Below are 115,343 nucleotides of genomic sequence, written 5' to 3'. Positions count from 1 at the left end.
TAGTTGGTCGGTGGAGTATGATCTTAATGTTAAATAGTGAACGTAAATTAGGATGTGTACTTATGTCATTGATAGCCACTCAACTAGCCCCAAAAAAAGGTTCTTAGCTCTGCTATTGTCGGCTGAGATCTGAAGATCAAACTGCCGTTAATTAGAATATTTGGCGAATGCCGTATATGATTTGATTCAACTAGCTCAATATTTTCTTCAACATATTCAACACTATAATTTATACCCACATCTTCTAGCTTGCGCTTAAGGCCGGGTAAGCAAGAATCAGTATGTGTTACTAGAAGTTGTACATCCATCGTTAGCTCCAATTTAGCAATTTATGAACTTCATCTCTCAGTATAGCTATATATTTTACTTTATGAATTTTAGCTACCCCCTAGCCGTTAAGGTTTAATGGTGACCTTTTATTAGTGTGACACTATTAACTGATCGGAAAAATATCAATAATCCCCAATAAAACCTCCGTTGCCAAACGTATTTCCTATATTAAAGGTTTGTCCATTCTATTAGATAAAGTGAGCAATGCGCGGCCTTTTCAGTATTAACGATGTGCTTAAATGCTTTATTCACAACAATGGTTATTTATTCGCTGCTGTAATTAGTCATCATCGGATGGTTTGTGCTCTTAGCTAATATTTCAGCTGAGCTGAAAAGGTATTAACTGGAACTATTTTAACAGTAGCCTATACTACCCCGCTGAAAGCCTGTGTTAGTAGTAAATTGAACGGAAGCCGAAGCCAATGACTAATCCTTTGATGATTTCAATACTGGAATATTTAAGAAAGCAGAACAGTTCATGCTCGCTAATTGATTTGGTGAATCTTTGTGAACACGACTTTCTTTCACTTATTCTAAAGGATGTCGATCCCCAGATAGTCATTTTTCAAAAGAACTTTTTTGTAATGAATGCACTTTATCAAATTCAACGTGATATTCAAAAAGAGGGATTTTCACTAACCATTTTTCCATTAGAAATCGGTATGATTCCGAATCATATCGGCGCTGAAAATACACTGACCACGCGCGATACTGACTTGGCTAGCTACTATTTGGACTGGTCTAATTTGAATAACATCACTATTGAAGAGGTTGAGACACTCTTTTCTAGTTTTTGGCAAAGATATAGTGCTGTAGATAAGGTCAATGCTGCTCTGACTACCCTAGGAATTGACCAAGAAGTAGATTGGTTTGAAATACGTCAGGCTTATCAAAAGAAAATTATTACTAACCATCCTGATAAAGGCGGCTGTGCAGATGACTTTATCGAAACCCGAAAAGCCTATGAAATTTTAAGGTTTAGTTATCGTGGAACGTAACGCTAACTTTGTATTTATTTATCTGTACGTTAGCGTTAGCTAATGTGATCCCCCTCCCAATGACGACCGTCTATTTTATCGAACTCGCTAATTTCTTTAGGTACTTACGTTAATAGTCCGCTGTATAGATGCCTGACTAACACCAACCTCTTTTCCAATCTCTCGCGATGTTAAACCCTCACCATGTAACTTCATTATCCGTAAATGAATAACCTCAGTAATTGCATTAGGAAGGCCAAAAGCAACAGCATAACCATTCTTAGGTTCCTTCTTTTTAGCGATGAAAGGTCTACTTATTGGTAGTGCTTTTTTTCGTTTTTTCTGCTCTATTGGAGCCGTTGGTGTGATTTTATCGGGTATTGGTGCTGTTTTCTTATGCTCAATCAATAGCGGTATAGCTTTATTTAGTGCTTTTTCTACCGCGCGGGTAATGATATTTTCAAGTTCATCATGCGTTAAATTAATAGTATTATTTTTTTTAGAAAATTTCACTGCGACATTCTGCGACTTTTTAGCTAATCTATTCTGAGACACCTTAGATAACGCACCGAAAACACGTATTAATTCCGTAATCTCAATTTGTGGATTACCTAACGAGTCATTTGCCATGGTTAACTTTCCATTAGCTATGTATCGCTGAATTGTTCTTCGTGACTTCTTTACTAGCAATGCGCTATCAGTGATGTTGTGAGTAGCCATACAAAACCTTTTTTATTGTTATTTTACTGCGACATATTAGATGCTTTGATGAGAGGATAGTCAATACTAGATAAAATAAATTCACACTGATTTTTGGATTCGGTACTACGAATCTATCACACAGCTTTGAGTTTAAAAGCCTATTTATACTTCTAGATAGACCATGCGAACACACCCATTGAAGAAACAAGGACTGAAGCGTCCGCATACGCATCGAAATAATGCTTTGAGGGATAATTTTTAACGTTCATATAACAGTCAATAACAACGTTAACTAACCTGTTTATTAGGCCAATTTATTTGGGTTGTTTTTCTATATATAAAATATATCGTTGCGCTAAATTAGCACCCAAGCGATAGCCTATATAGGTTGCAATGAACCAAATGGTAATGCTCTTCATCTCAAACACATTAGGCCAATAACTAAACCATAATAATGATTTGATCATATTAATAAACGATTCAATGATCATACTGAGAATGGCATCAAAGGTGAGTAAATTAATAAATGATTGCAAACCCGTTGCATGAATTAAAAACTGTACTGTTTGCTCTAATTCTATATAAATAAAGGTTAATAGTGAAAGTAGTCCATAAAAACCACCACCAAAAGTTACCCATTTAGAATGCAAAAACAATAAGTTTTTCTTGTTGATTTTTGATAGCTTTTTATCGGGATTTTTTTTATCTTTGAAGGCATCTTGAATTTTAACATCAGAAGTCAGATAGCCTTTATGATAGGCATAATACACCATTAGAAACGTAAATATTTGTACTGGCAAACCAGCATAAAAAATGGCCTTGATTAAATCCATATTCATTTGTAATTATCCTAATTCAATTAGCGTTTAATCATTCCGTATTAGCATGCTACTTTATGACAAAGTATTTAGTCTCGCAGGTTTACCATTTCACTCTTCTTGTTTTATTTATTTTTCTTTATCTTAGAAGGCTTTACCGTTCATAAACCAGACAGCCAATTCTATGTTATATTACGTTAAGATAACAAGGTTGCTTCGCATAGAGTTTCGTTAATTTCATAGAATTAAAGACGCCCTGACGATGTCTGCCGCTAGGTTTGAGTAAAAATGAAGAGTTAGCTTATTTAGTGAGAATAACCCGAGCAGAAAGTCAGTGGTGATCGGCATTAATAATTAAGGTAGTTCAACAAGGAAAACTGAAGTCTATTCCAAAGAAGGAGTTGTATTCACTAGTCATTGGTTTAGACATTATAGTCTTAAGCTATTAGTGATGAAGGGAACCACCACCTTCATTGAAAAGCGGTGGTTATTTTAGCTTTAGTTCACTTCAGTTAGCTAGGTTATTAGTGGACAGTAATCAGCCACTGCTGATTACTGCCGCCATGGGTATTGTACAAATGAACTTCTTTATTGCCATACAAGTCGAATGCTAAACCAGTAAAATTAACGCTCGTAACAGCCTTACTGTCATTGTTATAAGCCCAAGCTTGATTATTAATGTCAGCACAGCTCGCTAATATCAATTGTGCGCCATTACCAAGGCTATCAACAGCAATACACATTGAAGCATCTGCCGCCGTGTGTAATTGACCATCATCTCCCCAGTTCCACAGCGTGTTGTTATCATTGCTACATACCGCACTGACAATTTTTTGCCCTGCTAAGCTAGCGCCAGCATCAATACTTAAACATTCAGTGTTACTCTTTGACTGAAGTTCAATGTTTTGATAGGTAAGTTTAGTTGGATCTAGGTCATAACTCAGATCTTGGTTATCGCCAATACCATCACCGTCGGCATCATTACTTTCATTAGGATCATCAGGGAAAATATCGTCCGCGTCGATAATGCCATCACCATCTCGATCATTAATCGCTATTGGCGCTTTATCTAAGCCCAAACAGTAATCATTACCTGAGGTATTATAAAAAGTAGGTGTTATAGGAGCATAGGCAAAACTAGCGACCTGCGATGACGCCGCACTGCTAAAACTTAGGCCCCACATGGTTAAAAGCTCACGATAATCACGTACTGTCACTGTAGAGATAGCAATGACTAACCAGTCATTGTTGTTGAGCGCTTGCGCCTCTGCACGAGTGAAACTGCCAAAACCTAAACTATCACGTTTCGCTAACCAGTCATTATCGTTATTATCTGCACGTTCAAATTCACGTAATAGAATGTGCAAACGGGCTAATAAATGCCAGCCATCAAGCAAGTCACCTTGCTCTTGTGCTGCCATCATCATCTGCACATATATCGCCATGCCTTGACTCCAACTAGTTAGACTAGCCGCTTGCATATGAGCAAAAGCATCAGCCTCGAGAAGGCTTGCTTTTAAAGTATTAAACATATCCTGCGAGGGTAAGCTCTGGCATGACGAAGCGGTGTTAGTAAGTTTATGAAATTGTGTTTTCGCGTAATACGAATACGGATTTGTTGAAGCGTGTCCATCCCAGCCTGAAAATCTAAACTTGCTCTTTTCTAAACCATGGCCAAATTCATGTATATCACCATGTCCTATAGGGCTGAAATTCCAACCGGCATCATAAGGATTTCCTGAACAACCTGAGCCACAAGTAGGTTGGTCGGCATTCATATGTTTAACATAATCTATGCTATCAATACTCCAACCTTTATCGTTCGCAAAATCATGAATTTCGGCCACTACATCAATACCAGGACCTTGAAAACCCGCTAATACATGAGCGAAGTTATGAATATATTGCTCTGTACCCGCTGCAATTTCGGCGGCGCTTGGAAAATAAACATTACTTAGTGATGCATTCATTTTTGGTAACTGAGAATGAATTTCAAAATTGGGCGTAACAATCTCTGCCCAATCAAAATCTGCAGCCGTCATTTTTTCAGCAAAACTTTCATTATCGGAAGCGCTTGCCCAATGAGGGTGTTGACCGATATTACTAAAGTTAATTGCCACCGCTTTATCATTCACACTAAATTTAAGTTGCACTGGTCCGCCATAAGGTGAATTTAACGTGATAGTTTCACCTGATTCAATACTAACCGCCACGGACTGTAAATATTTCGGTCTGTTATAACCATTGCCATCAAACTCATGGGTTGATGCTGAGCGTTGAGTATTAATAAAGACAGAAACGTCTACTTCACTATTATCAGTACGACTAATCGTCATTGTTTGACCTGGTAACGCATAGACTCCCGTTGAACGAAAACTGACTTTACTCGTAATGTTTAACGTTTTGCTTGAAGGCGTGACATGACTAAAATCAGTGCGACTAAAATTTCCTAAATCTTTTTGCAGCATATTAAAGTCGCGCGTGTTGTAAACCAGATGATCAGCAAAATATGCTTGTAAAAACTCATTCGCGGGTGTTGTGCCAACATTCATTGGGTAGCTAATAGATTGGCGATAAAAATCGGCTAGTAAAACCAATAATTTCTCAATTTGGTATAACTCACTGGCAAAGATATCAACCTTGTCTCGGTCAAAGCCATTCATTGAAATGCGAAGGCTTTGTACTATGGCTTTAAAATCAGAGTTAAAAGCATCATCACAAGTTGTTGCACAGCTACTGATATCAAAAGAAAAAACCTTTGCTTTTAAGTCAGTAACTAGCTGGTAAATATCATTGAGTTCCCAACCTGCCGCTAACATTTGTTGGTAGTTATCCCACGTCGCTGTGTCTTGGCTGAAATAGTTACCCGGTCCGCCAGAGCCTTGCATAATCAGGTTCATTTGCGACAATATTGATACCGTTAACGCGTTTGAATTCCAACTATGTAAATGTACATATAATAAGGCGGCATCATTTGCTTGTGCACTTTGGAGTGCAGCAAGGGCTATCTCACTACTAGCATCGTTATTTGAACCCGTAATCACTAAATCAGCATCACTAAGACAGTTGTTGAGCTCACTTTCAATAGTACAGTGAGTAACTGTCCAATTGGTATACTTAGCTGTTAACCATTCGCTGGTTCTCCATGCCGTAGTGCCATCCATCAAAGCTAATTTGACTGTTGTTTTATCCGCTAACGTTGCACTGTCACGTTTAAGTAACCAAGCCAACAAATTAGCAAAGTGAGGTTCATATTCTAAATACGCCCCATCATAAAAGCTTCTGATGATGTTGGTACCAAAAGCTGCGTTATGTTGACCATTGATATTCACTGCCGCCGCTAAATTAAGGCCTTTGTTGCCACGAATAAGCGGGTAAACACCTTCACGCTGTTTAAAACTAACAAACTGAGAATGTTGACTAGGCAAATAACTGATACTGCTATCACCATAAATAGCTTGTAAAGCTTGTTCATTCTCGATTTTTTCTGCTTCAATTACCGACAATATGCGATTTAGAATCGACTCAGGAGTATCTGGTAATAAAGAAGGATCGCCAGAGATCATAGCTGCGCTGACTTTATCTTGCACAATAACGGTAATGCTATCTGCTTCACTGTTTCCCTTAGAATCAGACACCGTTAGCTTAAAGACTAACTTACTATCGTGAGCGATATTACTCAACGCCACCGTTGCACTAGCACTATCATGTGAAGTAATTATGACTGTATCACCGCTTACTTGGCTCCATAAATAGCTTAAGCCGGCTAGATTAGTTGAGCCTGTTAACGTTAATACTTCATTATTATAAAGGGTGATATCTGTCCCCGCATCGACGGTTATAGCTTCACTAACAGGATCCGTATCTGGCACTATCTCCTCTGGCGGGTTACTTACTGCTGTTTCTTCACTTCCACTACCACAACCGAATAATATCGTTGTACACAACAATACTCTTAGATATTTACTACTATTAATTTTGATCAAAACTCACGATGCCCTATAAATGTTATGACTACTCAATTAACAACCATTCAGCTAACTATGTTTATGCTTTATTATAAATAATGATATTTATCGACAAAAATTACTTTATTAATAAAAACAGATAAACTTAATATGATTATCTTAATAGCGCAAACCATTTCGCACCTTCGTTATTAAAACTGAATAATAATCACTCAATAAATATGAGAGGCACGGGTTACTGGTTTGACTTTACCTGAAAACCTATTAAATCTTCATTCATCAAAACGGTTAATTTCAGTACTATTCAGACTGTCACCCTTCAAAATCAAGACGAATTATTATTTTCTAATTAAACCGTTTCATAGATTAAATACCATGCTTAAACAGCATTAAAGAATTATTGTTTCCAAAAAAAGGGTAATTTAGAAATTAAAAACTCCCTCACCGCGATTTACATAGCTAATACGCAAAACAAAACCGACAACATCATGAAATAATTAACTTATGTACAGCATTGTTAATTACTGGCATTTCTCAGTAAGCATTAACAACATAACTTGAGAGAATTTCATGACCCTATTAACTAAAAATACAGCACAGCCACTTAGTTTAATTTACCTAGATGCTAATGCCACCACTCAAGTTTTACCGCAAGCGGCCGCTGCAGCTTTAGCGACCATGGAAACACTTTTTGGTAACCCGAGCAGTAGTCATATTACCGGCCTTCAAGCCAAACAGATAATGGATAAAACCAGACAACAAGCTAAAAAAATTGTCGGTGCTGGAGCAGGTAAAATTATATTTACCAGTGGCGCAACTGAAGGCATTCAAACGGCTATTTTGTCGGCATTACTGCATGCAAAAAAAACACTAGATGCCACTAAAACCTATTGTCTTTTATATGGTGCAACTGAGCATAAAGCGGTACCTGAATCACTTAAGCACTGGAATGAAATTCTTGAGATAAACGCCGAAGTAAAAGCGATCCCCGTAGATAGTATGGGTCAACTTGATATGGACTTCATCGCTAAAGAAGTACCAAATGCCTTGATGATTTGTACCATGGCCGTTAACAATGAAACCGGCGTTTACCAAGACATAAGTTTATTAGACGAAACCATACGGTCCAATAACCCAAGTACAGCGTGGATGGTAGATTGCGTGCAAGCGTTAGGTAAAACAAACGTAGACTTAGCACAAACCAGTATTGACTATGCCCCTTTTAGTGGACATAAGCTTTATGCTCCTAAGGGTATTGGTTTTATGTACGTTAAAGAAAACGCACCGTTTACCGCTATTATTGCCGGTGGCGGTCAAGAAAGCGGTCTACGTTCTGGCACCGAAAACTTACCGGGTTTAGCTGCGTTAAGCGTAATATTTAGTATGTTGTTAGGTGAAAGTGAATCTAGCTTTGCTCCAGTAGAAACCTTACATTTATTTCGCCATCAAATAGTCTCAGCATTAACACAAGCTTTCCCTGACATTGTTTTTAATCATAGTTTTGAAAACTCAGTAGCAACCACCATTAATTTTGCGATTCCTGGCTTTAGCTCTAAAGAGATTATGGATTTATTCGACGCGGCAAATGTTCGTGTTAGCTCAGGCTCAGCTTGTAGCTCTAAAGTAACACGTAGTTTCGTCTTAGATGCCATGGGGCTGCCTGCATGGCAAAGTGAATCCGCTATAAGAATGTCATTTGGTCCCGCAATGACCCAAGGGGAAATTGACATAGCTTGTAGCCGAATAATTTCAGCTGCCCAAGCATTGGTACAAAGCTGTCTCACTCTTGACACAAATAGTATTGATACGCATACCATGGACGCAAATAGCATCACCGATAAAACTGAGTTAGATGGTCTGGTGCAATTTAAAGTGGGTGGCAGTTGTAGTTGGTTATATGTCGATAAAAAAACGCAATCAGCTCTGTTTATTGACCCATTAGCTGAAGTTACTGCACGTCTGCAAACATTACTGACTTGTCGAGGACTTGATTTAGTCGCAGTTATTGATACCCACGGCCATGCAGATCATGAGTCTTGCCGTACAAGTATTGCAAAGGAGTGTTTAGCTAAGCAAAAATCTGACGCTCTTGGCTGGCCAGCTGATGCGAACAAAACAAACATTAATGGTCAAGAATACCAATACATCACCCTAGGTGATAAGTGGTTGGTTAAAGTCGAAACACCTGGACATACTGATGACAGCATTAGCTTATTATTATGTGAACCAGTCACTGATCCAACAGAAAAATTACAAGTACATTATGCCTTTTGTGGTGACCTAATTTTAATGGACAGCCTTGGTAGAACAAATTTCTCAACCAGCAGCGCACCAGCAATGTACTCAAGTTTACAATTAGTAAATGCATTGATTGGCAAGGATAGTCTTATTTGTCCTAGTCATGATTATCACAACGAATTTACTACCAGTATTGCCACGGAAATAGCACGTAACTCGCTACTCAGCCAAGTAATGAAATGTGAAATAAATACTGAAGAGTTCTCTATTGAAAAAGTAAAAATGGATAAAAAAATTATTGATGAGTCAGGCAGTGAAATTATGTGTGGCGCGCTCAATAGTACTTTAGGCGGTGCTTGCCAGAAAGTTGTAGTACGCGAATATAATAGTGCTAGCTTAATTGAAGCAGTAAAAAAATCGAATAAAATGAAGTTGATTGATATCCGTGAACCACATGAATATGCTCTACAACACGATGAAAAATTCACAAATAATGTGCCTTTGACTCGATTAGTGCAATTTGTACAAGAGCATCAACAGGATAAAAAACAAGAGTTAGTCTTAGTCTGCCGCAGTGGTAGTCGCTCTCAATTAGCGGCTCAAGCACTAGGTCGGTTAGGTTTTGAAAATGTAGGACACTTGAAAGGTGGTTATGCTTTACACCAGTACTAATCATTCATTCAACTATAAATGGTTAAGGTGACAGTTCAAGTTATCTAAGACTTGGCGCAAAGTGTGACGTACTAAACTGGCTAAGATTGGGATATATCAGGTGTCTAAATATATGCCAAGCGATAGAAAAGGTAGTTTTCTATCGCTATCAGCCATTCTAGTTATTCATCCTCCGCCAGCCATATTCTGTAATAGTCGCAATCTTTGTTGCTCCTGTTCAGAAGGTTGATAGGGCGTATGACTTAAACTAGACACCTCAAAATCTTTTATTACATATTTCTTAATGTCGCTATTTCCGTATTTTTTTGGTTTTCCTGGTGCTGGCGACATTAATTCGATTGAGAAGGTCGATAAATAAAATGGTCCTTGTTTCCCTTGTAATACAGATTGATGCGCTTTTAAATTTATATGAGCATTGCCTATATTGAGTTTTTCTTTACTTACTAAGTGTGCAATGGGTTGGTTGTTCGCATCAAATAAGTTTGCCCGTACTCGATATAGGCCTTTCTGTCTTGTCGTTAGGTTCGCTTGCAGCACCATATCTGCATCTTGATTAATTGCTGAATTGAACCCTTCTAGGGTGGCGACTGAATCAACATATTTCAGCGATAACGCAATGGTAATATTTTTACCATTAACAGTTGCTTTTATTGTCGCTTGCAGTTGCGCTGGGAAATCTTGTTTGCCGTCCAATTGTGCATACCAACCCTTTTCATCTTGTTCAAACTTGCTGGTTAATAATAATTTTCCGTTAGTCAGGTCAACGAGTTGCAGTTCAGCATTGTCAATTTTTTCTCCTGTAAGTGTCGCTAACACCTGCTCTGGATAGGTATAACGATACTTTGATAATGACGCTGTGACTTGAGTCCCTTCATCGTCCACAGGAATTGATTGTGGATTGAAATGATTTGGCTGCAAACGATCAAAATCTTTATCGGTTAGTGGTTGAGAGTATGAGGGAAAAGTTAATTCTGCGGCATACGCTTTGGCGACTAGGGTCGCTGAATCATTTGACGTTATTTTTTCTGACGTAAGTGCAAGTACAGCATTAGTTTTAACCGCTTCAACTGGCTGATGTGTAACTTCTAGGCGTGGCATTTTTGTTATTGGTTTATTAACCATTATGTGTTGCTGTGGTATTGATGGCCAAAAAATCCAAACAGTGACAACAACAATACTCATTGTCACCATGCGTTTTAAAAATTTGCTGTTTTTCATAATTCATTCACTTTCCTGTTTAATAGGCTGTTGAAATTTCGTGATTTACTTAGAAATAACAACAGCCCTACCTATATTGCTTAGTTAGGAATCGCGTCATAAATTAGCGTTGACATACTGTCATTATTTGAATTTTCTACGTATAGATAATTGCTTTTCCACAGCCACCAACCAGAAGTTTGGGTGTAGGTATCAAAATGAATACTCTCGCCAGATAACAAGTTTTTCTGATCACTTGCTGCGGTAACTTTACCTGCTTGCTGTGTTTCAAGTAATGAGCCATGGCTATAGTCTTCACCCATAAGCATTGGATAATGGTATGGCATAAAACCTGAAACAGCATTGTCTTGATTAGTAATTTTACCGTTAAAGGCTACTTGCGAACTACAACTGCCAAAATGTCCTTGGCGATTTCCGCCACACGAGGAATGGCTGCCAACAACACCGTCATCATGACCTTGAATAAATGGGCTAGTAACCCCTAAGTATTCACTTGAATCACCAACAAAGCGTAAACGAGGAATTCTAGCATCAGGAAATGGTGCAAGCTGCCTCGCATTATTGACTTTTAAATCATGCAGTACGCCCATTTCATCACTAAGGTCGCCACCTAACCAGGCTTCTAAAGCCGCCTCGATAAGAAAAGTCCAACTTTCAGTGTTTTGAGCAACACTTACCGCTAAATCTGCGAGTTCACTGCCACCACCAGCACCAGCAATATCAAAAGTAGCAACGATATTAAGTGGTGCTAAGCCAGCATTTTCTAACCATGTTTCTTGGTTCTCAATTATATAACGCGCCACTAAATCACCGGTAGAGTGAGTGACAAATATACAGCCAGGATCACAGAAGTTACTTTCTGAAAAAGATTTTAACTTTGGCCAAAGATAATCTGTTGCAATTTTACCTTCGATTCGTTCATATGAGGGCCAATCAATGCGGGCATCACTTAGATCATTCCAATAACCTTTCCAATAATTTTGGCCACTTTCGGTGACATTACCGTCGGATATTAATTGTTGTGGCTGTAAGCCATGGATAAGCACTATTTTATATTCTTTGCTGTACGCGTCAGTTGAACAAAGTGCTAAACCAACGGCTACAATAGCAGCTGAAATTTTGATTATATTCATATTTTCCCCAATCTTTTTTATAATTATTTTTATTATTGTAATTTAAACTGGTATGACGTTAGACCAGTCGAAATCACAATAGATTAGTGGTCTTTTTTTATCCAGCCAGTGATTATTTATAACGTGAATATTCAAAATAACCAAAAACCATAATGGTAGGTACTATATATAAAATGAAGATTACTAATGATTGGTTAGACGAGGGGGAAATGGAGGTGAATTTATACTATTTGTAGCAAACACATGAAAATATAGGAAAATAAAAAACCAGCACAATTGCTGGTTTTGTCTTTAACCTACTCGCATCGAGCATAGTTAGTTAGTTAGTTAGTTAGTTAGTTAGTTAGTTAATTAACTTCTCTTGGGTTTTATTTACTTGGTTAGCAATACTTAATAACGCTATGCCATCAAAAATAAAGGTAACGCCAATAATAAGACCAATAATCCAAGCACTGGAAAATGGCCAGTTTGTCAGCACAACAACACCTAGCACAAGCGTGATAAAACCATTTAATAAACTAAAAATTTTAGCTGATGATTGCAGCTCAAAAGAAAGTACCATAGAACTAAAACCACTAATTAAAAAATAAATAGCAATTAATAAGCCTAATACCCCAAGAATGATGGCTGGATGCATAAAAATAATAAGCGCTAATGCTGCCAAAACAAAAGGCTTAAACCATAAAGACATGTGCTGTTTTTTATTATGCCAAGCATTTAGAGCGAGCGCTAAAGAGGCTAATAAAAAAATTCCGCCCACAAACGTATTAAAGGCCATACCTATAAAGTTGGGGAGCAAAATACTTAAAACACCTATGATAATCATCGTCATACCAATCACTTTTGTATTTTTTATAAAAGCTAATTTTAGATGTTGTGCTGGTGTTTCTCGCGTTACTTCAGTTACAGATTCAAATGTTTCTTCAGTTGTTTTTTCTGAGCTAGTTGCGCTATCTGTCATGGGAGGCTTATCCTTAAATTGACACATTATTTTTTGTTAAAACTAAAGTAACAGAAGCAACTAATAAACTGTATTTATTATTCAAATGATACTAGTTGTCATATTACTGCTATTCCCGCCACTCTTTAGACGATCGGTTTCAACGTTAAGCATAATGGGAGCATCGTCTGAGTTAGTAGTCGATAGGTGTGCAGTTTCTAGAAGGCCTGTCTTGGCGCTGAAAAACTACCCGTTATGAGTTATTGGCACGCTATTTATTAGCAAATTGCGCTAAGGCAAAGTCGATAAATCAATGCTCTTTTTTAGCTACCTAGTGCCTTTATTATCTTGTTATTACTTACATTATAGCTTCACTCATTGGTTCATAAAATTGGCTGAAATTTATATGAAAGCGCTGCTGGTCGCGGTACTTTTCGGTAGTCTTTTATTAGTAATCAATCAATTTGATACTTTATTTTCTCAATCAAATATACCTTGATACCGGAATATTAACCTATAGCGCTCCTTTTATAGTATTTGCACTTGGGAATAATAAGTAGAACTGGTAATAGGAAAAGGCCCTTTCTACCATCCATATACTTAATAACTCTTTGTGACCTTCAATACCCCCTTTATTTTATATTGCTTTCAACGCTAGATTTACTAAACAGTTTTTAGTCATTGCTAAATAAAATGCTGCACGCTTCTTTTGTACGAAAATCACACAAAAATTATCTATACGTAATATACATGACCTTAATTGGTTAGAAAAAGTCGTCACTGGTTAATGTTAACACTACAGAAAAGTCTATGATTAAGGGAGAAATTGGAAGCCCTACCGCAGTTATTAGTTTATCGAATACTAATTGTGAATTATATGAGATAAACCTACATTGGAAGTCTATGGAACCGGCTAAGAATCTAAGTTCAGAAATCACTCATAGTGAAAAATATGGTTATGCGACTAAATATCGCGTAGATGGCAGTTGGATTCGACTTATTTATATTGCTTTAAAACAACAAAATTTACCCGCAGATGATCTATTAGAGTCGGTAGGTATTGATGTCGCTACTTTACATGAATTAAATTTTATTCATAAGGACGTGGTGATAAAGCTTTACGATAGCATTGAAATATATAACGGCTTAGATGCGTTACCTATTTCAATTTTTCAGGTTTTTCAACTTCACTTTTTACGTTATACCGGCGTGATAATAGCTGATGCAAAATCTGTTAGTGATTTACTAGAAAAAATTATCTTTGCTAGTGAACAAATGCACGAATTGATTAAAGTTGTGACCACAGTTAAAGCAGAGCACACCTCATTAGTCATTTCATCGAGGGTTGAGTTATTTAGTTTGCATAGAACGACATTGGAAATTGGTCTATGTTTAGTGCATAAAATGATAAATCAAATGTTTCCTTTTAATTCAGATATTATTTCAAATGTCATTATAGATTTGAAAAGTAAAAGACAGTGTTTAGAAAATATATTTGATTGTCCTGTGATTTATAATGACAGAGCTGAATATATTATTGTATTTAACAACAAGGCATTAGCTACAACAAATATATTCTCGACTCATGATCTTGGTTTAGAGCCCTTCATAGATAATAAGTTCTCAAAGTCAGAGTTCAAAATATTTTCTGATATTGAGCGTTTGATTGTGGAAAACATTGCTTCGAATAATTTAAATATCGTCTTTGTAGCTGACAAGATGTACGTGAGCGTAAAAACGTTACAACGACAATTAAAGCGATTTAATACCGACTTCAGTACCTTGTTAAAAACAAAAAAGATTAAACATGCACAAATGCTGTTAAGAGAAAACACACTGACCTTAACCCAAATTACTTATAAATTAGGTTTTAACTCGCCATCGAGTTTTTCAAGAGCGTTTAAGAAGTGGACCGGAGTTTCTCCTTCCAATTACCAATAAATAATCCAAAGGACTATCTCTAAGATAATACCTTCATAATAATAGGGTAAAAGGATCATGATTATAACTTTTTTAACAATGTTGGTACTCCTTTGTTTAAGTTAAGTCATCGCGTTAATAAACCAATATCTTTGTCTAGAAGTATTCTAGATGTCATGCCTATCCCCGTGGCAATATTTGATGTTGACTGTAAATTGCTTCACGCCAATATGACGTTTTCTCAATGGTTTATTCTTAATTCATTTGGGCTTGAAAGCCTCGAACATACATTAAATATAATTAATGAGTTAATGTCTGATGAGCTGGAAATGATATTGTCAGAGGTGATGACGAATGAAGAAAGTAATTACATCAAAGAAATAGTCATTAGAACTAAAATTAGCCCGCACAAAACCTGTAAAACGTCTTTCGCCAATATTTATTGCAATAATAAAAGTCATGGCGTGATTATGTTTTTTGAAGACAAAGATCATGAAATTGAAAATATAGCGCTTTATAAGGAACAGGCTCAATTAGATCAACTCACCAATACACTTAATCGTTTTGGCTTTTACGAAGCATTCAACCGAGTTACCCATCAAAGTATCAATCACAAGTTTATTTACGCTGTGATGATTGTCGATATAGATAAATTAAAATTACTCAACGATCTTAAAGGTCATCAATATGGTGATCTTGTGATACAAAATACCGCGCAAGGGCTTTTAAAAGAATTGAGAACAGAAGATATTTTGGCGCGATGGGGAGGAGATGAATTTATCATAGTACTTACTAATATATTCTCTTTAAATCATGTAAAAAAGTTGTCGCAACGACTGGCAATGAGTGTTGCTGAATATAACGTAGACCAAAAAACATCTAGTTCAATCTCTTATGGCCTCGCGGTTTGGAAAACACACGGTGAAACATTAGATGATTTAATTGGGTTCGCAGATAAAATGATGTATGAGCAAAAAAACAATAAATAACAAACATCTAATCAATATTAAAAATCAGTAACTCAGTAACTATTACTCACTGAGTTACTAACCGCTCATTTCCTATCTAACGAATTCTTTATCGACTTAATTACGACCCGCCATCACACCACCATCTATATCCCAAATAGCGCCGGTTACCCATGACGTATCTGCCGATAATAAAAATCCGATGGTACGCGCAATATCTTCAACCGTGCCGATTCTTCCAACAGGATGAAAGGCATTAAAACCAGCCAGTGCTTCATCTAATTCTGTTGGTTCAATAAAAGAATGATAAATGGTCGTTTTCACTACCGCTGGTGATACGGCATTAACACGAATATTGTACTCAGCTAGTTCCATTGCCATATGTTGAGTTAAGGCATGTAAGCCAGCCTTTGCCATAGAATAGGCTGAAGACGGTGTCGCTTTAATGGCTTGTTGAGCCCACATTGAACCAATATTAACAATGCTACCGCCGCCCTGCTTCTTCATCTTTTAAGCGACGGCTTGCGCAATAAAGAATGTTGCTCTGTTCAGTTCCATATAGGTATTATAGTCATCAACGTCATGTGCTAAAAAGGCCTTAGGGCTAAAATAGCCAGCGGCATTGACCAAGTAACTTAAACGTACATCCTCTTGAGTAATATAGGTGAGTAATTTCTGTAAATCGGTTGTTTGATATAGGTCAGCCTGAATTGCCGAGGCGGTTCCTATTTCATTAAGCGGCGTTAATGCTTGTTCTAGTTTTTCGGCATTGCGCCCGACAATCACAACTTCGATATTATTCTGAGCTAATAATTTTGCCGTTGCGAAGCCCATACCACTTGAGCCACCAATAATTAGTGCTTTTCCTTGATGAGTAAAATTCATCGTTTGTCTCCCGTTCATCGTTTATAAAGTAAAATAAATACGATTAAATGATAAGGAGATAAACCGGATTAAAAAAGTAGGTACAATGGAGTAAGCTAGGTACTTATTAGTATATTTTGTTGAATAATAACGAATTTTATTTTTATAAATTACTGTCATCTATTTCTGATTGCAGTTTCTCTAATTCAGTGAGTATGTTGATAAATTTATCGCCAAACGCTGTTACCTTATACTCAACACGAGGCGGAACCTCATTAAAGCTTTCCCGCTCAAGAATACCAAACTCAATATTTCGCTTTAAACAGGTATTTAATACTTTGGTGGTTAAGCCTTCAACACTTCTCACCATTTCGCCGGGTCGATTAATATCATTATTCAGTAAGTTATAAACGGTGAGTGACCATTTGCAGCCGATAATAGTTTCAACCATGCGAGCTGATTTTTCAGGCGCTGATTTTCTTGAAAATTTAATACCCTTACTATTCATAAAGATGTACCTTAAAGTGCTTACCAAACCAATATGTGCGTACTTGGTGTAGTATTTGATAAACGATATTATAACGCCAAAGTTAGCTACAGTTATGAAGTCTTCTTATGAAAATTTCAAGCGTTAAAGGAAAATCAATGCTCAATATGAACTTCAATGAACAAGTAGTTATTAATACCCATGAACAACCTTGGCTAGCAAGTCCCAAGTTGGGTGTATGGCGCAAACCTTTAGCCAGAGAAGATGCAGAGAGAGGTCATGCAACGAGCTTAGTAAAATTTGAAGCCGGTGCTAGTTTTAGTGAACATGACCACCCACTAGGCGAAGAAATCCTGGTAATATCCGGCACCTTTTCTGATCACACTGGCGATTATCATGCAGGTAGCTACTTTCGAAACCCTGAAGGGTTTCGTCATGCCCCTTTTAGTAAAGAAGGCTGTGTATTATTCGTAAAACTTCACCAATTTCAATCTGGCGATAATGAACACGTTGTTATCGACACCAAAAATACAAGCTGGTCACCGGGCATGGGAAATTTAATGGTTATGCCATTGCACAGCTATCAAGGTCAATCAACAGCACTGGTTAAATGGCCTAAAGGCGAGCGATTTCAGCCCCACAAACACTTTGGCGGAGAAGAGATCTTTGTAATTAGTGGTGAGTTCATTGATGAGCATGGCCGCTACCCAGAAGGCTCTTGGCTTCGTAGTCCACACTTGAGTGAACACTTTCCTTATGTCGAGCAGGAAACAATTATATTGGTTAAGGTGGGTCACTTATAAATATAGCAGTTACGAATCATGTTTGAGGTTAGCCCTAGGTGAAATTGACTGCTGATATTTCACTAATCAGTTTTCCTGAGTCGTCTGAGCACAATACAGGAAGTGATCGATAACTCAGTTTAACCTTATTAGTAGCAACCATTGAATTAACAAGTTAATAGTACGAAGGAAGCCATCACATAAACAATTTTTTAGTAAAACGACTTTTGATAACTTAAATAAGTAAATGTGCATTTAATATCCCTGCTTTATATCTACAGATTTTGGGATAACGTTATTTTCACGATACATTTTTATATTATTACCCACAACTTCAGATGCCGTATGCATATTAGTTGGCGCTGATATATGTGGTAGTACGGTGATCTTAGGGTTAGACCAAACGGGATCTGACGATGCTAAAGGCTCTTGTTCAAATACATCTAGTACGGCATGAGATAAATGGCCAATTTCTAATAATTCTAACAAGGCATGTGTATCAATTACAGCACCACGTGAGAAATTAATTAACTTTGACCCCTTTGGCAGTTCACTTAATAATTCTTTATCAAGAAGGTGATGAGTCTGTTGTGTCAGAGGCAATAAATTTATCAAAATATCTGTTTTTCCTAGCATTATTTTTAAGCCATTAAAGTCGGAGTAACTCTTAATGTCATGGTATTGTTTTGGCGTTCTGCTCCAGCAACTCAGTTGATATTCTAATTTATTCAGAGCATTTAAAGCCGCCGAACCTAGTGTCCCTGCCCCTAACACACTCACTCGAAGTTCATTTGACGATATGCAAGGCAATTGATTCCACCGTTTACTGGCTTGTTGTTGGGCATACTCCGCCATGTTCCGTTGTAAGTATAAGGTCCAAGCAAGTACCGACTCAGCCATAGTTTGTGCCAGTTGAGGGTCAATTAACCTAACCAGTTTTACTGATTTGTTAAGTATGCCACTGGTAAGTTTTTCTACTCCAGCCCACAGGCTTTGGATCCAAATTAAATCCGTATATCTGGCTAAATCGTTGGGATTTGGGTTTGCAACAATAGCAATGTCGATACTCTTAGCTTGGGTATCACTAATTTGATGAGGCAGCAGTATCGTTTCATTGATTAATTGCTGCTTAATCAGAGCTAACCATTGCTGCTGTATATCAGATTCAAGTTCACTTATGAATACGATAATTTTCATTTATTCAAAACCTCATTAATACCGAAAATAATTAAAATCGACCTAAGCATCGGTGCTTCGTTTTTGTTTCGCGCCCAATATTTTACCGTAAAAGTCACATGCTTTATTCAAATCAGTGACATCTAATGCAAAATGAAAGATAGTGTTTTCCATGAGTAACCCCAATTAATTTAAGTATTATTGGCATAAAATAGCAATCTATAGATGAACTTTATATAGAACTATCACCCAGTCAATTTTGTATGGACTCTCGTTATCCAGTGATCGAATTGTGGCTGTCAAATCAACCACATTCAGAATCAGACTCTACGGAAAATAACAGACGGCAATACCTTAACAAACAATATATTAATACCGCTGTAGAAAAGTTAGTACAAAGTGATTTTTCACGGGAAGTACTGATATATCGACCTCATTTTAACGCTGAAATACGCGAATTATCGGTAAGTGAATATCATTGGTTAACACTGATAAACCAGGGGATAAGCTTAGGTAAGGCGTTAGACATAATGAGCAAAACTAACAAGCTTGCGCAAGAATTTACGTAGCTTGGGTATTTTTTGCTGCCGGACTCACAATACTAAGAGACTGAATTCCACCTTATCTTTATTTTAGGAAGAATACAGCGTGCCGTTTATCCCCTTTGAACTAGCTAGCTATTTAGGCACTGCTGGAGAGTTAATATTACCTGTGCTATTTGGCGCAGGGAAATTATCAGTAGAGAACGTATTAAAAAGGCTTTTTATTACAAAATAGTCTAATAAATTAATGGATATAAACAATAACTCAATAGTTAATAGCGTTCAGTCAGCGCTTGAATAATCAAGCGCTGACTGAAGGTGTGATATAGCTAATTCCTCTTACTGACTAAAATTAATTTTCCGGCTTAGCTGACCAGTCTAAGCGAAGGTCCCAACCTTCTACTCGGTGCTCAGGTTTTAGTGGTGCAACTGATTCATCTATTTTTTTATGGACATTCTTTGCTGGGGTAATATTGACATCACGTCCGTGAATAAAGCTCTGCGTCCTAACAATTTGGGTATACGCTTTATTCATGGCATAAGCACGCTGCTTTGACGGTGTGATTAGTTCAAAAACATCGGCCTTTTTTACTTTTTCTTTATCCACAGAGCCATCAGCTTTATACCATTTGTTGAACATTTCCATATTTTCACGAAACTCATTACCGCCACCATTTACCTGCAGATATTGTAAAATCTCACCTTCTTGCTGGCCTTTCGATGGTGCATCTTTCATGCCTTTCAAATTAATATAACCCCAACCTGCCCTGCCCGTTATTTTTCGTGGGAAGGCAAATGTTTGATCAATCGTTGTCCCTATTGCAGAATGACATCCCATACAAAAAAATGTTTCTTCGTAAGATTGAGGTCTTAATTCACCATTGTAGTCCTCAATATAACCTTGAATAAGCCAACCAAATTTATTATTAAAACCACGGTCTTTCACCCGTATATAACTAGGCAACTGTTCATCAAGTTTCTCTTTACGTTCTCGTCGATAGGCACTATCAATTGCTGAATCATTGAGTAATTGAGTTTTGGTCATATAACGCAATTCTTTCATGCGCTTAGGAATGTAAGTATTTCCTTCGCCGTTAACGCCAACGTAGCGAACAGAATGCATGATTTCTGTTTGCACTGGGTACTGCTGACGAGGGATTTCTATTTGATGAGCATCACCAACAAAATATTCCTGTGTGGATAATAAGTCGACATTCGCGGTAAATTTCCCATCACCATTTAAATCGCGTTTTATTATATTTTCATCCGCAGAGAAGATATCTATTTCCGTCAATTCCTTAATACTCATTTCAATCAACGACAGATTAATTAAATATATATTTTCATTATACTGACCATTTAATTGTCTGAACTCTGGCGATAATCTAATCAATACGTCATCTGTTGCGCCATTTGTGGGCCAAAATGTACCTGGGAATGGTTTGTAATTAAAAGCGACCCACGCAGAGCCATCTTTTGCTATGCCTTTATCATTAAACGCTTCACTTGCTAGGTGGTAATCTTTCAAATCAGGAATAAACCCCTGCCAATCAGTCGCAGTCAGTTTTTTAGCTAACTCACTGTAATTATCTTGATCGACATACTGTGCTATTTGCTTATCCGATATTTTTTTTATCCATGGTTGGCGGTTAACAAATAAGTTTTTCCAACTATTAGTTTCACCTTCATCTGAAAAATTATAAAGCCCTTGATTAACGCCGTCATTGCGTAAGTTCGTGCGGTATTTGTCATTTTTAGAGGAATTATACGTTTGATGACAGGTATAACAGGGATTATTAGTGCCTTCTGTTTTGGTATAACACTGCGAAGGAATAGGTGCCTCTTCATTAAAACTACCATTAGCTGTGGGTATAATAATTTGGCTTGTCGCCACACTAGGTAATAACTCGCTATTTATTTTTTCACTATTAGATGCTCCTGCAAAGCCAATAAAGATAACGAACACTAGTGCACTAAAAATTAACAGGTAATTTTTCATGAGATTTTCTAACCGCTTCATTAATATATATGCGACATGTTATACGCGACATTTATTACAGTTATTTGAAGATCTGTCGATCTTCTAAAATTTCGAGCATGGATTATCTAGCTTGATAAATTATGTAGGCGGACATGTGAAATAATTTATTATTGTTGGGGAAAATCGAATAATAACAGCAGTAATAAAAGCAGTAATAACGTCACAAATAATCAGAACATTTTAGACCTAACTACAATCAAGGTTACAAAAAGATCTATTTTCTCTTGCCTTATCTACAAATGTAGAGCTACTATATCTACAAACGTAGAGATTGGTCATTAAAGGAAGATAAATGTCATTATCAAATTTCGAGCTTGAAGTTATGCAGTTATTTTGGGAATTGAATGAGGCAACCGCCCCTCAAATTCATAAGATAATAGAGCAAAGGCGAGAAGCTAAATATTCAACGGTTAAAACGATAATAGATCGGTTAGAAAAAAAACAATCTATTAAACGATGCCGAACTCAAGGAAGAACAATTTATTACTCTCCTATTCATGAGAAAAAAAGTGTTAGAACGCCATTAATTAAAGATTTCATAGATAGAGTCTTTTTGGGTAAAAGTCGTCCTTTAGCTGCACATATTTTAGAACAAGAAGAACTCAATCTAGAAGATATTGAATACTTAGAATCAGTTCTGAAAGAAAGAAAAAAGGATTTTAAGTAAATGGAAAACTACTTATACATAAGTACCGCTATTTCTCTTATAGTGCTGATTCTTGTCAAATATGGTAAAGGCACCAGCAATGCCAACTACTATTTATCGTCACTGGCTATAATATCGTGGTTTATCCCATATCCTTATATAGCTGAACTGATACCAAAAGAAATTTTAATAGAGCCAGTTGTAATAGCCTTTTCACAAATAAGTTCTGCAAGCATAGTAAGTATTGAGAAAAATCTTTATTTTGATATTGAATTATGGCTCAAGAGGGGCTTATGGGCATTGATGAGTATTGGAATATTTCTTTTAATCAATAGAATAATAAGGTTTGTTAAGTGGAACAATCAAGTTAAAAATGATTCGTCTTTAACACTTATAAGTGAGCTTAGCTCAAAGTATCAATTACCTATTTATTCAGTAAATAAAGTATCAAGTGGCCTGTTATTAGGCATATTTAATCCTGTAATAATCATTTCAAAATTAATCACTGACCCTAAACATTTAGAGCTAATTATTGCTCATGAAAAGCAACATTTAGTTAATAAAGATAATTTAAGGTTAGTGTTACTCGAAATGGCCGAATGCCTATTTTGGTGGAATCCTCTTGTTCGAAAATTAATTAATACTAATCGGTTTTTTATTGAAGCAAGATGTGACGAAAGTACTAGTAAGGGATATGGACATAGTGATTACATCGAGGGCTTAGCATCTTTAATGCTCTTAAAACATCATGATAAATCAAGTAGCCTTGTATGCACCGCGACTTCAAATAACAAAAACAATATCGCAAGGATCAAACTACTCAAGGAGAAAAGAAAAATGACGTTCAGAAAAAAACTAACATACACATTGATTGCATTTACTACAGTAACAACAATGTCATGGAATACACTTGCTACTGCAACAAACAGTGAAATATCTCAACAGACTAAAATTGGCCAAAAACAACTTGGGGCTTTAGTCGATTTTGATGTAATCATAACCAGTAAGAGAAAAAGCGATAAGCAAGATACTTATCATTCTCAAATGACTCTTTGGGTCAACTTTGATGAAAAGGCCATGATCAAAATTGGAGAACAAGATTTCCCAGAAGGTTTCATTATCAATTTTACAGCAAAAGATTTAGGTGAGTCTGCCTTTCTAGAATATGAATTAATTGAATCAATGCATTCAGATGAAAAAATAGTCTCTAAGCCAAGGTTAACTGTAGATTATGGTAAAGAAGCAACCATTGAGATTGATAATCCACAGGTTAGTAAATATGCTTACCTGATTAAAGCTACACCATTAAAAGCAAAAAACCCAAGCTCAAGAAATTAAATACGCAATAGCAATAATTGTATTTCTCTGTTAATTAATAGCAAAGCCGTTCTTTTGAGACGGCTTTCTTGTCTCTGTAAATGGGTTGCTTTGTCGGAATAATTTAAAATCGCGATGACCGCTGTGGTGGCTCAGGAGTCAGTCATGGTGATGTTCAATCGGGTTGGGTGATGCTATGACACCTATGACTCCTGCAATGTAAAAGGCGAATTAATAAATTCCAACATCAAGTCCGGCAGCCATTGTCATACCGAGTTCTTCACATTGGTCAAGAAACGTTGATTGCCAGCCACCACGGCACACTAATGGTGGTCGAATCCAATTCCAACGCAAACCTGTACAGATCGATTCGACTGCCCGACAAGTACCAGTTCCATCATTCCCAGCACGAACATATAACGCACAAGGCAATCCCTGCTTTACTTCCAGACAAGGGTAATAGCAGCGATCAAAAAAATCTTTCAAAGCTCCACTCATATAACCGAGATTTTCAGTCGTCCCCAAAATTATCGCATCACATGCTAATACATCCTCAGGTGTAGTTTCTAAAGGCGGTATCCAGCTTGTTTTAACCTGTTCAATATCAGGATGCTGCGCACCTTTCAAGATCGCTTCAACCATTAATTGCGTATTTTCTGAAGGAGCATGCGCTACAATTAAAAGTGTTTTCATTGTTCAACTCACTTTGACTTAAAAAGCCCCTTTGGAAATAAAGGTTCATCGAAGCTTAGTCCGTTTATAGTGACATAGTCAATTTAGCCACAAAGTTAGCATTAACAGTTTGATGACGAATGACCGCTGTGGTGGCTTTTTTCTCGTTCAGACTTAACGGTATATTGGTAAAAAATTATCATCAAGAAACATATTTTTTATCTATGGTGAACGTCCGCTATCAGGAAACCTCTAGCGTAATGTGGTTGTTCAGTCAGTCCGCTGTAGAACAAAAATTACAACAAATGTTACAGAAAATTATCAAGTGCTAATGTCTTCAGTGTGGCAGGAAACGTCCATAATTCCTGAGTTGTTTGTGATTTATATTTTCCGATAGTTCAAGTGCGTCATCTACTTCTATAGCAAGATAACGAACGGTACTCTCTATTTTTGTATGACCAAGCAAAATCTGAACTGCTCTCAGGTTTTTGGTTTTTTTATAGATCAAGGTAACTTTAGTGCGTCTCATAGCATGAGTGCCGTATGATGTTACATCCAAGCCAATACTAGCGATCCACTATTTGACTATTCTTGCGTATTGCCGAGTCGTTAAATGGAAATCATCTTTTACTCTACTTCCGAATAAATAATCACTGGAACGAAGTCATTGAATTTTTTTTCCATGCGCGATATCCGACACTTTAAGTTTAATAAAGTCACATGCTCTAAATTTACTGTCTAGGGCTAAATTAAACATTGTTAATTCACGAAGGTTATCTGCTAAATCAAGTCTGGTTCTAATAGACCAAACTTCCTCAAGTTTAAGGGGAAGTTTTTGACCCACAAGCTGTCCTTTATTCCAGCTAGGTTTTGGTTGATAAAGTACAATGTCATGCATAATTTCACTGCTTTTTTAAGTGAACTATAATTATGAAACTATCTTGATAAAATTAAATGTTGGAGATCCCATGACCGATGAACCTGACTGGATGAACCCTGCTAATGACCGTAAGACACCATATACTGATAAAGAGCTTGAGTTGTTTGTTGATGGCTTTATTGAAGGGTTTGCAGACGAGTGGGAAGATTTAAAATCCAAATTGGGCGAAACAATAGCAAGACAAAAAATTAAGGACGGGTTCATAGCCAAGGACGAAAGAAATTTACTTAATATCGAGCCTGATGGTGAAATTCATTAGTGGTTCTTTGTGCGTATTGTTTACGTTAACGTAACGCTAACAAAGTGGCATTTGGCGACGTTTTAATGATATTATTTAAAACAATCAATGTGCAATTCAACTTGCTACACATGTGCTGCAAATAATAACAAGCACCAAGTGGGCCACCACTTAAGAAACTGAATTGCTTGCGATAATTATATTTATAAGCCCTTGTTTGGGCGTTAGCTTTTTTGGAGAACTACCTTGGCAACTAAGAAAGAGATTGAAGAGTTCATGAGGGCTGACTTTCCTCAGGCTAAGTGCATTGTTGAAGCCGTTGGAGAGCAGTCAGCAACAGTGAGACATACAATAGGGTTTGATGAATTAAGACCAGGAGGTACAGTATCTGGACCAGTTTTAATGACTGTTGCTGATTGTGCTTTATATGTGGCTATTTTAGGTGAAATAGGAATAGTTTCACTTGCAGTAACAACGAGTCTGACGATTAATTTTATGAGGAAGCCCTCATCAACAAAAGATATTATTGGTAAATGTACTTTACTAAAAATAGGGAAATCACTGGTTGTTGGTGAGGTTTCTTTATATTCCGAAGGTGATGAAAAAGCTGTAGCGCATGTCGTTGGAACATATTCAATACCTAAATCAAACTAAAGCTAACAAGGCCTTAAAGTCGGATTCTGATACAAAATCTAATCCGAAGCATTGTTTGTCTCTAGTTACCTAAGGTCTGTTCTGTGGCCAGCCTGTGTAAAAACTATTTCGAACTTGCGTAATTGGATAATATCAACGGAAAAAGCCTCCTTAGATTAAATTCTGTCGTACGTTTAAGGTAAAATCAGCGATTAATTCAGGTAACGTCGCATCAAAATTTTATTCTGAGCGTTTTCACACAACCTGTGGCAAAAGTAACGGTTAGCTCTAACTCACAATGGGGGCGATTACGCTATAGAGTTTAGAGCCTAAAAAACTTTTACCCATAAGTTTCTATGCCCGAAAAGGGCACATTGCTCCTTACGATCTTTAACCCCATTTTATTCCGCTCCGTGGCATAAGTGATCATTAGAAGCCAATCTCATTCAGTGATTGGTAGTATCAAACATTATGCGTAGTTACCGTTGATGATCATTGTTCTGACATAGTGACGCAATTCTCATTTTTTAGTACACCTGCACAGACCCGCTTCATATTTCCTTAACAATTACGTCAAAAAGCATTCATGTAATTGTCACATATTCACTTTAACTTAGTAGCGTTTTTACAAATAACCCTAGGAAAGACAATGCTGAATATAAAAAAAAGAAAAATTGCCGCTGTTATAGCGATGATACTCGGCTCTTCAATGCTAACGGCATGTGGTGGAGATGACGGTGTAAATGGTACAAACGGCGCTAGTGGCGTAGATGGTACCAATGGTACTAACGGAGAAAACCTAAAGCCCGCAGCGAAATTAACACGCGTAGCTACCGTGCCTGTAGGTGCCGAAATTACCGGTATGTTTTTAACCGACAATGATGAACTTTTCTTTAATGTTCAACATCCTTCTGACTTGTCAGGTAACGAAACGCCAGCGCAAGTAGGCGTAGTAACAGGTTTTGACTGGAGTACACTTGATCCTAAGACTGAAGACTTACCAGCTCCGTCAACAGATGCAGAAAAACTTGCTGTGCGCGTAGTGGCAGGAAACTATCAAGTACTGGGGCAAGCTGGAGATACACTCAACAATCAATTACCACATGGTTTAGGCTCGATCAGTACTGCTGATCAAACAACTAAAATTAAGCAATCTCAAGATCCTGATTTTAATGCTTTTGTACCGACCTCTGCCAATGGAGATACCGGGTTTTTATTCACTGCTTGGGAAGATCGCCCTGGTGCGATGAGCCGTATAGAATTAACGAAAGAAGACAGTGGCAGTTGGACTATAGGTGATGCCATTAATGTTGATTTCTCAGCGGTATTAGGCACGATAATTAATTGTTTTGGCACCTTATCACCTTGGAACACTCCCTTAACGTCAGAAGAAAATTACGAAGCTGAAAATACCGCACAATGGAATAATACTGCATATCTTGACGGTTACCCTAGCTATCCTGATGTTAAGAATTTACAAACCTACTTAGCAAGTTCTACCTTACCTAACCCTTATGATTATGGTTATATTGTTGAAGTAACAAACCCAACATCAACCAGCCCAACACCAGTGAAACATTTCACTTTAGGCCGCGTTGCTCATGAAAATTCGGTAGTAATGCCTGATTGGAAAACGGTTTACACTACCGACGATGGGTCAAACAAAGCGTTTTATAAATTTGTAGCAACCAACGCAGGTGATTTAAGTGCAGGCACTTTATATGCGGCTAAATTAACTCAAGATGCTACCAGTGACCCAGCTAAAGCGGGTTTCAACATCCAATGGATTGAATTAGGCAGCAGTAACAATACCCAGATCAAAACATGGATAAATTCATATAATGGCATTACCGAAACAGATTATATTGAAGGTGAAACTAGCTATATAACTCAAACAGAAATAGATGATTGGGCAACTAATGGCACTGGTGATGATCGTTACGCTTTTTTAGAAACACTACGTGCAGCTAAAGCAAAAGGCGCTACCACTGAGTTTCGTAAAATGGAAGGTGTGGTAATTAATTACGATGGCGTCGCAAGTGGTGCAGTACCCTTTATGTATGTTGCTATGTCTTCTGTAGGTAAAGGCATGGTTGATAGCGAGGGTGATATTCAGCTTGATTCATCGGCATATTGTGGCGCAGTTTATCGTTTTGGTGTGCAAACAGACTTCAACGTTAACCGTATGGAGCCAGTCGTTGTCGGTGGTGCTTATAATGCAGACGGCGACGAAAATGGCAACAAATGTGATGTAAATGCTATATCTAACCCTGATAACTTAGCGGTTATGGATGATGGTCGTGTTTTAATTGGTGAAGATACCAGTAAACATATTAATAATACAATGTGGATTTATAACCCTAAAGGTGAATAATTCTTAGTATTAGAATACAAGATTAAGCGTTGAATAAAATAAAGCCCAGAATCTCTGGGCTTTATTTTAAGTTCGAGCAAGTGACTAATAGCTCAGTGCGATATAAATAACACTAACTAGCCAATATTTTAAGTGGCAGTGACAAAGCACCATTGCCCGTTTGGCCAACAAACCAGATTATGGCACTTAAACCACCTACCGTCAGCACGTACCACAAGACCGAGACGATTTGCGCATAGCGGTTGAGCGGTAATAAATCACTTAAATGTCGGCGTTTATATTCAAAGAATATTTCAATGCTACCAATAGCTAGTAAAAATCCTAATAACGCTAAACCAAAGTGATAACTAATATAAACACCTAACGCAGCACCCAATACACAAGCGACTAAGCCTACTTTAGAGTTGATTGAAAAAGCGATGCTTTTAAGTACGTGACCACCATCTAAAGGTAATACCGGTAACATATTAAATAAGTTGAGCAGCGCATTAAATACTGCAAGTCCGGCCAGTATTTCTATATCAGTCAGCCAATAGCCCACTAAACAGGCGAGAGATAGTATCAAGCCGAAAAATGGTCCCATGATAGAAATAACAATATCTTGCCAGCGAGTATTAATTTTGTCATCGCTAAGGGCTAAACCACCAACAAAAGGAATGAGATATATACCTTTAGTTTTTAAACCAAAGTATTTCATCGCCTTAATATGACCATACTCATGAAAAACCAAACAAAGGATCAATGCGATGGCAAATTCAATAGAAAATAACCAGCTATAAGCCGCCAAACTACCCGCAGCAAATAATACTTTAATGACCTTGGCACTTTTTAATAACTTTAAGCCTAAACCAGCCATACCGATGAAGCTAAACTTCATCGGTTGTTTTTCGTGCTCGCCTATTTGACGTTGCTCTATGTCTTTTTCATTGAGGCTATTTTCATGCAACAGCTCATTATTAACTAAAAGTTTGAATTGCAGCTCAAAAGGCTGCCATTGCAATGAACCATTCAGTTCTACATGCAACTCGCCCTGCTCATTTTGCAGAGAGAATTGATGTAAAAATGATTCACTGTCGGCATTAGCACTAATTTGCGAGACACATTGATCATCCCAAAAGAGTTGCTGCCATCCTGCCATTGAACCTTCTAACCGTAGCGTTTTGCCTAAACATTCTATTTCTAATAATTGCACTTAATTAACTTAACCTAATTCAACAAAAATAAACCTTGCCCGATTATCACTATATTTACTGGTGCGGCAAGGTTTATCGTATTTTTAGTTTGGGTTTATCACTGATTTATATTGCTGTAAGTAAGTTTTCAGCTGTGCCGTTTTGATCAAACCAATCATCAGTCCGGCAATAACCAATAAACAAGCTATCGCTTTCACCAGTCCTATCTGCTCTTGGTAAAAAATGGCACTACCTAATAAACCAAAAATAGGCACCAATAATGATAAGGGTGCAACAGTACTTAAGGGGTATTTTACTAATAGGCGATTCCAGACCCAATAACCAAACAGGGTAACCGGATAGGCTTGAAATAATACAGAGAAAATAACTGAACTATTCATCAGTAAATTTAATGACAGTAATTGCTGATGATCACTTTGTAAATAAGCGAGGCTAAATAAAGGTATCGGTGCAAACAACATACCCCAAATGCTAAACGCAAAAACCTCTTTTGTACCTGCTTTTTTGACAATCAGACTGGTAATGCTCCAAGACAAAGAAGCGAGTATAATTAGCAGTAACCCTAACATTGTCACTGAGCCATCGGTTACCGATACACTTAAAAGCAAACCAGAAATGGCAATAATACTGCCAACCACTCTCATAGAAGTAACCGTTTCTTTAAGTAAAAAATAACCCACTAATAAACTGATAACAACATTCATCTGCATTAATACCGAGGCCATTCCGGCAGAAAGCCCTGCTTGAATTGACCAACTCCCCATGCCCCAAACACCAATAGCAAACGTTAATCCATAAGCCACTAAATACCGCCATTTTACCTGCGGTCGTTTAACAAAAAATATCGTGGGAATGACAGCAAAAGTGAAACGTAATGCTGTGAGTAACAGAGGATCAATTTCGCTGACGCCAAGTTTGATCACTGAAAAATTCAGTCCCCAAACTATCATCACAAAAATAGCCAGTAGTAGATCCTTATTGTTCATTATCCATCCTTATAATTCGTTTTTTTAAACGTTGGTTCAATAACAACTATTATTGATGAAAGTCAGAAAGAGAACAGATACAATTAAAGAAATAAAAAAGAGTACAATTTCATTTTGTTTATTGTCAAAACTTAAGAAAGTGACAGACTGAAGTAACCATTATCGCTTTCGTCTGCATTGAGAAGGTGAAAGAAAACGATGAGATATATTGACCTCGCCCAAAGGTGTATCGCAGATATCAGCAGTGGAAAACTGGTGCAAAATAGCCGTATGCCCTCATTAAGAAAATTTCGGCAACAGCACTTAATCAGTATGACCACGGCACTTAACTGTTACCAACATCTTGAATCCTTAGGTTGGATCCTTGCTAAGCCACAATCAGGCTATTTCGTTTGCGGGCAACGAATGGTTAATGAAAAACCCGAACTCATTGCTTTTCAAAGCATCATGACAGCGCCAAAATTACCTGCTGTCGATAATTACGCGCAACATAATAATTCGGTTAATAAGGCAATAGTAGGTCCTTTGGGAGTTGCTCGTATCTCTGCAGACTTTATCCCACTAGATAAATTACAGCACAGTTTTCGTCGTGCTCTTAAACGACAAGGTAACAATATTAGTTTTTATCCGGATGTGCAGGGAGAAAAAATACTGAGAGAGTCACTCAGCACTCACTTTAAAAGTTATGACTTTCATATACCCAGCGATGAACTGTTGATCACTAATGGTTGTATGGATGCCATTCGAACCGCGATAGAAATATGCACTGACATTGGCGATGCTATCGCCATAAGCTCGCCTTGTTTTAATGGTCTATTAGACATGTTGGCGGCACTGGGCCGTAAAGTTGTCGAAATTCCGTCAACAGAGCAAGGTATTGATCTTGTTCAGCTTGAACAACATATGAAAAGTAAACAGATTAAAGCCGGCTTGTTTTGCACTTCTCATATGAATCCCCAAGGTATTTCTATGACCGCATTGCAAAAGCAGCACTTAGTTAAACTAGCGGAGACTTACAAAATTCCGATCATAGAAGATGATGTTTATATTGAATTAGCGCACAGTAAAGTTATGCCATTACCGGCAAAACATTGGGATAAACACGGCTACATTTTATGGTGTGGCTCTGTTTCAAAAACAATCGCCGCGGGTTATCGATTAGGTTGGTGCTGGCCAGGTCGCTTTGCTGCGCAATATTTACAAAAGCGTCAGTACTGTAATCAAGGTGTTTCTTCGCCGGTGCAACTCGCCCTCGCTGATTTTATTAGTAATGGTGATTATGCTAAACATCTCAAAAAATTGCGTATCGCAATACAGCAACATACTTTAAGTTATCAGAATTACTTAACAAAAAACTTACCCGTTGCCAGTAAAATTAGCTCACCTTCTGGCGGTTTTGTTTTATGGATTCAAGTACCAAATTTAAATGGCCGTAAACTACTTGAGCTAGCTAATAAAGTGAATATTGATATACGTATTGGCGAGCAATTTAGTACCCGTAATTTGTATCAAGACTATTTTAGGCTAAATACCGGTTTTACCATAACTGAGGCTAATGATAAGGATAAAGGCAATCAAGAAGAAGTAGATAAGCAACTTAACAAGTTGATGGAATTGATAAAGCTGGCCAGCTAAAAATAGTGTTTAGGCTTGGATTGAAGCTCGACTATTAACACAAGCACAAAAACTAAGAACAATCATCAAGTTGACGGCTGCTCTTAGTATTTGAAAGCACTTTACGCGATGTTATCTGGCCCAACACGCACAACTAACTTACCGAAGTTTTCACCTTTTAATAAGCCGATAAAAGCACTTACCGTATTTTCGAGCCCTTCCACTCTATGTTCTTTGTACTTTATCTCGCCAGCCATTAACCATTTCACCATTTGCTCGCTAAATTCGTTATAACGATGGCCATAATCGTCAAAAACAATGAAGCCCTGCATTTTGATGCGCATAACTAATAAGGTGCCCATGAGTAAAGACAATCTATCAGGACCGCTTGGTAATTCGGTGGCATTGTACTGAGAAATAAGTCCACATAACGGTACACGAGCACAGCTATTTAATAATGGCATCACAGCGTCAAACACTTTACCGCCAACGTTTTCAAAATAAACATCTATGCCTGATGGACAAACCGCCGCTAATTGCTCTGCTAAATTTTCACTTTTATGATCAAGGCAATAATCAAAACCTAAGGTTTCAACCGCATAGTTACATTTGGTATCGCCACCGGCAATGCCTATCACTTTACAGCCTTTTAGTTTGGCTATTTGACCAACTAAGCTACCAACAGCGCCAGTTGCCGCAGCAACCACTACCGTTTCGCCCGCTTTTGGCTGACCAATATCAAGTAATCCCATATATGCAGTTAGCCCTGGCATACCTAATACGCCTAACGCATGCGATGGGTTAGCCATGTTGTTATCAAGTTTGAGTAATTCACTGCCATTGATAACGCTGTAATCTTGCCAGCCACCAAAAGCAACAACCCAATCGCCTTTACTATAATCGCTATGGTTTGACTCTTCTACTCGACAAACACTACCACCAACCATGACTTCGTTTAATCCAACAGGATCAGCATAAGATTTAGCATCATTCATCCGCCCGCGCATATAAGGGTCAAGTGAAAGAAAAACAGTGCGAAGTAATACTTCACCGGCTTTAGGTGTTGGTTTTTCGCTATTAACCAGGTTAAAGTTTTCAGCCGTTGGCGCGCCAAAAGGTCTTGATGCCAAAACCATTTGACGATTTATATCAGTTGTTTGAGTCATGTTCATTCCTATTAAGAAAGAGCTAATGTAAAAAGGTAGTGCAAAGCGATAGTATTAAGAGATATTAAAAAGTCTGCGTGTGAACCTTTTAAAATAATGCATTCGAAAATAATGCACACGCCACTTATGCCGGTCTTAATTATGATTAATGATTACAATGCTTGAGTTAAGATCTCACGGCTTATGTCTAAAGTAATATCGTCATGTTCGCCCAATGCCGTCATACCATGTTGATCTAATCGTTCAATCAGTAAGTCGATATCTTTGCTACCAAGATCCACATGGGATAAACGTGTTGGTACTTGCATTCTTTCGAAGAACTCTTCAGTTAAACGGATCGCTTGGTCAATACGTGCATTGTCATCACCATCAGTTATCTGCCAAACACGTGTCGCATATTGTAGTAATTTTTCACGTTTTTGCTCTTTACGAACTTTCATTACCGCAGGTAATACAATAGATAAGGTACGTGCGTGATCAATACCAAAAGCGCCCGTTAGTTCATGGCCTATCATATGCGTTGACCAATCTTGGGGTACGCCTGCGCCGATAAGACCATTTAACGCCATGGTTGCTGACCACATAATATTAGCTCTAACGTCTAAGTTTTCTTTAGTGTCTGGGGCTAACGCTTTAGGCCCTTCTTCAATCAAAGTTTGTAATAAACCTTCACTGAAACGGTCTTGCACTTTGCCATTGACGCTGTAAGTTAAATACTGCTCGATGGTATGAATAAAGGCATCAACGACGCCATTACTGATTTGACGATCCGATAATGACAAGGTCACAGTCGGGTCCAATACAGCAAATAATGGACAAACCAAAGGACTATTAAAAGGGAGTTTATTGCCATCTCGTGTCACGACAGAGTTACCATTACTTTCAGAGCCAGTAGCAGGTAATGTTAATACCGCGCCTATAGGTAACGCTTTTAATACCGGTTTGTTTTTAGCAAGAATATCCCAAGGGTCACTTACTGCATCACTATCTTCACTATTACCTTGGTAAAGTGCAGCTGCGGCAATAAATTTAGCGCCATCAACAACTGAACCACCACCAACAGCGAGTATATAATCAATATTCTCGCGTTTAATTATTTCTTGCGCTTTCATCAAAGTGTCATAGGTTGGATTTGGTTCAATACCTGAAAATTCAAACCAAGTATGTTCAGTAAGGGCATCACTCACTTGTTGATACACGCCATTACCTTTAATTGAACCGCCGCCATAAACCAATAATACTCGTGCGTCTAAAGGGATTTCTTTTGAAATGACTTTAATTTGCCCCTCACCAAAATTAATCTTGGTAGGGTTTTGAAAATTAAAATTTAACATATTTAGTCCTGTATTTTTCTATAACAAATGAGCCAACTAGTGAGTAAACGGGTTAGCTACACTAGTTTACTATTCTGGTTAACTATTCTGGTATCTACGCTGAAAGATGGGCCAGTAATTTTTCAGCAGCTAATGCTGAGCTTGCTGGATTTTGACCGGTAATAATAAGACCGTCTTGTATTGCAAAGGCATGCCAGTCTTCAGCTTTTTGATATTCGCCGCCACGTTTAATTAGTTCATCTTCAACTAAAAATGGCACTATTTCTGTTAATTGCACCGCTTCTTCTTCGCTGTTAGTAAAACCAGTTACTGCTTTACCTTTAACAGCAAAGTCGCCAGAGGCTTGTTTTACATTTAATAAAGCGGCACTGGCATGACACACTGTCGCTACAGCTTTACCGGCATTAAGAAAGTTTTCAATCAAAGCGATTGAGTCAGTATTATCAGTAAGATCCCATAATGGACCATGACCACCCGGATAGAACACGCCATCAAAATCACTTTCGTTAACTGAAGATAGCAATACTGTAGTAGCGATTTTAGCTTGTGCGGTAGCATCAGCGTCATAACGGTCAGTGGCCGCAGTTTGGAAATCTGTTAATGTGCTTGTTGGGTCAATTGGCGCTTGTCCGCCTTTTGGTGTTGCCAAAGTTACTTCAACACCTGCATCAATAAAAGCGTAATAAGGGGCTGCAAACTCTTCAACCCAAAAGCCTGTTTTTTTGCCTGTGTTGCCAAGTTCGTCGTGTGAAGTAAGTACCATTAATATTTTTTTAGTCATTATCATTCATCCATTTATTAATATAAGTAAGTGCGTTTAAGTGCTTTTTAATTTTCTATGCACGCAGTATAGGACTAGAACTCAACATGAACAATGCAGATAAAATTGACAACATTGTATTAATAATTGATACAATGACGCTAGACGTATATTTTCATTAATAGGTTAGTGCATGAATGTTTCATTTGAACGACTCAAGAGTATGGTTGTTTTTGCTCAAGTCATTGAACAAGGCAGCTTAAGCGCGGCAGCGAAACATTTAGGACTCTCTAGAGCAGTAGTTAGTTATCACCTGAAAAAACTTGAAGCACAACTCGATGTTAAGCTTCTTAACCGGTCTACCCGTTCTATTAACCTCACGGAAGCTGGCCAAGCCTATTATGAACGCTGTCGTGTTATTGCCGAGCAAGCCAGTGCCGCTAATCAACAAATCGAAAACTTCAAAAATGAGCCCATCGGCTTACTCAAAATAACCTGTCCAGTAAATGTTGGCTTACAGACGGTTGTACCAGCACTGAATGAGTTTAAGAAAATTTATCCTAAAATTGAGCTAGATGTCATGCTGACTGATGAAGTGGTTAATATCATGAAGGAAGGCATCGATTTGGCGATCCGCGGAGCGCCATTACCTGACTCTGGTTTGCAAGCAAGTAAACTAGCCACGCTAAAAACCTGTCTCTGTGGTGCTCCCGAGTACTTTCTTCAATATGGACGCCCCACTAAACCTGCTGATTTAGCTGAGCACCAATGGGTGATCTACAAATTGACTTCAGGGGTATTAACTTTAAAGAAAGGCAGCCGATCATTTAGTATTGCTACCCAAGGCAGCATTAGTACTAATAATGCTGCGGCTCGTACCGCGTTTGTTGAAGCTGGCCATGGCTTAGCCCGCATTCCTACTTATGATGCTTGGCCAAAAATACAAGCCGGTACCTTAGAAACAGTGCTTGATGACTATACCTTTAACGACATAAATGTTTATGGTGTTTTTCCGCCTGGCACTGCCAATTCGAAAAAATTGAGGCTATTGCTTAATTTTTTGAAAGAGTATTTTACCAGCCAAATGAGTATAAAAACGCCCTAGCTAACGTTAGAAATTTTTAACTTATCCCCTAAACATTCATTTGATCTTCACTGGATAAAGTCGCACAATCCTCGGCTTATCACCAAGCCGTAATCAGCGCAGAAAATGTGGCTAGTAAGAAAGGGTAAAATCAAAGGCAAGGTTGCAACATTACCCAATAAAACAGTAGCAAGTAACAGTCGTAAGTAATTAGAGTAAAAATAATGCATTCAAAAATACAAATGAGCAAAGAAGACCTTAGAAAAGACAAGCCAAATAGAGATGAATACTTAGCTAAGCCCAAGATCCCTTTAATTGTGGTATTAGATAATGTTACTAATAGCTACAATATTGGTGCTTTTATTCGCTTGGCTGATGCTTTTGCTATCGAAAAAGTCATTGTCTGTGGCGCGCTAACTATTTCAGATAAAAAGATGAAAAAAGCCTCTAGAAATGAAGCTAAATGGGTTTGCGTTGAATACAGTGATAGCACGACATCAAGCTTGCAAACCTTATTGGATGACGGTTATTCGGTTTACAGTGTAGAGCTATGCCATGCGTCGGTCGATTACACTAACGTTACTTATCCTGCTAAATCGGTATTAGTATTGGGTAATGAAAGAAAAGGCGTCAGTGAAGAAGCATTAAAATTAAGTCATCAACAAATACATATTCCGATGTTTGGTATGGGTAACTCGTTGAATGTTTCCACCGCTGGTGCGATTGTTTTGGCCGAATGCGCTAATCAAATTAGAAAATCGACTCAAGCTTAATACTTTATAAAAGAGTGGTGTTTTCAGCAGGCCTTATTACCGCTATATAACAGCGCTGATGACTGCTCACTATGTCACTCTCAATAATGACAGGCAATAATGGCAGACGAATGATTTCTGCCTAGCTTAAGTAAATATGCATTTATAAAATAATAAAGAACTTGCTCCCCTCCCCTAACCCCTTCCAAAGCATTGAATTTTAAAGGAGTTAATCCTAACACGCGCAAGCGAATAGCCCCCAGTTTTAGCACAGGTTAATAGTTCCCCCCCTCGAACCTCTGCATATTTTCAATAAATAGATGATCCTGTCGTGTTTTTAACAGTTTTTGACGCTTCTATACTAGAAACTATTTTTAAAAAACTTATTGTTTAACTATCAATATTTTTGTTGATAAAACTAGTTACGTAATAAAAATAACAAAGGCTACGATAATTGGCCTGACAAAAAGGTGCATATCTATGAAAGTTTTTTTACGATGTATAATGATTTTAGTAACGGCTGTATCGTTACACGTTAGCGCAGCCAAACCCCAATTAGATGTTCAAGTTAATGTTGCTAATATGGCGAATGGCGACGTAAATGCAACGCTAACGATTACTAATAACGGTAACGGTCAGCAAAAAATATTAGGTTGGTATACGGACCTAGACGAAGAGCATATTTTCAAAATTATGAGAGATGGTGTTGAAGTAGAATTCTTTGGACCACACTATAAACGCCATGCTCCGGTGGAAAAAGATTTTATCAAATTGAAATCTGGTGAGTCATTAAGTCAAACATTTGAGTTAACGTCTTTATACGATATGAGTGAAGCGGGTAATTATGAAGTCGCTTATGACGTTACTTCGTTCCATTTGTTTAGCAATAAAGGCCAGCAAAAGAAAGCTGAAAAACTGCAATCAAATGCTGCTTATATTTATTTAGAAGGTTTTGAATCAAAGGGAACAACAGCGAACAAAGGTAAACCTGGCGGTGGAACTTCTAGTGACTGTATCGGTGGAACTTGTTTTACTGGTCGCTGTAGTGCAGGACAAAAAACTGAACTTATTAGTGCTTTAGGTGCTGCAGACCAAATAGCAAATAGCTCTGTTTCATACTTAAATGCTCATTCAGCAAATAATACGTCTTCACGTTACGACACTTGGTTTGGTAATGCGACATCTGCTCGCTACAACACTGCCGTTGCCCACTTTGATGCGATAAATGATGCGATAGATACTAAGCCAATTACGTTTGACTGTAGTTGTAAAAAATCGTACTTTGCCTATGTTTACCCAAATCAACCTTATAAAGTTTATATGTGTAACGCTTTTTGGAGTGCTAATGAATTAGGTACTGACTCTAGAGCTGGCACAATTATTCATGAGTTAAGTCATTTTAATGCCGTTGCTGGTACAGATGATGTTGTTTATGGCCAATCTGGTGCACAGAGCTTAGCGAATTCAGATCCTGATCAAGCGTTAAACAATGCGGATAGTCATGAATATTTTGCGGAAAATACGCCAAATCAAAATTAATGACTTATGAATAAAACTGAAAAATAAATAAGCTATAATAGAAAATCCAGATAAAACTCTTTGTCTGGATTTTTGTTCTTTAGCCAACGAGAAGCTTTTGAAAAAATCATTTTTTGCTATCATTTTATTCATTTTTATTACTCATTCAGTCGAAGGACATACACCTGTGGATATTAAAACTGTAGGTGTTGAGCCTTTTCGATGCGAAATATCAGCATCCGTAGAGCAAAAGTTAAGTCACGGTGTTTATCTTACCTTTACCGTAACAAACTTAACTGAACATAAATTACAGCTCTTAAGCTGGTATACCCCGTTTGAAGGTTTTTTATCCGATTTATTTATCATTAAAGATCATGTCGGTGAGCTGTTAGTTTATAACGGCATGATGGTAAAACGTTCTAGCCCGTCTATTGAAGATTATTTAGTATTCTCAGCGAAAGACAAAGTAGAAATAACACTTGATTTAACACAAGCCTATTCAATAACGCCGGGCGAATATACCGTTCAGTTAGCCCCAAAAAATTGGCATTACCTGCACCATGAAGTGTCTTTAACAAACCAATGTTCAACTAACCAGCTCAGCATTAAAGTGTCCAAATAAAAAATTAAGCGAAATACGGTTCGCTTAGTAGAAAACGCCACCTTTAAACCTTGTTACTTTTTATAAAGTCAATTAGAAATGATGATTACTCAAATCGCTATTATACCCGCTCCACTTGAAGATGCTCGTTTCAGGAAACTTGAGCGAATCATAATCAAGGCACATTTTTTTGTTAAGGGTCACTCAGGAGAATGTGCTCCTGCATTCTCTAACAACACCATCCATGTAGCGTCCTTAAAAACAAATGTAACGATGAGTATGTTTTGCTCAGGCTTCCCCAAAGGGCTGGTTTATAAACGCTTTATGCTGCGTTATTGATTTCGACAATAGAATAACTATTCTCTTCAATCAATGCCTTGCCTAAAGGCGTTTATAATTCCAGCTGAAACCTGCATCTTCAAGAGGAACGAGTATATTTATGAGTAAACGTCCTTCATAAAAAGCATGACAGTTTTTCAGATAAAAGCGACAAAACACAGCCAGCCTCCTATTTTCAACAGTTTCGCATAAACAAACGTCGGTTTTTTGTTAAAACCTGTCGGTAATTTACTAGTTAAATAGTGCCTAAAGATTCAATCTGATAAACGTTGGTTTTTGCTAAAGTCTTAAACTACCTCATAAAAATAATACGTAAAACATTAGTCATAGGGCTGCTGTAATAAACGTTAAACACAAATGATGGAGTCAATATCAGATGAAAAATAATAACAAGCTTGTACTAAGTACCATAGCCTTATCAGTTTTAGCCGTGACTAGTGCCGCGAGTAATGCAGCACCTCAGGCGCAACTTAATAAAGTAAACAAAGTGACTGCGGCACAATCTTCAACGTTAAATTTTGCACAGTGGCGAGCAGAGCAAAAACTTGCACGTACTGATTACACTGACAGATTAATTATTACCTTTAAAGACAAGAAGCAAGGTAAGACGGTTCCTCCAGGTCTAGCTAAAAAAATCGGCTTAAATTTAAAGCACGTTAAAATATTAAAAAATAATAGCCACGTAATCGCGCTTGATGAAATGCATTCGGTAAAAGATGTTGAAAAATTCATTGAGAAACTACGCAAACACCCTTCTGTTGTATCGATTGAACCAGATTATCAACGTTTTTTAATGGCGCAAAACCAACCTTGGGGCATATCAAAAACTCAATCTGATCAATTAACAGACACTGATGCATCGAACATGACAGTGTGTATTATTGACTCAGGTTACGAACAATCTAACCCTGATTTAAATGCAAATAATGCATCGGGTACGAATAACTCAGGTACAGGTAACTGGTATCAAAACGGTGGTTCTCACGGAACGCACGTAGCAGGTACTATTGCTGGCGTAAATAACAGCGAAGGTGTTGTCGGTATTTTACCAAGCACTAACGTTAACCTTCATATTGTTAAAGTATTTAACGAAGCAGGTTGGGGTTACTCTGGTGACTTATCTGACGCAGTGGATACTTGTGTAAGCAATGGCGCTAAAGTTGTTAATATGAGTTTAGGTGGTGCAGGTTCAAGTGTTACTGAAAAAAATGCATTACAAGCTGCTGCCGATACTGGCGTATTATTAATTGCCGCTTCTGGTAATGATGGTGACGCTACTCTCTCATATCCAGCGTCTTACGACGTGGTAATGGCTGTTGGCGCTTTAGACAGCAATAACCAACATGCTGAATTTTCACAATATACGAGTCAAGTTGAAGTATCTGCACCTGGTGAAGCTATTTTATCAACAGTTGCTGGTGACGGTCGTTTAGGTTTTATTACTGTCGGTTCAACAACTTATGGTAATGACAGTGTCGTTCCTCAAACGCATTACATACAAAGTGCTGGTAACTTCGTTGTTAGCAATGTTGATGGTGCTGCCAATGGCGTATTATCAAGCTGTACCATTTCAGGTAGCAGCTACAGCTGTTCAAACGTCAATGGCAACATTTGTTTAGCTGAGCGTAATGATAACCAAAAGGGTAGTAACTACCCTGAAATCAACCCTGCGAAAGCGTGTGCTGATGCCGGCGCCTCTGCTGTTATCGTTTATAGTGACAGTACTCGACCTGGCTTACAAAATCCTTTCTTAGTTGATGCAAATACAGATGTAACCGTGCCAACCGTTTCTGTTAGCCGTGCATTAGGTCAACAACTAATGACTCAATTAGGAACTAACGCTAGCTTAACCGTTAATGGCTCGCAAGATTATGCCTATTACAATGGTACTTCTATGGCTACGCCTCATGTAACTGGTGTTGCCGCATTGGTATGGAGCAATAACCCGAACTGTACTGCCGACGATGTACGTAGTGCATTAAAAAATACTGCGGTTGATTTAGGTGCAGCAGGTCGTGATGACAAAACAGGTTTTGGCTTAGTACAAGCAAAAGCAGCGTCTGATGCGTTAGCAGCGAGTTGTGGCGGCGGTACAACTCCTCCTCCACCACCAACAGGCAATACCCTTACTAATGGTGTAGCGAAAACTAATCTTGGCTCAAGCACAGAACTTAGCTTTACTATGGAAGTTCCTGCTGGTGCCACTGAGTTAAACTTTGCTATGGCTGATGGTACAGGTGATGCTGATCTTTACGTTAAATTTGGCTCAGCACCAACAAGTACTAGCTATGATTGTCGTCCTTATAAAGGTGGCAACATAGAAAGCTGCCCAATCGCTAGCGCTCAAGCGGGTACTTACCATGTTAAAGTGATTGCTTACTCAGCATTTACCGGTGTTAGCTTAACAGGTAGTTTCACTGAGCCGACTACGGGTGGCGGCGCTACTGGTGGCAGTGCTTCAGTAACAGATATTAGCGTTGCTCGAAGAGCTTGGACATACTACACCATTGACGTTCCTGCAGGCATGGCAACATTAGATTTTGCTATGAGTGGCGGTACGGGTGATGCGGATATGTATATTAGACGTGGCTCTCAACCTACTTCATCAACTTATGACTGTCGTCCGTACAAAAGTGGCAACACTGAAGCCTGTGCATTTACTAATCCAGTAGCTGATACTTGGCATATAGGTGTTTACGGTTACTCTGCAGCAAGCGGTGTTAGCTTAGACGTAACTTATAACCCATAAGTAAAATCATGACTTAGTAAGTCAAACTAAAAACCCGATACAAGGCAACTTGCATCGGGTTTTCTTTATATTGAAGTAGCTAAAAAATAAATACTAGCAATTAATAGCGCTTCAGTATGCTGAGAATAACGATTTAACGACAACTAGCTAAAACCTTACCAACATTCGCTTTAGTTGCTTTAGTTAACTTTTGGATCAATGAGAAAGGTACTGCATCAATACCCGCTTCGTGCTGAATATCATCTAACATGGCTAACCAGAGTTTTGCCGTCATTTCAGAATCGTATAACGCTCTATGGAAACTGCCATTTGAGGCAATGCCTTTATAGTTAATCAATGTGCCTAACTTATGATTCGGTGCGCTTTGATATAATCGACGAGAGAGTAATAACGAACAAGCGAACTGACCATCATAACCTGACGATATGCGCTTTAGCTCACTGTCTAAAAAACGTTTATCAAACGAGGCATTATGAGCGACGAGGTTTTGCCCTTGAATAAAGTCGGCAAAACGCAGCATCACTTCATCACATGGTGCTGCTTTACTAAGCATTTCATTGGTGATGCCAGTGTAATCGGCAATAAAATAACTGACGGGTCGACCCGGATACATCAACTCTTGAAAGCGCTCAGTTACCACACCATTTTCAAGTTTTACCGCGCCTATCTCAATGGCTCTATCGCCATTATCGGGTGAAAGACCTGTTGTTTCAAAATCGAGAATTATTAAAGAGTTTGCATTCATAAAATTAGTGACAGCTTAGTGATCGATTAGTTATGGATTAGTTTTGATGAGATATAAATTAATAGTCGTTATTAAGGACTTTAACGTGACTAGCTTAGTTTGTTACTGCCGATCACTTACTCTTGGTACTTTATTCTCGGTACTTCCTTGTAGTTAAGGGGATGATATCAGCTAAAAGGAACTGATCCCCTCACTATCACAGGAAACTTTTGCTTTTTAGATGTTTTTTTGATTTTCAGTGCCCAGAGGAGACATTAGCTATCAGTTCCGCTTTAGGTCTACTTAAGTCAACGCCGGCTCAAAGAGACCGGTAACGAAAACATTTAAACACCCAATATTACACCATCAAACACTTTAACATAACTTCATTTGTAGTAACTTACCCCCATGGTTAATTTAGCCATCACTGTGGTCAATTAAACCACTTAATCGCATGACATATAATATCCTGATAATGTAATTTATTCCACCGTGAAACAAAAACCTTATTTATCAATGAAATAAAATAGTATTCAAGAGTGGCACAGCACTTGTAACAGTCTAATCACAAAGAAGAAAAATAATTTTAAATATGAGCGAAGCAATAATGTTTCGTAAACTAAAACATTTGGAGAATACCATGACTACAATTAAAACAACTCTTATCGCATTAGTTACAGCTGTTCCTGCATTAGCATTCAGCTTACCAAGCCAAGCAACTACTACGTCATTTATGGACACTGCATTAGTTGATGTATGTAAAGCAGCTCAAAGCAATAAAGTATTCAAATTGAATTCAGCACTAAAATCTTACCGTTTACAAGGTAAAACTGTTGCCTTAAAAGTGATGTGTAATGGTGATGATATTATTACGTTTGCTGAAAAAAATGGCGCAACGAAAACTGCGGCTCAACTACAAAAAAGTATTGGTGACGTTAGTATTACTGATGTAGCCGTTACTGATAAAATCAATGTGACCTTTACAGAGTCATAATTATGCGAGTAAACAATAGCACTTATTATGTTTTTTCATACACAGAATAAGTGCTTAGTTTTACCCCATATATTATTAAAATATAATTGTTTACCCGTACTTATTATCCACGACATGAGTAAAAGTCGCTCATAATAGTTGACCCACGCCCCTTAAAAACTTCCCAACTAGCACGTTCTTAACAAGGTTTATTGTCGTTTCAGGCCAGAAGAACTGCTGACTTCACCTGTAATAAAATAGTTTAATTACGGGTTAGTAATCCATCAAAGCCGAGTTTAACTCGCAATGAAAACACCTGACAATATCACCACTAATAGTGATATTGAGTACTGACTTTAATAGCCTCGTTCGCCTCTATTTGTTGTTGATAACACTGCACTAATGTAGCTCGAGAAATGACAGTAACAAGCGCTAATTGATTCGCCTCATCATTGCCTTTCAATATAAGGTTAATATTCTCCCCACTCGTTAATGCTTCAACAAAGTTGTCATTTACACATAGCAGCTTCATACTCTTAAATAAAAGCTTTTGTTGCAACTGACTAACATCATTGTCAGCGTTTGATACTTCAGGCGCAGATACTGAATTTTCAGTATGCATGGCTGCTTCCATACGCTTATTACTCATTAACTCAGCTAGCACTTTTCTTTGTGCAACAACCTGCCTCATTTCATCTTGAGCCTTGCGTAATATCTTATCAATATTATTTTGTTCTTCTTCTGAACTAGCCTGTTTACTCTTGTTTTTCAGTGACTTTATCTTTTTACTTAGTGAAAACTCATAGTGCGCTGAATTTTTCGCCTGCAGGCGTAATTCATTCAGTTCAAGATGGCTGTTACTTGTGGGCTTCTTTTCCACTAGCGCATCTAGGTCATTGCTTAATGTGTCTTTATTTTGCTCAGACAAATATTCTTCTACTTGGGAGAAATTACTTTCAATTGAAAAAACAATACCCTGGCCATGTAAGTATTGATGCTCAACATTTCTAATCAGCGTATGATCTTCACTTTCAGCATTTAAATATTGTTTTAATTGCTGACTGTATTCTTGATTATATTTTTTAATTTGTTCGAGGGAACTAGCACTAACCGAGGTTGGGCTAATCATAAAAGTAACTAACAGTAATAGACGATAAATCATCAAAACCTCCTGTAATTATTAAAAAAACCATTATTCAGCACAAAATGAATAATGGTTAATCAATGCTAATACCGATCAATTAATAAGAAGCAGTCGCGCTCAAATTAATATTTGCATAAGCTCTATAGCCATATACACCGATATAAATGGTGTCAGATCCGGTTACATCAAGTTGGCAAGTTTCATCATTACCTGATTGATATGGACGACAATCGTATGAACTTGTACTTGGATTACTGCCCACTTTAACAAATAAATCCGCATCACCAGTACCGCCAGAAATGCTCACAACTAAAGAGCCAGCCGATTGTGGCGACACTTCAAAGTAGCTCCAACTTCTTCTATCGCCATTAATAGATTGCGCTAATAATACCTCAGATGTTGGCTCTGTAGGTGGTTCAGTTGGTGGATCAATAGGTGGCTCAGTTGTAGTGCCGCCCGCTAAATCTACTAGCCAGTTTTGCCATTCTTGCTCATATGTTGCACCTGCTGCATTTAAGGTAGCTTGATAATTAGTCCAGTCACCACTTCTTGTTGATGCTCTAATAGTACGAACATCATTCATGTAATTTTCGAACATGAAACGTACGCCTAAATACCCCCAACGGTATATTTCGTCCGAGGTATTACTGTAACTGGTATTAAAGACCTCATCTAAGCTGCGGTTGCCACCATTAGTATTAACCAATGCGATAGCTTCATCGTTTGAATTTTCTAATGATATATATTCGCCTAAGCCTTCAGACCACCAAACAGTTGTCGTTGGGTAATCAGAAAAGTTGCCTTTTAAATTAAAACGACCATCTAAATAATGCACATATTCATGCTTTAAATTCCAGATATGAAATTCAGGGCGTAACCAATCGGCTTCGTGAGCATAAAAAGCAGCCTGATTATTAGCATCAGTTGCATCGCCTTCGATGTACATACCACCATTATTGGTATTTATACCGTAAAGTCGACCCGCATAACGATTGTATTGGGTATAATCATCAAAGATCACCATCAGTAAATCTTCATTTAAGTCATTAGAAACCGCTAGTTCATTAGTCTCTAATCTTGAATGAAAATATCCTTCTTCAACGCCAACCTGAGCACAAGAATCACTAAATTGATCTGTGGTCATATCTTGAGCTCGAAATTTTAATGTACTGCTGCAGGTATGTGTTAGTGGTAACAAACTTTCTTCAGTGGGCTTTCCAGCGGTTGCCGAATTAGCGATTAATATTAGTGAAGTAGCCAATAATGATGGCAAGAACTTTTGTATTTTACTCGTCATGTTATCTCCGGTTTATTTTTATTATCACATCCATGTAGAGTTTATTTTTAGCTGTTTGCATATCCTTGCCTGTTCATTTTATACACCACGAAAAGGATAATGTATACAATATATTAAGCTCTTTGTGTTATATCGTTAAATAATGATTGATAATGTAGACGGGATATTGTTGAAGAACAGGGTAACAAAATGCAAAAAAACGATAATAAAAGGAAATAATATCAGAGGTAAAAAACCAGCTTAGTGCTGGAATTTTATGTTCAAGTGGTGGTAATAAAATTAAAAAATCATCTGTAGAGCGATACTATTACGCAACATAAGGTAGAGATAAAACCACCTCAACACCTTGCTTAACCTGATGGGTACCCTGATGAGTATCTTGGTAATTATCTATTGTAATCGAGCCGTTATGATTAAATAAAATTTGTCGGCATAGTGCTAAACCAATACCACTGCCTTGAGGTTTTGTTGTGTAAAATGGCACAAAGACATTAGCTAAATTAGCGATGCCCGTACCCAAATCTCGAATACTAATGTGTTGCCAATGGCCTTCTTGCGAACTGTTAATCTCAATGATTTTTTCATCGGCATTACTCATGGCTTCAACCGCATTTTTAAATAAATTTATCAGCACTTGTTCAAGCTGACTTTTATCCGCTTCAATTAATAATTCGGGATCTAGGTGACAATATACTTGGCACAAAGGATAAAGTGTTGCCAATTTTTCAACCATTACCGCCAATTTAAAGGATGTTTTATTGGGTTGGGGTAACTGAGATAGTTGACTATAACTGGCAATAAACTGGCTTAACGAATCAGCCCGTTCATTAATAATGTTTATACCCTCAAGTAACGGCGCTTTAACTATTTCGCTATCGGCCCTTTGTAATTTTTTTTGCATTGATTGACTAATGGCAACAATAGGGGTTAATGAATTATTCATTTCATGACTTAATACCCTAAGCAGGCTCTGCCAAGCTTTACGCTCTTTCTCCATCAATAAACGTTCGGCATTCGTCAGGGTATAAAGTTGATGCTGTTTACCATCACTTAAAAAAGATTCTTTCGATAAAAAATGTTCACCGGTAATTGGCCCTTCTTTAAAATCAATAATGCCCGCATTGGCGCTAATAATTTCAGCACCAATAGGTAAAGTCGATAATTGAACTTTGCCGACATTGCTTCTATTGTCGACCTCTCCCAAGACAAGTTTATGTGCCGAAGCATTCGCCATAACGACAAAGCCTTGTTCGTCGGTTGCTAAGACCATGGCATCCATTTGTTCCATGATACGTTCTAATAACAAACGTGATTCTTTGGCTTCAATTTTATGTTTCGATAAAGTGTCCGCTAAAATATTAACTGAATTGAGTAGTTCTTGAAACGCTTGATTGGTTTGTAATCGCCCTCTTAGCGTGTAGTCACCATCAATCATCGATTCGATTAAGTTAGATAACGTGCGGATTTGATACTGTGAATTTTGTCTACTCGCCACCATGACAAAACTGCACAGCAGAAATAAAACAATAAGAATAAAGGCAATTAAATAGCCTGACATAGGTGTTAAGAAAAGCGCGATGGCTGTGATGACAAAACACGGTATACACACCAACAGTAATAATTGGTGTTGGTTATGGCTGCGTTGAGTTTTTGACTTACCCAAGAATAATTGCCAACGTGCTTTAATCCAGTTCATATTTACTCAAACGTCGATAATAACCACTTCGGCTTAAACCTAAAGACTTAGCGGTTTCGGTGGCATTTCCATGATGAAACTTTAGCCGTTTTATCAGCGCTTTTTTTTCTATTTCATCCAAGCTTAAGGTAGGATCTTCCAAAGATTCAGCATTATTGTTATTGTTATTGTTACCGACATCATCATTAGCGCCAGTTAACATCAACTCAGCAGTATCAATACTGTCTTTTTTACAGGTAAAAAGTACCCGCTCCATCATATGGCTAAGTTCACGAATATTGCCCGGCCAGTTATATTCCTGCATTGCTGTAATGGCTTGCTCAGAGAGTGTAGGACAAGCCCGATGATACTTAGTACTAAAAGATAGTAAAAAATGCGCAGCGAGCGCGGGGATATCTTCAACGCGTTCACTTAATGATGGTACTCTTAATTCAATAGTATTTAACCGGTAATACAGATCTTGCCTAAAACTATTATTTTTAATATCAGCCAATAAGTCACTGTTAGTTGCCGAAATAATACGGACATCAGCATGCAATGATTTACTACTACCCACCGCCTCAAATTGTTGCGCCTCGAGCACATGCAACAATTTAGCTTGTTGAGCAAAAGGGATATTGGCAAGTTCATCTAAAAATAAGGTGCCTTGCTCAGCCATTTCAAAGCGGCCAATACGGCTTTCTTTGGCATCAGTAAACGCTCCTTTTACATGGCCGAACATTTCACTTTCAAACAGTGATTCAGGTATTGCGCCCATATTAACGGGTACAAATGAATGTTTTTTTCGGGCAGAAACACTATGTACATACGCCGCAAGCATGCTTTTACCAGTACCATTATCACCGGTTAATAAAATGCTCATATCACTTTTTGCTAAGTCATCAAGGGTTGATAAGAGTGCTTGCATAGATTGTGATTGGGCAATGATGCCTGCTCGACTTCCTGGGTGGGCTTGTGAGGTGAGCAGCTGATTTTGCTGACTGAGTCGTTGCGCTTTTTTATCTAATTTTGCTAACGCTAATTGATTATCAATTGCGCTGAGCATGCGTTCATTTTTCCAAGGCTTTTGAATAAAGTCTTTAGCGCCCGCTTGCATAGCTTCAACCGCTATATCAATGGTCGCCCAACCCGTCATCACAATAATAGGAATATTAAGCTCAAGTGCAGTGATTGCTTCAACTAATTGAACGCCTTCAGCGCCTGATGTCGTATCTTGCTGAAAATTCATATCAAGTAGAATTAAATCAACACTTTGAGTTTTTAAATTATCTAAAGCTGCTTGTGGCGTAGTGACAGCTAAAATATCAAAGCCTTCGTCGGCTAAAACAAATTTTAAACTGGCAATGATATTCATATCATCATCGGCGATAAGTATTTTTTTATTCACAAGCGCCTATTCATAAGTAGTTAAGTTGTCGAGGTTAGCTCTTCACTTTAGATAATAGTAAAGAAAGGAACAAGAATTAGATAGTTAGAAGGTTTATTATCTTAAAAAGATAAGATCTAAAAAGCTAACCGATACGATATTAATGTTATCGGTTAGCTTAGTTGAAAATTTACTCGTAACGTAGTGCTATACTCGGTTCCATTTTAACGGCACGTTTGGTTGGTGTATACATAGCAAGCATAACCGTCGCAGATAGTCCAACAACAACAGTTAGAGCAATACCAAAGTAGAAAAACACGGGAAACAGTTCTTCAGTAAATTGATGAAAGCCAAAAGCGAGTAACGCAAATAGTGCGACCGCTAATCCCAGGCCAATAACTAACTGTCGAGCACCCTGCTTTAAAAACATCATAGTAATGTGTCTATCACTAGCACCAACAGCACGCCTAATACCTATTTCATGAGTTCGCTGAGCTACAGAGTTTGCGGTTAAACCGTAAATACCAACCATGGCTAATAATAAAGCAAAAAAGCCTGTACCAAAGGTTACGTTTGACATTAAGCGCATTGAATCTCGCATCATATTTCTATTTTTACTGGCTAACTGCACTGAATAAGTCATTTCAATAGAGCGGTCAGTATCAAACATTGCTTGATAGAAAATTTCTTCCGCGTTAGGTGTATTTGGCACAATACGGTAATAAACAATTTGAAAACTACTGATAAATTGTAATCCTGATAGATAAATTTCATCTGCACTGTCTAAGCGACTAAAAAGTGTTGATGGATTCATACGGTCAGTAACAACACCCACCACAAAAACTTTTTCGCTTTTATCATCAACGTCTATCTGAAAACTTTTCTCTAAGGGGGACTCTCCTGGCCAATATCGCTTAGCCATTGATTGGCTTATCAATGCCGTTTTACGTTGACCTAACTTATCAAGGTGGCTAAATCCCCTACCCGCAACCAAATTAACACCTACAGTTTCCATATCACCGATAACCGAAATGGTATCAATTTTAGGTTTACTCTCTTCTGAAGCATAATCTCTTCCATCCAAAGTTACGGTTGATTGACCTAGCCAATTGTTTGCCACAACATTCACAATCTGAGGATGCTGTTTAATTCTTTCTTTTAACGAGGTGAATAATGCTAATTGCTGAGCTAGCTCAGGGTATTTATTTTCAGGAATAGACATCCTTGCTGTCATCACATCAGTGTAATTATCGCCCATTTCTAGGTTGATAAATTTATATGATATATAGCCAGAAACAGAGCCAATTAGCATTAAGGTCGCCACTAAAAAGACTTGTGCGGTCACCAGTATTCTCGAAATTCGTCCTGCTTTTTTACTTTGAGCACCACGGGTACCATCGCGTAAAGTAGTATTAATGTCTTGCCCAGCTGAGCGCCATGCTGGTAAAAAGGCCGACAATAATATGGTTACTACTGTAAAGGCAATACCCATTAATAACGTGGGTAAATCCATGCCCCAATGCCACCAAAATGAACCGCCATTAGGCAACCAGGAATGCAGCAGGATTTCAGTGTAATCCAACGCAGCCCCCACTAATAATAATGACAAAACACCACCAATAGTCGAAATAATAATACCTTCCCACATTAATTGGCTAACGAGTCGTGATGTTGTTGCACCAAGTGCTGCACGAATTGCTGTTTCTTTTTGGCGTTCAATAGTACGCGCTAATAACAAATTACCAACATTAATACAGGCTAATAATAAGATAAGCCAAGAAACTGCATTTAAAAAGGTAAAAGCAATGTTTCCTTCGTCACCTGTTTGTGCCATCTGAAAAGTTAGCACTCTAGCGGTTTTTACTAATTTAGGAAGATTATACAACTTAACATGTTGCTGATAAATTTGATTAACCGCTTGCCCTAGCTCTAATCCTGCTTGTTCAACAGTAGAGCCTTCTTTCAAGCGAGCATAAGAATAATATCTTCCACTAACCTCTGGCGTCATCGTTAATAATTTATCCTTTAACGGTAGCCAAATCTTTGAAGAATTTGGGAAAAAATACCCTTGCGGCATAACACCAATAATTTGAGTGATTACACCATTAAAGATCATCGTTTTATCTAAAACGTCTTCATCGCCGTGCAATTCTTCTTGCCAAAGTTCATAACTAATTAAGGCTACAGGACTTGCTCCTTCACTAGTGTCTGCTGCTTGAATCGTTCGGCCAATAATGGGAGAAGTTCGACTAAATTCAAAGAACCCCTGTCGCACTAAGCTACCAAGATAGTTTTTACCTGATTCCCCAACACTCAGTCTTATATCTTGACTATTATAAATCCCAAACTCATCAAAATGTTCTAATTTATCTTTTACATTTTGGTATTCAAAACCAGTAATATAGCGATATTTATCATCAAAATATATCGCTATGGCTTTGGCACTCCCCCCCTCAGGTAAAGGTAATGTTTTATACATTACCGAGTACAAAAATGAAAAAGTGAACAAACTAATCGATAATCCACCTATTAATACACCTAAGGTCATCGCGGTGAATTTAGGCGCTTTGAATAACAAACGAAAAGCATATTTAATATCTATTAACATCGACATGATAATTCTCCTAAGCTCAGCCCGCAGCCAATACAACTGGTTTAAGGATTGTTTGACGGTCATGATTGATATTGTCTTTGATCAATTGTCCATCAAACATTTCTAAACAACGACTCGCTCTTTTCGCTGACGCTGCATCATGGGTTACCATGCAAATAGTTGCGCCTTCTTGATGAAGTTGGTCAAAGAGTTGTAATACCGCTTCAGCATTTTTCGAATCTAAGTTACCTGTTGGTTCATCGGCCAAAATTATCGCGGGGTCATTCACTAAGGCCCTAGCAACGGCGACACGCTGTTGTTGACCACCAGAAAGTTGTGAAGGATAGTGGCTTTTTCGGTGAGCCATATCCACTTTAGCTAATACACTTTCAACTTTTTCGACTATTTCAGCTTTTGATAAACCTGATTGATAGGTCAATGGTAACATCACATTTTCAAAAACAGTGAGATCAGAAATTAAATTAAAGGATTGAAAAACAAAACCTATTTGTTCACTTCGTATTTTAGCTCGTTGATTTCGCGTTAAAGAAGATACATCCGCTTCGCCTAAATGATAATGACCAGCACTTGGCGAATCTAGTAGCCCTAATAGCGATAACAGGGTTGATTTCCCGCAACCTGACTGACCACTTAAGGAAATATATTCACCTTTATTAATCACCAGGTTAATGTTGTTTAAGGCGCGTGTCTCTATTTCTTCAGTTAAGAATGTTTTACTAATATTGTTTAAGGTGATGAGTGCAGTCATAATTATTTCCATATCGTATCAGCAAGTAAGTTTTTGCTGACTTTAATTTATTAAATGTGAGTATAAGTAACGATTTATTGAGTAACTATTTAATAGCTACGGTTAATTAATCTTTATTTCTTGATGCTCTTGCCAGCTTGAGGTATCAGAAATAATAATTTCATCACCAACCAGCAAGCCATCAATAATTTGAATTTTATTCACCGAACTCTGTCCTAAAGCAACCAAGTGTTTACTGGCAAATTGCTGATCTACGCTTAATTTATACAAACCTGTTTTTGTATGTCTTGGTGCATATACTGGACGTTTTACATACAAAGCATTTTCAATATGGCTAATAGTAATTAAGCCATCAACCGTTAATTCAGGGCGGGCTTCCGTTGGTAAATCACTGGTTAATTTGACATCAACTAACACCATGCCTGCTTTTACCGCAGGATCGATGCGTATCACTTCACCAACAATTTCGCTGGTGCGCGTATCAATGGTCACTAATTGGCCTAGGGCAATATCCCTTACTCTCACCTCTTGAACCTGTAATTCTGCAAACAAGGTATTTTGATCTGCCACTAAAGCAACACTATCCCCTACTTGAGCACGTTCACCGAGTTCTAGTGATACCTGTTGAACCACACCAGAGGTTGATGCCTTCACTTGCAATGCTGCAACTTGCTCTTTAACGCGTTGATAATTATTTTCAACTAAGCCAATACGGGCTTGCTGTGCAATTTTTGTTGCTGCCATATTTGCTTTCATTTTTTCAGCTTTCTGTTGTTGAGCGTGCCAATATTGCATTTGCTGCTTAACAGTTAATTGACTGCGTTGATATTCAAGTGCTGAAACTGTTGCGTTACCTTGGGCTAATAATGCGGTTTCGGCATCTAATTTTAGTTTCGCAGATTGATAGCTATAATCTGCAGACAATACTGAATTTTCTAAATCAACCATCTGAGACTCTAGCATCACAAAGGCAACATGACTTTCTGCTTTTTTTGCTTCTAGCTCCCAACGTGCTTTTTCTAAATTACGATGTAATTCAGGGTTAGATAATTGTACTAGCACATCACCTTTATTGACTTTCGCGCCAGCTTTAACAAAAACCTGTTCTGCTCTACCAGAGACTTGAGATGAGACCCAACGAATATTTAGCGGTTTTAACACGCCTGTTGCGCGCACATTCACCCGAAAGTCGCCCTGCTCAACCTTAGCAATAACAACCGTATTTCTTTCAATAAAGTAAGAAGCATTGCCTAAAACATTTCTTAATGAATAAGTGCCCATAAGTAGAATAACAAGAGGTAAAACATACCAGTGTTTTTTCCAAAGTGGTTTTTGCACAGCTTGTCTTTGTATATCCATGAATCATCTTATCTTTGTTAATGCGATGATTACTTATTACAAGTCTTGTGCCAGAACAAAAAAAACCATAAACACATGATTATAATCTATTTTATTTAAACGCGATTATTGAGTAGATGATGGGGTGTGTCAATTACGACACAGTTTTTATTGCCGTAAGTCGCATTTTCGATACAAAGCTTATTTGAAATAATAATTTTTATGTCCATACTCTACGGTAACGGTAATTCAATAGGGTGTAGCATGGATTTAGAAACGAAAGATCAGGGCGTTATCGAGGTAATTCTCAAACGTTTTGAACATGAGCGCTATCCACAAATGCTAGCGCTTAAAGAAAGGGTTGATAACGGTGCGGTACTCGACAAAAAGGACTTAGAATACCTAGGACAAGTACTAGAAGAGACTCATCAGATATTGGCTATTGTAACGCGCCATCCTGAATATGCCTCGCTGATAAAAGCAGGTCTAGTGATGTATGAAGAGATCATGACTAAATCGCAACTAAACAATAATCTAGCTTAATAAAAATCAGTAAGATACAAACGTTTATTCACTTAAGTATCAACTACCTTGCCATTGCTGAATTAGTGGATCTCTAAGGTAAAACAATTAACCATGGAGTGGGCAACAAGAGATTGTTAGTGGTTAGTGATTTTTTCACTCATAACCACTAACCTTATTTTATCTTCTATTAATCTGTAATTGATTAACTCTTTTTTTGTAAGCATTGCTTGGTGTCAGTAATATCCGCGCCGCCAAATGACAGTGATAATAAGTCAGCCGCCACCAATTGTTCTCCGGTAAATTTATGCTGTGTATATTCTATTTAGGCGAGTCAATAATTAAACTATCAATCCCTAATTCAACCAAAGTTTGTTCTAATGTGGTATCAATAAAATGATTTATTTGATGCTTTATAATCACAGGTTCATTTACATTTGGCGTAACACTGGATTCAATTTCAGCAACTACTGTATTTGCTGTAAATAAGCTAAACATTGTGCGTTATTGCCACGAAAAACAATTCTTTCAGCCTTTAGCCCTAACTGGTATTGATACATAGGATCATAGTATTCGCTAAGCAAGGGTTTTAGCCAATCGAAATGATAGTGTAATTGACCATTTTGTTGCTGACTATTTCTTTGATGAATTAAGGCCGCACTCTGTATTTCGTTTAATTGACCATAACGTTCGGTGCCAAGACGTTTTCGTACTTTGAATAAACCTTGCTTGAGATACTCGCTAAAGGCAAGAAAGCCCTGTTCAATGCCATAAGCAGCTTGGTATTGGCCGGTCATTTTGATGATATATTCTTGGTAAATCTGCTCAAGTCGATAATCTAAGCTTTCTTCAATCACCACGAGTGGTGCTAATGTCATAGCGTTTCGTAAACTTTCAGGTAAATGAACGCTACCAATTTGCCTCCCCTCATCTTCTAAGATCAATCGTTGATCTAATGAATAGTTACCCCGAATGTATTGCTCAGCCAGTTTATTTTCAAAAGTTATTTGATTTGATTGTGTACTAACAAAACCACCAAAACTCGAACCGCGATGCCCCGCAGCTCCTTCTAAATCTAAACTGTTAGTGCAATGAGCTAGAAAAGGCGTTTTTCCACAGCCGGTATTACCGGCTAAAATAGTAAATGGATGTAACGCTAATTGCTCCAGTTCGTTCAATAAAAACTGGCGTAGTGCTTTATAGCCCCCAGTAATCAGTGGGTAGTTAAGTCCTGATTCCTTTAACCAGCGCTGCACCGTTTGTGAGCGTAGACCACCTCGAAAACAATATAAATAACCCTGTGGGTTTTCCCGTACAAAGTCTTGCCATTGTGCCATTCGACTGGCTTTACTCTGCCCTGAAACGAGCGAATTTCCCAACGTGATGGCGGCCGCTTGCCCTTTGTTTTTATAACAAAGACCTACTTGTTCTCGTTCATCATTGTTCATTAATGGCTGATTAATCGACTGTTCAAAAGCCCCTTTTTCAAATTCAATGGGTGCGCGTACATCCATTAAAGGGATTTTATTACGAATGATGCTGCGAAAATCGCTGCTGTCGATTCGATCTGTTGCTGAAGTGTTTTTTCCAGAGGTATTATTTCCTGAGCTATCTATGCTCATTATAATAAACTCACTGTTGGCGACGTTGGGGCAACAAGCGCGCCAATAGGTTGCAGGCTCAGACCATTATCTTGGCATAACGCTTCAAAAGCTTCTTTACCTGCTGGTTTGACTGCCACAAGTAAACCGCCACTGGTTTGAGGGTCGCACAAAATTATTTTTTGTTTAGCGCTTAACGGCCCCACATGTTCGCCATAACTGGCAAAGTTTCGCTCACAACCACCTGGCACACAACCTTGGTCGATATAGTCATGAACAAAATCAAGAGTCGGAACTTGTTTAAAATCGATAACAGCAGCAACATCACTGCCTTGACACACCTCTAATAGGTGGCCTAATAGTGCAAAGCCAGTAACATCAGTCATAGCAGTAACCGACTCAAGTGCGGCAAACTTTTGTCCTATAACATTTAGAGTTTTCATTACTTGTGGCGCTATTTTCGCGTGTTCAGGTAATAGTTTCCCTTGTTTTTCAGCCGTGGTTAAAATACCAATACCTAACGGCTTAGTTAAATACAAAAGGTCGCCAACACCAGCAGTATTATTTCGCTTAATATCCGTAGTATTAATTAAGCCAGTAACCGCCAAGCCAAAAATAGGCTCTGGCGCATCAATGGAATGACCACCCGCCAACGGGATCCCTGCCTCAGCACAGATAGCTCGAGCGCCATCAAGTACTTGCTGAGCTATTTCTGGCGCTAAAAGATTAACTGGCCAGCCCAAAATAGCTATCGCCATTAGTGGCTTTCCGCCCATGGCATAAACATCACTAATGGCATTACAGGCGGCAATCTTACCAAAGTCAGTAGGATCATCGACAATAGGCATAAAAAAATCTGTGGTGGAGATCACGGCTTGATCATTACCAATATCAAAAACGGCCGCATCGTCTTTCGTGCTATTACCCACTAAAAGTGCGTCATTTACAGGTAAAGCAAGTGATGATTTAAGCATCACATCAAGTACCGATGGAGAAATTTTACAGCCACAGCCTGCGCCGTGTGAGTATTGGGTCAAGCGAATTGGTGTCATGGTGATTCGTATAAAAGAGTAAGCAAGTAGCTAATTTACAGCAATAGCTCCCCTGTTACACCTGTGGATTACCATTTAGTTGTTGGTATTGATGTAAACCATCAAAAAATGTCAGCCAAACCAAGACAATTAAGTTTATTGCTACGCTGCCTTAGCGATTCAATAAAAAACTACATTATTAGGGGATTAGATGGACTTAGTAACTTGATGTAAGCAAAGTGTTAATATAGATTACAGTAAGGGCGTTATTTAAAAGGATTGAATGGCTTAAATTATAATAACTAATGAACACCAAGTAGGAATAACCATTGCACAAAGCTATTAGACAATTAATATTAGCCTTAACTGGCCTGATCATCTTTATCCCTAACCACTTGGTTGCTAGTTGGCTAGCCATTTCTTCGGACATCATTTCTAACGTTGCCCTATCTTCAGTACAAATTATCAGTAGTATATTTTTATTTTTTTGTTATAAAAAAAAGACGTCTCGCTCATTTAAATTATTTTGGCAATACCTACTGTTAGCAACACTCGTAGTAGTAGCGAGTAAAATATTAAATGGCACGCCAGCAAGCATTAGCCAACAGCTATATCAAGATTTTGCTTCACTCTTTATTTATTTCTTTATTTTATTGGCGATAGAGACCAATCCTCATTTAAGTAATTTACCGCTAAGCAAATATATTAATGGACGAGTACCCGCGGTATTTTTCACGCTAATTTGCTTTTGTTATTTAATTCTTTTACCTGCTGAATTTTCGGAGGAAATATACCAAACATCTAAGCCCTCCTTACTATTTCATTTACTAATCAATGCACTGATTCTTGTTAAATTAATGTGGTGTTTATACAGCTGTAAGCATAATTTCTGGCGGTATACGTTTGCATTACTTTCTTTGAGCGCAAGCTTTTTACTGATAGGCCATGCAAGCGCTTATCTTGATAATAACTCAACGTTAATTAGCGCCAACAGCTATTATCTTCAGCTTATTTCTTTACTACCCTATTTTTTATTAATACTCACGGCTAATATCACCTTAATAGCAAGAGAATTACCTAAGCCTATTGAGAAGGAAAACAGCCCAGAACTATCAATTTTACTGCTTATGACCATACCAACTGCATTTCATTTATATGGTTACGAGCAGAAATTGTTTTACAGTGTTAATTCAAACCTACAATCTATTATCATTTTATTTTGGCTACTTATTGGCTCTATATTGCTATCCAGCATTGCTATTACGCGTCGTGGTTACACTAATAAGCTCAAGAAAAATTTACTCACAGAAAAAAACAGCCACCAACAGCTTAATAGTCTAAATACTGACTTAGCAGATGCGTTGATCAATAGTGAAGACAAAGCGATAGTCAGCGCCTCAAATAATGCCATATTAACTACCTCTATCAAGGGGGAAATATTATCCGCTAATCCTGCAGCAGTGCAGATGTTTCAAAGTCTTGAACAAGAATTAAAAGGCATATCTGTGAGTAGTTTATTTGCAGAAAAAGACGAGATGCACTTCTTTTTTGACTTCCAAAGTAATGTCTATTCATTACAACGTAAAAGTTTGGGCATTTCTGTTGAATGTATCTCACTGCGTTCAGACGGCACCGAATTTCCAGCACAAGCAGAGTTACAATTTGCTGAACGGGCTAAAGTGCCACTTATTGTCATAACGTTCATTAACTTATCGGTAAGAAAGCATGCTGAAAAGCAAGCCTTAGAATTAAAAGATAAATTCATCGCAAACATTTCACATGAGTTTAGAACACCGCTAACCATCATAAATGGCATCATAGATAGATACATAACCAAAACATCCGATGAACTTGAAAGTGAAGAATTAACAACAGCCAAACGTAATGGCTTACGGCTAGTACGTATGGTTGAGCAACTGTTAGAGCTTTCACGTTTAAGTGACAACCCACAACTGTCGCTGAGCACTTACCGCTTAAAAACATTAATGATGATGCCTGTTGATTCTTTTTCTCGCTTAGCATCACAAAGTCATTTAACTTTTAGCAGTAATATTCCTGACGATTTGTGGTTAGATTGTGATGGACAAGCTTTTGAAAAAATTATATTTAATTTACTTGCCAATGCAATAAAGTACACACCTAAAGGCGGCTCTGTTCAAGTAAATGCTTATGCAGAGCAAGACACCCTTATTGTAGATATTATCGACTCAGGCATAGGTATTAATAAAGATTCTCAAACTAAAATTTTTGAACGTTTTCAACGAGCAGACGATGTAAAAAACCATGCTACCTTCGGTGTTGGCATTGGTTTATCACTTGTTAATGAACTCGTAAAAGCGCATGGCTGGCGCATAACCTTAGTAAGTGAACAGGGTCATGGCAGTAAGTTTAGCCTGTCAATACCCCGAGCATCAGCAAAGGATATTGAAACAGAAATAGCGATCAGTATCTCCGAGAATGAAGTCACCTCATTACTAACAGAACAGCGCTCTGCAACAAGTAATCAAACGAACCATTCACAGCAAGTCGTGTTAGTAATCGAAGATAATCTCGATATGCAAAGTCATATAAAACAAGTTATAGAGCAACAGCATCATTGCATTCTGGCAGGTAGTGGTGAACTTGGCCTACAATTAGCGCAAGAATATATCCCCGACTTAATTGTTTGCGATTTAATGTTAACTGGCATTGATGGTTTTGAAGTATTAACACAACTAAAGCAAGACGAAATGACCGCGCATATTCCAGTGATACTACTTACCGCAAGATCTGATCTCGAAAGCAGGTTACAGGGCCTCAAACTCAATGCTGATGAATATTTAAGTAAACCTTTCAACCAACATGAATTATTAACAAGAATTCAAAACTTAATAGCTAATAGGAAGCAGTTACAAAAACGCTATTTACAACAATTTAACGATGATCAAAAAGCAGAGAGAAAAACAACCAGTCAGAAAAATGTGGCAAAATTAACGCAAGAGACAGTCGAACAAAGTAGCCTAGAAGATAAATTTTTGCATAAACTCGAAGCGCTTATTGCTAAACACTACACCGAGCCTGAGCTAGATATATCATTACTGGCAAAAGAACTCGCGGTGAGTGAGCGGCAATTACAACGAAAAATTAAAGTGATACTCGGTACAACACCTAATAACTTCATCAAAGAGTTTCGTTTGAAAAAGGCACGAGAATTACTGATGAGTGGTTCACAAATAGGCCGTATTGCCTTAGATGTAGGTTTTTCTTCACAAACCTACTTTGGCCGATGCTTTAAAGAAAGTTATCATTGCACGCCAAAACAATACCAGCAGAAAATGGCACAAGAAGACTCAACACCTGATTAGGTATAATGCCAACTAACTCTAGTAATTCATATCTGAGCTTGCAAGTGAGGGTATTGGTATTAACCTGATCATACGGTTGATTGGTCAAAAGGTAGCGAGAAGCGTCCGTCCGTTAGTTAAACAAACGACAACGTCGGCAATGCACTTAGTTGTCAATTTGGACAATGCTCTGTTATTTGACTTGCAAGGTATTATGCAGCCTACCCCTGCTTTAATTTGACCAGTTTACTTAACTCGTCAATGCTTTGCTGCTGAATGACATCTAAATAGTTAAACGGTTGAGTCTGAGGGGCATAAAAACCTAACCAGCTCATGTTGTTAGTGCTTGCCACTTTTAATGCATGTTCAGTAAGCACACTCACTTGATCCCATGATAGCGCCATGGGTTGCTCAAAGTTAAACGGGTAAAAAGAATAAGCCATACCTGACTCAATGCTATGACCTAACACTTGTGCAAAGCGATCAGTTAAACGAGTAACCAGTTCACGAGCATTATCATCTTTCTCGTAACCAATAATAACAAAGGTATCATCTGCCCATCGAATAACTAAATCATCACTATTTCGGCTATAAAGCAACAAGTCTGTCAGGTCGACCAATTGGCTATTTGTTACTTGCTCGATGTTATCTAGCTTAATCATTACAAGGTATAAACGTGGCAATATACTACGTTGTACTGGCAGGATATTTTCATGAATCTGAGACATAAGTTGACTGGCTTGTTCGATATAAATGTCTAAATATCGGCGACTTTTAACACCTGTCACTTTATCCACCGTTGCAGCATCTTCTAGCTGTTGGTTTGCCTGTTCAAGTTCCACATTTTTCAAATGAAATTCTTGTGTTTTCTCTTTAACTTGACGCTTGAAAAGTTCTTTTTGTTGCTGTTCAATAAGTAATTTTCGGTTTAAAAAACGCGAATATGCTAACAACAATAACGCAATCAATGCTGCATAAAGTACATATGCCCACCAAGTATTCCAAGGCGCTGGTTTCACTGTTATATCGAGTGATAAACCAGGGTCACTCCAGATGTTGTCGCCATTACTTGCAACAACTTGCAGCTGATAACTACCTGAAGGTAAGTTAGTATAAGTGGCTCGTCTTGATTTACCTGCATCAATCCACTCTTCATCAAAGCCCTTCAAACGATATTTATAGCGCGTTGACTTAGGGTCCGCATAGTTTAAGCCTACATATTCAAACGAAATAAGTTGTTCACTGTAATCAAGTTCTAATTGTCTTAATTCAGATAATTTACTCCCTAAGGACATAGGTTCATTTAACTTTAGAATACTGGTTAATCGAACTTCTGGCGAAAAAAGTTTGGTATTAATTTTTCCCGGATTGATACTATTCATCCCTTTGCCTGCACCAAAATATATTGTGTTGTCCATTGCAAGAAACGCTGCAGAATGAGTGTATTCTAGATCAACTAGGCCATGAGTTAGGTTAAAATTCTTAAAACTTTTATCATTGATGGAATAACGAGATACTCCTTTATTAGTACTAAACCAGATATCACCATAAACATCTTGAGTGATGCCATATACCGTCAAACTTTTCATACCATCTTTAGTATCAAGGTGAGTAAATGCAAAGTTGTTACTATAACGATTTTCTCTACTTAATATACTTAGGCCTGAAGATTGGGTGCCAAACCAAAGGTTTTTATTATTGTCCAGTAACATAATCCATGAAAAGTCATCTGAGATACCGTTAGGTTTTTTTTCCTTATGTTTTAAATGAATAAATGTTTCATTTCTAGGGTCAAAACGACTTACTCCACCGCCAAAAGTAGCCAGCCAAATAAAGCCCTGATCATCCTCCAGCAACTGTACAACATGATTACTGCCGGGTCCTTTTTCTATGTTTGACTTATTTTTAATAAAACGTTTAAAAGTACCATCATTATTTAATAAATTAATGCCTTGATGAAAAGTAGATACCCAAAGATTACCATCCATATCTTTTATAATATCTGTAATACTATTAGCGGAAATAGAGTTACTATCTTCAGCATCATGCTTATATTCAGTCACGTTATTCGTTGCTAAATCTATTGAATATAACCCAGAAGCTCTTGTCCCCACCCATAAAGTGTTGCCATCAGCAAACAGAGTCATAATTCTATATTCTAAAAACAAAGCATTAAAATCTACAGCTGAAATTGAATTATCATATTGTGACAAAAGATAAATTCCTGCGCTATAGGTACTAAAATACAAATTATCTTTATCGAATTGAGCAAAACTAGTGATGTTGTGATTTTTTAAGACTGGATTTGTTTGAGTACTATATTGTCGGAAGGTAGCCATATTAGGATCCCACCGATTTACTCCAGAAAAAGTACCGACCCACATCATCTTATGATTATCTTCAAAAAAAGTAAGAACAAAATCATTACTTATACTGTATGGGTTATTTGGTGAATAATTGTATCGACTAAAGTCATTAGTTTTATAATTATAAATAGATAAGCCATTATCAGTGGCAATCCAAATATTCTGTTCTGAATCCTGATAAATATTACTTATTGCATTGCTGCTAATTGTTGACTGATCATCTACATTATTTTGATAATAAGTAAATTTTCCTGTCGTAGGTGTATATTTTAATAAACCACTATCTACTGTACCTATCCAAATATCCCCATTAATATCTAAATACATACTACTAACAAATTTATTAACATAAGTAGCACTATTTTGATCGCCATACTTAATAGATTTAATAAAATTCCCTAGCAGATCAAATACCGAAATTCCTCCACCATTAGTTCCAACCCAAATTTCTTGATTATCGGTTTCAATAATTGAGAGTACAGTATTGTGGGTAAGGCTATTAGGGTTACCTAGCTCTTGGAATATTTGTTGAGTTGACCAAATTTTTTCACGGTAGCTGAGAACATTTAAACCATTTTCAGTAGCAACCCAAATTTTACCTTCACTATCCTCAAATAATGCATTAACGCTATCATTTGTCAGTCCTGAGCTGTGTGTTTTAGTGGTAAAATGTAGAAAATCTTGACTATTTTCTCTATATAAATTCAAGCCTCCCCCGAAAGTAGCTACCCATAGTCGTTGCTGTTTATCAATAAGAATTCGACTGATTACACTAGAACTTAGTGAGTTGGGTTTAGCACTATCATGCTGGAAGCTAAGTGTTTGGTGTCCATCAAAACGGTCTAATCCCTCGGATGAACCAAACCACATAAAACCATCTTCATCTTGAGCAATAGTTCTAACAAAGTTGTATGACATTGGATTATCAATACCAAAGTTTTTAAATAGTTTAATTTCTTGTGCAATAGCACTGAAATTAATGATAATTGATAATAAAAAGAAAAGAATATTTTTCACAAAACAGCTCTTATAAAGTGATGGTATATAAAAATTTTCAGTATGAAATAAAGCGATAAAAAAGCCGCTGAAGTAACAGCGGCTGAGGATTAATCAGGCTATTGTTGTTCAACCCAATTATTAACATTAATATCGGTAGTGCTATTAGCTACACTCATTCTCCAAATGATTGTATCTGACTCCAGATTCATTCTCCAAATTATAGTGTCAGTTTCGACATTCATTCTCCAAATTATGGTATCCGTTGATGCAGTATTTCTCCAATCTAGTGCATTCTTAGCGAAATTCATTCTCCAAATTATGGTATCACCATCTAGGTTACTGTCATCCAATCGCCACACATATTCATCACCTAAGCCTTCAACATAAAAATTTCCGTCATTATTAATGTTTGCTGGCCCAAAAAAGTGTTCATTCCCTTCTAAGTCTTGAGCAATATCTAATGCTTGATTCGCACATGCCGAAGCCGTACTCGTTAAGGCATCCGCAGCATTAACCATGCCTGAACCTTGCTGAAAAACGCTATAAGCAAGTTCACTATTATTATCGAATGCGGCATGAGCACTGTCCATTAAGCGACATTTCACTTCGTCTGGTGTCAAAGTTGGCTCTTGTGACAACATCAAGGCCACGACTCCAGATACAACACCAGCAGCTTGAGACGTGCCTGACATTTCAAAATAACGGCCACCATCATGAAACTCTGGATGCTCCTGTACTATTTGTGTGTCAAAAGCCATTAAACCTGATAAATGTCCGCCTGGTGCGACAATCTCTGGCTTAACAAATCCCTCTACTGTTGGTCCTGCGGCACTAAACGAGGCTAACTTGTTATCGGTTGCATCTGACTCAGTATAATTATCAGTCATCGCGCCGACAGTAATAATGTAAGGAACATTACCCGGCACACCGATTGTCATAGGGTCAGGACCGTTATTACCAGCAGAAGCTACCACAACAATACCTGCTTGCCATGCTTTCATTACCGCTTGGTTCAAAGGGTCTTCCCAATAATAAGAGCGTGCAGGTCCACTGAACGACATATTAAGCACTCTAAGATTAATTTGATCTTTGATTTGTAGAGCCCAGTCAATACCACGGATAACGTCAGCATAAGTAGCCTTGCCCTCAGCATCGAATGCTTTAATACCTACTAGCGAAGCGTTCGGTGCAACACCATAAACTTTTCCGTAAACATCATAGTCAGCGTTTCCTGCAATACTGGCAACATGTGTACCATGACCGCTTTCTTCATTACTATAATTACTGATGGCGTTATTTATCGCGTCATAAGTGCCCCAAAACTTATCTCTGCCATATAAATCAGTCGATAAGCCTAATCCTGTAGATGTCCCTTGTAATTGATCGAGGCCTGTATCTAAAAAGCCAATGGTCACACCATCGCCAAAATTGCGCGTTGCGTGAGCTGATGTGGCATCGATTAAGTCATTAACTACCGATTTGGGTTGCCATTTTCTTTTTCCCCAAGCTTTACCACCTGACAATTCTACTTTATGGTTTTGAGTAACGTTAACATCAATGCTTTTCTGTAATTGGGAAAGCTGATGTTGAGTCAAATCAACGGCTACAGCATTAATAATGGCGAGCTCATGAGAAGGCTCTGCATTGAGCGCTAAGACTTTTTCTTTTAATAACGGGTAATCGGCTGAACTGATAATATAAGACTGAGTTTTCTCATTAACCGTACCGCTTAATGAAATAATGACAAGCCAAGTTGAGATACCAACGAAGCCTAACAATGAAATTGGTTTAATTATTTTTCTTACTGAATTGTTCAACATTTTTTTTCCCCTATGCCCAATACATCTTCAAAATACATACATACTTTTAAAACATTAGGGTGTATTTATTTACATCTTGTAGAACCTATTTTCATTACAATTGTTAAAAGTAGGTTACAAAGAAACACATCACTACAAAACATAAACTAAACACACCCTGACCACAATGATTTTAATCCTGCATCGAGAGTATTTAAAAAGTTAAAGTACTTTAAACGAAAATATCCAGCTCACGTAATGAGCTGGATATTAAGTACTTAAAATGTACTAAATTAAGTACTTAAGTCGGTTGAAATTAGAAGTTTACCGTTACATCAGCTGAACAATTATCAGTACCTTGGTCACAAACTTTATAAGTGAATGAACCCGAAGTTCTGAAGCTATCAGTGTACGCACCATCGTTTGCCGTAGTTGTTCTTAATGAACTGTTACGGTAGATGTCGACACTTGAAGTAGCTGCACCAGACCAAGTTACGTCAACTTTGTTTTTACCTTTAGCACGATATGCTGATGCGTCAGCTGTAATATCGCCGCCTACAGGAGGAGGAGTTACACCACCGCCACAACCGTTAGCCGTTAGGTAATCACTTGCCGCTTTTGCTTTCACGATACCGTGACCGAAGTAATCATCATGACCTGGAGCGCCATTATCTTCAGCCGTTGCTTTTAATGCATCACGAATCTCTGTACCAGTACAGCCGTTATGGTTAGACCAAACTAACGCAGCCATACCAGATACTGCTGGCGTAGCCATTGAAGTACCACTCATTAAACCATAGTCACTAGTACCAATAATAATATCAACTGTATTGGCTACTAATAACGCTGCGCCGTCTTCTTGAGAAGCACCTACCGCAGGGATACTCGTTGCGTTAGTATCTCCCAATGTACCATAAAGCATACCCGGTTCGTTATTATAAAGAACTGCACCAACGCCACCTGAATTTTCACAGTTCAAAACTTTATCATGGAAAGAAATAACGCCACGCTCTATAACACAAATCAAACCGTTTGCGCCATTATCAACAGCTTCAGCCGTACCCATGTTGTAAGTATTACCCGACACTGAACCCGCGTTTTCCATTGCGGATGTTGCAAAAGCAGCACCATCAACACTCATTGAAGCACTCGTTGCCATGCCTGCAGGGTAAGTAGATAATGTATCAACACCACCCGCTGTTACTTCAACACAAATTGTTTCATTGGTTGTTGTTGTTTGTTGCTTACCTCTGCCTGTTGTTTCGGTACAGCTAGGGAACTGAGAAAAATCAGCAATCGCATTATTGTTGTCGTTAGCACCAATCATCATTACTGACGAGTAACCTGCAGGGAATGAACGAACATTATTGCCATCGTTACCCGCAGCAGCTAGAACTAAACCACCATTATCAGTAAAAGCTTGAAAAGCATTCTCTTCAGTGCTGTTTGCACCACCACCACCAAGACTCATGCTGATGATGTTAGCACCTGCATCAGAACATCGGTTTGCGGCATAAGCTAAATCAGAAGAATATCCCCAACCGTCAGCATTAAAAACTTTAACTATATGCATATCAACGCCAGGTGCCATACCAACAACACCAATATTGTTATCTGCTGCGCCAATAGTACCTGCTACGTGAGTACCATGTGGACCACCATTTTCGTCCCAGTTACCTGTACCAGAATTGTTAGTACCTGAGATGTTGTTCCATAAGAAATCTGGGTTAGAGCGATCTAAGCCTGAATCGATAACACATACTTTCATGCCTGCACCAGCGTTAAAATTAACTTGGTCAGCTTGAGATTGAACAACAGCATAAGGAGTAAGCTGAGCACCCATAGGGTTACCAGCAGTATCACTATATACAGAAAGAGGCATACGACGTTGATCTTCTTCAACCATTTGAACATGTGGGTTGTTTAATAAACCTTTAACTTGGCTTAAATCTTTACCCGCAAATGAAGCTGCGATGAAACCATTTCCGTCTACTTTTAATTCAGCACCTAATTTTTTAGCTAATGCTTTTACAATGCCTTTTTTGCTTTCATCTACCTTAATGATATATCTGTCGTCAGCTGCTTGAGCTGTAAATGCTGCAGTAACCGCTAGGGCAATTATCGATGTTGCAAATGTAGAAATCTTCATATGTACTCCACTATATCTTTAATGTTAAGTCGCCTTATTATTAAGGACGCTAATTATTATTGTTTTGATTAACTATTTAGATGAACTATCCGTTCTCTTTTTATATGCTTCACTTAATATATAATTTTGCTTAGCGTGGCTTCCTGCCTCTTGCATAATTCGATAGTATCAGCTGGTAAAACTCCCCCTAGTAAAATAACGACAACTTTTCGAACAAAAACGACAATGAACAACAAAAACATTTAAATCAATAACTTAATAAATCAATAAAAGTATTTTTGTCGGTTTTTCATTAAAATTAGTACATGATTTATTCGTTAATTAATTAAAAATAATCTCATCGATATTTTTGGGGACGGAGTGCTGCTTGTTGTTTTAGTCATTTAAATATAGTGCTAACTAGTTAACTTTTTGTTGTGCGCTATTGGCTATTGGCGTTGAATAATAGCCATTGTGGTAGTTGGATAATATTTTTTGATATTGGCCACTTTTATGAAGTTTTTGTAATCCCTGATTAAAACTTGCTAAAAGGGATACACTTTTCGGTAAATTTTTTGGGAAAAAAATAAAAGAGTCATAAACTCTAATCGGCTTTTTGTTATAGGTTATTTTTTCTAACGTTCCCTTAGGGAAACTTGTCATTAGTGAGTATTCGGCAATGCCTGAAGTCATAGGGAAAATATCAATACGCCCAGCAAGAAGTTTTTTAAAGTTTAAATTATCATGTTGAGCGTTATCAACGATAAATATATTATCTTTTACTGCGTTATTAAAAAGATCGCCATAATTTAATTTATTGGTGATACCAACTTTTAATCCTGCCAAATCGTTGATGTTACGCCAATTGAAGTCTGTCGTTTTTAGATGATAAAAATAAGTCGCTGAGGATATAATATTATCACTCATGTACATGCCATCAATACGCTCTTTAGAATAACCATAAGAGGCAGTCGCATCTACCCTACCCGATTTCGCCATCATAAATGCTCTGGACATTGGGTAATACTGCCACTTAACTTTAATATTACTTTCAGCAAAAGCAAGAGCAATTATGTGACTAACAACACCTTCGTGAAGTAAAAACTTTGAATGTTCTGGCGGGTATTCGAAAGTACTTAAATTAATAGTATCAATCGCTTTACAGGTAAAACTGAGACTAAAAATGATACATGCGATAATGAAAACATCAAATATTCTCAACATTCAGCTACCTTAAAAAGGGCGGTGTAATTTTCGCAGTTATTTCTGAAAACAGTTAAGATGCGTTTTTTATTTAAGTCTATTCAATAACTATCTTGACTAAAACTAGCCAATGCTAACTTAGATTATACTCGATATTCACTGGCTTTGCTTTCATAGCGACTATTTACTATGGATAGGCACCTTAACTTTAAAGCATGCGCCTTTATCCACTTTAATATTTTCTATCGTGCCCCCTAACTTAGCATCAACAAGATTAAAGACTATATTCAAACCTAAACCAGAGCCACCTTGTCCACGCTTAGTGGTAATAAAGGGTTCAAAAACTTTATCATTCACTTCATCATTAATGCCTTTACCATTATCTTGATATAACAAGGTTAGATAGTCATCCTCCTGAGTAAAGCTGATTGATATTTCCCCCTCTCGGCTGTTTTCAAAACCATGTATATGTGAATTTACCATAAAGTTAGTTAAAATTTGATTCCAGGCGCTAGGGTAAGTCACCAAACTCAATTTTTCATCAACCTCAATCTTGATACGATAGTTTTTAGTTTTAAATATCGTTTTAACTGTATTGACTACATTATTGACATGTTTGGCTAAATTAATTTCAACTTCAGGATCTGTGTGCTGTTCAACAGCCACTGATTTAAAACTTTGAATAAGTTCAACTGACTTAATCAGACTACGCTCTATAATTTCTTCGTATTCTGTGAGTAAGTTTAATTTACTGACTAAAAAAGATTTTGTTAATTTTTCATCACGGATAGCTGATTGTAGACTATCTACATGCTCCTTCAATGCCGAAATTGAGGTGACACAAATACCTAAAGGTGTATTAACTTCATGAGCAACCCCAGCGACTAACTGACCAAGCGAAGCCATTTTTTCTGATTGTACAATTTTATCTTTAGCTAGTGTTAAATCATCAAAAGACTGCTGCAATTGATTATTACTTTCAGCCAACTTAGCAGTCCTATCATGCACTTTTACTTCGAGCTCACCATTAAGGGCCAACAATGCATTTTCAGCTTCTTCTAGTTTACTAATCTCACGTTGTAGGTCCATACGCATGACATTAATCGCGTCTACTAAATCATCTAATTCATCCTTAGTTTTATAACGATTTGATATCGTTAACTCTTGCTCTAGATTATGGCTATCGAGTTGCTGAGCATACTTAGTAATACGGAATAAATGCCGAGTAATGAGCTGATTAACAATAAATAGAATAAAAAAGGTAAGTAAGAATATCTTTATAGACTCGGTTAATAAAATGAAACCCGCTTGCTGGTAGAGCTTTTTGTATATCTCTTGATAGTTAGCATAAACAGTCAATTTCCCAACGACATTGCCTGAATAAGTAATTGGGTACTCAACTACCTTTTCTACATTCATGTCAGCTTGACCCAACTGACGTTGATATTCAAAGTCATTGGATATTTTAACTGAGCTGATATCAGGTAAATCAACAATCCCCTTTAACTGTACAGCTAAAAGGGGCTCATTAAAGTCCCATAAACTTGTAGCAATTGAAGGGATATAGCTTTGCTCAATATTATCAAAGCGTTGCTCTAACAATCGTAAATCACTCTGAAAAGAATTATATAATTGAAGAAGTGTCGAACATATTGAGAAGAAGATGCTGCACAATATAATATAAGACAACAGACGTCGACTTAGCTTATTAAGAATGTTAAAGGCACTCATCATGATAGTTTTCTCATTAAACCTATACAGTATTAATTCAGAATAAAAAATTACAGTAAACTTATCACCGTTAACGGCCACATGCACCTAAAGAGAGAATATTCATACTAGTAGTTATGTTGATGTCGGTAAAGCTAATTTCGTTGTAGGTAGCTGTTAATGTTCAATAGTAAGATAAAAAATGGTGTATAGCTAAGCGGTTATTTGGTTCCACTTAATTTGATTTTTAATATTCTGTTATAACTAAAATCAGTAAGATATTTTAACTATGCTGCTATATATTAAACCAAGGTTAACTGTCGCTCATCGCTGTGAGAGCGGCCGAAAATCGACTATATAAGGTTGACAGTAGAATGAATCGCCATCAATAAAGTGCTCTAATGCTAAAACGCTAAAAGGTTGAGTAATTTCAACAAATTATAAGCACAAAAAAACCGACTCTAATTGTCGGTTTTTTTGTTATAGATATTTATTAAAAAAGTAGGTGTACCAGCGGCCGACTTGAATCGACAGGTATTTTGAAAAAACGTACTCTGAAAAAAACTCGTTGTAAATTAAGTCCGGTAAAGCACTTTAATAACATGCCAACCAAACTTAGTTTTAACGAGGTGGGGCTCTAATATTGCGCCGTTAAAGGCTATTTTATCAAACTGAGGTACCATTTGACCTCGTTTAAACTCACCTAAATCACCGCCCTTTTTACCCGATGGACATGACGAATATTTTTTAGCTAATGTTTGAAACTTAGCGCCTTTACCTAACTGCTCAATAATATCTTCTGCAATTTCTTTGTGCTTAACCAATATGTGAAGTGCGTACGCCGTAGCTGCCATGTAAAAGCCTTTTAATACCGTTTGATAACTAAAGAAAAAGTGAACAGATAAATATCGCTACAATGAGTTTTTCAAAAACCAATAACGTGTAATACATTATAAACCAGCATATTGTAAAAGATCTTATAACGGATTATGACGACTCTATTTTAAATATTATCTTTCGGAAATAAAAAAGCCCTAACTCTTTCGAATCAGGGCTTTCTATATATGGTACCGCAAGACGGACTTGAACCGTCACTTCTTTCGAAACCGGATTTTGAATCCGGCGTGTCTACCAATTCCACCACTGCGGCAAAGGAATCAAGCTGTTTAAGCTTTGCAAAATTTTCTGATGCTATCCAAATAACTTTGCAAAACTTTGTAAGAAAATCACGGTGATTATGATACCACTATAAACTTACATATAAAATTCTTATCAAACCTCACATCGAAGATGCTGGCATTTTTCATAACTTAACATTTATGCTTTCCATGCAAAGGATTTTAAAACCCTTGTATCTACCACCTTGGCGATACAGTAACTTTAGCTATAAGCTTAAGAGGGTGGCATTATACGAAACTTATTACAGTAAGCAACTAGTTTTTCATTAGTTCAGTGCCCTTATGCCTCAACTGCCGTTTATTTGTGCAAAAGCATTACATTCTGTGGGCATTTAAAAAGATATCGACTGCCTTACTAACTTGGTTAGTTATTTCTTCATCTGTCGCTTCTTTAAGCGGTAATAATAAGCTGCGGGTATGCAGGGGCCCTTTTGCCATTTCAAGTAACATTTGCGCACTAAAATGACTGTTCTCTATTTTTAACACTTTATTATCCGTCAGCCACGTTAAATAATCCACTAAAGGTAAGACGCCCGCCATTGGCCCTTTTTGATAAATCATCTCACCGAGTTCAGGAAATTTCACCACCTGTTGTACTACCAAGCGAAATAGTGACATCAACTCCGCTGATAACATACCTTTTACAAACTTAATGCAAACTTGGTTAAGTGCTTCCTTTGCTTCAAGGTCTCTATTTATCGAAGTCAAAATTTCAGACTGTACTTTTACCTGCCTTTGAATAACAGCCATCAACAAGCCTCGCTTATTACCAAATTCATTATAAATAGAGCGTCTTGAACCACCGGCCTCATTAATGATCATTGCTAAAGACGTTTCATCAAAACCTTGATGATAAAAAAGATTTTGTGCTGCATCTAATATCAACCGACCTCTTGGGCTGAGTTTCGTTATTTCTAAAATGTTGTCTTTAACCATGTGAGATTACCGTGATTGTAATTATAATGTTGACTTTGGTACTACATAGTACCAAAATATACGGTACTGCGCAGTACCAATTGTACAGCTCAGTAAAATGTACTTTACTCATAGGGACATCCCTGAACTTTTGCCTAGTCAAAAGAATCCGAAGGAACACGTATGCGCACGCTCTCATTTCTATTTATTACCCTGTTACTCCTTGGTTGTAATGAACCAGCTAAAGAAATTACTAAACCTATTCGTCCGATAATGTGGACAAAAGTAGAAATAACTCCTTTTGAACAAATCCGTACTTTGTCTGGTATTGTTGCCCCCGTTGAAGCAACAAAGCTTAGTTTTGAAGTACAAGGTAAAATTAAAAGCATTGGAGTAAATTTAGGTGATGAAGTCGTTAAAGGGCAAGAACTTGCTCGATTAAACCAGCGTAACTTTAATTTGGGACTTCAGTCTGCCCAAGCGCAATATCAGCAAGCCAAAGCAACCTTAATTGATGCAGAAAATAGTCATACACGTTATGAAAAATTACTTAAGCAAGGTGTTGTATCACAGTCGGGCTTTGATAATGCTAAGGCTACTTTTGATGCAAGTAAAAGCGCCGCCGATGTTGCCCAAGCACAGTTGGATATTGCCAGTAAAAATTTACAAGATAGCATTTTATTAGCCCCCTATGACGGCATTATTACCAAACGATTATTTGAACCTTCTCAGCAAATATCTCCGGGAGAATCACTCTTTGAAATTGAGGGTAATCATGGTCTCGAAGTTCATATTTTAGTACCTGAAACCCTTATTCGAGAATTAAAGCAACATTCTCTTCTGCCTATTAACTTTCCGGTTTTACCTGAATTAACCATGCAAGGTCAGATCACAGAAATAGGCACTCGCGCTGAGTTTGCTAATGCCTTCCCGGTAACTGCTGTATTGCAAGGTGATAATCCTTTACTACGTGCTGGCATGACCGCTGAAGTGGACTTTTCTTTTTCGGGTACAGGTAGAACTGGTCATAAAGGTGATGTTATTCGTATTCCAGTAACCGCCTTAAGCGCTGGGTTAGCACAAAAATCTTATGTTTTTGTTTATAACGCTGAAAGTCAGCAAGTCATTAAAACTGAAGTCCAAACAGAAAACATTTTCAAAAATGAAGTATTCATATCCTCGGGCTTAAAACAAGGCGATATTATTGCTAACGCCGGTGTTGCCTTCTTGCGTGATGGTCAACAAGTCAGCTTGATAGATAACAGCATTCAGCGTTTTAATTAAGTCAGCATTAGGAATATTAATGAACATTACCCAACTGGCTTTTACCTACCGAAAAAGCGTATTTTTGATTATTGCTGTATTACTTGTTAATGGCCTTTTTGCCTACTTCACTCTACCCGCTCAAGAAGATCCAACCATTACTATTCGTGAAGCGATTGTCAGTACCTCTTTCCCCGGTATGGCACCGGATAGAATAGAACAGCTAATCACTAAAAAGCTAGAAGAAGAAATACGAAAAATACCACAGGTAAAAGAGATAAAATCTAGCTCGGCTACCGGCATATCTATAATTCACGTTAAAATTTATGACCGTTACTTTAATCTTGATGATATTTGGCAAAACCTTCGTAATAAAGTAACCGCTGCGCACAATAAAATGCCTTCCGGTACGCATACTCCTTTTGTTAACGATGAGTTTGGTGATGTCTCAGTTGTCACCTTAGCACTAACCGCAGATGGTTTTGATCTCGGTGAAATGTACGATATTGCACAACATATTCGCGATACTTTATATGGCGTAGAGGGTACTAAAAAGATTGAAATCTTAGGCCGCCAAGAAGAGCGTATATTCCTAGAGGCATCCAATGCCAAGCTTGCTCAGTTAGGTATTTCACCACAATCGCTTATCAGTGAATTGCAAAAACAAAATATTGTTCGCTCTGGTGGTCAAGTAAACACAGGGGCAATCAGTTTTATTGTTGAACCCTCAGGTAATTTCAATAGTCTCGCTGATATTGGCGATACTTATATCAGCATTCCAAATACTGAGGATTTTATTGCGCTAAAAGATGTTGTCTCTTTGCGCCGTGACTTTATCGACCCACCCGATAAAACGGCTTACTTAAATGGTCAATCAGCCATATTTTTTGCCATATCAATGTTGCCTGAAAACAACCTTTTAGAATACGCACCAAGAGTATTAGCAAAAATCAATGAAATTGAATCCAGTTTACCTATTGGTTACAATCTTGAAATTGCCACTTATCAGGCTGATCAAGTAGCAAAAACCATTAATGGTGTTTCAGTTAATGTATTACAAACGTTGGCTATTGTATTAGTAGTAGTGATTTTATTTTTAGGTTTACGAACGGGTCTAATTGTAGGCGCTATCGTACCTTTTGTTATGCTGACCACATTGAGCATAATGCAATTTAGTGACATGAAACTAGAACGAATGAGCTTAGCAACGCTTATTATCTCTTTGGGTTTATTAGTTGATAATGGCATTGTTATCGCTGAAGATTTCAAACGTCGATTAGAAGATGGCGTAGATCGTTATAATGCGATGTTGCAAGGCAGCAAAGAATTGGCAATTCCATTACTGAGTTCATCAGTAACAACGATTCTATTTTTCTTACCACTAATGTTGGCTGAACATGTTGCTGGTGAATATACCCGTTCCATCTCACTTGTTATTCTTATTACCTTGTTGACCAGCTGGATTTTAGCTTTATGTGTTACCCCGTTATTGTGTTATTTCTTTATTATCTTACCTAAAAATAAAAACGCTAAAAACAACGAATCTCACAAGCCGGACCCAGGTAAGTTTTATCGTTATTATGAAATGTTTTTACATTGGTTACTCAAACATAAAGCACTCTTTATGATGGCTATGTTAGCTTTATTTATGGGTTCAATAATATCTATGAAGTATGTCGCTAAACAATTTTTCCCTGATTCAGACCGTACCCAAATACTCGTCAACATTGACTTGCCAAATGGCACTTCATCTACTGAAACTAATCGCCAGATGAAGGAAATTTTCACTTGGCTAGAGGATGATGAACGCTTTAGTTTTATTGAGAGTTATTCCGCTTATGTTGGCTTTAGTGGTCCAAGATTTGTCATGTCGCTTAACCCTGAAGACCCGGCACAAAATAAAGGTTTTATGGTATTAAACGTTAAAGATAATACTGATATCAGTGCAACTGTACTTAAACTTGATGAGCAAATTGAGCATAAGTTTCCTAACGTATCTGCACGCGTTAAAAAAATGTTTTTAGGGCCTTCTGACTCAAGTACCATTAAAATTCAAGTAAAAGGACCTGACAAAGAAGTTATCTACAATAAAGCTCAACAGATAATGGCCGTATTACACGATGTTCCCAATACCCTTGATATACGAACCGATTGGGAAAATTTAATTACTAAAATTGATGTGCAAATAGATCAGCATAGAGCAAAGCGATCGGGCCTAACGTCTGAAGAAATTGCCCAAGCGCTAGAAGCTTACTTCTCCGGCTCGAAGATTACTGAATTTCGAGAAGGCGATAATGTTATTCCCGTAGTGTTACGAGCAGAGCAAGCAGAACGTCAAAACCTGGATAGGCTTAGAACGCTTAATATTTACTCGAATAAAACAGGGCAAACAGTACCTTTATTTCAAGTGGCTAATTTAGCGCCGTACAATCAATTTTCAATTATTCATCACGAAGACTTGTTCCGTACTATTAGTATTCAAGCGAGAAACTCTGATGTGGCTGCAGAAGATCTTAAGTTAATTATTGATGCCCAAATTCAGGCCTTAGCCGCTGATTTGCCGCTAAATCATAGTATTGAATATGATGGCGTAATTAAGGAGTCACGTGCGGCTCAAAAGGCCTTAGGTGCCAGCATGCCGATAGTATTAGGTTTGATCTTAATATTATTGGTGGCGCAATTTAATTCTTTTAGACAAGCGGCAGTGATCACCTTAACTATTCCACTATCATTTATCGGTGCTGTGTTAGGCCTATTTTTGATGCAAGCACCTTTTGGTTTCATGGTTACCTTAGGGCTATATAGTTTAGCGGGAATTATTATCAATAACGCCATTGTATTGATTGATAGAATTAAAATTGAAACAGCGTCGGGTAAATCTGATTATCAAGCGGTGGTTGATGCGTGTTTAACACGACTCCGTCCGATTGCTATGACAACCATCACCACGGTGATGGGACTATTGCCTTTGATTATTGGTAAGGATCCATTATTTTACGGCATGGCAAACGTAATTGCCTTTGGTCTAGGCATTGGCACTATTCTAACCTTAGCGGTAGTTCCTGCACTGTACTGTGGCTTTTATAAAATTACGGATACTCGCAGTAGTTCAGCTAAGCCTACATTAGCTTAGTTAGTAAATAGTCACTTAACTTTAAATATCCTAAATACAAAAAACCAATTTTCTCTAACGAGAGGCTTGGTTTTTTTCGTGTATAGTTAACACTATCGAATGCATTTGAAGTACTCAATTGTGTACAAGGTACAATATTTACCGCTAATAAATATGTCATAATTTTCTGATAACTAACAAGGATACTCAATTAAGATAAACTTTGTTAAACTGCTTAATATAAATGTTACCCCGCCCTGCTTCCAAAAGCACAATATAAAGATGACAAAATGACAGAAACAACACCTTCAACTTTCCCTAGAGCTGGCTTTCGCCGTCGCTTTGGCTCATGGATTTACGATCTACTTATTGTTATCGCAATTTTTATGCTTTCAGGCTATGTCTGTGTTGCGTTGTTTGTAGCCTTAGACGCTGCAGGTGTAATCGCCATCACACGCAGTGGCTTTGGTATAGATTGGAATGCCACACATATTGCTTACAAAGTAGCTTTTAATACCTGGTGTGTCGCATGGGTTTGTATATTTTTCGTTTATTTTTGGGCTATAAAAGGTCAAACATTAGGTATGAGGGCCTGGAGGTTACGTGTGCAAAACTTTGATGGTTCATTAATAAGTAAAACATCAGCCATTAAACGCTTAGTACCTACACTACTTGGTTTAGGCAGTTTGATTGTACTCTTCGATAGAAAAAACAAATTAAGTCTACAAGACAGACTAACAAATACTGAAGTGGTATTGCTTTCACTAGAAGCCAATAGAGGCCGCTTATAGCCAGAAGTAGTCAATAGAATATTGATTTACAAAACGCTATTCCAATGATGAATAGCGTTTATTATTAGAATAAACTTACCTAGTACACTTTACAGCGACTAAAGGTGTTATGCGCCTTTCTTGCCAATAATATAACCAGCAACACTCACAAAAATAAGGCTTGGCATCATTGCCCCAAGAACTGGAGGTAATTGATAAACTAAGCTTAATGAGCCGAGCACTTCATTAGAGATGAAAAATAAAATCCCAGTGAATACCCCCATCATAATACGTGCGCCCATTGAAACTGAACGTAATGGACCAAAAATAAATGATAAGGCGACTAGCAGCATTACCGCAACGGTTAATGGTTGCATAATCTTTCGCCAAAAAGCTAGCTCGTAACGACTAGGGTCTTGTTCATTGGCTTCTAAATAATCTAAGTAATCAATCAAACCACGCAGAGAAAGTGACTCGGGAGTAACCGTAACTACACCCAATTTTTTCGGTGTTAGCGATGAGTTCCAAATTTTCTTCTCATGATTTTTAGTGATAATTTCGCCATCAGTTAATACAAACTCTTCCACATCAGTAAGTAACCAGCTTTTGTCTTGATAAATTGCACTTTTAGCAGAAAGCCAACTATCAATTTTTAACTTTTCATTGAAGCCATAAATTTGTACTTTCTTTAATTTCCCTTTGTCCAAGACTTCACCAATATTAACAAAATAGTCACCGTCTTTAGCCCAAACACCATTCTTAGACGCAATTAAACTACCACCAGAGATCGCTTGTGCACGAATTTCACGTGCTTTCGCTTCACCGCTGGGCGCCAACCATTCACCAATAGCCATACTGACAATAATTAATAAAACAGCGGTTTTCATCACCGATTTAATAATATCTAAGCGTGATAAACCGGCTGCTTGCATTACAATGAGCTCACTATTACTCGCTAACATGCCTATACCGATCAAACCGCCAATAAGTGCCGACATAGGGAAAAACACTTCTACATCACGCGGCACAGCATAAAGTACATATAATGCGGCATGGGCTAAGTCATAATTACCTCGTCCTATGGCACGCATTTGCTCAACAAACTTAATAATGCCACTGACGCTAACAAAAACAGCTAAGGTAACAAAAGTTGTAGAGGCGATTACACGACCAATATAAACATCAAGAATGCGCATTAATGTTTCTCGCCTTGATCAGTTCTATCAGCCGACTTATGCTTTTTATTCCTAAAGCTTGGCAATTTAGCTTTGATAATTCGCCCACTACTTCGCTCTTTCATTAACAACATAACCCCGACAAATAAGGCACTTATGTGTATAGGCCACAACCCAACCACACTTGGAATCGCATTCTTTTCAATAGCTGAACGCATTGACGTTAGCAATAATAAATACCCTAAAAACAACATCAAGGCTGGTAGCATTTTGGCAAATTTCCCTTGCCTTGGGTTAACCACACTTAACGGCACGGCGATAAAAACAAGAATAATACAAGCTAAAGGAAAAGCGATGCGCCATTGAATAGTTGCGCGATAAGCTGAATCTAACTCGGGAGGAATATTGGTATACAACTCCAGCGTTGTTAAGGCGCTTAATTTTCGGTGCTGATGTTCAACTTCTTGATCTTTAATTTGTATATAATATTTGTCGAACGCCACTGACTGGAATTCTTTACTGTCAATATCTCTGTGGTAACGAATACCATCACCAAGCACTAACTGTTGAGAGCCCTGCTCATCTTCAAAAACCTTACCAGTTTTAGCGTACACTAAACTCGAGTTGATAATACTTGCCTCAGTATTGTCACCCTTAGGTAACTGAGCTACAAATACCTTATTGAAGCTATTGGTTTTTCGGTCTTTATCATGAATAAAAACCACCGCATCTTGATTACCCGTTTGTTGAAATCGCCCAGAAACTAACGCACTCAGCCCTGAATCGGCTGCGAGCTCTTCTTTAACAGTATATTGGTATTCCGAAGCTAGCGGCGCAAGGTATAAAGTGAAAATACCCGTAAGAATAGCAGTAATAACCGCCAGCACTAACGTCACTCGCACAACATACCACTCACTAACACCACAGGCATGTAGTACGGTCATTTCACTGTCCGCATAAATACGGCCATAAGCAAGTAAAACACCTAAAAATAAGCTAAGAGGAAGAATAAACCCGGCAAGGTCAGGTATTTTTAAGACGATAAAAGTCATCACCAGTTGCCCAGGAATACTTCCTTCTGAAGCATCACCTAGCACACGGACAAATTTTTGACTGATAAAAATAGTCATCAACACAAAAAACACAGCTAATTGTGTTTTGGCGACTTCTTTTAATAAATAACGAAAAATGATCACAAAAAGATCCCGTAAAAACTTAGTTTTTTTCTGACATATTGGCAAATATTGAGTAAACTTGTCGTTTTCATAAGTAAACTATATAGTCAGTGTCTAACTAATATTGGTGAGTGCGACTATAATTATAGCCCTTAGCGATATCAATTGAATAGACAAGAGTGCTATTTTTTACTTATTTTAGCAAGTTATACCAAACAGATTGGTATTAGGCTAAATAAACACCTTATAAAATTGTAAAAGGAAAAGTCATGGAGTTCAGTGTAAAAAGCGGCAGTCCCGAAAAACAACGTAGCGCTTGTATTGTTGTTGGTGTTTTTGAACCACGCAGACTTAGCGGTACAGCCGAACAGCTTGATGAAATCAGTGAAGGCTACATTAGCAACCTTTTACGCAAAGGCGATTTAGAAGGTAAATCAGGGCAGATGTTATTATTGCATCACGTGCCTAATATCTTAAGTGAACGCGTTTTATTAGTTGGCTGTGGTAAAGAAAGAGAACTTGATGAACGTCAATACCGTCAAATAATTACCAAAACAATTAACACCTTAAATGAAACAGGTTCAATGGAAGCCGTATGCTTTTTATCTGAATTACACGTCAAAGGTCGCGATATTTATTGGAAGGTGCGCCAGGCAGTTGAAGCAGCACAAGATGGTTTATATAGTTTCGACAGTTTGAAAACCCGCAAAGCAGAGCCTCGTCGTCCTTTACGTAAAATTATTTTTAATGTACCAACGCGCCGTGAACTACCTATTGGTGAACGGGCAGTTACTCATGCTTTAGCCATTTCAGAAGGTATTACTACCTGTAAAAATGTTGCTAATATGCCACCCAACATTTGTAATCCGGCTTATCTTGCTGAACAAGCCAAGATTCTTGAAAATGATTATGACAACGTTACGACGACGATTGTTAACGAAAAAGAAATGGAAGAGCTTGGTATGGGTTCATACTTAGCTGTTGGTCGTGGTTCCGTCAACGAATCATTAATGAGCATCATTAAATATGATGGTGGTGCAGATGATGCGAAGCCATTGGTATTAGTGGGTAAAGGTTTAACGTTTGACAGTGGTGGTATTTCATTAAAACCAGGCGCTGGCATGGACGAAATGAAATATGACATGGGTGGTGCTGCAGGTGTATTAGGTGCTATGCATGCATTAGCTGAGTTACAATTACCCATCAATGTTATTGGTGTTTTAGCTGGCTGTGAAAACATGCCAAGCAGTAACGCATATCGCCCTGGAGACATATTAACAACTATGTCTGGTCAAACAGTTGAAGTACTTAATACCGATGCTGAAGGCCGATTAGTTTTATGTGATGCACTTACCTATGTTGAACGTTTTAATCCTGATGCAGTTATTGATGTAGCCACCTTAACAGGTGCTTGTGTTGTTGCTTTAGGCGCACATGCAACAGGCCTGCTAAGTAGTCATAATCCTCTTGCCCATGAGTTATTAAATGCTTCAGAACAAAGTGGCGACAGAGCTTGGCGCTTGCCGTTATGGGATGACTATCAAGACCAACTTGAAAGTCCATTTGCTGACTTTACCAATTTAGGTGGCAAAGAAGCGGGTACTATTACTGCGGCTTGTTTCTTATCTAAATTTACTAAGAAATATAACTGGGCTCACTTAGATATAGCGGGTACAGCATGGCGAAGCGGTAAAAACAAAGGCTCAACAGGTCGCCCTGTAAGTATGCTAACGCAGTTTTTACTTAACCGTTCTGGACAAGAACAAGGCGAGTAAATAGCCAGAGTAAATTGATATAAAAAAGAATAAGCCCGAGTAGTTAACTACTCGGGCTTATACCTACACCACATGAAAATACTTGTTTCAGGAAACCTGAGCGAATCAGAATCAAGGCACATTTTTTATTAATGGTTGTTCCCTTAAAAACAAATGTAACGATGAGTATGGTTTGCTCCGGCTTACCCAAAGGGCTGGTTTATAAACGCTTTAGGCTACGTTTTTGATTTCGACAATAGAATAACTATTATCTTCAATCAACGCCTTGCCTAAAAGCGCTTATAATTCCAGCTGAACCCTGTATTTTCAAGTGGCTTGGGTAGTTATACTTAAATTAGGCGAACTTAATTAGGCAAGAATGATGCAAACCCAAGTAATGTTTTATCTACTTAAGGATGATGTAACAGATGAGAAAGAAGAAGATACTCGTTCTGCGATGTATCATGCTTGTTTGCAAGCCAGTTATTTTTATCGTCAAAATCAGCGTGTCTATATTTATGCACAAGACCAGCAACATGCTGAACAAATTGATGAGATGCTTTGGGCATTTGATAGCGACAGTTTTGTACCACACAACCTAGTTGGTGAAGGTCCAAAACAAGGCGCAATTGTTGAGATAGGTTATCAAACACCACAAGGGCGACGTCCTGTGCTTATTAATTTAAATAGTGAAGTACCTAACTTTGCCAACCAATTTCAATTTATTGTTGATTTTGTACCCAGTGATGAAACACGTAAACAACAAGCGAGAGAACGCTTTAAAACTTGCCGACAACAGGGTTTTCAAGTTGATAACCAAGCGGTAACAATGCCCGCCTCTGTAGCAGGAGATTCCACTAGTTAGCGGCTTCTCTTTATACAATAGCTCGCACAAAGACAAACTAGAAGATGAGATAAACACAAAACAAAGACCTAATTCAATAAACGTTGCATTTACTTTGCTGAACTTTTACTGGTAAAGATTACTGATAATTTTACTAATAAACTTGCGGCAACAAAATATCGAACAACTATTAAACCTATTACCGGATAAAATGATGGAAAAAACCTTTAACCCTACCGATATTGAACAGTCCCTTTATACTAGCTGGGAAGAGCAAGGATACTTCAGCCCAACGGGTGAAGGTGAAAGTTACAGTATTGCTATTCCACCACCGAATGTTACTGGTAGCTTACATATGGGTCATGCTTTTCAGCAAACCATCATGGATACCCTTATTCGTTATCAACGTATGCAAGGTAAAAATACCTTATGGCAAACCGGTTGCGATCATGCTGGTATCGCAACACAAATGGTCGTTGAACGTAAAATTGCCGCAGAAGAAGGTAAAACGCGCCATGACTATGGTCGGACAGGTTTTATCGATAAAATTTGGGAATGGAAAGAAGAATCTGGCGGCACTATTGGCAAACAAATGCGCCGCTTAGGGAACTCTATCGATTGGACTCGCGAACGCTTTACTATGGATGACGGTATGTCTGAAGCAGTACAAGAAGTTTTTGTACGCTTATTTGAAGATGATCTTATTTACCGTGGAAAGCGCCTAGTCAACTGGGATCCAAAATTCCATACTGCTATTTCTGATCTAGAAGTAGAAAATAAAGACAAAAAAGGCCACATGTGGCACTTGCGTTACCCATTAGCTGACGGTGCAAAAACAGCGGAAGGTCTTGATTATTTAGTGGTTGCCACAACACGACCTGAAACTATGCTTGGTGATACAGGTGTTGCAGTAAACCCTGAAGATCCTCGTTATAAAGACCTCATTGGCAAACAAGTATTATTACCCTTAGTTAACCGATTAATTCCGATTGTTGGCGATGATCATGCCGATATGGATAAAGGCACGGGTTGTGTAAAAATCACTCCTGCTCATGACTTTAACGATAATGAAGTGGGTAAGCGTCACGCGCTTCCACAAATCAACATTTTTGATAAAGACGCGGCTGTTTTAACCACTGCTGAAGTTTATGATACTAAAGGTGAAGCCTGTAATGCATACGATGCTGCATTACCCGCAGAATTTGCTGGAATGGACCGTTTTGTTGCCCGTAAGGCTATCGTCGCTAAGTTTGACGAATTAGGATTACTCGTTGAAGTAAAAGACCATGATTTAGTTGCTCCTTACGGTGATAGATCTGGCGTTATCATTGAGCCACTTCTCACTGACCAATGGTATGTTCGTGTTGAAAAATTAGCGGGTCCTGCTGTTGAAGCAGTTAAAGATGGTCAAATTGAATTTGTACCTAAACAATATGAAAACATGTATTTTTCATGGATGAATAACATTCAAGATTGGTGTATTTCACGCCAATTATGGTGGGGACATAGAATCCCAGCTTGGTATGACGAAAATGGTAAAGTGTATGTAGGCCGAACAGAAGAAGAAGTTCGTGCAAATAATGACATTGCTGCTGATATGAAGTTAAGACAAGATGAAGATGTACTTGATACTTGGTTCTCATCAGCATTATGGACATTCTCCACATTAGGCTGGCCAAAAGAAACTGAAGATTTAAAAACGTTCCACCCTACCGATGTATTGGTAACAGGTTTTGACATCATTTTCTTCTGGGTTGCTCGCATGATCATGATGACTATGCACTTCAACAAAGATGAAAATGGTAAAGCGCAAATACCTTTTAAGAAAGTCTATATGACCGGTCTTATTCGCGATGAAAATGGCGATAAGATGAGTAAGTCAAAAGGTAACGTTGTTGATCCGTTAGATATGATTGATGGTATTTCTCTTGAAGATTTATTGAAGAAACGTACCGGTAATATGATGCAGCCTAAGTTGGCTGCGAAAATTGAAAAGCTTACCAAAAAAGAATATCCAGAAGGTATCGAAGCTCACGGTACTGATGCTTTACGCTTTACTTTAACGTCTGTTGCGACCACGGGTCGTGATATTAGCTGGGATATGAAGCGTCTTGAAGGTTACCGTAACTTTACCAATAAGTTATGGAATGCTAGCCGATACGTTATGATGAATACCGAAGAATTTGATTGCGGAAAAGACGGAAGCGAAATGGAATTATCGCTTGCGGATCGTTGGATCATAGGCCAATTCGAGCAAACAGTAAAAACGGTCCATGAAGCTTTTGATACTTATCGTTTCGATCTTGCCTCACAAGCTTTGTATGAATTTACCTGGAACCAGTTCTGTGATTGGTATTTAGAGCTTACTAAGCCAGTATTATTTAAAGGTAATGAAGCGCAACAGCGTGGCACCCGTCATACCTTAGTAAACGTTTTAGAAGGTTTGTTACGTTTAATGCACCCTATCATGCCGTTTATTACTGAAACCATTTGGCAGCGTGTTCAGCCATTAAGTAATTTTAGTAAACAGGGTGATTCAATCATGATTCAGGCTTTCCCACAATTTAACGAAAATAATTGTGACCAGCAAGCCATCGACGATTTAGAGTGGGTTAAACAATTCATCATTGCCATTCGAAATATCCGTGGTGAAATGGACATATCGCCAAGCAGAGAATTGCCCGTATTACTTAAGAATGTAAATGACAACGATCAACGTCGTTTAAATGAGAATGAACAATTCTTAAGTTCACTAGCAAAACTTGAAAGCATTACCGTGTTAGCCGTAAACGAGCAAGGTCCAGCCTCAGCATCTGCTTTAGTTGGTGATTTATCTGTACTTATTCCGATGGCTGGTTTAATTGATAAAGAAGCTGAACTGGCTCGTTTAGATAAAGCGATGGACAAGCTTGAAAAAGATGCGGCGAGAACACGTGGCAAGCTTAGCAATGACAGTTTTGTTGCTAAAGCACCTGCAGCGGTTATTGATAAAGAAAAAGCGAAACTCGCGGAAGCTGAATCTGCACTGGCTAAAATGCAAGAGCAAAAAGAGCAAATAGCAGCGCTTTGATATAAAAAGATAAGTTAAATAGATAAGCTAAAAAATAAAAATGACGGCTACCTTAAATAGCCGTCATTATTATTGTTTTCCACTGCCTACTCTCTTCCAAATCAACCTCCAGTACTATTAAGATTGGCTTTGATAGCCACTCTCATTTACAGAAAGAAAAATTGAACTAATCTGATTTTTTATAAAGCAAATTAAAAACAACTATGTTAGACTACTTTCGCGTTGAGTTCTTGCGTTGCAGATGAAGGTTTATACTGACTTTTGTTGTAGGTTTTCTATCTGATGCACATAGTGTATTGATATAGTGATTATTCTACACAGGCAGATTTAGACAATGCAAACTATTGTTTGAAGCAATGATTGTGTCGAATATGGTTTGTTTCCTTCCTCTTCCTGTACTTTTTGGTAGAGGGCACTTACTCGGGTGAAAACGGTTTCTACCTAATATTGGGCTAGAACCACAATATTATTTTATGATTACAGGAAAATGTTAGTATGTCTGATACAGTTACTGGTAAAGTTAAATTTTTCAACGAAACTAAAGGTTTCGGTTTTATAGAGCAAGAAAATGGTCCTGACGTGTTTGTTCACTTCAGCGCTATCTCTGGAGACGGTTTCCGTACTCTAGCTGACGGTCAAGCAGTTACTTTTACTGTTAAACAAGGTCAAAAAGGCCCTGAAGCAGAAAACGTACTAGCTGTATAAGTTTAACTTATAAGCTAATCTAAAAAAACGAAGTATGAGTTTAACTCGTCCTTCGTTTTTTTATGTCTGCAGTTTAAGAAAGTCAAAAAACGCTTAGATCAAAAAGGCTAACGGCGTGAACTACTCGTCAATAAATTACCGATATTGCATGAACATGATTCAACTCTCTAACAATGCATTGTCTCAACTAAACTTGTAGCGACCTTTCCTTAATAATTCAATGACCCAAATAAAACCAGTTAAGCAAAAGATTAATGTTAATAAGGCAAAGAAAGTAATTTGGCCATTATTAAAACCACCAACAGAGCCCTCACCTAGAAAAGGGTAATCCATAAAGTGCAACATAAAGAAGAAATCAACAAAGCGTTTATCCTCATTACTATGCCCAACTAAACGTCCTGAACTCGCATCCACATAAACACTCGTCTCTAAGTCATCTAAGAAATTAACCTGCCAAACAGTATTTTTTTCTTTGAGCATATCTGCAATCGGCGGTTCCAGTTTAACGACACCACTTATGTCACCTGTGCCTTTATAGCTTGCTTGCGCTAACTTACTTGCGATACTTTTATCAATGACTAACGCTATTCCGCTATAGGCATCAACCAAGCTATAATTGCTCTTAAAGTGGCTATACAAGCCCTTGTCATGCGCTAATAAATAGTAAGGCTGACCTAGTCGCTGAACCAAAACAACATCACTCACTGGTTTACTACTGCTTGTAATGATTGAGTTAGCGCTTAGTAAACGCTGGTTATCAATTTTTTGAATGACGATGGCCTGCTTATTATGATTGCCTCGCGCTTTATTGTGATCCATCAAATTAAAAAACAAACCAGTACCAAGCCAGATAAACAGCTGTATAAAAACTAAAAGCGATAGCCATTTATGCAATGACTTAACTGTTGAGAGCTTAAATAGCTTTGATTTATGCTTATTAACGTGTTTCATTGGCGGTCTCTGTATTAGTGCGTTTATGCTTTGCTCTATCCTGTTTATTTTTTGAAGCTAAGTTTTTAGGATTACGGGAGTGAGGAGCAAGGCGATAATAAGTGAGCACTAAGCCAAATAGGCTAGCGATAAAAGCCAGCACAGTAAATAGCAATAATAACTTATTATCAGCCTCCCCATCGATGTAATCCATCACATGAAAGGAAAACATCCAATCAAATAATCGCCAGTAGGTATGTCGCTTAGTCACTAATTGCCCGGAGTTAGCACTAATATAAAAACTAGGGCTGGCAAAATCATCAAAATCAATTCGCCATACCGGCAAGTGTCTACGGCTTAACTCGTTAGGAGCATCATTTTGCAGCAACTGAACTTTGGCTATAGTGACCTTTTTATTGTCGTATGTATCTTGAGCGATAGAAATAGCTAATTGCTCGTTTATTGGTGATAGTTGCTGACCATCAAGCGCAGAAATAAGTACCTTCTTTTTATCAACATTAAAGCGGTAAACTGCTTGGTTTAACATAAAGCCGAGTTCTATTTGTGTTGCCTCGGGATATGCTACCAATAACTCTTTAAAAGAGTATTTCACTTGATCAGGGGCTAGGACTTGCTGCTTCTTAGCGACTAAGGTATCGCCATGAATATAATCAATATCCAATAGCACCATATAAGTACCCGTTATGGACCAGGTTAGCAGTTGCAGGCCAACAAATAACATCAACCATTTATGATATTTTCTACTCGTTCTATGTAAAGACACGACTACTCTTCCTTTATATTTCAGCTAAAGCTTGTACTAACATAGCTTCAATTTGTGCAATTATTTTTCGGTTTGTTTCAACGTCAAAACCACTAATACGAGGAGTATGAATATGCCCCGTAGGAATGGTCGAGCCAAGTCTATTACGCAAGACAATACTGCGGTAGGAAATTTCGTTCGATAGATAACCACCGCCGCCACCTTGTACTGATACTTTATCGGTCAGCTCAGATAAGCTATTAGCGGTAATATCTTCGGCTTTATCTGATACAAGTATTGTTACACCACGATTATCATTAATTTTATAGCTACCTTTTGCTTTCATCATGGCTTGATAAGGCAAACTAAACAGTACAAATTCATCACCGATTAGTGGCGCTGAAAGTAAACTCGGTATCAAGGGATTAGTTTTATTCGCACCAGTATAGACATTAACATTATCTGGTGCTGTTGCACTGCGTCGTAAACCTGGAAAATGCTCTAAATCAAAATCACTTCGCCCCATTGATAGAGTAGAAATCAAATCAACGCTATTGAGCGCATAAAACGGGGCAAGTAAACTTTCAATTTCTCCTTGATCAAAGTCGCTGTAACGCACAGGTACCATAACAGTATTAATTTCTGCCGTAATCGTTTGTTTAACACCTTCGATTACGCCCTGATACTCAATAACTTTACCATCAAGTAATAGAGCAGCTAACCCCGAAGGGTTAGACTGCTTTAAATTTCGGTCAAGTAAAAAGGGATCAAAGCCTGTTAGAAATATGCGTTTATCGGTCTTCTTTACATATCCCATATCACTGTAACCACGAGAGCTTTTTTCAAAGGCTTCTACTAAAATTTTTAACTCCGTTTGAGTAAAGCTAACAGGTGTTGATTTAATAAAAGAATGAATGGCTAATCTGGTCCAATATAAAGGTCTATCGTCTACAATTTTGCCTAATTGGGCTTGTTGCTTACTGTATTGCCAAAGTTCATCGCCAAGTTGGTTCATAGCACGTTGCGCAATGGCCAAGTTACTAACCTTGGACCAATTATTTTTAAAAGCAGACCAGTCAAAGTAGTCTTTTAACATTGGCATAGCTTGTTGCGCTTTTTCTACGCGCTGCTCTTCAATGGTTAACTTAACTTGTTCGTTAGCACTAAGGTTTGTTGTACTTGCTATAAGCCAAAGAAAAGTAAATATTGGAAATACGCGCTTCATGTTAAGCCTTAATTTATAGGTATCTTGGTTGATATATTTATTGATAAGCCATAATGCCTATGACCAATATTTAAGTAAACTGCTTATGTAACAATAGCAATGGCATAAAACGAAAAATGGCGGTATATGTTTACAACATATACCGCCATTTAAAAAACATTTAAAGAGCTATGAACTAGTCAGCAATATACTCAACTACTTCCAAACCAAAACCTGACAGTGAATGGTATTTAGTTTGCGAGCTTAATAAACGCATTTTACTTACGCCTAAGTTAGCCAATATTTGCGAACCGACACCAACATTTCGTGAGCCAACATGACGATTGATTTCTTTTACTGTTTCACCAGCATCAATCTTGGCATATTTCTCTACCAAGTTAATGAGTTCAGTCGGTGACTCATGCTTACCAAGTAAGACAAGTACGCCGCCTTCTTTAGCAATTTTTTCTAGCGCATTTGCCATTGGCCAAGTCGCAACACTTTCACGCTGACTGAATAATAAATCTCTAAAAGTGTTTTCTAAATGGACACGTACTAACGTTGGTTGATCGGCTTTGATTTCGCCTTTAGTTAACGCGAAATGTGCTTGACCATCAATAGTATCCTTAAAGACGGTTAAATCAAACTCGCCAAAAGTGGTTGGCAACTTACATTGAGAAACACGCTCAATCGTTGTTTCGGTAGCATTTCTAAATTCAATTAAATCAGCAATAGTGCCCATTTTGATATCATGCTTTTGTGCAATAATTTCTAAATCAGGGCGGCGCGCCATAGTGCCATCTTCATTTAAAATTTCAACAATCACAGCTGCTGACTCAAAACCCGCCATGCGAGCTAAATCAACACCGGCTTCAGTATGACCAGCACGATTTAATACGCCACCATCTTTAGCAATTAATGGGAAAATATGACCCGGTTGCACGATACTAAGATGTGTCGCTGTTTTATTTGCTGCGGCAAGTACTGTCGTGGCACGATCAGCAGCCGAAATACCCGTAGTTACACCGGTCGCTGCTTCAATAGAGACAGTAAAGTTAGTACTAAACTGTGCATCATTTTTATCGACCATCAATGGCAGTTTTAATGTTTCACATTTTTCACGACTCATTGGCATACAAATTAAACCACGACCGTGAGTTGCCATAAAGTTAATCGCTGCAGGGGTCACTTTTTCAGCGGCCATAATGAAGTCGCCTTCATTTTCTCTGTCTTCATCATCCATTAAAATAACCATCTTACCTAAGGCGATGTCTGCGATGATTTCTTGCGGGGTATTTAAGTTCATTTCTGCCTCTTATACGGGAGTGCTGTCATTGATGCCAATATGGCTTTATTTGTTGTTACGACGTAATTATTTCTTTTATTTCAAGAAGCCTGCTCTTGCTAACATAGCTTCATCAATATTTGATTTTGGTGCATGCTCTTCTGCAGGGGGTTTAGTCAGTAGGCGCTCTAAGTAACGAGCAATTAAGTCTACTTCTATATTTACTTTACTACCTACTTGATACTGAGCAAAAATTGTCTCTTTTACTGTGTGTGGCACTATTGTTAATCGAAACTTACCTTTTGATCCATCCTCAGCAAGCGCATTTATCGTTAAGCTAGTACCATCAATAGTTACAGAGCCTTTTTCTGCGATATAGTGCGCTAAATCATGTGGCATACTTAGCCAGTATTCAATACTATTACCATTATTATTGATAGCTAATATTTCACTGACTCCATCTACATGCCCTGAAACCATATGACCACCAAAACGTGTACTTGCCAACATAGCCTTTTCTAGATTTACTTTACTACCAACCTGATAGCTTGCGAACCCAGTACGCTGCAGCGTTTCATTAGAAACATCTGCGCTATAACTGCCATTACCTTTAACGTTATTAAAATCAACTACGGTCAGACAAATACCGTTTGTTGCGATGGAGTCACCCAGTTTAACATCACTCATGTCCAAGCTATTAGTAGCAATAACTAAACGAGCACCTTGGGCATTAACATTGATGGCCTTTATAGTACCAATAGCTTCGATAATTCCTGTAAACATAGACTTCTCTATTTAATTTTTTGTGTGTTTATTTATTCGGTGTTAATTGGCTCGTGATGCGAATATCGCCACCGACCATACGAATATCACTAATGGTCAATGCCTTGGCTTGATTTAGCCTTGATATACCGGGCATTTCCACTAAATTTTTACCGTCACCACCCATTAACTTTGGCGCTTGATAAAGAATAAGTTCATTAACTAAATCTTGCTCAATAAAGGCGCCAGTTAATTGTGCGCCTGACTCAATTAAAATATCATTGAGTCCTCGCGTAGCTAAATATTCTAACAACGCTTTTAAATTTATTTTCAATTTACCTTGAGAGTTTTCCACCAAAGGTAATTGTACATGTTCTACGAAATGAGGCCATTTTGGTAAGTTTTCAAGATGTAGCTCAAGTTTATTTTCAACTTTAGCAGTAACCTTGCCATTAATGATTAACATTGGCGACTCATGCTCGAATATTGCCAAGTTTACTGTTAGCCTATTTTGACTATCGATAACAACACGTAAGGGTTGGCGAACGGCTTCTTTTGGGTAAGTATTTTTTAACTCACCGAGTTCAGACCATCGAACCGTCATTTTAGCATTATCAAACAACACTGAATCTGCTCCGGTAATAATAGCGCAGCTTTGAGCCCGTAAACGTTGCACATCTTGTCGTGCTTCGCTTGAGGTGATCCATTTGCTTTCACCACTGGCCATAGCTGTTTTACCGTCAAGGCTTGCTGCTAATTTACAACGCACATAAGGACGTTTATTTATCATTTGATGAATGAAGCCGACATTAAGCTGTTTAGCGCTTTGTTCTAGCAAACCAAATTGCACTTGGATACCAGCTTTTTCTAATAGCGATAAACCACTACCAGAAACTTGTGGGTTGGGATCAACCATGGCCGCAATAACATGACCAACATTGGCATCAATTAATGCTTTGGCACAAGGTGGCGTTCGGCCAAAATGACTACAAGGCTCAAGAGTAACATAAGCGGTAGCTCCTTCGATCAATGTGGCATTATTTACTTTGGCCTCAGCTAAAGCATTAACTTCTGCATGACCCTGCCCTGCCTTTTGGTGATAACCTGTACCAATAACTTTACCTATACCGTCTTTATAACTCACTAAGACACAGCCAACTCGAGGGTTAGGTGAAGTAGTGAAGTGTCCTTTTTTAGCTAACTCAATAGCCTGTGACATAAAGAGATGATCTTGTGTAGTAAACGTTTGTTTGTTGTTAGTCACACTGGCCTTCATATTACTTCACTGCTTTCGTTGCTTTGATTTTTTTTGCCTTACCGTTTTTTTCTTTACCTAAACGGGTTATTTCATCGGCAAATTCACTGATATCTTCAAAAGACAAATAGACTGAGGCAAAACGTAAATAAGCGACTTTATCTAATTCTTTTAGCTGCGCCATAATTAAGTCACCTAACATTTCACTGCTGATTTCTCGTTCACCGGTGGCGCGCATTTGAGACTTGAGCTTATTAACAGCCAATTCTATTTGCTCCATGCTAACCGGACGTTTTTCTAAAGCGCGTGTTAGGCCACTCAGCATTTTATCTTCATTGAACGGCTCTCTACTGCCATCTCGTTTGATAATGCGTGGCATAACCAACTCAGCACTTTCAAACGTAGTATAACGTTCATGACAAGCTAAACATTCTCGACGTCGGCGTACTTGATGGCCATCAGAAACTAAACGTGAATCAATGACTTTTGTGTCATTTGCTGAACAAAATGGACAATACATGGTTTACCTACGGTAATGAAGAGTAGTTTACGGACAAAAAAAATGGCCGCTCAAGGCGACCATTTTAATATAAAACAAGTGATTAAGCTAAACAAAGTGGCTTCCCGACTAAAGACTTCGAGAATGACGTTCATTGACTACTAACTTACTTTACAATTATTTCGTTATAGCAAGTCAGTAATAACTTTAAGGTGTAAGGCTAAATTTAAAGAAAGAAGCACGGAGTTGACGTTAGTCAATGAGTGCTTTTGACGCCTAAATTTTGTCTTACACCAACAAGTTATGCTGACTTAGGTACTATCTATTTATTTTTGGTAAACTGGGAAACGTGCACATAACGCTTTAACTTGACCTTGAACACGCGTAATAACATCATCATTATTGATGTCATCAAGAATGTCACAAATCCAGCCAGTTAATGCATTAGTTTCTTCAATACCAAAACCACGACGAGTAATCGCAGGAGTACCTAAACGCAAACCTGATGTAACAAACGGAGAGCGAGGATCGTTTGGTACTGAGTTTTTGTTAACTGTGATGTGTGCTTTACCTAAAGCAGCATCGGCATCTTTACCCGTAATATCTTTATCGATTAAATCAAGTAACAATAAGTGGTTTTCAGTACCATTAGATACAACTTTATAACCACGTTCTTGTAATACGGCAACCATCGCTTTAGCGTTGTCTAAAACATTTTGCTGGTAAACTTTAAATTCTGGTTCTAATGCTTCTTTAAATGCTACCGCTTTAGCAGCAATAATGTGCATTAATGGGCCGCCTTGGCCACCAGGGAAAACTGCGCTGTTAAGCTTTTTATAAATAGCTTCATCATCACAAGCAGAAACGATTAAACCGCCACGTGGTCCAGCTAATGTTTTATGCGTAGTTGTCGTAACAACATGTGCGTGTGGTAATGGGCTAGGGTAAAGACCAGCAGCAATTAAACCAGCTACGTGAGCCATGTCAACGAAGAAAATAGCGTCAATTTTATCAGCAATAGTACGCATACGTGCCCAGTCAACAACACCTGAGAATGCAGAGAAACCACCAATAATCATTTCTGGTCTGTGTTCTAAAGCTAAACGTTCTAATTCTTCATAATCAATATCGCCCGTTTCAGGATGAAGACCATATTGGAACGCTTCATAAGACTTACCAGAGAAACTTACATGTGAGCCATGAGTTAAATGACCACCGTGAGCTAAGCTCATGCCTAATACTTTACCACCTGGTGTAACTAACGCTTGAAATACAGCTGCGTTAGCTTGTGAACCAGCATGTGGTTGAACATTCGCGTAAGTAGCACCAAATAATTCTTTAGCACGGTCAATGGCTAATTGCTCAGCAATATCAACATACTCACAACCGCCGTAATAACGCTTGCCAGGGTAACCTTCAGCGTATTTATTGGTAAGCTGAGAGCCTTGTGCTTCTAAAACGCGCGGGCTACAGTAGTTTTCAGAAGCAATTAATTCAATATGCTCTTCTTGACGAACAACTTCATTGCTCATTGCTTCATAAAGTTCTGGATCAAAAGTAGCAATATTCATATCACGAGTAAACATGGTTTATTCCTTAAGTATTTCAGCCCAAGGCTGCAAACTGTGCCCTAATTATCTAATGAGTAAACTTAACTACTTAGTTCGATAACGTAGACACACAAAATTAGTGGCAGTATTTTGCCTGATTTTTGCCTGTATGTACACGGCAAAACGGGCTCGCGTTAGTGCATTTTACACTGTGCTATAGCGTAATTTATTAAGTAATAGCACGTAGAAGTGCTATAAAAGTTTTCACCAAAACAAGCAAACAAACTATAACCAATAAAAAAACAACTTACAACGAATATAAAGCAGACTTAACACTCACAATCCGAATAATAAACAGAAATAACAAGTTAAGTGCAAATTATTAATTAGACACATGAATATTATGACAGTACTAATATCAACACGAATAGCCAATTTAAAACGATAAAGGCATCATCACGATAAAAAGTGATGATGCCTTTTCGGTAATTACTTACTGATCTATTTCACAAATAGAAGTCATATTTTTGCTTTTATGACTAGACAGATATTATACCCAATCAACCTCAAGATGCAGGATTCAGCTGGAATTATAAACGCCTTTAAGCAAGGCATTGATTGAAAAGAATGGTTATTCCCTTATCGAAATCAATAACGTAGCATAAAGCGTTTATAAACCAGCCCTGTGGGGACGGCTGAGCAAATCATATTCATCGTTGCGTATGTAATTAAGGGAATTACCCTTAGTAAAATACGCGCCTTGATTATGAATCACCCAGCCGTCCTGAAACGAGCATCTTGAGGTTGTTTGGGTATATACAAACACTAGACAGCAGTAAGCTGTGATAATTCTCTAGCACGTTTTTTATGAAACCAGTGGGTAATCAGCCACATGATTATAATAAAAGTATTGATAGCAAAGAAAGGTGGCCAAGGTGACTTCTCTGATTCTTCAATCATGACATAGACATACCAATTGACAACAGGTAACAATAACCAGCAAGACAGCTTTATTAACTTAATATAGCTGATTGATGACTTTACCCCCGCAATAGCATTAGCAACAGCTTTGTCTGGACTATCACAACTTTGTTGCCAAATACGTAAGCGTATTTTTATTTCATAATAAACAAAAGCTACCGACATTATGCTGCCAAAAGCGAGGTAAGCAATGGTGGCTGTGCCCCAACCTCCTTGGTATAAAACAACAAGTAACGCAATGATAAGACCTAAGGTGGCAATTACATCTATTACCAATAAAGATTTAGCAAGCAAGGTACGCTTTTTAGTTTGCTTCAACAGTGCTGGAATATCTGTTTTTTCATACGGCTGACTTTGCCAGTCTTGAGAGAGTAATAGCCAGCTTTCATCTAGTGGTTGCTTATCTAATGGAGGGGACTTGCTATCTTTTTCTGATTCTAACAAACGTTTTTTTTGTGGTAAGGAATGTACATCAATCGATTTTGTTTTAACAACAACCCCATGCTCGGTTTCGAGCTTGTTGGGCTCGACCACTGGTACTGTATTTTCATTTTGACCTGGTATTTTATCCATTTGCTGATCCCTCCAACAATTGTGCTAATGCCGATTTGGCGCGCTGTAAACGAACACCCACTAAATTAGTGGTTATGGCTAACACTTCAGCAATATCTTGATAACTCATGCCCTCTAAAGCAAGGGTAATAACTTGCTGTTGTTCGAGTGTTAATTGTCGAATCGCGCTAGCTAATTTTTGCTGTCGTTGACTCTTATTAAGTGACTGGTAAGGGGTTGGGTGCGTATGATCTTTTTCAGCCTCTCGACTGATCTCCGTCAAGTCTTGATCAGCTTTAATCGTTTTGACTGCTTTAGCAACGTGCGTCGCTAATACATTATGAGCAATGCGTGCAACAAAGGTTTTTACTGCCGAGTCTTGACGAAACTTAGGTAAGGCACGCCAAATGTTTAACGCGATCTCTTGGAATAGCTCATCTTGAATGGCAATCTTTGCTTCAAAGCCAGTAATGATATGACGTAGCAATTTTTCATGCTCCGTCATCCATTCGGTGAATACTACTTGATTATCTGTAACTTGCGACTTAACTGAATGATGATCCAATTCGCTTTCCTGACAGTTAACTCCCTGCGCCGTAACATAGGGGTATTCTGTTTTTGGTATTATTAATTTACTAGAATTTAACATAATAGTTGCTTTTGGATCATCTCTTATTCAGTTATTACCTGTCTTAATGTTTAGCTTAATGCCATAACCACTTTTTCTGACTTCAGCTTTTTTGCCAACGCTAAGACTAAAGCAACAGTGATAGCAATAGTTACACCGCTAGTCGCCAACATAGCTAACCAATTCACTTCAACGCCTTTAAATATGTCTTCCATGATAAGTGATTGCCCAGCTAACGGCAGCCAATGCAACCACTGAGGGCGATCATCCATCATTGAAACAACGAAAGGAATAAAAGCGGGAATACCAATAAGCATACCGACTGTTGATTGCGCTTCTTTAAAGCTCTTTGTTTGAAATGCCACAAACAACTGACATGCTGAAGCAAAGAAACAAATAGGCAAAAGCAACAACAGTAATACACCTGCCGTCGACATATCTAAACTAAAGGTTGCACCAATTTTAGTTAAATCAACAAAACCAACAGAAATCGACGTAAGTACTAACACTAATACCACGCCAATGACCGAAATTGTCGAAGCACCTATCAATTTAGCCAAGACTATTTTTAACGTACTTACTGGCTGGCAGAGTAACATTTCAAGCACATTACGCTCACGCTCACCAGCGCTTGAATCAATGGCCACGGATAAACCAGACATAAAGGCTGCTAACATCAAATAAAGACCAAGCATCATTGAAATCAGCATAAAGGTTGCATCAGGCTTCGCTGTGTCTTGCTCTACTAGTTTCACGGGGTTTAATAGACGAATATCGACGCCACGAAGTAATAAGCGTTTATAGCCTATGGATAAAGAGAACTCTCTTACCTCATTATTAATACGCCTAACGGGGGGTTGAACAGCCTTATCAGTAAAGTCAGCTTGTAAATGCAGTTCTATTGGCTTACCTTCAGCCATATCAGCAGCATAGTCTTCTGGAATTTCAATCGCAATATTACGTTGTTCCCACGCGGATTTTTCATCTTCAGGTACGTCGATAAAATTTAATAAATTATTCTTTGCCAAATGCATTATTAATTTTGGCGCATATTCAGCGCCAGTAAACTTGACGTAAACAGGCGGTTCATCTACTAATTTTTCAATCATTATTTTTGACATTACCATGATCATAATAGGTGCCAAAATTGCCATCATTAATGCCACCGTTAAGGCACGTTTGTCACGAAAAGCTTCCTTATATTCTTTTAAAATAAGTGCTTTTAACTGATATAAATGCAGATTCATTACGCGGCTACTCCTTCATCCGAACCAATTAATTTAACAAAGGCTTCTTCTAAATTCTTTTCACCCGCTAACTCACATAACTCTTCAGGGGTGCCTTGTGCTGCTAATTTTCCATTGGCTACAATAATCACTCTATCGCACAAAGCGGCGACTTCTTGCATTACGTGTGACGAGAATAAAATACAATGACCTTTGGCTTTAAACTTAGCTAAATGATTACGTAAAATACGCGTACTCATTACATCTAATCCACGAGTAGGTTCATCCAGAACAAAATTTTGTGGTTGGTGAACTAACGCTTGCGCTAGAGTAACTTTCATCCGTTGGCCTTGAGAAAAGCCAACCGTTTTACGGTGTGCTAAATCACCCAACTCTAAATCTTGAATCACTTGCTCTATTGCTTGTTTTTTTGTTTGCCCACGCATGCCATGAAGACTAGCAAAGTAATCTATCTGCTCGTAGGCTGTAAGTCGCTCATACAAACCAAATTTGTCAGGGAAAATGCCCAATTTGGCACGTGCAGCAAGGGGATTTTCAGTAACACTAATACCATCAATGGTTGCGAAACCCTCATCGGCAGAAAGTAAACCATAGAGTGTACGTAGGCACGTTGTTTTTCCAGCGCCATTAGGGCCTAGAATGCCGGTGATCTCACCATCTTTAGCGGTGAAAGAAAGTCCATCTAGTGCTTTCACTGTATTTTTCTTATCTTTTTTATCAACAAAGCTTTTATGTAGATTATTTACTTCAATCATTTCTTTTTCCTTTAAACATAATTGTTTTCATTTCCGTGAATTCTTAATAATTTTTAGTAAGCAAAGTACTTTATTGAATACCATTAACACTGGTCATAAAAGTTTCTTGAGGAATATCTTTTAAACATGATTCATCAAGATTTTTAGGCGCTTTGCTGGTTAAAAACTCATTCACAATATCATTAGCACACGTACTCATTGCCACAGTATGCGAAGCATTTTCAACAACAATGTGATGACTATTAGGTAAAGATTTTGCTGAGTATTCGCCATTACTTGGTGGTGTTACCGGATCTAAATTGCCCGATAGAATTAACGTTGGGATATCGGCAGTGACACTTTGGTAAAAGTCTTCACTAGGACGATATTCAGGAAAGAATGGACAAACCATATTCCACGCTAAGTGACTATCTTTACCATCAAAGTTATTATTCGCATCAGCCGCTTTATCCTGTGCTGATAGCCTTGGTAGGTCTTCATTACAGACAATATTGAAGAGTAAACCAGTATAAACAAGTTGCTCACCCTCTGTGCGTGCCATCAAACCAATTAACGGTTGATAATTACCTAAAAAAGCTTGATGAATCACGAGTGGCACCATTGATCGCCCTTCCATACCATAAAGTTGAAAACGCAAGTTACCGGTAAATTTAGTATTATCGAGTACAAGTTTTGTTGGTGTGCCTAAGCGCGGATGTAAAATATTGATGCTGACGGGTTCTTTAGCTAAACGTGCTTTAACCGCTTGAAATTCTTCAGCCAAATCAGGGAAAGCTTTATGACAAGCGTCACTACTTTTACAATTCTCAATCAATAAATTAAAGGAACGCGCACCACTTTGACCAAACATACCAATAGGTACTTCAATTGGGCCAACACTATCTAGTATCACGCTATCAAGAGATTCAGGGAACATACGCATAAAAACTAAGCCAGCACGTGTACCGTAAGAGCCACCATAAATATTTAATTTTTCATGACCTAGCGCTGCGCGCACAGCATCAAAATCACGAATAGCATTTTCAGAGTTGTATTGAGTGACATCGCCTTTAAATTGGGCGACACAATCTTTTACTTCTTGAGGATTAAGTGCATCGGGTAAAGAGCTATAAACATTATCTACCGCTTCAAACTCACACGATAATCCACTGCTTTCACCAGTACCACGTTGATCCACTAGAATAATATCGCGTGTTTTGCGTACTTCTCTAAATACACGATTAAGTCCTGTAGCTAATTCAACCGCAGCTTGACCTGGACCACCCGCTAAAAACATGAGTGGCGTTTTGTATTCACTATCATCAATAGCAGGCAATACGGCAAAATTTACCGATATTTTATCACCGTCAGGCTTCTGATAATTTTCTGGTACTTCAAGCTTGCCACATTGTACTTGTGAACGTATTTCTCCTAAATGACAACTTTCTAGCGTTAATTTATTATCATTTGCCCAACTCATTGCCGTCATTGACAACAAACTTAGCGTCAAAAGCTTTTTCCACGTTACTTTCATATTATCTTTCCTTAATAAAGCGTTGAACAGTTAGTCTTAGTGTTTACAGATTTATTACAAAAAAAACAAAATTTAAACTAAGGCGCTGATTGTAAGGTAAATATTAATAATACTTTAATTTATATAGCTACATCGAGTGCAGATATAACTAAATTAATTCGATTACTTCCACAAAATGTTAGCGTTTCATAAAAATCAACCAATGAACAACTAGCAAGTAATCAATAAATGAACAAATAGCAATTTAATCCAGCACTAGACTAAAAAATTTGAAATAGACATTCACAAACGCCTAAATAAGCGATATTGTTTAGTCATATCTTTTTAAATGAGTGGTTAGGATTACATATGGATTTAAATCAGTGGGTAGATGAGTTATTTGAAGTGTTTGATGAAGATAAAGACGGCGTAATTAGTCGCTCTGAATTTGTTGAACTGATTGACGTTTTACTGCAAGACAAAGGCATTCGCATGTGCGAAACCATTTTTAACCGTTTTGATAAAAATCACAGTAATTCGATCTCTAAAGATGAATTGAAAGATATGGTTATTGAGTTAGCACTTTAACTAACGGCTGCTTAACCAAGCTTCCAAGGCTAAAACGCTTTAGCCTTAGATAGACTTTATCTTTATTTTTTTGCTTTGTATTGTATTAGCACTCAGCGTAGACTCACACACTGAACCTAATAATGCAGCTCATTATGACTGATCAGAAAAATTTTTCTTCAGCCACTCTTCAAGTAAACTCCTATAGTCAAAGTGAAGAAACCCTCAATGCTATCAGCCATGCTTTGGGCCTATTATTAAGTTGTTTCGCATTTTTTTTATTATTAAATAATGGCCATGACGATACTGGCCGGATAGTTAGTTTTAGTGTTTTCGCAACGAGCGGGATTTTGTTATTTCTCGCATCAACCCTATACCATAGCTTAACGAATAAGCGTGCTAAAGCCTTATTTAAGTTGCTTGACCATTGTGCAATATATTTACTTATTGCTGGTACTTATACCCCCTTATTCGCTATCACATTAGCCGGTTCGCTTGGTTATACTCTGCTGGCTTTTATTTGGCTTTTTGCTATTGCGGGCATTCTTTTCAAAATAAAATTTGCTAATAAATACAAAAAAATATCTTTAGCCACGTATTTAGGCATGGGATTTATTTCGTTAGGCGTGCTAGGTGAGTTATATGAGAAACTCCCTGAACAAGCCATTGGCTTGTTGGCATTAGGGGGGCTAATTTATTCTCTTGGGGTATTTTTCTATGTTAAAAAAACGGTGCCCTACACTCACGCTATTTGGCACCTTTTCGTTTTAGGCGGTGCGACTTGTCACTTTTTAATGATTTATTGGTATGTTTAATTAAAACGACCATATCCTAACAATATGAAACAAGCTGTTCAGGCATTAAACTAAAAGTATTAAATACAGTCACTTTTACCACAAAGCGGACGGTTTTATTAATGAAAAATCGACCTTGAAACAGTCAGCAAAGATACGATTGCTGACATCAGCACCAATAGCTTTTTGAGCTGTTTTACAGTGTTCATAAGAAGTAGATATACTTTTATCCTAATAGAGAACTAAGCCCCCAATTGTGTCAGCGAGTGGAAAAATAGGTTATGGTAAACTAACAAATAATGGTATTCCCCAGATCATCAGAAAGAATAGTGATGATCTGGGGATTGATAAACTATCACCACATGACTTAAGATATTATTTTGGCACTGCCTTGTTTATTTCAGATAGGGATTTTGGTACTGTTTCTCGATAGCTTGGGCACAGCAATATCAACCACTCGTAAATACGATAAACGAAGCGATGTAATGGATGGTAAATACATCACCGCAATATAAAGAAGGATCTATTAATGTCACGTAGAAAATCTAGTTTAGGGGGCATAAAGAAAGCCCTGTCATTAATTACGTTTTGGGTTGTAGCTGTATTATTCCCTTTATTGTCTGCGTGTATGGTAGGTGACCATGTGGCGATATTGAACGGCCATTTGCCGAATACAAGTAATGGTGATCTTTTCCGTCTCGGCTTTGCACTTATTTTTCTTTGTATCACATTCTTCTTTATGAAGTGGAACACTAAGTACTTCAACGAAAGTGTGAGTGTTAGTGTTAAAGCTAACCCAAAAAGGAAATATAAAATCGTTTATTGGTTTTGTATCGTTTTACTTTTTTTATGGGTTGTTTTTAGTGGCTACATTGTTGTTGACTATTTCAGGATAGATATGATCATCTTCAGGTATTTTGCGTTCATGTCTCCTGTGTTTTTACTTGTAGCTTTACTTGTATCCATCTCCGATAAAATAAGATTTATAGATGAAGTTTACCAAGAGAAAGTAGCGGAATGAAAATGAAAATGAAAAAACAGAAGCCGTAATCGATAGCGTTGGCATTAACGGACTAAGGTTATATTTACAATTTCAGATAATAAATTTTCCTACACCATAGATGAGAACACAGATATCTTTGCCTTGTTCAAAAAGGTGACGTGTTATGATTTTAGTGCACGACGTACTAACGGTATCCCCTTTTGTGCATATTACTTGGGTGGGTTGCCGAGTTTATTTAAAAGTAGAAATCCAGAGTGGTTTGGTCCTCGTATTTATCTGACCAATTGAAGTGGTATAGTTAATTTGGCCGCCTACTTAGATATTTAATTAGCCTTCCTAACAAGATAAGTGCCTACCGAGGAATCAGCGAAAATGAATATAATAGCTCCTTGTTCGGCATGTCTTGGAGTTTAAGTGAATAAGAGGCAAACCGTTTGCTTTAATTCAAAACGGTTTAGGTATTGATACTGAAATAGTAAATGCAGTTATCGACAAAAAGATGTATTAGTTTATGATCCTAATGATTCAGAAGAAGAAATTGTAGTTGCAAATGGTACTGTAACTTCAGGGGCTGTTGTATAACAAAATATAACAAGAGGCTATGGTGCCAATAGTTCAATAATCTGTTGATGCTATTGTTCGCTTTGGTGATAACTGCGGACGAATTATTGAGTAGAATTAAGCTTTAAAAAAAGTCAGTTTTAGGCTCCTGAGCTACCATTAGTAACCCAAAAGCTAATGTCGGCTTGTGGCTATCACTTGCCCTAAAGAATAACCACTAGCTAAGGTCAGCAAAGCCATTGCGGTCATTAACCTTTTTAAAAAATCCAGATAAAATAGAGCATTACCTTTATCTCGCTTCCGCCCTCTAAGTGAGTTAGAAACCCACATATAAATAATACCGCAGAACTCAAACACTAAATAAAGTGATATAACGTCACCTTTTAATTAAACAAACCACAAAAAAAACATCAATATTAGCTACTACAGTAAATAAAAATAAAAGTAGTAAAAGAGTTAAATGATACCTATTATGCCGTTAGATTTTACAGTAAAACTTATTTTGACTCAGTTCAATGGTATCAAATGAAATTACCGCGTACTTTAACGAACAGAATTTTTTTGTTTGTATCACTGTTTTTAGTGCATACAACTCTTTTTTCTCAAGATTTAGAGCCTAGACGATGGTCTGTGCTTCCTGATAACACACAAGTTATTGCTTTAGGGTATGCAAGTACTTCAGGGGAGCTCTTTTTTGATCCTGTGCTAGAAATTGAAGATGCCAGTGTAAATATCGAGACATCTTACTTCTCTTATGTTCGTTCATTTTCATTTGCTGGAAAACCAGTACGTTTTGATGCATTGATACCTTGGCAGCATGCAAAATGGGAAGGACTTCTACGAGGTGAGTCTGCTGTAGCTGAACGTAGAGGTTTTACCGACCCGAGATTCAGACTATCAATGACCTTGCTTAACACAGCAGAAGAGAAAGGAAATCCAACATCTAAAACGGTTGTTGGTGTGGCGCTCGCAGTAAATGTACCGCTAGGGCAATACGATAATGAAAAGTTGCTCAATTTAGGACAAAACCGCTATAGCATTCGCCCTCAGATTGGTGTGGTACATACAGAAGGCGCATGGTCATACGAGTTAACCGGATCCATCTTCTTCTATACAGACAATAATGAACTTTTTAATGGTAGCAAGAGAGAACAAGACCCCCTTTATGCATTGCAATCACATGTGGTGTATCTATTTAGCCCTGGGGTGTGGACTGCTGTTGGAGTGGGGTATGCTTGGGGTGGGCTTTCTCATATAAATGATGTTAAAAAAGATGATGCTTGGGGCAATGTTTTGTCTTCTCTCTCTTTTGGTTTTCCCCTGAGTAAAAACCAAGGGCTAAAGTTAACGTATTTAAACGGACGAACACAAAAAAGTACAGGTGCTGCTCTCAATACCTTTAGCCTAGGATGGTCACTGCTATTTTAAAATCATTAACTATAACCTAGAAATTACAAGCTAAATTCCTCCCTTTATTTATGCTCTATTTGTACTATTTATCGCGAGATAATTTAAAAGTTTAATGACTCCTTTGAGCTTCAAGCGGATGTTAGGATTAACGAGTTACTAACTTCCGCTTAGCGCACAAAGTGATCATTATTGGTTGGGGTTTCATAGGCTTTTGACTAACACCAGAACACAAAAAAGCAGCATTATTTATTATTAATTATAAATAATGCGGCTTTTTAATATTTATATTTCATTGCCCCATTAAGGGCAATCAAGTCTAGATTAAATTGTTAATCGCAACTTCTGGACTAACATCAGCATCGTAATCAACACCAGCAATATCAAAACCAAACAGTTTTAAGAACTCTTGATGATATGCAACGTAATCTGTTAATTCATCAATGGTATCAGTATCAACAATATTCCAAATATCAGTAACACGTTTTTGAACACTGTCTTCAAGTTCTTTATAGTTTTGACGGAAACGACCTTGCTCATCTAAACGAGGAGAATCACTGTATATGTTCTCTTTGAATAAATTAGAAATTTGCTCAATACAACCTTCGTAAGTACCGTCAGCTTTCATTACTTTGAACATAGCTGAGATGTATAAAGGCATAATAGGAATAGCTGAACTTGCTTGTGTTACTACAGCATTTAATGACGTAACGCGTGCTTGACCATTTAAGTCAGCTGTCGCTGCGTTAATAGCACTAGCGGCTCTGTCTAAATCTTCTTTAGCTTTACCAATAGTCGCTTTACCGTAAATTGGCCACGTTAATTCTTTGCCAATGTAAGTATAAGCTACGGTTTTAACACCTTCAGCCAATACACCGGCTTCGCTAAGTTGGTTCATCCATAATTCCCAATCAGCGCCGCCCATAACGTCGATAGTACCTTGAATTTCAGCATCATTAGCTGCTTCAACCGATATTTCATCGATTGTACGTTTTGAAGTATTAAGGTTCTTAGTGGTAACGCTTTGACCAATTGGTTTTAACGTTGAAGAATATACTTCACCAGTATCTGGATCAGTTCTACGTGGTGATGCCAATGAATAAACAACTAAATCAATCTTACCCATATCAGCTTTAATTGTTTCAATCGTTTTTGCTTTTATTTCATGAGAAAAAGCATCGCCATTAATGCTCTTAGCATAAATACCCGCTTCATCAGCCGCTTTTACAAAAGCCGCGGTATTGTACCAACCTGCAGAGCCTGTTTTCTTTTCTGTTGGTGGCTTTTCAAAGAAAATACCTAACGTTTTAGCATCATGACCGAAAGTAGCGGTGATACGTGAAGCTAAACCATAGCCTGTAGAGGCACCGATAACTAAAACATTTTTAGGGCCCGAAGCCGCTGATGTTTGTGCTTTTACATAAGCAATTTGCTCATTCACATGGGCTTCACAACCAACTGGGTGAGCATTAGTACAGATAAAACCACGAATTTTTGGCTTGATAACCATAAGTAAACCTTTTTTATTTATATTAGTGACTCAGCTAGGGTCATACCTTTTTGTAAAACACTGCTAAGGTTTGAAAGATACTTTCAATAATTTGATGACATTGTACCCTGCCTCAAGCATAAAGAGGTACGACCAGAGGATAATGTAATTATTTTTTATTTTCCGCCACCTAAACAATTTGGTGAGCTTGGCGTATTGTCAGCATACTGCTCTTGCCATTGTGATTCTGTATAGGTGTGTAATGCCAGCGCATGAATTTTATCAGCAAGTTCTTCTGCAAGTACTGCGTTTACTAGGCGATGACGTTTAATTAAGCGTTCATTTTCAAACGCTTTAGCAACAATAATCACTTTGAAGTGTGACTCACTGCCCGGTGGTACATTATGGTTGTTACTTTCATTAATCACGTCTAAATGTGATGGCTGAAAAGCAGCAAGCAATTTTTGTTCAATAACAGAGGCAACAGTCATTATTCTCTCGATAAGTATAAAAATAAGTACCGAAGTCGTAGGTACTAAAAGTGACAAATATTTTAGCTGATTTAAGTGGATAGACCAACAATATGTTGTGAATTATGGCACAATAGCTGCCAAATTTTCACAGACCTTTAGCCAACTTTTATGATCAGCCCTTTTATTGTTAATGATAAGAACTTATTCTTAAGCCGCTTTCCTATTTCACAAGTCAACCGTAGTTTACAAGCATGGGATTCAGCCGATGAGTACCTAATAAACTATGTTAATGAACAAGGTTTAATTAACGCGCAAACAAAAGTGGCACTTTTTAATGATGCTTTTGGTACGCTGGCTACAAATTTTTGCCAATCGGCTAGTGAAAACCCCAGTGTTATTTCTATTAATGACTCCTATATCAGTAGCCAAGGTACCTGCTATAACATTGAGCAAAATAACTTAGATGATAGTAATATTACACTGCTAGATTCTCTGGATAGCTTACCTAACGATATTGCTGTCATTTTATATAAAATCCCTAAAAGTAAATCACTACTGATAGAACAGCTTATTCAAATCAAAAAGTCAGTGAGTGAACAGTGTATTTTTATCGCCGCAGATCGTGCTAAAGAAATCCATAGTTCTACCTTAAAAGTTTTTGAAAAGCATTTGGGCACCACTAAAACATCTTTGGCAGTTAAAAAAGCACGTTTAGTTTTTTGTCAGTTTGATAACAAACAAGTTCATCAATCGCCTTTCCCAACAGTGTGGCCTTTAGTGCATACATCTACCAATGACTCACCATCTCGCGAGATGATCATTAGTAATCATGCTAATGTTTATGCGCGAGAAAAGTTAGATATTGGTGCTCGATACTTTATTGAGAATTTACCAAAAGTTGACGCTCATGCCAAAGTAATAGATTTGGGTTGCGGCAATGGTGTTATCGGCCTTACTGTTTTAGCCAATCAACCTGAAGCACACGTTCAGTTCATTGATGAATCTAGCATGGCAATGGCCTCAGCTAAGCACAATATAATGACAAACCTGCCTGAAGCGATTGAACAATGTGAGTTTACCCTTAACGATTCTTTGACCGATATAGAAGGCGGAAGTGTTGATTTAATTTTATGTAATCCACCTTTTCATCAAAATACCGCGACAACCGATCACATCGCTTGGCAGATGTTTAAAGACAGTCATCGCGTATTAAAGAAAGGCGGCGAATTACGTATTATTGGTAATCAGAAGTTAGCTTATCATATTAAGTTACAACGCCTGTTTGGTAATGAAACCTTAATCGCTAGTAATGATAAATTTGTTACCCAATCAGCAATTAAACGCTAATAAAATAGAGAAAATAGAGAAAACCATGAATTTAAAGACCTTTAAGTCGATAACCTTAACTTTATTGCTGGCAAGCATTGTCGGCTGTAGCGCAGCACCTACACATTTAATTGTTTCGCCACAAGTTAGCCTATCGCCATCAAATCAGTTATCGGGTAAAGAAGCACAACTGAATGTTATTGATATGCGTACCAGCACGCATATCATCCAAATACTTGAAAAGGATGAAGCGGCAGTCATACTTTCATCTGAGCAACGCCTTGAAGATATTATTCAAGGTCTATTAGCGAAACAATGGCAACAGCAAGGCTTATCGTTATCAGACTCAGCAAATAATAAAGTTACTGTTACCATAGAAAAAGCAGTCATTAGTGTTGATCAAGAAAGTGTCAGTTACAGCACTCAAAGTGAAATCATCATTAAAGTATCTATTGATAATACCAAACAGACACTCACTAGCAGCTTTAAAAATAGAGCGCACAGTGAAGGTGCCCTCAATGCTGACATAGCGGTATTAGAACGTGAGTTTAATCAACATTTAAGTACCTTGATAAAGCAAATATTAACCAGTAAAGATATTAAAACTTTTTTATAATGTAGCCATGTAATACCAAGAGGACTAATCTATTTTCCCCTTTGGTATTACTCATGCTATCCCACTAAACCGTAGGTTATTATGAACCATATTTTCCAATCTATTATTGCAAGCGCTTTACTAATCACTAGCTATTTTAGCTATGCCGTTGATCCTACGAATATATACCCTAAAGTAAAATTGATAACCTCCATGGGGGTAATCGTAGTTGAACTCGATAGAGTTAAAGCTCCTGTTACTGTGGATAATTTCTTAGAGTATGTAGTCAAGGGTGAGTACAACAACACTATATTCCATCGTATTATTGATAATTTTATTGTGCAAGGTGGTGGTTACGATGCTAAATTTACAGCGAAAGATTTAGGTAAAAATATTATCAATGAATCTGGAAATGGCCTTAAAAATGAAATTGGTACCATTGCTATGGCTAAAGAAAACAGGCCACATACCGCCAACCGCCAATTCTTTTTTAATCTATCAGACAATACTACTTTAGACCCTGGAAGGACGTGGGGCTATGCTGTTTTTGGCGCTATCGTTGAAGGTGAAGAGGTGTTGCAAGCTATCGCTAAAGTACCAACCGATTACAATGAAGCAATGGCTTGGAATGATGTTCCGTTAAAACCAGTCACGTTAATTAAAGCGATATTATTGCCCGCTGAAGATTAGCCTTATCAATAGTCCCACTTAATACAGCCTTACAAAAAAGTAACAAATAAAAAGGGACTTTTCTTTGACAAAAAGCCAATTATCACCGATAAATAAGTGGCTAATAAAAATTATAATAACTAATAATAAAACGCTAAATCAATAATAAAATAACTAATACTTTTCGGTGATAATTATAACGTTGTGCTAAACCACGTCATCTTCTGTACCAAATGGTACACGTATTTTAAGGGGACTTCATGATAATTGAGCAGTTTATCGATCATAAAATATTGCAAATGAATGCCTATGTTAGCGCAGTCATTGAGCAAAAAATTCACTATACTGAGCTGGACAGTTTTATTTTAGATACCATGTCTGAATGGACATTATTAAGGGTTATTGATGAAACGCCACACAGCGCTAAAGAACGTGTATTCTGGCATTTGATACATGAAGTTAGCCTACATGGCGCCCAAGCACTAAACCAAGATCTGTTTTTTAAAAGTGAAATGAATACTTGTTTGGACTTTTTTAACGGTACCGGTAGCTACCCTATTGATTGTATAGGTTGGCGTCCAATCGCTTAATTAAACCAATGAACGAAGTCTATTAGCTATTAAATTATCACTCAAATATCTCAAGCCTCTTCTGAAAATAGCAAGCCTCTGATAAACTTAGAAGTAATAAAAAATATAATGTTAAGTTATTAGCTAATGACGCAAATATCCACCACGACTCCAGTAAAAAAAAGCACATTTAAAGAGGCTATTTTAAATAAGCGCATGCTTATTTGTATTTTTACCGGCTTTAGCTCAGGTTTGCCGCTATTTGTTTTATATCAATTGGTACCAGGTTGGTTGCGTGATGAAGGTGTAAGTCTAACTGAAATTGGACTATTTTCACTCATTGGCATCCCTTATGTTTGGAAATTTCTCTGGTCACCACTCATGGACCGTTACTCTCTTGGCTTACTTGGCAGGCGACGCAGCTGGATGTTAGCAACGCAAATATTACTCTTAGGTTCTATTGCAGGCTTTGGCTTTGTTAATCCTATTATGGATATATGGTCTGTTGCTTATTTAGCCGCGGCAGTGGCTTTTTTTAGTGCAAGCCAAGATATAGTGCTTGATGCCTATCGACGAGAGCTGTTACCTGATAACGAACTAGGCTTAGGCAATTCAATTCATGTACAAGCTTATCGACTTTCTGGTTTAGTACCGGGTTCACTCGCTTTTATTTTAGCCGATCACATGAGCTGGCAATCGGTATTCATTATCGTCGCGGCCTTCATGTTATTAGGCGTATTATTAACACTGTTCATTAAGGAGCTAGATTCCGAGCATTTTGCACCTAAAAGCTTGCAAGAAGCAATTGTACTGCCGTTCAAAGATTTCATTCAAAGCAAGGGGCTCAAATCAGCAGGCTATACGCTATTGTTTCTTGTGCTTTATAAATTAGGGGACAATATGGCAACAGCCTTGCAAACTCCATTCTTTATAGATATGGGCTTTAGCAAAACTGAAATTGGTGTCGTTGCCAAAACCTCATCATTGATTGCGATGACTATTGGTATTATTGTTGGTGGCTTAGTAATGATTAAACTGAGCATTAACCGAGCGCTATGGTTATTTGGTTTTGTACAAATATTAAGTATTTTAGGCTTTGCAGCCCTCGCTGAAATAGGACATAACACCTATGCTTTAGCCATGGCCATGGGATTTGAGTATTTAGGCGTGGGTTTAGGCACTGCAGCTTTCACCGCTTTTATTGCTAAAACGACCAATCCTGCCTTTGCAGCAACACAAATTGCTCTATTTACTGCCTTGGCGGTAGTGCCACGCACTTTTGCTAACGCGACCACAGGTATTATTGTTGAACAGATTGGTTGGACTAATTTTTATTTTCTTTGTACAGCTTTAGCTATCCCTGGCATGTTAATGCTACTTAAAGTTGCTCCTTGGAATGAGACATCCCTTAACTCGAGTGCAAACTAACTATTATGATAAAATTTTTCTTTTTAATACCCATTATTATGTGTGCAATTTGGACGTGGTATCTTAGCGCACATAATTATAGTCTTAAGCAAGGCATCAAAGGTTTTACCTATATTTTAGCCTTCAACTCCATCCTTATAGGCTTTTTTGTGATGATGATTTACATAACCCATTCATAAATAGTCACATCCCTTTATCTTGATAAGAAACAAAGCAACAACACTTTTTATGACATACACTTAAACTATGTTTTCATAGCGTTTATTAGTCTTATGTTAATTGTTGACCAAAGTGTTTTAGATGATATTAGCCGTGGTTTTTCAGTGCCCGCCCAACCTAAATTGTTGTTCGAATTACTCAAGCTCATGGCAGAGACTACCCCAGACATTAACGCGATTAGTCGTGCCATTAGTAAAGACATTGCCGTTAGTGCTGCTATTTTAAAAACCATTAACTCCCCTTTATACGGCTTAGGTCGGACTGTCACAGATATTAAAATGTCTGTGAATTATATCGGTATTTTTGGTGTAGTCATGTTGGTTACCGGCAGCTTACTTAAAAAGAGTTTTGATCCCAAAAGCTGTAGTATTGATTTAGAAGATTTTTGGCAATTTACCTCTGATATTGCCAGTGCGGCCATGTTGATTGGTCAAAGGTATAGGCCTCAAATAGCAAATGATAAGTTTTTTAGTTTAGGCTTATTTCATGCGTGTGGTGTCCCAGTAATAGCAATGAAACATGACGATTATCAACAGTTGCTAGATGATTCATTAACCAAAACAGAGCTATCTCTTACTGAGGTAGAAGAACAGCATTATGGCGTGAACCATGCAACTATAGGCTATTACGTTGCCAGTTCATGGCGTTTACCCAAAGACGTTTGCCAAATTATATTACAGCATCATGACAGAAACTTTCTTCGCGAGCTTAATGGCTCACAAGAACAAGATTTATTTGCCGTACTTAAATTGAGTGAGCAGCTCGTATCAATAAAAAATTCCGACTGCGCCACCGCAGACTGGCCATATGTACAAGAGAATGTGTGTAAACTGTTAGCTATTGATGAGAAGACTTTACAGGCACTGGTTTCAGAGTTTACTGAGAGTAAATAACCTTAGCTACCTGTTAAAAAAATAGAAACAAGTAAGTAACGGATATTGAAATACAATTAATAATTAAAGGTGCTACCAGTGCACCTTTATTTATGTTTACTAGTCGGTTATCGTAACCCGTTAGTAAACTGGCCCCAAGAGAGTAGCAATGCTCTAAAATCATCCAAACCACAACCCGCCATTTCATTTTGATCTAAGTGAATATGCTCATCCGTTAACATCTCAGGTAAACCTTCGCCACTGCCATTTAATGAACCATTCATACTCACATTCGTTTGAATAGAGACATCTTCACGACTTAACGTAATCGAATATTCGCTACCTGTGATGAGCACTTCTTGAGACTGTCCTTTTTCAATATTATCTATTGCGGTTAATAGCTTAGTAAGCTTATTTACATCATGTCCTACTTCCACTTCCATCCATGGACCTATGACCTCATGCTCTAACGAAAAGAGCGCTCTGGCTTCGCCTGTGATGGCATCGTGTACAAATTCATATTCCATAGCCTTTCCTATCAATGGGGTATAAAGGGCCTACACTAAGTGTAGCAAAGCTTTGCCGTTTTCATTTAGCTTTAGCTTAAAATTGTAAATTTTTTCAGGTTAGATACCAAGCGAATTACTTTATTGGTTCGATTGATATTACAGTGCTGGCCACTGGCAGTTTAGCAAGACAAGGTTAGCCGTTTGGTTATTTATTTCACTTAAAAAAACCTGACCAACAAAGTTATCTGAGGGAGTAATAACACCAACACCTTTAGGAGTGCCTGTCATAACAATATCGCCATCTTCAAGGCTCAGAAATGTTTGTAATTCCGTTAAAATATCATCAGGCTTCGCCATCATTAAGTTAACGCCGCCCAGCTGTTTTAGCTCATTATTAATCATAAGTGATAAATTCAATTGCTGAATATTCTCTTGTTCAATACTAATGAAATCACTAAAAACAGCTGATTTATCAAAAGCCTTTGCTCGCTCCCAAGGAAGACCTTTCGCTTTTAATGTCCCTTGCACTTCGCGTTTAGTTAAATCGAGACCAAGCGCTACCGCAGTAAACTTTCCGCCTTGATACAAAAAACTTAGCTCGGCTTCATAATGCAAGACATCATCATTATGCTTCGCCAATAATGTTGAACTAATCGCTGAATTGGGCTTGATAAACACCACCATTTCATCAGGTATTTCATTAGCAAGCTCTTTAATATGATCAACATAGTTACGGCCAATACATACAATTTTTGAAGGTGTCACTTCTTGTGATGTGTGTGCTGAATTTTCATCTGTCTTAAGGATAATAGTGTTCATAACAAGACCTTTAAAACTTATAAGGATGTATTAGCGAGCATAATAATCAGTTACGGGTTATTGGACAAGTTGATTTTCTGACTAACTGCAAAATATAAGCGCATACACCGCACCATTAAAAGCAATAACCAACAAAATTCAGTCAACAGTAATAAGGCAAAAATACGATATAAGCTCGGGTCAAATAATACCGCCACCAGCGATAAACCAGTAAGAATATGAAGGTAGTACAATGCTAAGCCGTGTTTTTTATTTAAGAATTGATGCATGTGAGGGATAAACTGCATCGCTGAAAAGTCTATCAAACAGCGCTGCTGTAAGTGAGTGTAACTCAAAAACGGTAATATTTTTAGTAGCATACCTTGGACTATTGACAGCAAATAAAAATAGATGAAAATCGATGTTAATAACATGCTTTTATCAGGTAATGAAAGAAATAAAGGAAGGCCTTGTGACGCATAAAAGCTGTTCGGTAAAAAGTATAATAGATTCAGTAACAGTAAAGTTGCCGCGGCCAATTGCCAGTATTTAATACTCGTGTCAGGTACTTTACGTTTGCGCTGATTGATCACATAAAACAAGGTAAAGGCAAAGACAGCATGGCTTATGAAAATCATTCCTAAGGCAAATTCGGCATAAAAAATATAAACTATCAGCAAGATAAAAATGCTCACGCCAAGATAATGCCTTATGTATTTAGGCATACTAGGAGCAACATGAAACATAGGTATAACTTGAAAGCTTACCGCAATAATTAACATACCTGCCCAGCCAACTAGCCCCATAAGCGCATGGATATCGGTAAGCTGCTTATCAAGTGTCATAAATGGCACCGTGATACCCAATCGATTGGCTAACAACAAGACTCCTAACAACAGTAATATAACCAAGGATATTATCGCTAA

Annotated in this window: 92 protein-coding genes, 1 tRNA gene and 2 pseudogenes (1 of these 95 cut by a window edge); 37 read left to right on the top strand and 58 right to left on the bottom strand. The window is 37.8% G+C overall.

Translation table 11 applies throughout. The annotated features are described in order from the left end of the window. Positions 1-83: 83 nt before the first annotated feature. Positions 84-308 carry a hypothetical protein gene (locus CXF71_RS15595; RefSeq protein WP_101233868.1) on the bottom strand — a complete coding sequence of 75 codons (225 nt, stop codon included), beginning with the start codon at positions 306-308 and terminating at the stop codon, positions 84-86. A gap of 444 nt (positions 309-752) precedes the next feature. Here CXF71_RS15595 and CXF71_RS15590 point away from each other — a divergent pair, with 444 nt between their 5' ends. Then, positions 753-1,328: a DNA-J related domain-containing protein gene (locus tag CXF71_RS15590; RefSeq protein WP_101233867.1), complete on the top strand. Its 576-nt coding sequence runs from the start codon at positions 753-755 to the stop codon at positions 1,326-1,328. 96 nt (positions 1,329-1,424) lie between these two features. Here the strand turns inward: CXF71_RS15590 and CXF71_RS15585 are convergent, their stop codons facing one another. The 3 genes from CXF71_RS15585 to CXF71_RS15575 form a co-directional block, all read right to left on the bottom strand. Next, positions 1,425-2,027 (bottom strand): hypothetical protein, encoded by a 603-nt coding sequence (locus tag CXF71_RS15585; RefSeq protein ID WP_101233866.1) that lies wholly within the window; start codon positions 2,025-2,027, stop codon positions 1,425-1,427. A 296-nt stretch (positions 2,028-2,323) separates the two neighbouring features. Further along, positions 2,324-2,848: a hypothetical protein gene (locus tag CXF71_RS15580; RefSeq protein WP_101233865.1), complete on the bottom strand. Its 525-nt coding sequence runs from the start codon at positions 2,846-2,848 to the stop codon at positions 2,324-2,326. 503 nt (positions 2,849-3,351) lie between these two features. After that, a complete protein-coding gene (locus CXF71_RS15575) occupies positions 3,352-6,774 on the bottom strand; it encodes an ImpA family metalloprotease (RefSeq protein ID WP_101233864.1) in 3,423 nt (1,140 codons plus the stop codon). 591 nt (positions 6,775-7,365) lie between these two features. On the opposite strand from CXF71_RS15575, the gene CXF71_RS15570 reads away from it, so the two are divergent. Beyond that, positions 7,366-9,705, top strand: coding sequence for an aminotransferase class V-fold PLP-dependent enzyme (locus CXF71_RS15570; RefSeq protein ID WP_101233863.1), 2,340 nt, complete (start codon positions 7,366-7,368; stop codon positions 9,703-9,705). A 165-nt stretch (positions 9,706-9,870) separates the two neighbouring features. Here the strand turns inward: CXF71_RS15570 and CXF71_RS15565 are convergent, their stop codons facing one another. The 3 genes from CXF71_RS15565 to CXF71_RS15555 all read right to left on the bottom strand — a co-directional run bounded on the left by CXF71_RS15565 (position 9,871) and on the right by CXF71_RS15555 (position 13,017). After that, a complete protein-coding gene (locus tag CXF71_RS15565) occupies positions 9,871-10,923 on the bottom strand; it encodes a hypothetical protein (RefSeq protein ID WP_101233862.1) in 1,053 nt (350 codons plus the stop codon). A gap of 80 nt (positions 10,924-11,003) precedes the next feature. Next, positions 11,004-12,056, bottom strand: a complete 1,053-nt coding sequence (locus tag CXF71_RS15560; protein ID WP_101233861.1) for a hypothetical protein — start codon at positions 12,054-12,056, stop codon at positions 11,004-11,006. A 343-nt stretch (positions 12,057-12,399) separates the two neighbouring features. Continuing rightward, complete coding sequence (locus CXF71_RS15555) at positions 12,400-13,017, bottom strand: HdeD family acid-resistance protein (RefSeq protein WP_101233860.1); 618 nt, start codon at positions 13,015-13,017, stop codon at positions 12,400-12,402. 789 nt (positions 13,018-13,806) lie between these two features. Here CXF71_RS15555 and CXF71_RS15545 point away from each other — a divergent pair. Both CXF71_RS15545 and CXF71_RS15540 read left to right on the top strand, forming a co-directional pair. Continuing rightward, the gene (locus CXF71_RS15545; protein ID WP_101233858.1) at positions 13,807-14,937 is read left to right on the top strand and encodes a helix-turn-helix domain-containing protein; all 1,131 of its coding nucleotides are present in this window, start codon (positions 13,807-13,809) and stop codon (positions 14,935-14,937) included. A 92-nt stretch (positions 14,938-15,029) separates the two neighbouring features. After that, positions 15,030-15,905 carry a sensor domain-containing diguanylate cyclase gene (locus CXF71_RS15540; protein ID WP_157826778.1) on the top strand — a complete coding sequence of 292 codons (876 nt, stop codon included), beginning with the start codon at positions 15,030-15,032 and terminating at the stop codon, positions 15,903-15,905. A 96-nt stretch (positions 15,906-16,001) separates the two neighbouring features. Here CXF71_RS15540 and CXF71_RS15535 read toward each other — a convergent pair. Both CXF71_RS15535 and CXF71_RS15530 read right to left on the bottom strand, forming a co-directional pair. Then, positions 16,002-16,769 (bottom strand): annotated as a pseudogene (locus tag CXF71_RS15535) (SDR family NAD(P)-dependent oxidoreductase). 142 nt (positions 16,770-16,911) lie between these two features. Beyond that, positions 16,912-17,256, bottom strand: coding sequence for a winged helix-turn-helix transcriptional regulator (locus tag CXF71_RS15530; RefSeq protein WP_101233856.1), 345 nt, complete (start codon positions 17,254-17,256; stop codon positions 16,912-16,914). A 137-nt stretch (positions 17,257-17,393) separates the two neighbouring features. Between CXF71_RS15530 and CXF71_RS15525 the strand changes: the two genes are divergently transcribed. Next, positions 17,394-18,038 (top strand): cupin domain-containing protein, encoded by a 645-nt coding sequence (locus CXF71_RS15525; protein WP_101233855.1) that lies wholly within the window; start codon positions 17,394-17,396, stop codon positions 18,036-18,038. Between the two features lie 234 nt (positions 18,039-18,272). Here the strand turns inward: CXF71_RS15525 and CXF71_RS15520 are convergent, their stop codons facing one another. Both CXF71_RS15520 and CXF71_RS15515 read right to left on the bottom strand, forming a co-directional pair. After that, positions 18,273-19,214, bottom strand: a complete 942-nt coding sequence (locus CXF71_RS15520) for a 2-hydroxyacid dehydrogenase (RefSeq protein ID WP_101233854.1) — start codon at positions 19,212-19,214, stop codon at positions 18,273-18,275. A 42-nt stretch (positions 19,215-19,256) separates the two neighbouring features. Then, on the bottom strand, positions 19,257-19,367 hold the full coding sequence (locus CXF71_RS15515; protein WP_101233853.1) for a VOC family protein: 111 nt from the start codon (positions 19,365-19,367) through the stop codon (positions 19,257-19,259). Between the two features lie 89 nt (positions 19,368-19,456). Here CXF71_RS15515 and CXF71_RS15510 point away from each other — a divergent pair, with 89 nt between their 5' ends. After that, positions 19,457-19,762, top strand: a complete 306-nt coding sequence (locus tag CXF71_RS15510; protein WP_101233852.1) for a hypothetical protein — start codon at positions 19,457-19,459, stop codon at positions 19,760-19,762. A gap of 325 nt (positions 19,763-20,087) precedes the next feature. Here the strand turns inward: CXF71_RS15510 and CXF71_RS15500 are convergent, their stop codons facing one another. After that, a complete protein-coding gene (locus CXF71_RS15500; protein WP_101233851.1) occupies positions 20,088-21,734 on the bottom strand; it encodes a hypothetical protein in 1,647 nt (548 codons plus the stop codon). A gap of 334 nt (positions 21,735-22,068) precedes the next feature. Here CXF71_RS15500 and CXF71_RS15495 point away from each other — a divergent pair, with 334 nt between their 5' ends. Together CXF71_RS15495 and CXF71_RS15490 are read left to right on the top strand one after the other, a co-directional pair. Continuing rightward, entirely contained in the window at positions 22,069-22,443 is a 375-nt protein-coding gene (locus CXF71_RS15495) for a BlaI/MecI/CopY family transcriptional regulator (protein ID WP_101233850.1), read from the top strand. After that, positions 22,444-23,760 (top strand): M56 family metallopeptidase, encoded by a 1,317-nt coding sequence (locus tag CXF71_RS15490; protein ID WP_101233849.1) that lies wholly within the window; start codon positions 22,444-22,446, stop codon positions 23,758-23,760. A 210-nt stretch (positions 23,761-23,970) separates the two neighbouring features. Here the strand turns inward: CXF71_RS15490 and CXF71_RS15485 are convergent, their stop codons facing one another. Further along, positions 23,971-24,432 carry a flavodoxin family protein gene (locus tag CXF71_RS15485; RefSeq protein WP_101233848.1) on the bottom strand — a complete coding sequence of 154 codons (462 nt, stop codon included), beginning with the start codon at positions 24,430-24,432 and terminating at the stop codon, positions 23,971-23,973. A 316-nt stretch (positions 24,433-24,748) separates the two neighbouring features. After that, positions 24,749-25,309 (bottom strand): annotated as a pseudogene (locus CXF71_RS15480) (tyrosine-type recombinase/integrase). A gap of 70 nt (positions 25,310-25,379) precedes the next feature. Between CXF71_RS15480 and CXF71_RS15475 the strand changes: the two are divergent. The 3 genes from CXF71_RS15475 (at position 25,380) to CXF71_RS15465 (ending at position 28,596) form a co-directional block, all read left to right on the top strand. Then, positions 25,380-25,610 carry a hypothetical protein gene (locus CXF71_RS15475; RefSeq protein ID WP_101233847.1) on the top strand — a complete coding sequence of 77 codons (231 nt, stop codon included), beginning with the start codon at positions 25,380-25,382 and terminating at the stop codon, positions 25,608-25,610. A 225-nt stretch (positions 25,611-25,835) separates the two neighbouring features. Further along, on the top strand, positions 25,836-26,243 hold the full coding sequence (locus CXF71_RS15470; protein ID WP_101233846.1) for a PaaI family thioesterase: 408 nt from the start codon (positions 25,836-25,838) through the stop codon (positions 26,241-26,243). A 628-nt stretch (positions 26,244-26,871) separates the two neighbouring features. Further along, positions 26,872-28,596, top strand: a complete 1,725-nt coding sequence (locus tag CXF71_RS15465) for a PhoX family protein (RefSeq protein ID WP_101233845.1) — start codon at positions 26,872-26,874, stop codon at positions 28,594-28,596. Positions 28,597-28,708: 112 nt separating this feature from the next. Here the strand turns inward: CXF71_RS15465 and CXF71_RS15460 are convergent, their stop codons facing one another. Both CXF71_RS15460 and CXF71_RS15455 read right to left on the bottom strand, forming a co-directional pair. Further along, a complete protein-coding gene (locus tag CXF71_RS15460) occupies positions 28,709-29,788 on the bottom strand; it encodes a metalloprotease (protein ID WP_101233844.1) in 1,080 nt (359 codons plus the stop codon). 84 nt (positions 29,789-29,872) lie between these two features. Then, positions 29,873-30,775, bottom strand: coding sequence for an EamA family transporter (locus CXF71_RS15455; RefSeq protein ID WP_101233843.1), 903 nt, complete (start codon positions 30,773-30,775; stop codon positions 29,873-29,875). A gap of 198 nt (positions 30,776-30,973) precedes the next feature. Between CXF71_RS15455 and CXF71_RS15450 the strand changes: the two genes are divergently transcribed. Then, on the top strand, positions 30,974-32,410 hold the full coding sequence (locus CXF71_RS15450) for an aminotransferase-like domain-containing protein (protein ID WP_101233842.1): 1,437 nt from the start codon (positions 30,974-30,976) through the stop codon (positions 32,408-32,410). Between the two features lie 101 nt (positions 32,411-32,511). Here the strand turns inward: CXF71_RS15450 and CXF71_RS15445 are convergent, their stop codons facing one another. From CXF71_RS15445 to CXF71_RS15435, 3 genes are all read right to left on the bottom strand, one after another. Then, positions 32,512-33,555 carry an NADP-dependent oxidoreductase gene (locus CXF71_RS15445; protein WP_101233841.1) on the bottom strand — a complete coding sequence of 348 codons (1,044 nt, stop codon included), beginning with the start codon at positions 33,553-33,555 and terminating at the stop codon, positions 32,512-32,514. Positions 33,556-33,707: 152 nt separating this feature from the next. Beyond that, positions 33,708-34,889: an iron-containing alcohol dehydrogenase gene (locus tag CXF71_RS15440; protein ID WP_101233840.1), complete on the bottom strand. Its 1,182-nt coding sequence runs from the start codon at positions 34,887-34,889 to the stop codon at positions 33,708-33,710. Positions 34,890-34,983: 94 nt separating this feature from the next. Then, entirely contained in the window at positions 34,984-35,670 is a 687-nt protein-coding gene (locus CXF71_RS15435) for a type 1 glutamine amidotransferase domain-containing protein (protein WP_101233839.1), read from the bottom strand. A 172-nt stretch (positions 35,671-35,842) separates the two neighbouring features. On the opposite strand from CXF71_RS15435, the gene CXF71_RS15430 reads away from it, so the two are divergent. The 5 genes from CXF71_RS15430 to CXF71_RS21840 all read left to right on the top strand — a co-directional run bounded on the left by CXF71_RS15430 (position 35,843) and on the right by CXF71_RS21840 (position 42,692). Continuing rightward, complete coding sequence (locus tag CXF71_RS15430; RefSeq protein WP_101233838.1) at positions 35,843-36,754, top strand: LysR family transcriptional regulator; 912 nt, start codon at positions 35,843-35,845, stop codon at positions 36,752-36,754. A gap of 203 nt (positions 36,755-36,957) precedes the next feature. Continuing rightward, on the top strand, positions 36,958-37,506 hold the full coding sequence (locus tag CXF71_RS15425; RefSeq protein WP_101233837.1) for a TrmH family RNA methyltransferase: 549 nt from the start codon (positions 36,958-36,960) through the stop codon (positions 37,504-37,506). A gap of 459 nt (positions 37,507-37,965) precedes the next feature. Beyond that, entirely contained in the window at positions 37,966-39,024 is a 1,059-nt protein-coding gene (locus CXF71_RS15420) for a M35 family metallo-endopeptidase (RefSeq protein ID WP_101233836.1), read from the top strand. Between the two features lie 97 nt (positions 39,025-39,121). Continuing rightward, positions 39,122-39,625, top strand: coding sequence for a hypothetical protein (locus CXF71_RS15415; RefSeq protein WP_101233835.1), 504 nt, complete (start codon positions 39,122-39,124; stop codon positions 39,623-39,625). A 694-nt stretch (positions 39,626-40,319) separates the two neighbouring features. Then, positions 40,320-42,692, top strand: a complete 2,373-nt coding sequence (locus CXF71_RS21840) for a S8 family serine peptidase (RefSeq protein WP_101233834.1) — start codon at positions 40,320-40,322, stop codon at positions 42,690-42,692. Between the two features lie 133 nt (positions 42,693-42,825). Here the strand turns inward: CXF71_RS21840 and CXF71_RS15405 are convergent, their stop codons facing one another. Then, positions 42,826-43,437 carry a 3'-5' exonuclease gene (locus CXF71_RS15405; protein WP_101233833.1) on the bottom strand — a complete coding sequence of 204 codons (612 nt, stop codon included), beginning with the start codon at positions 43,435-43,437 and terminating at the stop codon, positions 42,826-42,828. Positions 43,438-44,056: 619 nt separating this feature from the next. On the opposite strand from CXF71_RS15405, the gene CXF71_RS15400 reads away from it, so the two are divergent. Then, complete coding sequence (locus CXF71_RS15400; protein WP_101233832.1) at positions 44,057-44,410, top strand: DUF3718 domain-containing protein; 354 nt, start codon at positions 44,057-44,059, stop codon at positions 44,408-44,410. A 310-nt stretch (positions 44,411-44,720) separates the two neighbouring features. On the opposite strand, the gene CXF71_RS15395 is transcribed toward CXF71_RS15400, so the two are convergent. From CXF71_RS15395 to CXF71_RS15365, 7 genes are all read right to left on the bottom strand, one after another. Further along, complete coding sequence (locus CXF71_RS15395) at positions 44,721-45,551, bottom strand: hypothetical protein (protein ID WP_101233831.1); 831 nt, start codon at positions 45,549-45,551, stop codon at positions 44,721-44,723. Between the two features lie 79 nt (positions 45,552-45,630). After that, entirely contained in the window at positions 45,631-46,830 is a 1,200-nt protein-coding gene (locus tag CXF71_RS21835) for a collagenase (protein ID WP_101233830.1), read from the bottom strand. Between the two features lie 307 nt (positions 46,831-47,137). Then, entirely contained in the window at positions 47,138-48,526 is a 1,389-nt protein-coding gene (locus CXF71_RS15385) for a sensor histidine kinase (RefSeq protein WP_101233829.1), read from the bottom strand. Continuing rightward, a complete protein-coding gene (locus CXF71_RS15380) occupies positions 48,513-49,913 on the bottom strand; it encodes a sigma-54-dependent transcriptional regulator (RefSeq protein ID WP_101233828.1) in 1,401 nt (466 codons plus the stop codon). The genes CXF71_RS15385 and CXF71_RS15380 overlap by 14 nt, the downstream gene beginning before the upstream one ends. Positions 49,914-50,082: 169 nt before the next feature. Then, entirely contained in the window at positions 50,083-52,506 is a 2,424-nt protein-coding gene (locus tag CXF71_RS15375; protein ID WP_101233827.1) for an FtsX-like permease family protein, read from the bottom strand. 16 nt (positions 52,507-52,522) lie between these two features. Continuing rightward, positions 52,523-53,254, bottom strand: coding sequence for an ABC transporter ATP-binding protein (locus CXF71_RS15370; protein ID WP_101233826.1), 732 nt, complete (start codon positions 53,252-53,254; stop codon positions 52,523-52,525). Between the two features lie 102 nt (positions 53,255-53,356). Then, complete coding sequence (locus CXF71_RS15365; RefSeq protein ID WP_101233825.1) at positions 53,357-54,613, bottom strand: efflux RND transporter periplasmic adaptor subunit; 1,257 nt, start codon at positions 54,611-54,613, stop codon at positions 53,357-53,359. Positions 54,614-54,856: 243 nt separating this feature from the next. Here CXF71_RS15365 and CXF71_RS15360 point away from each other — a divergent pair, with 243 nt between their 5' ends. After that, the gene (locus CXF71_RS15360) at positions 54,857-55,135 is read left to right on the top strand and encodes a hypothetical protein (protein WP_101233824.1); all 279 of its coding nucleotides are present in this window, start codon (positions 54,857-54,859) and stop codon (positions 55,133-55,135) included. Positions 55,136-55,435: 300 nt separating this feature from the next. Here CXF71_RS15360 and CXF71_RS21705 read toward each other — a convergent pair whose 3' ends face one another. Genes CXF71_RS21705 through selD form a run of 3 tightly spaced genes read right to left on the bottom strand, consistent with a single transcriptional unit; the run spans position 55,436 to position 57,767 of the window. After that, positions 55,436-55,612: an isochorismatase family protein gene (locus CXF71_RS21705; protein ID WP_101233823.1), complete on the bottom strand. Its 177-nt coding sequence runs from the start codon at positions 55,610-55,612 to the stop codon at positions 55,436-55,438. Beyond that, positions 55,582-56,736, bottom strand: a complete 1,155-nt coding sequence (mnmH, locus tag CXF71_RS15350; RefSeq protein ID WP_101233822.1) for a tRNA 2-selenouridine(34) synthase MnmH — start codon at positions 56,734-56,736, stop codon at positions 55,582-55,584. The genes CXF71_RS21705 and mnmH overlap by 31 nt, the downstream gene beginning before the upstream one ends. Further along, positions 56,736-57,767, bottom strand: a complete 1,032-nt coding sequence (gene selD / locus CXF71_RS15345; protein ID WP_101233821.1) for a selenide, water dikinase SelD — start codon at positions 57,765-57,767, stop codon at positions 56,736-56,738. The genes mnmH and selD overlap by 1 nt, the downstream gene beginning before the upstream one ends. A gap of 308 nt (positions 57,768-58,075) precedes the next feature. On the opposite strand from selD, the gene CXF71_RS15340 reads away from it, so the two are divergent. After that, on the top strand, positions 58,076-61,090 hold the full coding sequence (locus CXF71_RS15340) for an ATP-binding protein (RefSeq protein WP_101233820.1): 3,015 nt from the start codon (positions 58,076-58,078) through the stop codon (positions 61,088-61,090). A 200-nt stretch (positions 61,091-61,290) separates the two neighbouring features. Here the strand turns inward: CXF71_RS15340 and CXF71_RS15335 are convergent, their stop codons facing one another. The 8 genes from CXF71_RS15335 to CXF71_RS15300 form a co-directional block, all read right to left on the bottom strand. Then, positions 61,291-64,452, bottom strand: coding sequence for a ligand-binding sensor domain-containing protein (locus tag CXF71_RS15335; RefSeq protein ID WP_101233819.1), 3,162 nt, complete (start codon positions 64,450-64,452; stop codon positions 61,291-61,293). 98 nt (positions 64,453-64,550) lie between these two features. Then, on the bottom strand, positions 64,551-66,254 hold the full coding sequence (locus CXF71_RS15330) for a S8 family peptidase (RefSeq protein ID WP_101233818.1): 1,704 nt from the start codon (positions 66,252-66,254) through the stop codon (positions 64,551-64,553). A gap of 295 nt (positions 66,255-66,549) precedes the next feature. Beyond that, entirely contained in the window at positions 66,550-68,382 is a 1,833-nt protein-coding gene (locus tag CXF71_RS15325) for a S8 family serine peptidase (protein WP_101233817.1), read from the bottom strand. A 399-nt stretch (positions 68,383-68,781) separates the two neighbouring features. Further along, complete coding sequence (locus CXF71_RS15320) at positions 68,782-69,585, bottom strand: substrate-binding periplasmic protein (protein WP_101233816.1); 804 nt, start codon at positions 69,583-69,585, stop codon at positions 68,782-68,784. Between the two features lie 159 nt (positions 69,586-69,744). Next, positions 69,745-71,295, bottom strand: coding sequence for an ATP-binding protein (locus CXF71_RS15315; RefSeq protein WP_269800824.1), 1,551 nt, complete (start codon positions 71,293-71,295; stop codon positions 69,745-69,747). 554 nt (positions 71,296-71,849) lie between these two features. Next, entirely contained in the window at positions 71,850-72,128 is a 279-nt protein-coding gene (locus CXF71_RS15310) for a peptidylprolyl isomerase (RefSeq protein ID WP_101233814.1), read from the bottom strand. Between the two features lie 211 nt (positions 72,129-72,339). Further along, a tRNA-Leu gene (locus tag CXF71_RS15305) sits at positions 72,340-72,424 on the bottom strand. Positions 72,425-72,767: 343 nt separating this feature from the next. Beyond that, positions 72,768-73,388 (bottom strand): TetR/AcrR family transcriptional regulator, encoded by a 621-nt coding sequence (locus tag CXF71_RS15300; protein WP_101233813.1) that lies wholly within the window; start codon positions 73,386-73,388, stop codon positions 72,768-72,770. 162 nt (positions 73,389-73,550) lie between these two features. On the opposite strand from CXF71_RS15300, the gene CXF71_RS15295 reads away from it, so the two are divergent. From CXF71_RS15295 to CXF71_RS15285, 3 genes are all read left to right on the top strand, one after another. Next, entirely contained in the window at positions 73,551-74,651 is a 1,101-nt protein-coding gene (locus CXF71_RS15295) for an efflux RND transporter periplasmic adaptor subunit (protein ID WP_101233812.1), read from the top strand. A 19-nt stretch (positions 74,652-74,670) separates the two neighbouring features. After that, complete coding sequence (locus CXF71_RS15290; RefSeq protein ID WP_101233811.1) at positions 74,671-77,763, top strand: efflux RND transporter permease subunit; 3,093 nt, start codon at positions 74,671-74,673, stop codon at positions 77,761-77,763. 269 nt (positions 77,764-78,032) lie between these two features. Further along, positions 78,033-78,533 (top strand): RDD family protein, encoded by a 501-nt coding sequence (locus tag CXF71_RS15285; protein ID WP_101233810.1) that lies wholly within the window; start codon positions 78,033-78,035, stop codon positions 78,531-78,533. A 107-nt stretch (positions 78,534-78,640) separates the two neighbouring features. Here the strand turns inward: CXF71_RS15285 and lptG are convergent, their stop codons facing one another. Continuing rightward, positions 78,641-79,708, bottom strand: coding sequence for an LPS export ABC transporter permease LptG (gene lptG, locus CXF71_RS15280; protein ID WP_101233809.1), 1,068 nt, complete (start codon positions 79,706-79,708; stop codon positions 78,641-78,643). Beyond that, positions 79,708-80,883: an LPS export ABC transporter permease LptF gene (gene lptF / locus CXF71_RS15275; RefSeq protein WP_101233808.1), complete on the bottom strand. Its 1,176-nt coding sequence runs from the start codon at positions 80,881-80,883 to the stop codon at positions 79,708-79,710. Before lptF ends, lptG begins: the two co-directional genes overlap by 1 nt. A gap of 248 nt (positions 80,884-81,131) precedes the next feature. Here lptF and pepA point away from each other — a divergent pair, with 248 nt between their 5' ends. From pepA to CXF71_RS15255, 4 genes are all read left to right on the top strand, one after another. Further along, a complete protein-coding gene (pepA, locus tag CXF71_RS15270) occupies positions 81,132-82,637 on the top strand; it encodes a leucyl aminopeptidase (protein ID WP_101233807.1) in 1,506 nt (501 codons plus the stop codon). Between the two features lie 358 nt (positions 82,638-82,995). Further along, entirely contained in the window at positions 82,996-83,481 is a 486-nt protein-coding gene (locus tag CXF71_RS15265) for a DNA polymerase III subunit chi (RefSeq protein WP_101233806.1), read from the top strand. 193 nt (positions 83,482-83,674) lie between these two features. Continuing rightward, the gene (locus CXF71_RS15260; protein ID WP_101233805.1) at positions 83,675-86,530 is read left to right on the top strand and encodes a valine--tRNA ligase; all 2,856 of its coding nucleotides are present in this window, start codon (positions 83,675-83,677) and stop codon (positions 86,528-86,530) included. Positions 86,531-87,025: 495 nt separating this feature from the next. Continuing rightward, positions 87,026-87,235: a cold-shock protein gene (locus tag CXF71_RS15255; RefSeq protein ID WP_011041587.1), complete on the top strand. Its 210-nt coding sequence runs from the start codon at positions 87,026-87,028 to the stop codon at positions 87,233-87,235. Positions 87,236-87,418: 183 nt separating this feature from the next. Here CXF71_RS15255 and CXF71_RS15250 read toward each other — a convergent pair whose 3' ends face one another. The 13 genes from CXF71_RS15250 to CXF71_RS15190 form a co-directional block, all read right to left on the bottom strand. Further along, complete coding sequence (locus CXF71_RS15250; RefSeq protein ID WP_101233804.1) at positions 87,419-88,186, bottom strand: PepSY domain-containing protein; 768 nt, start codon at positions 88,184-88,186, stop codon at positions 87,419-87,421. After that, entirely contained in the window at positions 88,173-88,949 is a 777-nt protein-coding gene (locus tag CXF71_RS15245; protein WP_232771510.1) for a PepSY domain-containing protein, read from the bottom strand. The genes CXF71_RS15250 and CXF71_RS15245 overlap by 14 nt, the downstream gene beginning before the upstream one ends. Before the next feature lie 13 nt (positions 88,950-88,962). Continuing rightward, positions 88,963-90,153, bottom strand: a complete 1,191-nt coding sequence (locus CXF71_RS15240; protein WP_101233802.1) for a hypothetical protein — start codon at positions 90,151-90,153, stop codon at positions 88,963-88,965. Between the two features lie 175 nt (positions 90,154-90,328). Further along, complete coding sequence (gene ribB / locus CXF71_RS15235; protein WP_101233801.1) at positions 90,329-91,438, bottom strand: 3,4-dihydroxy-2-butanone-4-phosphate synthase; 1,110 nt, start codon at positions 91,436-91,438, stop codon at positions 90,329-90,331. Positions 91,439-91,513: 75 nt separating this feature from the next. After that, positions 91,514-92,200: a riboflavin synthase gene (locus CXF71_RS15230; RefSeq protein WP_101233800.1), complete on the bottom strand. Its 687-nt coding sequence runs from the start codon at positions 92,198-92,200 to the stop codon at positions 91,514-91,516. A gap of 28 nt (positions 92,201-92,228) precedes the next feature. After that, positions 92,229-93,455, bottom strand: coding sequence for a bifunctional diaminohydroxyphosphoribosylaminopyrimidine deaminase/5-amino-6-(5-phosphoribosylamino)uracil reductase RibD (gene ribD / locus CXF71_RS15225; RefSeq protein ID WP_232771509.1), 1,227 nt, complete (start codon positions 93,453-93,455; stop codon positions 92,229-92,231). Position 93,456: 1 nt separating this feature from the next. Next, entirely contained in the window at positions 93,457-93,954 is a 498-nt protein-coding gene (gene nrdR / locus CXF71_RS15220) for a transcriptional regulator NrdR (protein ID WP_101233799.1), read from the bottom strand. Positions 93,955-94,259: 305 nt separating this feature from the next. Then, positions 94,260-95,519, bottom strand: coding sequence for a serine hydroxymethyltransferase (gene glyA, locus CXF71_RS15215; RefSeq protein WP_101233798.1), 1,260 nt, complete (start codon positions 95,517-95,519; stop codon positions 94,260-94,262). A gap of 789 nt (positions 95,520-96,308) precedes the next feature. Continuing rightward, positions 96,309-97,037 (bottom strand): hypothetical protein, encoded by a 729-nt coding sequence (locus tag CXF71_RS15210; protein WP_101233797.1) that lies wholly within the window; start codon positions 97,035-97,037, stop codon positions 96,309-96,311. Next, positions 97,030-97,665, bottom strand: a complete 636-nt coding sequence (locus tag CXF71_RS15205) for an RNA polymerase sigma factor (RefSeq protein WP_101233796.1) — start codon at positions 97,663-97,665, stop codon at positions 97,030-97,032. Before CXF71_RS15205 ends, CXF71_RS15210 begins: the two co-directional genes overlap by 8 nt. Before the next feature lie 50 nt (positions 97,666-97,715). Beyond that, the gene (locus CXF71_RS15200; protein ID WP_101233795.1) at positions 97,716-98,891 is read right to left on the bottom strand and encodes an ABC transporter permease; all 1,176 of its coding nucleotides are present in this window, start codon (positions 98,889-98,891) and stop codon (positions 97,716-97,718) included. Continuing rightward, on the bottom strand, positions 98,891-99,646 hold the full coding sequence (locus CXF71_RS15195) for an ABC transporter ATP-binding protein (protein ID WP_101233794.1): 756 nt from the start codon (positions 99,644-99,646) through the stop codon (positions 98,891-98,893). The genes CXF71_RS15200 and CXF71_RS15195 overlap by 1 nt, the downstream gene beginning before the upstream one ends. 70 nt (positions 99,647-99,716) lie before the next feature. Further along, the gene (locus tag CXF71_RS15190; protein ID WP_101233793.1) at positions 99,717-101,159 is read right to left on the bottom strand and encodes an alpha/beta hydrolase; all 1,443 of its coding nucleotides are present in this window, start codon (positions 101,157-101,159) and stop codon (positions 99,717-99,719) included. A 348-nt stretch (positions 101,160-101,507) separates the two neighbouring features. On the opposite strand from CXF71_RS15190, the gene CXF71_RS15185 reads away from it, so the two are divergent. The 4 genes from CXF71_RS15185 to CXF71_RS15170 all read left to right on the top strand — a co-directional run bounded on the left by CXF71_RS15185 (position 101,508) and on the right by CXF71_RS15170 (position 105,491). Further along, a complete protein-coding gene (locus CXF71_RS15185) occupies positions 101,508-101,726 on the top strand; it encodes an EF-hand domain-containing protein (protein WP_011041571.1) in 219 nt (72 codons plus the stop codon). Between the two features lie 134 nt (positions 101,727-101,860). Continuing rightward, positions 101,861-102,520, top strand: a complete 660-nt coding sequence (gene trhA / locus CXF71_RS15180) for a PAQR family membrane homeostasis protein TrhA (protein ID WP_101233792.1) — start codon at positions 101,861-101,863, stop codon at positions 102,518-102,520. Between the two features lie 508 nt (positions 102,521-103,028). Then, positions 103,029-103,520 carry a hypothetical protein gene (locus CXF71_RS15175; protein ID WP_101233791.1) on the top strand — a complete coding sequence of 164 codons (492 nt, stop codon included), beginning with the start codon at positions 103,029-103,031 and terminating at the stop codon, positions 103,518-103,520. Between the two features lie 1,068 nt (positions 103,521-104,588). Further along, positions 104,589-105,491: a transporter gene (locus CXF71_RS15170; RefSeq protein WP_101233790.1), complete on the top strand. Its 903-nt coding sequence runs from the start codon at positions 104,589-104,591 to the stop codon at positions 105,489-105,491. 298 nt (positions 105,492-105,789) lie between these two features. On the opposite strand, the gene fabV is transcribed toward CXF71_RS15170, so the two are convergent. Continuing rightward, on the bottom strand, positions 105,790-106,980 hold the full coding sequence (gene fabV / locus CXF71_RS15165; protein WP_101233789.1) for an enoyl-ACP reductase FabV: 1,191 nt from the start codon (positions 106,978-106,980) through the stop codon (positions 105,790-105,792). A gap of 155 nt (positions 106,981-107,135) precedes the next feature. Further along, on the bottom strand, positions 107,136-107,450 hold the full coding sequence (locus tag CXF71_RS15160; protein WP_101233788.1) for a BolA family protein: 315 nt from the start codon (positions 107,448-107,450) through the stop codon (positions 107,136-107,138). Positions 107,451-107,600: 150 nt separating this feature from the next. Here CXF71_RS15160 and CXF71_RS15155 point away from each other — a divergent pair, with 150 nt between their 5' ends. The 6 genes from CXF71_RS15155 (at position 107,601) to CXF71_RS15130 (ending at position 113,131) form a co-directional block, all read left to right on the top strand. Further along, entirely contained in the window at positions 107,601-108,779 is a 1,179-nt protein-coding gene (locus CXF71_RS15155; protein WP_101233787.1) for a methyltransferase, read from the top strand. A gap of 25 nt (positions 108,780-108,804) precedes the next feature. Next, positions 108,805-109,374 carry a YajG family lipoprotein gene (locus CXF71_RS15150; RefSeq protein WP_101234211.1) on the top strand — a complete coding sequence of 190 codons (570 nt, stop codon included), beginning with the start codon at positions 108,805-108,807 and terminating at the stop codon, positions 109,372-109,374. A gap of 90 nt (positions 109,375-109,464) precedes the next feature. Then, complete coding sequence (locus CXF71_RS15145) at positions 109,465-110,043, top strand: peptidylprolyl isomerase (RefSeq protein WP_442871941.1); 579 nt, start codon at positions 109,465-109,467, stop codon at positions 110,041-110,043. Between the two features lie 239 nt (positions 110,044-110,282). Next, positions 110,283-110,612 (top strand): hypothetical protein, encoded by a 330-nt coding sequence (locus CXF71_RS15140; RefSeq protein ID WP_101233785.1) that lies wholly within the window; start codon positions 110,283-110,285, stop codon positions 110,610-110,612. A 126-nt stretch (positions 110,613-110,738) separates the two neighbouring features. Then, complete coding sequence (locus tag CXF71_RS15135; RefSeq protein ID WP_101233784.1) at positions 110,739-112,019, top strand: AmpG family muropeptide MFS transporter; 1,281 nt, start codon at positions 110,739-110,741, stop codon at positions 112,017-112,019. 272 nt (positions 112,020-112,291) lie between these two features. After that, positions 112,292-113,131, top strand: coding sequence for an HDOD domain-containing protein (locus CXF71_RS15130; RefSeq protein WP_101233783.1), 840 nt, complete (start codon positions 112,292-112,294; stop codon positions 113,129-113,131). Positions 113,132-113,238: 107 nt separating this feature from the next. On the opposite strand, the gene CXF71_RS15125 is transcribed toward CXF71_RS15130, so the two are convergent. The 3 genes from CXF71_RS15125 to CXF71_RS15115 all read right to left on the bottom strand — a co-directional run. Continuing rightward, complete coding sequence (locus CXF71_RS15125) at positions 113,239-113,637, bottom strand: YacL family protein (protein ID WP_101233782.1); 399 nt, start codon at positions 113,635-113,637, stop codon at positions 113,239-113,241. A 138-nt stretch (positions 113,638-113,775) separates the two neighbouring features. Then, positions 113,776-114,438: a fumarylacetoacetate hydrolase family protein gene (locus CXF71_RS15120; RefSeq protein WP_101233781.1), complete on the bottom strand. Its 663-nt coding sequence runs from the start codon at positions 114,436-114,438 to the stop codon at positions 113,776-113,778. Positions 114,439-114,488: 50 nt separating this feature from the next. Further along, positions 114,489-115,343, bottom strand: partial view of a hypothetical protein gene (locus CXF71_RS15115; protein ID WP_101233780.1) — the 3' portion only. The gene runs 450 nt beyond the window's last position; the window shows 855 of its 1,305 coding nt (coding positions 451-1,305); its start codon lies beyond the right edge, outside the window; the stop codon is at positions 114,489-114,491.

The organism is Colwellia sp. 12G3, from assembly GCF_002836775.1.
GTDB lineage: Bacteria > Pseudomonadota > Gammaproteobacteria > Enterobacterales > Alteromonadaceae > Colwellia.
Note: the sequence above shows the minus strand (reverse complement) of the source record. Positions and strands in the feature narration are given on the sequence as shown.

Coding starts and splice junctions, on each gene's coding strand:
- CXF71_RS15595 (WP_101233868.1), bottom strand. CDS start 308: ATGGATGTACAACTTCTAGTAACACATACTGATTCTTGCTTACCCGGC.
- CXF71_RS15590 (WP_101233867.1), top strand. CDS start 753: ATGACTAATCCTTTGATGATTTCAATACTGGAATATTTAAGAAAGCAG.
- CXF71_RS15585 (WP_101233866.1), bottom strand. CDS start 2,027: ATGGCTACTCACAACATCACTGATAGCGCATTGCTAGTAAAGAAGTCA.
- CXF71_RS15580 (WP_101233865.1), bottom strand. CDS start 2,848: ATGAATATGGATTTAATCAAGGCCATTTTTTATGCTGGTTTGCCAGTA.
- CXF71_RS15570 (WP_101233863.1), top strand. CDS start 7,366: ATGACCCTATTAACTAAAAATACAGCACAGCCACTTAGTTTAATTTAC.
- CXF71_RS15565 (WP_101233862.1), bottom strand. CDS start 10,923: ATGAAAAACAGCAAATTTTTAAAACGCATGGTGACAATGAGTATTGTT.
- CXF71_RS15560 (WP_101233861.1), bottom strand. CDS start 12,056: ATGAATATAATCAAAATTTCAGCTGCTATTGTAGCCGTTGGTTTAGCA.
- CXF71_RS15555 (WP_101233860.1), bottom strand. CDS start 13,017: ATGACAGATAGCGCAACTAGCTCAGAAAAAACAACTGAAGAAACATTT.
- CXF71_RS15545 (WP_101233858.1), top strand. CDS start 13,807: ATGATTAAGGGAGAAATTGGAAGCCCTACCGCAGTTATTAGTTTATCG.
- CXF71_RS15530 (WP_101233856.1), bottom strand. CDS start 17,256: ATGAATAGTAAGGGTATTAAATTTTCAAGAAAATCAGCGCCTGAAAAA.
- CXF71_RS15525 (WP_101233855.1), top strand. CDS start 17,394: ATGCTCAATATGAACTTCAATGAACAAGTAGTTATTAATACCCATGAA.
- CXF71_RS15520 (WP_101233854.1), bottom strand. CDS start 19,214: ATGAAAATTATCGTATTCATAAGTGAACTTGAATCTGATATACAGCAG.
- CXF71_RS15515 (WP_101233853.1), bottom strand. CDS start 19,367: ATGGAAAACACTATCTTTCATTTTGCATTAGATGTCACTGATTTGAAT.
- CXF71_RS15510 (WP_101233852.1), top strand. CDS start 19,457: ATGGACTCTCGTTATCCAGTGATCGAATTGTGGCTGTCAAATCAACCA.
- CXF71_RS15500 (WP_101233851.1), bottom strand. CDS start 21,734: ATGAAAAATTACCTGTTAATTTTTAGTGCACTAGTGTTCGTTATCTTT.
- CXF71_RS15495 (WP_101233850.1), top strand. CDS start 22,069: ATGTCATTATCAAATTTCGAGCTTGAAGTTATGCAGTTATTTTGGGAA.
- CXF71_RS15490 (WP_101233849.1), top strand. CDS start 22,444: ATGGAAAACTACTTATACATAAGTACCGCTATTTCTCTTATAGTGCTG.
- CXF71_RS15485 (WP_101233848.1), bottom strand. CDS start 24,432: ATGAAAACACTTTTAATTGTAGCGCATGCTCCTTCAGAAAATACGCAA.
- CXF71_RS15475 (WP_101233847.1), top strand. CDS start 25,380: ATGACCGATGAACCTGACTGGATGAACCCTGCTAATGACCGTAAGACA.
- CXF71_RS15465 (WP_101233845.1), top strand. CDS start 26,872: ATGCTGAATATAAAAAAAAGAAAAATTGCCGCTGTTATAGCGATGATA.
- CXF71_RS15455 (WP_101233843.1), bottom strand. CDS start 30,775: ATGAACAATAAGGATCTACTACTGGCTATTTTTGTGATGATAGTTTGG.
- CXF71_RS15450 (WP_101233842.1), top strand. CDS start 30,974: ATGAGATATATTGACCTCGCCCAAAGGTGTATCGCAGATATCAGCAGT.
- CXF71_RS15445 (WP_101233841.1), bottom strand. CDS start 33,555: ATGACTCAAACAACTGATATAAATCGTCAAATGGTTTTGGCATCAAGA.
- CXF71_RS15440 (WP_101233840.1), bottom strand. CDS start 34,889: ATGTTAAATTTTAATTTTCAAAACCCTACCAAGATTAATTTTGGTGAG.
- CXF71_RS15435 (WP_101233839.1), bottom strand. CDS start 35,670: ATGACTAAAAAAATATTAATGGTACTTACTTCACACGACGAACTTGGC.
- CXF71_RS15430 (WP_101233838.1), top strand. CDS start 35,843: ATGAATGTTTCATTTGAACGACTCAAGAGTATGGTTGTTTTTGCTCAA.
- CXF71_RS15425 (WP_101233837.1), top strand. CDS start 36,958: ATGCATTCAAAAATACAAATGAGCAAAGAAGACCTTAGAAAAGACAAG.
- CXF71_RS15420 (WP_101233836.1), top strand. CDS start 37,966: ATGAAAGTTTTTTTACGATGTATAATGATTTTAGTAACGGCTGTATCG.
- CXF71_RS21840 (WP_101233834.1), top strand. CDS start 40,320: ATGAAAAATAATAACAAGCTTGTACTAAGTACCATAGCCTTATCAGTT.
- CXF71_RS15405 (WP_101233833.1), bottom strand. CDS start 43,437: ATGAATGCAAACTCTTTAATAATTCTCGATTTTGAAACAACAGGTCTT.
- CXF71_RS15400 (WP_101233832.1), top strand. CDS start 44,057: ATGACTACAATTAAAACAACTCTTATCGCATTAGTTACAGCTGTTCCT.
- CXF71_RS15395 (WP_101233831.1), bottom strand. CDS start 45,551: ATGATTTATCGTCTATTACTGTTAGTTACTTTTATGATTAGCCCAACC.
- CXF71_RS21835 (WP_101233830.1), bottom strand. CDS start 46,830: ATGACGAGTAAAATACAAAAGTTCTTGCCATCATTATTGGCTACTTCA.
- CXF71_RS15385 (WP_101233829.1), bottom strand. CDS start 48,526: ATGAACTGGATTAAAGCACGTTGGCAATTATTCTTGGGTAAGTCAAAA.
- CXF71_RS15375 (WP_101233827.1), bottom strand. CDS start 52,506: ATGTCGATGTTAATAGATATTAAATATGCTTTTCGTTTGTTATTCAAA.
- CXF71_RS15370 (WP_101233826.1), bottom strand. CDS start 53,254: ATGACTGCACTCATCACCTTAAACAATATTAGTAAAACATTCTTAACT.
- CXF71_RS15365 (WP_101233825.1), bottom strand. CDS start 54,613: ATGGATATACAAAGACAAGCTGTGCAAAAACCACTTTGGAAAAAACAC.
- CXF71_RS15360 (WP_101233824.1), top strand. CDS start 54,857: ATGGATTTAGAAACGAAAGATCAGGGCGTTATCGAGGTAATTCTCAAA.
- CXF71_RS21705 (WP_101233823.1), bottom strand. CDS start 55,612: ATGTTTAGCTTATTTACAGCAAATACAGTAGTTGCTGAAATTGAATCC.
- mnmH (WP_101233822.1), bottom strand. CDS start 56,736: ATGAGCATAGATAGCTCAGGAAATAATACCTCTGGAAAAAACACTTCA.
- selD (WP_101233821.1), bottom strand. CDS start 57,767: ATGACACCAATTCGCTTGACCCAATACTCACACGGCGCAGGCTGTGGC.
- CXF71_RS15330 (WP_101233818.1), bottom strand. CDS start 66,254: ATGTTGAACAATTCAGTAAGAAAAATAATTAAACCAATTTCATTGTTA.
- CXF71_RS15325 (WP_101233817.1), bottom strand. CDS start 68,382: ATGAAGATTTCTACATTTGCAACATCGATAATTGCCCTAGCGGTTACT.
- CXF71_RS15320 (WP_101233816.1), bottom strand. CDS start 69,585: ATGTTGAGAATATTTGATGTTTTCATTATCGCATGTATCATTTTTAGT.
- CXF71_RS15315 (WP_269800824.1), bottom strand. CDS start 71,295: ATGAGTGCCTTTAACATTCTTAATAAGCTAAGTCGACGTCTGTTGTCT.
- CXF71_RS15310 (WP_101233814.1), bottom strand. CDS start 72,128: ATGGCAGCTACGGCGTACGCACTTCACATATTGGTTAAGCACAAAGAA.
- CXF71_RS15300 (WP_101233813.1), bottom strand. CDS start 73,388: ATGGTTAAAGACAACATTTTAGAAATAACGAAACTCAGCCCAAGAGGT.
- CXF71_RS15295 (WP_101233812.1), top strand. CDS start 73,551: ATGCGCACGCTCTCATTTCTATTTATTACCCTGTTACTCCTTGGTTGT.
- CXF71_RS15290 (WP_101233811.1), top strand. CDS start 74,671: ATGAACATTACCCAACTGGCTTTTACCTACCGAAAAAGCGTATTTTTG.
- CXF71_RS15285 (WP_101233810.1), top strand. CDS start 78,033: ATGACAGAAACAACACCTTCAACTTTCCCTAGAGCTGGCTTTCGCCGT.
- lptG (WP_101233809.1), bottom strand. CDS start 79,708: ATGCGCATTCTTGATGTTTATATTGGTCGTGTAATCGCCTCTACAACT.
- pepA (WP_101233807.1), top strand. CDS start 81,132: ATGGAGTTCAGTGTAAAAAGCGGCAGTCCCGAAAAACAACGTAGCGCT.
- CXF71_RS15265 (WP_101233806.1), top strand. CDS start 82,996: ATGATGCAAACCCAAGTAATGTTTTATCTACTTAAGGATGATGTAACA.
- CXF71_RS15260 (WP_101233805.1), top strand. CDS start 83,675: ATGGAAAAAACCTTTAACCCTACCGATATTGAACAGTCCCTTTATACT.
- CXF71_RS15255 (WP_011041587.1), top strand. CDS start 87,026: ATGTCTGATACAGTTACTGGTAAAGTTAAATTTTTCAACGAAACTAAA.
- CXF71_RS15250 (WP_101233804.1), bottom strand. CDS start 88,186: ATGAAACACGTTAATAAGCATAAATCAAAGCTATTTAAGCTCTCAACA.
- CXF71_RS15240 (WP_101233802.1), bottom strand. CDS start 90,153: ATGAAGCGCGTATTTCCAATATTTACTTTTCTTTGGCTTATAGCAAGT.
- ribB (WP_101233801.1), bottom strand. CDS start 91,438: ATGAACTTAAATACCCCGCAAGAAATCATCGCAGACATCGCCTTAGGT.
- CXF71_RS15230 (WP_101233800.1), bottom strand. CDS start 92,200: ATGTTTACAGGAATTATCGAAGCTATTGGTACTATAAAGGCCATCAAT.
- ribD (WP_232771509.1), bottom strand. CDS start 93,455: ATGAAGGCCAGTGTGACTAACAACAAACAAACGTTTACTACACAAGAT.
- nrdR (WP_101233799.1), bottom strand. CDS start 93,954: ATGTATTGTCCATTTTGTTCAGCAAATGACACAAAAGTCATTGATTCA.
- glyA (WP_101233798.1), bottom strand. CDS start 95,519: ATGTTTACTCGTGATATGAATATTGCTACTTTTGATCCAGAACTTTAT.
- CXF71_RS15210 (WP_101233797.1), bottom strand. CDS start 97,037: ATGGATAAAATACCAGGTCAAAATGAAAATACAGTACCAGTGGTCGAG.
- CXF71_RS15205 (WP_101233796.1), bottom strand. CDS start 97,665: ATGTTAAATTCTAGTAAATTAATAATACCAAAAACAGAATACCCCTAT.
- CXF71_RS15200 (WP_101233795.1), bottom strand. CDS start 98,891: ATGAATCTGCATTTATATCAGTTAAAAGCACTTATTTTAAAAGAATAT.
- CXF71_RS15195 (WP_101233794.1), bottom strand. CDS start 99,646: ATGATTGAAGTAAATAATCTACATAAAAGCTTTGTTGATAAAAAAGAT.
- CXF71_RS15190 (WP_101233793.1), bottom strand. CDS start 101,159: ATGAAAGTAACGTGGAAAAAGCTTTTGACGCTAAGTTTGTTGTCAATG.
- CXF71_RS15185 (WP_011041571.1), top strand. CDS start 101,508: ATGGATTTAAATCAGTGGGTAGATGAGTTATTTGAAGTGTTTGATGAA.
- trhA (WP_101233792.1), top strand. CDS start 101,861: ATGACTGATCAGAAAAATTTTTCTTCAGCCACTCTTCAAGTAAACTCC.
- CXF71_RS15175 (WP_101233791.1), top strand. CDS start 103,029: ATGTCACGTAGAAAATCTAGTTTAGGGGGCATAAAGAAAGCCCTGTCA.
- CXF71_RS15170 (WP_101233790.1), top strand. CDS start 104,589: ATGAAATTACCGCGTACTTTAACGAACAGAATTTTTTTGTTTGTATCA.
- fabV (WP_101233789.1), bottom strand. CDS start 106,980: ATGGTTATCAAGCCAAAAATTCGTGGTTTTATCTGTACTAATGCTCAC.
- CXF71_RS15160 (WP_101233788.1), bottom strand. CDS start 107,450: ATGACTGTTGCCTCTGTTATTGAACAAAAATTGCTTGCTGCTTTTCAG.
- CXF71_RS15155 (WP_101233787.1), top strand. CDS start 107,601: ATGATCAGCCCTTTTATTGTTAATGATAAGAACTTATTCTTAAGCCGC.
- CXF71_RS15150 (WP_101234211.1), top strand. CDS start 108,805: ATGAATTTAAAGACCTTTAAGTCGATAACCTTAACTTTATTGCTGGCA.
- CXF71_RS15140 (WP_101233785.1), top strand. CDS start 110,283: ATGATAATTGAGCAGTTTATCGATCATAAAATATTGCAAATGAATGCC.
- CXF71_RS15135 (WP_101233784.1), top strand. CDS start 110,739: ATGACGCAAATATCCACCACGACTCCAGTAAAAAAAAGCACATTTAAA.
- CXF71_RS15130 (WP_101233783.1), top strand. CDS start 112,292: ATGTTAATTGTTGACCAAAGTGTTTTAGATGATATTAGCCGTGGTTTT.
- CXF71_RS15125 (WP_101233782.1), bottom strand. CDS start 113,637: ATGGAATATGAATTTGTACACGATGCCATCACAGGCGAAGCCAGAGCG.
- CXF71_RS15120 (WP_101233781.1), bottom strand. CDS start 114,438: ATGAACACTATTATCCTTAAGACAGATGAAAATTCAGCACACACATCA.